124 protein-coding genes (1 of these 124 cut by a window edge) are annotated in these 115,343 nt (G+C 37.0%); 25 read left to right on the forward strand and 99 right to left on the reverse strand.

All coding sequences use genetic code 11. The annotated features are described in order from the left end of the window. Together AC4BC5_RS05350 and AC4BC5_RS05355 are read right to left on the reverse strand one after the other, a co-directional pair. Positions 1-133, reverse strand: the start of a protein-coding gene (locus AC4BC5_RS05350; RefSeq protein WP_490497128.1) for a DAK2 domain-containing protein. The gene continues 1,529 nt to the left of window position 1, outside the view; only the first 133 of its 1,662 coding nucleotides appear in the window; the start codon lies at positions 131-133; its stop codon lies off the left edge, out of view. A gap of 53 nt (positions 134-186) precedes the next feature. Then, entirely contained in the window at positions 187-549 is a 363-nt protein-coding gene (locus tag AC4BC5_RS05355) for an Asp23/Gls24 family envelope stress response protein (RefSeq protein WP_016176255.1), read from the reverse strand. A 273-nt stretch (positions 550-822) separates the two neighbouring features. On the opposite strand from AC4BC5_RS05355, the gene rpmB reads away from it, so the two are divergent. From rpmB to AC4BC5_RS05380, 5 genes are all read left to right on the forward strand, one after another. After that, positions 823-1,011 carry a 50S ribosomal protein L28 gene (gene rpmB, locus AC4BC5_RS05360; protein ID WP_016176256.1) on the forward strand — a complete coding sequence of 63 codons (189 nt, stop codon included), beginning with the start codon at positions 823-825 and terminating at the stop codon, positions 1,009-1,011. A gap of 188 nt (positions 1,012-1,199) precedes the next feature. Continuing rightward, the gene (locus tag AC4BC5_RS05365; RefSeq protein ID WP_490497129.1) at positions 1,200-1,826 is read left to right on the forward strand and encodes an NfeD family protein; all 627 of its coding nucleotides are present in this window, start codon (positions 1,200-1,202) and stop codon (positions 1,824-1,826) included. 1 nt (position 1,827) lies between these two features. Further along, positions 1,828-2,829 (forward strand): flotillin-like protein FloA, encoded by a 1,002-nt coding sequence (gene floA / locus AC4BC5_RS05370; RefSeq protein WP_490497130.1) that lies wholly within the window; start codon positions 1,828-1,830, stop codon positions 2,827-2,829. A 5-nt stretch (positions 2,830-2,834) separates the two neighbouring features. After that, the gene (locus AC4BC5_RS05375; protein ID WP_490497131.1) at positions 2,835-3,356 is read left to right on the forward strand and encodes a hypothetical protein; all 522 of its coding nucleotides are present in this window, start codon (positions 2,835-2,837) and stop codon (positions 3,354-3,356) included. Positions 3,357-3,461: 105 nt separating this feature from the next. Further along, complete coding sequence (locus AC4BC5_RS05380; RefSeq protein ID WP_490497132.1) at positions 3,462-4,004, forward strand: hypothetical protein; 543 nt, start codon at positions 3,462-3,464, stop codon at positions 4,002-4,004. Positions 4,005-4,039: 35 nt separating this feature from the next. Here the strand turns inward: AC4BC5_RS05380 and AC4BC5_RS05385 are convergent, their stop codons facing one another. Beyond that, on the reverse strand, positions 4,040-4,483 hold the full coding sequence (locus AC4BC5_RS05385; RefSeq protein ID WP_490497133.1) for an 8-oxo-dGTP diphosphatase: 444 nt from the start codon (positions 4,481-4,483) through the stop codon (positions 4,040-4,042). Positions 4,484-4,667: 184 nt separating this feature from the next. On the opposite strand from AC4BC5_RS05385, the gene AC4BC5_RS05390 reads away from it, so the two are divergent. Beyond that, entirely contained in the window at positions 4,668-7,226 is a 2,559-nt protein-coding gene (locus AC4BC5_RS05390; RefSeq protein ID WP_490497508.1) for a YfhO family protein, read from the forward strand. 50 nt (positions 7,227-7,276) lie between these two features. Here the strand turns inward: AC4BC5_RS05390 and AC4BC5_RS05395 are convergent, their stop codons facing one another. Continuing rightward, complete coding sequence (locus AC4BC5_RS05395; protein WP_490497134.1) at positions 7,277-8,719, reverse strand: glutamate synthase subunit beta; 1,443 nt, start codon at positions 8,717-8,719, stop codon at positions 7,277-7,279. A gap of 5 nt (positions 8,720-8,724) precedes the next feature. Next, on the reverse strand, positions 8,725-13,209 hold the full coding sequence (gene gltB / locus AC4BC5_RS05400) for a glutamate synthase large subunit (protein WP_490497135.1): 4,485 nt from the start codon (positions 13,207-13,209) through the stop codon (positions 8,725-8,727). A 319-nt stretch (positions 13,210-13,528) separates the two neighbouring features. On the opposite strand from gltB, the gene glnA reads away from it, so the two are divergent. Beyond that, positions 13,529-14,869: a type I glutamate--ammonia ligase gene (gene glnA / locus AC4BC5_RS05405; protein ID WP_490497136.1), complete on the forward strand. Its 1,341-nt coding sequence runs from the start codon at positions 13,529-13,531 to the stop codon at positions 14,867-14,869. Positions 14,870-14,913: 44 nt separating this feature from the next. Here the strand turns inward: glnA and truA are convergent, their stop codons facing one another. The 35 genes from truA to thiD all read right to left on the reverse strand — a co-directional run bounded on the left by truA (position 14,914) and on the right by thiD (position 34,314). Then, positions 14,914-15,654, reverse strand: a complete 741-nt coding sequence (truA, locus tag AC4BC5_RS05410; RefSeq protein ID WP_490497137.1) for a tRNA pseudouridine(38-40) synthase TruA — start codon at positions 15,652-15,654, stop codon at positions 14,914-14,916. A gap of 122 nt (positions 15,655-15,776) precedes the next feature. After that, positions 15,777-16,574 (reverse strand): energy-coupling factor transporter transmembrane component T family protein, encoded by a 798-nt coding sequence (locus AC4BC5_RS05415; RefSeq protein WP_490497138.1) that lies wholly within the window; start codon positions 16,572-16,574, stop codon positions 15,777-15,779. After that, positions 16,564-17,430 (reverse strand): energy-coupling factor ABC transporter ATP-binding protein, encoded by an 867-nt coding sequence (locus AC4BC5_RS05420; RefSeq protein ID WP_490497139.1) that lies wholly within the window; start codon positions 17,428-17,430, stop codon positions 16,564-16,566. The genes AC4BC5_RS05415 and AC4BC5_RS05420 overlap by 11 nt, the downstream gene beginning before the upstream one ends. Next, positions 17,406-18,245, reverse strand: a complete 840-nt coding sequence (locus AC4BC5_RS05425; RefSeq protein WP_490497140.1) for an energy-coupling factor ABC transporter ATP-binding protein — start codon at positions 18,243-18,245, stop codon at positions 17,406-17,408. Before AC4BC5_RS05425 ends, AC4BC5_RS05420 begins: the two co-directional genes overlap by 25 nt. A gap of 421 nt (positions 18,246-18,666) precedes the next feature. Continuing rightward, the gene (rplQ, locus tag AC4BC5_RS05430; protein ID WP_016176270.1) at positions 18,667-19,047 is read right to left on the reverse strand and encodes a 50S ribosomal protein L17; all 381 of its coding nucleotides are present in this window, start codon (positions 19,045-19,047) and stop codon (positions 18,667-18,669) included. A gap of 23 nt (positions 19,048-19,070) precedes the next feature. Beyond that, on the reverse strand, positions 19,071-20,009 hold the full coding sequence (locus AC4BC5_RS05435) for a DNA-directed RNA polymerase subunit alpha (RefSeq protein WP_016176271.1): 939 nt from the start codon (positions 20,007-20,009) through the stop codon (positions 19,071-19,073). Between the two features lie 80 nt (positions 20,010-20,089). Next, positions 20,090-20,479 (reverse strand): 30S ribosomal protein S11, encoded by a 390-nt coding sequence (rpsK, locus tag AC4BC5_RS05440; protein ID WP_016176272.1) that lies wholly within the window; start codon positions 20,477-20,479, stop codon positions 20,090-20,092. Positions 20,480-20,506: 27 nt separating this feature from the next. Further along, entirely contained in the window at positions 20,507-20,872 is a 366-nt protein-coding gene (gene rpsM, locus AC4BC5_RS05445) for a 30S ribosomal protein S13 (protein ID WP_016176273.1), read from the reverse strand. An 18-nt stretch (positions 20,873-20,890) separates the two neighbouring features. Next, positions 20,891-21,007 (reverse strand): 50S ribosomal protein L36, encoded by a 117-nt coding sequence (gene rpmJ, locus AC4BC5_RS05450; protein WP_010742772.1) that lies wholly within the window; start codon positions 21,005-21,007, stop codon positions 20,891-20,893. A gap of 32 nt (positions 21,008-21,039) precedes the next feature. Further along, on the reverse strand, positions 21,040-21,258 hold the full coding sequence (infA, locus tag AC4BC5_RS05455; protein WP_002288695.1) for a translation initiation factor IF-1: 219 nt from the start codon (positions 21,256-21,258) through the stop codon (positions 21,040-21,042). Positions 21,259-21,446: 188 nt separating this feature from the next. Continuing rightward, positions 21,447-22,091, reverse strand: coding sequence for an adenylate kinase (locus tag AC4BC5_RS05460; protein ID WP_490497141.1), 645 nt, complete (start codon positions 22,089-22,091; stop codon positions 21,447-21,449). A 61-nt stretch (positions 22,092-22,152) separates the two neighbouring features. Continuing rightward, positions 22,153-23,445, reverse strand: a complete 1,293-nt coding sequence (secY, locus tag AC4BC5_RS05465) for a preprotein translocase subunit SecY (protein WP_490497143.1) — start codon at positions 23,443-23,445, stop codon at positions 22,153-22,155. Positions 23,446-23,448: 3 nt separating this feature from the next. Continuing rightward, positions 23,449-23,889: a 50S ribosomal protein L15 gene (gene rplO / locus AC4BC5_RS05470; RefSeq protein WP_490497144.1), complete on the reverse strand. Its 441-nt coding sequence runs from the start codon at positions 23,887-23,889 to the stop codon at positions 23,449-23,451. Between the two features lie 44 nt (positions 23,890-23,933). Further along, positions 23,934-24,113, reverse strand: a complete 180-nt coding sequence (gene rpmD / locus AC4BC5_RS05475) for a 50S ribosomal protein L30 (protein WP_490497145.1) — start codon at positions 24,111-24,113, stop codon at positions 23,934-23,936. A 14-nt stretch (positions 24,114-24,127) separates the two neighbouring features. Beyond that, positions 24,128-24,628 (reverse strand): 30S ribosomal protein S5, encoded by a 501-nt coding sequence (rpsE, locus tag AC4BC5_RS05480; protein WP_016176278.1) that lies wholly within the window; start codon positions 24,626-24,628, stop codon positions 24,128-24,130. A 20-nt stretch (positions 24,629-24,648) separates the two neighbouring features. After that, on the reverse strand, positions 24,649-25,005 hold the full coding sequence (gene rplR, locus AC4BC5_RS05485) for a 50S ribosomal protein L18 (protein WP_490497146.1): 357 nt from the start codon (positions 25,003-25,005) through the stop codon (positions 24,649-24,651). A 58-nt stretch (positions 25,006-25,063) separates the two neighbouring features. Next, positions 25,064-25,600 (reverse strand): 50S ribosomal protein L6, encoded by a 537-nt coding sequence (rplF, locus tag AC4BC5_RS05490; protein ID WP_490497147.1) that lies wholly within the window; start codon positions 25,598-25,600, stop codon positions 25,064-25,066. Between the two features lie 31 nt (positions 25,601-25,631). Continuing rightward, positions 25,632-26,030 (reverse strand): 30S ribosomal protein S8, encoded by a 399-nt coding sequence (gene rpsH, locus AC4BC5_RS05495; protein ID WP_490497148.1) that lies wholly within the window; start codon positions 26,028-26,030, stop codon positions 25,632-25,634. A gap of 35 nt (positions 26,031-26,065) precedes the next feature. Then, positions 26,066-26,251 carry a type Z 30S ribosomal protein S14 gene (locus AC4BC5_RS05500; RefSeq protein WP_007207616.1) on the reverse strand — a complete coding sequence of 62 codons (186 nt, stop codon included), beginning with the start codon at positions 26,249-26,251 and terminating at the stop codon, positions 26,066-26,068. 18 nt (positions 26,252-26,269) lie between these two features. Next, on the reverse strand, positions 26,270-26,809 hold the full coding sequence (gene rplE, locus AC4BC5_RS05505; RefSeq protein WP_490497149.1) for a 50S ribosomal protein L5: 540 nt from the start codon (positions 26,807-26,809) through the stop codon (positions 26,270-26,272). A 28-nt stretch (positions 26,810-26,837) separates the two neighbouring features. After that, entirely contained in the window at positions 26,838-27,149 is a 312-nt protein-coding gene (gene rplX / locus AC4BC5_RS05510) for a 50S ribosomal protein L24 (RefSeq protein ID WP_490497150.1), read from the reverse strand. A 35-nt stretch (positions 27,150-27,184) separates the two neighbouring features. Then, on the reverse strand, positions 27,185-27,553 hold the full coding sequence (gene rplN, locus AC4BC5_RS05515) for a 50S ribosomal protein L14 (RefSeq protein ID WP_016176284.1): 369 nt from the start codon (positions 27,551-27,553) through the stop codon (positions 27,185-27,187). A 59-nt stretch (positions 27,554-27,612) separates the two neighbouring features. Further along, positions 27,613-27,879, reverse strand: coding sequence for a 30S ribosomal protein S17 (gene rpsQ / locus AC4BC5_RS05520; RefSeq protein ID WP_016176285.1), 267 nt, complete (start codon positions 27,877-27,879; stop codon positions 27,613-27,615). A gap of 24 nt (positions 27,880-27,903) precedes the next feature. Further along, complete coding sequence (rpmC, locus tag AC4BC5_RS05525) at positions 27,904-28,092, reverse strand: 50S ribosomal protein L29 (protein WP_016176286.1); 189 nt, start codon at positions 28,090-28,092, stop codon at positions 27,904-27,906. Next, positions 28,082-28,516 (reverse strand): 50S ribosomal protein L16, encoded by a 435-nt coding sequence (rplP, locus tag AC4BC5_RS05530; protein WP_010734464.1) that lies wholly within the window; start codon positions 28,514-28,516, stop codon positions 28,082-28,084. Before rplP ends, rpmC begins: the two co-directional genes overlap by 11 nt. Before the next feature lie 2 nt (positions 28,517-28,518). Then, positions 28,519-29,175 (reverse strand): 30S ribosomal protein S3, encoded by a 657-nt coding sequence (gene rpsC, locus AC4BC5_RS05535; RefSeq protein WP_016176287.1) that lies wholly within the window; start codon positions 29,173-29,175, stop codon positions 28,519-28,521. Between the two features lie 13 nt (positions 29,176-29,188). Then, positions 29,189-29,536, reverse strand: a complete 348-nt coding sequence (gene rplV, locus AC4BC5_RS05540) for a 50S ribosomal protein L22 (protein WP_207942207.1) — start codon at positions 29,534-29,536, stop codon at positions 29,189-29,191. A 20-nt stretch (positions 29,537-29,556) separates the two neighbouring features. Next, a complete protein-coding gene (gene rpsS / locus AC4BC5_RS05545) occupies positions 29,557-29,835 on the reverse strand; it encodes a 30S ribosomal protein S19 (protein WP_016176289.1) in 279 nt (92 codons plus the stop codon). Between the two features lie 42 nt (positions 29,836-29,877). Continuing rightward, entirely contained in the window at positions 29,878-30,708 is an 831-nt protein-coding gene (rplB, locus tag AC4BC5_RS05550) for a 50S ribosomal protein L2 (RefSeq protein ID WP_490497151.1), read from the reverse strand. Positions 30,709-30,745: 37 nt separating this feature from the next. Next, positions 30,746-31,033, reverse strand: a complete 288-nt coding sequence (locus AC4BC5_RS05555; RefSeq protein ID WP_207942208.1) for a 50S ribosomal protein L23 — start codon at positions 31,031-31,033, stop codon at positions 30,746-30,748. Then, positions 31,033-31,656 (reverse strand): 50S ribosomal protein L4, encoded by a 624-nt coding sequence (gene rplD, locus AC4BC5_RS05560; protein ID WP_490497152.1) that lies wholly within the window; start codon positions 31,654-31,656, stop codon positions 31,033-31,035. The genes AC4BC5_RS05555 and rplD overlap by 1 nt, the downstream gene beginning before the upstream one ends. A gap of 29 nt (positions 31,657-31,685) precedes the next feature. After that, positions 31,686-32,315 carry a 50S ribosomal protein L3 gene (gene rplC / locus AC4BC5_RS05565; RefSeq protein ID WP_490497153.1) on the reverse strand — a complete coding sequence of 210 codons (630 nt, stop codon included), beginning with the start codon at positions 32,313-32,315 and terminating at the stop codon, positions 31,686-31,688. Between the two features lie 21 nt (positions 32,316-32,336). Then, positions 32,337-32,645, reverse strand: a complete 309-nt coding sequence (gene rpsJ, locus AC4BC5_RS05570) for a 30S ribosomal protein S10 (RefSeq protein ID WP_016176294.1) — start codon at positions 32,643-32,645, stop codon at positions 32,337-32,339. Between the two features lie 299 nt (positions 32,646-32,944). Next, the gene (locus AC4BC5_RS05575; protein ID WP_490497154.1) at positions 32,945-33,493 is read right to left on the reverse strand and encodes an ECF transporter S component; all 549 of its coding nucleotides are present in this window, start codon (positions 33,491-33,493) and stop codon (positions 32,945-32,947) included. 2 nt (positions 33,494-33,495) lie between these two features. Next, complete coding sequence (thiD, locus tag AC4BC5_RS05580; protein WP_490497155.1) at positions 33,496-34,314, reverse strand: bifunctional hydroxymethylpyrimidine kinase/phosphomethylpyrimidine kinase; 819 nt, start codon at positions 34,312-34,314, stop codon at positions 33,496-33,498. A 100-nt stretch (positions 34,315-34,414) separates the two neighbouring features. Here thiD and AC4BC5_RS05585 point away from each other — a divergent pair, with 100 nt between their 5' ends. Together AC4BC5_RS05585 and AC4BC5_RS05590 are read left to right on the forward strand one after the other, a co-directional pair. Next, the gene (locus AC4BC5_RS05585) at positions 34,415-35,848 is read left to right on the forward strand and encodes an aminotransferase-like domain-containing protein (protein ID WP_490497156.1); all 1,434 of its coding nucleotides are present in this window, start codon (positions 34,415-34,417) and stop codon (positions 35,846-35,848) included. Further along, positions 35,841-36,566, forward strand: a complete 726-nt coding sequence (locus AC4BC5_RS05590; protein ID WP_490497157.1) for an NADPH-dependent oxidoreductase — start codon at positions 35,841-35,843, stop codon at positions 36,564-36,566. Before AC4BC5_RS05585 ends, AC4BC5_RS05590 begins: the two co-directional genes overlap by 8 nt. A 299-nt stretch (positions 36,567-36,865) precedes the next feature. Here the strand turns inward: AC4BC5_RS05590 and celB are convergent, their stop codons facing one another. From celB to rpsL, 9 genes are all read right to left on the reverse strand, one after another. Continuing rightward, positions 36,866-38,218 carry a PTS cellobiose transporter subunit IIC gene (gene celB, locus AC4BC5_RS05595; RefSeq protein WP_490497158.1) on the reverse strand — a complete coding sequence of 451 codons (1,353 nt, stop codon included), beginning with the start codon at positions 38,216-38,218 and terminating at the stop codon, positions 36,866-36,868. A gap of 13 nt (positions 38,219-38,231) precedes the next feature. After that, positions 38,232-38,744 (reverse strand): hypothetical protein, encoded by a 513-nt coding sequence (locus AC4BC5_RS05600; RefSeq protein ID WP_490497159.1) that lies wholly within the window; start codon positions 38,742-38,744, stop codon positions 38,232-38,234. A 37-nt stretch (positions 38,745-38,781) separates the two neighbouring features. Further along, positions 38,782-39,096, reverse strand: a complete 315-nt coding sequence (locus AC4BC5_RS05605) for a PTS cellobiose transporter subunit IIA (RefSeq protein ID WP_490497160.1) — start codon at positions 39,094-39,096, stop codon at positions 38,782-38,784. A gap of 14 nt (positions 39,097-39,110) precedes the next feature. Continuing rightward, positions 39,111-41,114: a BglG family transcription antiterminator gene (locus AC4BC5_RS05610; RefSeq protein WP_490497161.1), complete on the reverse strand. Its 2,004-nt coding sequence runs from the start codon at positions 41,112-41,114 to the stop codon at positions 39,111-39,113. A 20-nt stretch (positions 41,115-41,134) separates the two neighbouring features. Next, positions 41,135-41,449, reverse strand: coding sequence for a PTS cellobiose transporter subunit IIB (locus AC4BC5_RS05615; protein WP_490497162.1), 315 nt, complete (start codon positions 41,447-41,449; stop codon positions 41,135-41,137). Positions 41,450-41,730: 281 nt separating this feature from the next. Further along, the gene (tuf, locus tag AC4BC5_RS05620; RefSeq protein ID WP_490497163.1) at positions 41,731-42,918 is read right to left on the reverse strand and encodes an elongation factor Tu; all 1,188 of its coding nucleotides are present in this window, start codon (positions 42,916-42,918) and stop codon (positions 41,731-41,733) included. Positions 42,919-43,068: 150 nt separating this feature from the next. Beyond that, positions 43,069-45,153 carry an elongation factor G gene (gene fusA / locus AC4BC5_RS05625; protein WP_490497164.1) on the reverse strand — a complete coding sequence of 695 codons (2,085 nt, stop codon included), beginning with the start codon at positions 45,151-45,153 and terminating at the stop codon, positions 43,069-43,071. 65 nt (positions 45,154-45,218) lie between these two features. After that, positions 45,219-45,689, reverse strand: coding sequence for a 30S ribosomal protein S7 (rpsG, locus tag AC4BC5_RS05630; RefSeq protein ID WP_016176308.1), 471 nt, complete (start codon positions 45,687-45,689; stop codon positions 45,219-45,221). 62 nt (positions 45,690-45,751) lie between these two features. Then, on the reverse strand, positions 45,752-46,165 hold the full coding sequence (rpsL, locus tag AC4BC5_RS05635) for a 30S ribosomal protein S12 (RefSeq protein WP_016176309.1): 414 nt from the start codon (positions 46,163-46,165) through the stop codon (positions 45,752-45,754). Between the two features lie 301 nt (positions 46,166-46,466). Between rpsL and rpiA the strand changes: the two genes are divergently transcribed. Both rpiA and AC4BC5_RS05645 read left to right on the forward strand, forming a co-directional pair. Beyond that, the gene (gene rpiA / locus AC4BC5_RS05640; RefSeq protein WP_490497165.1) at positions 46,467-47,144 is read left to right on the forward strand and encodes a ribose-5-phosphate isomerase RpiA; all 678 of its coding nucleotides are present in this window, start codon (positions 46,467-46,469) and stop codon (positions 47,142-47,144) included. Between the two features lie 101 nt (positions 47,145-47,245). Next, entirely contained in the window at positions 47,246-47,821 is a 576-nt protein-coding gene (locus tag AC4BC5_RS05645) for a recombinase family protein (RefSeq protein WP_490497166.1), read from the forward strand. 137 nt (positions 47,822-47,958) lie between these two features. On the opposite strand, the gene gpmI is transcribed toward AC4BC5_RS05645, so the two are convergent. Beyond that, positions 47,959-49,482, reverse strand: a complete 1,524-nt coding sequence (gene gpmI / locus AC4BC5_RS05650; protein ID WP_490497167.1) for a 2,3-bisphosphoglycerate-independent phosphoglycerate mutase — start codon at positions 49,480-49,482, stop codon at positions 47,959-47,961. Positions 49,483-49,782: 300 nt separating this feature from the next. Between gpmI and gpmA the strand changes: the two genes are divergently transcribed. Continuing rightward, the gene (gene gpmA / locus AC4BC5_RS05655) at positions 49,783-50,451 is read left to right on the forward strand and encodes a 2,3-diphosphoglycerate-dependent phosphoglycerate mutase (RefSeq protein ID WP_490497168.1); all 669 of its coding nucleotides are present in this window, start codon (positions 49,783-49,785) and stop codon (positions 50,449-50,451) included. 133 nt (positions 50,452-50,584) lie between these two features. Here the strand turns inward: gpmA and AC4BC5_RS05660 are convergent, their stop codons facing one another. The 14 genes from AC4BC5_RS05660 to AC4BC5_RS05725 form a co-directional block, all read right to left on the reverse strand. Beyond that, complete coding sequence (locus tag AC4BC5_RS05660; RefSeq protein ID WP_490497169.1) at positions 50,585-51,769, reverse strand: iron-containing alcohol dehydrogenase; 1,185 nt, start codon at positions 51,767-51,769, stop codon at positions 50,585-50,587. A gap of 74 nt (positions 51,770-51,843) precedes the next feature. Then, positions 51,844-52,548, reverse strand: a complete 705-nt coding sequence (gene deoD, locus AC4BC5_RS05665) for a purine-nucleoside phosphorylase (RefSeq protein WP_490497170.1) — start codon at positions 52,546-52,548, stop codon at positions 51,844-51,846. Positions 52,549-52,563: 15 nt separating this feature from the next. Further along, entirely contained in the window at positions 52,564-53,382 is an 819-nt protein-coding gene (locus AC4BC5_RS05670) for a purine-nucleoside phosphorylase (RefSeq protein WP_490497171.1), read from the reverse strand. A gap of 10 nt (positions 53,383-53,392) precedes the next feature. Beyond that, complete coding sequence (deoB, locus tag AC4BC5_RS05675; protein WP_490497172.1) at positions 53,393-54,559, reverse strand: phosphopentomutase; 1,167 nt, start codon at positions 54,557-54,559, stop codon at positions 53,393-53,395. 124 nt (positions 54,560-54,683) lie between these two features. Beyond that, positions 54,684-55,640: an ABC transporter permease gene (locus AC4BC5_RS05680; protein ID WP_490497173.1), complete on the reverse strand. Its 957-nt coding sequence runs from the start codon at positions 55,638-55,640 to the stop codon at positions 54,684-54,686. Beyond that, entirely contained in the window at positions 55,640-56,773 is a 1,134-nt protein-coding gene (locus AC4BC5_RS05685) for an ABC transporter permease (RefSeq protein WP_490497174.1), read from the reverse strand. The genes AC4BC5_RS05680 and AC4BC5_RS05685 overlap by 1 nt, the downstream gene beginning before the upstream one ends. After that, positions 56,766-58,304, reverse strand: a complete 1,539-nt coding sequence (locus AC4BC5_RS05690) for an ABC transporter ATP-binding protein (RefSeq protein ID WP_490497509.1) — start codon at positions 58,302-58,304, stop codon at positions 56,766-56,768. The genes AC4BC5_RS05685 and AC4BC5_RS05690 overlap by 8 nt, the downstream gene beginning before the upstream one ends. 201 nt (positions 58,305-58,505) lie before the next feature. Continuing rightward, positions 58,506-58,628, reverse strand: a complete 123-nt coding sequence (locus tag AC4BC5_RS05695; protein WP_490497175.1) for a hypothetical protein — start codon at positions 58,626-58,628, stop codon at positions 58,506-58,508. Positions 58,629-58,679: 51 nt separating this feature from the next. Further along, entirely contained in the window at positions 58,680-59,765 is a 1,086-nt protein-coding gene (locus tag AC4BC5_RS05700) for a BMP family lipoprotein (RefSeq protein WP_490497176.1), read from the reverse strand. 58 nt (positions 59,766-59,823) lie between these two features. Continuing rightward, positions 59,824-60,219, reverse strand: a complete 396-nt coding sequence (locus AC4BC5_RS05705; protein ID WP_490497177.1) for a cytidine deaminase — start codon at positions 60,217-60,219, stop codon at positions 59,824-59,826. A gap of 10 nt (positions 60,220-60,229) precedes the next feature. After that, positions 60,230-60,892, reverse strand: a complete 663-nt coding sequence (deoC, locus tag AC4BC5_RS05710) for a deoxyribose-phosphate aldolase (protein WP_490497178.1) — start codon at positions 60,890-60,892, stop codon at positions 60,230-60,232. Between the two features lie 13 nt (positions 60,893-60,905). Beyond that, positions 60,906-62,207, reverse strand: a complete 1,302-nt coding sequence (locus tag AC4BC5_RS05715) for a pyrimidine-nucleoside phosphorylase (protein WP_490497179.1) — start codon at positions 62,205-62,207, stop codon at positions 60,906-60,908. Positions 62,208-62,382: 175 nt separating this feature from the next. Beyond that, positions 62,383-63,402 (reverse strand): LacI family DNA-binding transcriptional regulator, encoded by a 1,020-nt coding sequence (locus AC4BC5_RS05720; protein WP_490497180.1) that lies wholly within the window; start codon positions 63,400-63,402, stop codon positions 62,383-62,385. Between the two features lie 88 nt (positions 63,403-63,490). Further along, a complete protein-coding gene (locus AC4BC5_RS05725; protein ID WP_490497181.1) occupies positions 63,491-64,096 on the reverse strand; it encodes a class I SAM-dependent methyltransferase in 606 nt (201 codons plus the stop codon). A 165-nt stretch (positions 64,097-64,261) separates the two neighbouring features. Here AC4BC5_RS05725 and coaA point away from each other — a divergent pair, with 165 nt between their 5' ends. Beyond that, complete coding sequence (coaA, locus tag AC4BC5_RS05730; RefSeq protein ID WP_490497182.1) at positions 64,262-65,185, forward strand: type I pantothenate kinase; 924 nt, start codon at positions 64,262-64,264, stop codon at positions 65,183-65,185. A 112-nt stretch (positions 65,186-65,297) separates the two neighbouring features. Continuing rightward, the gene (gene guaA / locus AC4BC5_RS05735) at positions 65,298-66,863 is read left to right on the forward strand and encodes a glutamine-hydrolyzing GMP synthase (RefSeq protein WP_490497183.1); all 1,566 of its coding nucleotides are present in this window, start codon (positions 65,298-65,300) and stop codon (positions 66,861-66,863) included. A gap of 256 nt (positions 66,864-67,119) precedes the next feature. Here guaA and AC4BC5_RS05740 read toward each other — a convergent pair whose 3' ends face one another. From AC4BC5_RS05740 to AC4BC5_RS05755, 4 genes are all read right to left on the reverse strand, one after another. After that, positions 67,120-68,619: a hypothetical protein gene (locus tag AC4BC5_RS05740; RefSeq protein ID WP_490497184.1), complete on the reverse strand. Its 1,500-nt coding sequence runs from the start codon at positions 68,617-68,619 to the stop codon at positions 67,120-67,122. A gap of 278 nt (positions 68,620-68,897) precedes the next feature. Further along, the gene (locus AC4BC5_RS05745; protein WP_490497185.1) at positions 68,898-69,248 is read right to left on the reverse strand and encodes a hypothetical protein; all 351 of its coding nucleotides are present in this window, start codon (positions 69,246-69,248) and stop codon (positions 68,898-68,900) included. A 626-nt stretch (positions 69,249-69,874) separates the two neighbouring features. Further along, on the reverse strand, positions 69,875-71,194 hold the full coding sequence (locus tag AC4BC5_RS05750; protein ID WP_003140845.1) for an IS1380 family transposase: 1,320 nt from the start codon (positions 71,192-71,194) through the stop codon (positions 69,875-69,877). A 109-nt stretch (positions 71,195-71,303) separates the two neighbouring features. Beyond that, on the reverse strand, positions 71,304-73,067 hold the full coding sequence (locus AC4BC5_RS05755; protein ID WP_490497186.1) for an RNA-directed DNA polymerase: 1,764 nt from the start codon (positions 73,065-73,067) through the stop codon (positions 71,304-71,306). A gap of 276 nt (positions 73,068-73,343) precedes the next feature. On the opposite strand from AC4BC5_RS05755, the gene AC4BC5_RS05760 reads away from it, so the two are divergent. Further along, positions 73,344-74,480, forward strand: a complete 1,137-nt coding sequence (locus tag AC4BC5_RS05760; RefSeq protein ID WP_490497187.1) for an RNA-directed DNA polymerase — start codon at positions 73,344-73,346, stop codon at positions 74,478-74,480. A 292-nt stretch (positions 74,481-74,772) separates the two neighbouring features. Here AC4BC5_RS05760 and AC4BC5_RS05765 read toward each other — a convergent pair whose 3' ends face one another. The 4 genes from AC4BC5_RS05765 to AC4BC5_RS05780 all read right to left on the reverse strand — a co-directional run bounded on the left by AC4BC5_RS05765 (position 74,773) and on the right by AC4BC5_RS05780 (position 76,894). Further along, entirely contained in the window at positions 74,773-75,081 is a 309-nt protein-coding gene (locus AC4BC5_RS05765) for an MGMT family protein (protein ID WP_490497510.1), read from the reverse strand. A 178-nt stretch (positions 75,082-75,259) separates the two neighbouring features. Continuing rightward, on the reverse strand, positions 75,260-75,814 hold the full coding sequence (locus AC4BC5_RS05770) for a ClbS/DfsB family four-helix bundle protein (RefSeq protein ID WP_490497188.1): 555 nt from the start codon (positions 75,812-75,814) through the stop codon (positions 75,260-75,262). Between the two features lie 33 nt (positions 75,815-75,847). Beyond that, a complete protein-coding gene (locus AC4BC5_RS05775) occupies positions 75,848-76,291 on the reverse strand; it encodes a zinc ribbon domain-containing protein (protein ID WP_490497189.1) in 444 nt (147 codons plus the stop codon). A gap of 84 nt (positions 76,292-76,375) precedes the next feature. Continuing rightward, on the reverse strand, positions 76,376-76,894 hold the full coding sequence (locus AC4BC5_RS05780; RefSeq protein WP_490497190.1) for a histidine phosphatase family protein: 519 nt from the start codon (positions 76,892-76,894) through the stop codon (positions 76,376-76,378). A gap of 362 nt (positions 76,895-77,256) precedes the next feature. On the opposite strand from AC4BC5_RS05780, the gene AC4BC5_RS05785 reads away from it, so the two are divergent. Together AC4BC5_RS05785 and AC4BC5_RS05790 are read left to right on the forward strand one after the other, a co-directional pair. Further along, positions 77,257-78,720: a helix-turn-helix domain-containing protein gene (locus AC4BC5_RS05785; protein ID WP_490497191.1), complete on the forward strand. Its 1,464-nt coding sequence runs from the start codon at positions 77,257-77,259 to the stop codon at positions 78,718-78,720. Between the two features lie 301 nt (positions 78,721-79,021). Further along, positions 79,022-80,539 (forward strand): helix-turn-helix domain-containing protein, encoded by a 1,518-nt coding sequence (locus AC4BC5_RS05790; protein WP_490497192.1) that lies wholly within the window; start codon positions 79,022-79,024, stop codon positions 80,537-80,539. A gap of 147 nt (positions 80,540-80,686) precedes the next feature. Here the strand turns inward: AC4BC5_RS05790 and AC4BC5_RS05795 are convergent, their stop codons facing one another. From AC4BC5_RS05795 to AC4BC5_RS05820, 6 genes are all read right to left on the reverse strand, one after another. After that, positions 80,687-81,745 (reverse strand): WxLIP family cell surface protein, encoded by a 1,059-nt coding sequence (locus AC4BC5_RS05795; protein WP_490497193.1) that lies wholly within the window; start codon positions 81,743-81,745, stop codon positions 80,687-80,689. A gap of 55 nt (positions 81,746-81,800) precedes the next feature. Continuing rightward, positions 81,801-82,565, reverse strand: coding sequence for a WxL domain-containing protein (locus AC4BC5_RS05800; RefSeq protein WP_490497194.1), 765 nt, complete (start codon positions 82,563-82,565; stop codon positions 81,801-81,803). An 87-nt stretch (positions 82,566-82,652) separates the two neighbouring features. After that, complete coding sequence (locus tag AC4BC5_RS05805; RefSeq protein ID WP_490497195.1) at positions 82,653-87,068, reverse strand: WxL domain-containing protein; 4,416 nt, start codon at positions 87,066-87,068, stop codon at positions 82,653-82,655. A gap of 64 nt (positions 87,069-87,132) precedes the next feature. Continuing rightward, a complete protein-coding gene (locus tag AC4BC5_RS05810) occupies positions 87,133-88,173 on the reverse strand; it encodes a WxLIP family cell surface protein (protein WP_490497511.1) in 1,041 nt (346 codons plus the stop codon). 64 nt (positions 88,174-88,237) lie between these two features. Further along, positions 88,238-89,074, reverse strand: coding sequence for a WxL domain-containing protein (locus AC4BC5_RS05815; protein WP_490497196.1), 837 nt, complete (start codon positions 89,072-89,074; stop codon positions 88,238-88,240). Between the two features lie 116 nt (positions 89,075-89,190). After that, positions 89,191-89,532 (reverse strand): LPXTG cell wall anchor domain-containing protein, encoded by a 342-nt coding sequence (locus AC4BC5_RS05820; protein WP_490497197.1) that lies wholly within the window; start codon positions 89,530-89,532, stop codon positions 89,191-89,193. 339 nt (positions 89,533-89,871) lie between these two features. Here AC4BC5_RS05820 and AC4BC5_RS05825 point away from each other — a divergent pair, with 339 nt between their 5' ends. Continuing rightward, positions 89,872-90,342 (forward strand): RpiB/LacA/LacB family sugar-phosphate isomerase, encoded by a 471-nt coding sequence (locus tag AC4BC5_RS05825; RefSeq protein WP_490497198.1) that lies wholly within the window; start codon positions 89,872-89,874, stop codon positions 90,340-90,342. 107 nt (positions 90,343-90,449) lie between these two features. Here AC4BC5_RS05825 and yghU read toward each other — a convergent pair whose 3' ends face one another. From yghU to AC4BC5_RS05850, 5 genes are all read right to left on the reverse strand, one after another. Next, a complete protein-coding gene (yghU, locus tag AC4BC5_RS05830) occupies positions 90,450-91,235 on the reverse strand; it encodes a glutathione-dependent disulfide-bond oxidoreductase (protein ID WP_490497199.1) in 786 nt (261 codons plus the stop codon). A gap of 65 nt (positions 91,236-91,300) precedes the next feature. After that, positions 91,301-91,684 (reverse strand): cytidine deaminase family protein, encoded by a 384-nt coding sequence (locus AC4BC5_RS05835; RefSeq protein ID WP_490497200.1) that lies wholly within the window; start codon positions 91,682-91,684, stop codon positions 91,301-91,303. Between the two features lie 15 nt (positions 91,685-91,699). Continuing rightward, entirely contained in the window at positions 91,700-92,044 is a 345-nt protein-coding gene (locus AC4BC5_RS05840; protein ID WP_490497201.1) for a DUF6176 family protein, read from the reverse strand. A 74-nt stretch (positions 92,045-92,118) separates the two neighbouring features. Then, entirely contained in the window at positions 92,119-92,718 is a 600-nt protein-coding gene (locus AC4BC5_RS05845) for an AAA family ATPase (protein ID WP_490497202.1), read from the reverse strand. Between the two features lie 126 nt (positions 92,719-92,844). Beyond that, positions 92,845-94,248 carry an alkaline phosphatase gene (locus AC4BC5_RS05850; RefSeq protein ID WP_490497203.1) on the reverse strand — a complete coding sequence of 468 codons (1,404 nt, stop codon included), beginning with the start codon at positions 94,246-94,248 and terminating at the stop codon, positions 92,845-92,847. Between the two features lie 345 nt (positions 94,249-94,593). Here AC4BC5_RS05850 and AC4BC5_RS05855 point away from each other — a divergent pair, with 345 nt between their 5' ends. Further along, positions 94,594-96,042, forward strand: coding sequence for an amino acid permease (locus AC4BC5_RS05855; protein WP_490497204.1), 1,449 nt, complete (start codon positions 94,594-94,596; stop codon positions 96,040-96,042). A 310-nt stretch (positions 96,043-96,352) separates the two neighbouring features. On the opposite strand, the gene AC4BC5_RS05860 is transcribed toward AC4BC5_RS05855, so the two are convergent. Next, entirely contained in the window at positions 96,353-97,069 is a 717-nt protein-coding gene (locus AC4BC5_RS05860) for a gamma-glutamyl-gamma-aminobutyrate hydrolase family protein (RefSeq protein ID WP_490497205.1), read from the reverse strand. A gap of 146 nt (positions 97,070-97,215) precedes the next feature. Between AC4BC5_RS05860 and AC4BC5_RS05865 the strand changes: the two genes are divergently transcribed. Beyond that, positions 97,216-97,743, forward strand: a complete 528-nt coding sequence (locus AC4BC5_RS05865) for a type 1 glutamine amidotransferase domain-containing protein (protein WP_490497206.1) — start codon at positions 97,216-97,218, stop codon at positions 97,741-97,743. 144 nt (positions 97,744-97,887) lie between these two features. Here the strand turns inward: AC4BC5_RS05865 and AC4BC5_RS05870 are convergent, their stop codons facing one another. Both AC4BC5_RS05870 and AC4BC5_RS05875 read right to left on the reverse strand, forming a co-directional pair. Then, the gene (locus tag AC4BC5_RS05870) at positions 97,888-99,012 is read right to left on the reverse strand and encodes a DUF3114 domain-containing protein (protein WP_490497207.1); all 1,125 of its coding nucleotides are present in this window, start codon (positions 99,010-99,012) and stop codon (positions 97,888-97,890) included. A gap of 22 nt (positions 99,013-99,034) precedes the next feature. After that, positions 99,035-99,568: a TetR/AcrR family transcriptional regulator gene (locus AC4BC5_RS05875; protein WP_490497208.1), complete on the reverse strand. Its 534-nt coding sequence runs from the start codon at positions 99,566-99,568 to the stop codon at positions 99,035-99,037. Between the two features lie 105 nt (positions 99,569-99,673). Between AC4BC5_RS05875 and AC4BC5_RS05880 the strand changes: the two genes are divergently transcribed. Continuing rightward, positions 99,674-100,585 carry an NAD-dependent epimerase/dehydratase family protein gene (locus AC4BC5_RS05880; protein ID WP_490497209.1) on the forward strand — a complete coding sequence of 304 codons (912 nt, stop codon included), beginning with the start codon at positions 99,674-99,676 and terminating at the stop codon, positions 100,583-100,585. Here AC4BC5_RS05880 and AC4BC5_RS05885 read toward each other — a convergent pair. Continuing rightward, the gene (locus AC4BC5_RS05885) at positions 100,572-101,084 is read right to left on the reverse strand and encodes a VanZ family protein (protein WP_490497210.1); all 513 of its coding nucleotides are present in this window, start codon (positions 101,082-101,084) and stop codon (positions 100,572-100,574) included. The two genes, AC4BC5_RS05880 and AC4BC5_RS05885, sit on opposite strands and share 14 nt — an antisense overlap. Before the next feature lie 313 nt (positions 101,085-101,397). On the opposite strand from AC4BC5_RS05885, the gene AC4BC5_RS05890 reads away from it, so the two are divergent. The 3 genes from AC4BC5_RS05890 (at position 101,398) to AC4BC5_RS05900 (ending at position 105,088) form a co-directional block, all read left to right on the forward strand. Beyond that, positions 101,398-102,582 carry an IS110 family RNA-guided transposase gene (locus AC4BC5_RS05890; protein ID WP_490495800.1) on the forward strand — a complete coding sequence of 395 codons (1,185 nt, stop codon included), beginning with the start codon at positions 101,398-101,400 and terminating at the stop codon, positions 102,580-102,582. A gap of 266 nt (positions 102,583-102,848) precedes the next feature. Then, a complete protein-coding gene (locus AC4BC5_RS05895) occupies positions 102,849-103,877 on the forward strand; it encodes a M42 family metallopeptidase (RefSeq protein WP_490497211.1) in 1,029 nt (342 codons plus the stop codon). A gap of 161 nt (positions 103,878-104,038) precedes the next feature. Further along, positions 104,039-105,088: an endonuclease/exonuclease/phosphatase family protein gene (locus AC4BC5_RS05900; protein ID WP_490497212.1), complete on the forward strand. Its 1,050-nt coding sequence runs from the start codon at positions 104,039-104,041 to the stop codon at positions 105,086-105,088. Positions 105,089-105,146: 58 nt separating this feature from the next. Here the strand turns inward: AC4BC5_RS05900 and AC4BC5_RS05905 are convergent, their stop codons facing one another. From AC4BC5_RS05905 to AC4BC5_RS05960, 12 genes are all read right to left on the reverse strand, one after another. Next, complete coding sequence (locus tag AC4BC5_RS05905; protein WP_490497213.1) at positions 105,147-105,521, reverse strand: hypothetical protein; 375 nt, start codon at positions 105,519-105,521, stop codon at positions 105,147-105,149. 249 nt (positions 105,522-105,770) lie between these two features. Further along, the gene (locus AC4BC5_RS05910; protein ID WP_490497214.1) at positions 105,771-106,394 is read right to left on the reverse strand and encodes an HAD family hydrolase; all 624 of its coding nucleotides are present in this window, start codon (positions 106,392-106,394) and stop codon (positions 105,771-105,773) included. Between the two features lie 78 nt (positions 106,395-106,472). Further along, positions 106,473-107,768 carry an LLM class flavin-dependent oxidoreductase gene (locus tag AC4BC5_RS05915; RefSeq protein ID WP_490497215.1) on the reverse strand — a complete coding sequence of 432 codons (1,296 nt, stop codon included), beginning with the start codon at positions 107,766-107,768 and terminating at the stop codon, positions 106,473-106,475. A gap of 3 nt (positions 107,769-107,771) precedes the next feature. Next, complete coding sequence (locus AC4BC5_RS05920; protein WP_490497216.1) at positions 107,772-108,056, reverse strand: glutaredoxin family protein; 285 nt, start codon at positions 108,054-108,056, stop codon at positions 107,772-107,774. Between the two features lie 4 nt (positions 108,057-108,060). Then, entirely contained in the window at positions 108,061-109,053 is a 993-nt protein-coding gene (locus AC4BC5_RS05925; protein WP_490497217.1) for an MsnO8 family LLM class oxidoreductase, read from the reverse strand. A 13-nt stretch (positions 109,054-109,066) separates the two neighbouring features. Further along, positions 109,067-109,807, reverse strand: coding sequence for an amino acid ABC transporter ATP-binding protein (locus tag AC4BC5_RS05930; protein ID WP_490497218.1), 741 nt, complete (start codon positions 109,805-109,807; stop codon positions 109,067-109,069). Next, positions 109,804-110,517, reverse strand: coding sequence for an ABC transporter permease subunit (locus tag AC4BC5_RS05935; protein WP_490497219.1), 714 nt, complete (start codon positions 110,515-110,517; stop codon positions 109,804-109,806). The genes AC4BC5_RS05930 and AC4BC5_RS05935 overlap by 4 nt, the downstream gene beginning before the upstream one ends. A 19-nt stretch (positions 110,518-110,536) precedes the next feature. Then, on the reverse strand, positions 110,537-111,349 hold the full coding sequence (locus AC4BC5_RS05940) for a transporter substrate-binding domain-containing protein (RefSeq protein ID WP_490497220.1): 813 nt from the start codon (positions 111,347-111,349) through the stop codon (positions 110,537-110,539). A gap of 21 nt (positions 111,350-111,370) precedes the next feature. After that, positions 111,371-112,186, reverse strand: a complete 816-nt coding sequence (locus AC4BC5_RS05945) for a transporter substrate-binding domain-containing protein (protein ID WP_490497221.1) — start codon at positions 112,184-112,186, stop codon at positions 111,371-111,373. Positions 112,187-112,200: 14 nt separating this feature from the next. After that, on the reverse strand, positions 112,201-112,953 hold the full coding sequence (locus tag AC4BC5_RS05950) for an amino acid ABC transporter permease (protein WP_490497222.1): 753 nt from the start codon (positions 112,951-112,953) through the stop codon (positions 112,201-112,203). A gap of 13 nt (positions 112,954-112,966) precedes the next feature. Beyond that, complete coding sequence (locus AC4BC5_RS05955) at positions 112,967-113,509, reverse strand: GNAT family N-acetyltransferase (protein WP_490497223.1); 543 nt, start codon at positions 113,507-113,509, stop codon at positions 112,967-112,969. Beyond that, on the reverse strand, positions 113,491-114,060 hold the full coding sequence (locus AC4BC5_RS05960) for an NAD(P)H-dependent oxidoreductase (protein WP_490497224.1): 570 nt from the start codon (positions 114,058-114,060) through the stop codon (positions 113,491-113,493). The genes AC4BC5_RS05955 and AC4BC5_RS05960 overlap by 19 nt, the downstream gene beginning before the upstream one ends. Before the next feature lie 320 nt (positions 114,061-114,380). On the opposite strand from AC4BC5_RS05960, the gene AC4BC5_RS05965 reads away from it, so the two are divergent. Then, positions 114,381-115,310 (forward strand): LysR family transcriptional regulator, encoded by a 930-nt coding sequence (locus AC4BC5_RS05965; protein ID WP_490497225.1) that lies wholly within the window; start codon positions 114,381-114,383, stop codon positions 115,308-115,310. Positions 115,311-115,343: the final 33 nt, after the last annotated feature.

Below are 115,343 nucleotides of genomic sequence, written 5' to 3' on the forward strand. Positions count from 1 at the left end.
TCGTCCCAGTATCGCCATCGGGAACTGGGAATACGTTTAATGAATTGACGAACTCTGCATTTGTTTGTAGACGATTGGCGCCAGCTTGAACCATTTCTTGGAACTGCCCTGCGCTAATATTCGTTACTTTCACTGATAAATCCTCCTTAAGATCAACCGCTGACTACTCAGCTTGTTGTCTGCCTACTAATCAGGCAATACACGTACACCTTGAACAAATACGTTCACTGAATTGGCAACAACGCCTAACATTGTTTCGAGATTGTATTTTACTTTTTCTTGAACATTACGAGATACTTCTGAAATTTTTGTTCCGTAGCTTACGATTGTATAAACATCCACCGCAATGCCATTTTCTTCTTGACGTACTACAACGCCTCGAGCGTAATTTTCTTTACGTAAAATTTCATTGATATTATCTTTGATTTGATTTTTACTTGCCATACCTACAATTCCGAATACATCCGTTGCAGCACCACCGACAACCGTTGCGATTACCTCATTCGTAATTTCAATTGTTCCAGATGACGTTTTAATTTTTACAGCCATGATAAAGCCTCCTTAACAGACTATTGGTCTATTTTCTTCTACAATATTCTAACATAGCTACCCTACAATTAAAAGAAGAGCGCTGTTAAATGGATACGGACAATAAATCCATTAAAAAATAGCTTTATAACCTTGTTTAATTTACAATGTTCTTACAAAAAAGTCAATGAATGAAGGAAAATATACTTGCAAAGAGATAAAAATTATGATAAATTCATACAGTATGAGCCGATTTTTAGCGCTCCAACATCAAGGCAAAGGAGGAAATAAACAATGGCAAAAGTTTGCTACTTTACTGGTCGTAAAACATCAAGTGGTAATAACCGTTCTCACGCAATGAATGCTTCAAAACGTACTGTTAAACCTAACTTGCAAAAAGTTCGCGTATTAATCGACGGAAAACCTAAAAAAGTTTGGGTTTCAACTCGTGCTTTGAAATCTGGAAAAGTTGAGCGCGTTTAATTAAACACAATTGACCAACCGTTCGACTACGAGCGGTTTTTTTCTATTCTAAAAAGCAAGGCAACCAAATGAGCAATCATTTGGCTGCCTTGCTTTTTCATTTCTTCCTGTACGGTTCGATATGACAAGTTAGTGATAAGATGGTATCATTATAATTAGAAACACAAATAAATACAGGAGGTTATGTTATGGAAGGTTTGCTACTTGCCGTTGGATTTCTAGGGATTGTCTGTGCCCTTTTAACTCGATGGACAAAAACAGGAACTCTTGTCACTCTTGTCAGTTTCTACTTTTATTTCGATGTCGTTGGAATCGAAAACTGGGTGCCTTTAATTCTGTTTACACTAGGACTACTCCTTATCGTATTTGAAATCTTAATCCCTGGGTTTGGCTTTGTTGGCCTCCTAGGTACTGCCCTAGTTATTGGTGGGTTATATTATACGATTGGTGATATTTTCCAAACCATTCGCGATTTAAGCATGTCAGTCGTTATCTCAACAGCTGTGATTGTTTATTTAGTTCGTCGTGGTTATTCATTGGCTGGAATCAACAAACTTGTCTTGAATACCAACTTACAAACGCAAAACGAAGAAAAAGCAGAAGAAAACAAAATTGTTTTACAACCTGGCTTAGTCGGGATTGCGCAGACACCTCTGCGGCCTTCAGGCAAAGCAACATTTGGTGGAGCCGATAGTCCAACGTACGATGTCTTAAGTACAGAAGGCCTCATTTCAATGGACACTCCCATTGTCATCGAAAAAATTCAAGGAACAAAAATTTTAGTCAGAACTTATACAAAGAAAGGTGATGAATAGTATGTATATTTCAGATACAGGAAGCAGTTACATCGGGCTAGTTATTTTAGCAGTTGTCATTTTATTTGCCCTCGCGCTATTTTTACGTTTTGTCCCCGTAGGATTATGGATTACCGCTTACTTCTCGGGTGTAAAAGTTAGCATTGGTACGTTAATTGGAATGCGCTTACGAAGAGTCAATCCACAAAGAATTATCCAACCATTAATCAAAGCCACTAAAGCGGGTTTAGTGTTGTCAACCAATGAACTGGAAGCTCATTATTTAGCTGGTGGGAATGTCAATCGAGTAATTGATGCACTCATCGCTTCACAACGTGCGAATATTGATTTGGAATTTGAACAAGCTGCCGCCATTGATTTGGCAGGCCGTGACGTATTTGAAGCTGTCCAAGTATCCGTTAATCCGAAAGTTATTGAGACACCCAAAATTGCAGCTGTAGCAAAAAACGGAATTGAAATTGTCGTAAAAGCAAAAGTAACCGTTCGTGCCAATATTGAACGTTTGGTCGGTGGTGCCGGTGAAGATACAATCATCGCCCGTGTTGGTGAAGGGATTGTTACTACTGTAGGTTCTTCTGCCAAACATTCAGATGTGTTAGAAAATCCCGATTCCATTTCCAAAACCGTCTTGAAAAAAGGCTTGGATTCAGGAACTGCCTTTGAAATCCTATCGATTGATATTGCCGATGTTGATGTGGGTCGTAACATTGGTGCTGAATTACAAACAGACCAATCAGAAGCCGATAAAAATATCGCCCAGGCTAAAGCCGAAGAACGCCGCTCAATGGCGGTCGCTCAAGAACAAGAAATGCGCGCCGAAGTTCAAAAAATGCGTGCGAAAGTGGTGGAAGCCGAAGCCGAAGTTCCATTGGCTATGGCTGAAGCATTACGCAGTGGCAATCTAGGAGTCATGGATTACTATAAAATGCAAAATATCAATGCAGATACTGAAATGAGAGCAGCAATTTCTGAACAGGCAGAGCAACCCGACGAAGAAGCGTGATCGTTATGTATAGTATCTTTGCATTAATCATCCAATTTATTTTTAGCTTTGGACCGTTACTTCTTTTCATTTTATTCGTGTCGTTTGCCAGAAAAGCCAGAAACGAACAACGAAAAAAGCAACAGCAACAAAGTGGACAAACGATGCGTGCCGGACAGCACACCACAGCTAAAACGTCCAGCAAAGGCTTCATCCAACAAGTGAAAGATGAATTCCAAACTGCTTATCAAGAAGAGCAACAAAAGCAAAAACGCAATCAACAAACGGTTCAAAAACGGCAATTAACAGCAGCCGAAAAAGCGAAACAAGAGCAAACAAAACAGCGATTGCAACAATTACAGCAACAGAAACAACACGTACCGGTACGTGTCCAACCAACAACAGTCAACACACCGTCGAAAGCAAAAGCAAAAGCAACACCCGCCAAAACTAAAACAGCGAGCGTTTTACCTAAAAAACAACTGGTGAATGCGATGATTTACAAAGAAATCTTAGATAAACCATTAGCATTACGCGAAAAACATTAAGCAAAGGATTTTTCCTTTGCTTTTTTATCGCCTCTAATTGAAAACCCTTATATTTACAGCGTATAATAAAATAAAGCAGAATATTCATGGCCGAGGAGTGAGAAAATGAAAAAGAGTATTTGGGGATTTATTATTGTAGTGACATTGATTTGTGGAGGAATCTTCTTCTATTTGTCGTCGACACCTAAAGAATCAAGCGATGTGATACGTTTACCAAGCGAACAAGCATCCATTTCTACTTATGAAATCAAGCGACCGAAAGATCAAGAAATCTATCTTAACAGCCGTTATTTCGGAAGCAAGAGTGACACTCCAAGTTTAGATACCGTCTCTTTTGTCAATTACAAAGAACAAACCTACCACTTAACTTTCACCACAAGCGAAGATCATAAATCTTTATCGATTCGACTAGCAAAAGCAGATACAGGTGAACCGTACACAGAAACTACGCACAATATTGAAGATGATCCCTTTAGTTATATCGCTTTCATTCCCTTTGAAAAAGTCAAACCTGATAATGTTATTGGTGTCGTTGTCTCGACTAAAAATCCTGAAACTCTTGAAAAAATAAAAGAAAACCCTGAAAAAGCTCGAAATTATATCAAAAAATATGACCACCTCTACCAACAAGTGGTCGTAATCAACTAAGCTCCCCATAGAAAAAGGATTCCACGGGGAGTTCGTTACAATAAGTGCACTTGCTCGTGCTCATCATAATAAAATTCGGACAATGCCTCATCTACAAAAACCTGATACATTGCTAAAAAATCTTCGGCTAAAACATAGTTGGTCAAATCATCTTTCTCAATCCAAAAAACCGCTCCTTCACGTGATGCTTGCAGTTGTCCGCTAGCTTTTGCACGATAAAAAAACACCACATATCGTTCGTGACTGTTTGTTTGAAATTGCTTCACGCCACATAGCACCGGATTTGAAATCACTAAGCCGGTTTCTTCTTGAACTTCTCGAATGACCGATGCACAAAAAGATTCGCCTTTTTCGACATGACCACCAGGAAAAGTCACACCTGGCCAATCCGCTTTTTGACGATCTTGAATCAAAATTTGTCCTTTTTCATTTTCAATCATACACATATTGGTAAAGATTGCTTGCTCTGCTCGCGACATGGTGAACTCCTTTCATTTTTTTGTATCGTAACATATATTTTTTTATAAAAAAATAGCTTTGCTACAGCTATTTTTGTTACTTCTTTTGATTCTATGTTACACTTAAAGCAAAAATTTCATTTCATGTTAGGAGGCAATTTTCTTGGCAACGATCAAAACATTTTGCAAGCAAAATAAAACCTATATGCTCGCAAGCTTCTTTATTCCTTTTCTGCTGATGGCAATTATTTATTTGACCATTGGTATTTTCCCAGGAAGCAGTCGCAGTGTGTTAGCCAGCGATGCATTTTCGCAATTTTCTAATTTCCATGCAAGTTTTCGAAATGTTTTACTAGGAAAACAAAGTATTTTTTATACATGGCATGCTTCCTTAGGTTTGAACTATCTGTCATTAATTTCCTATTATCTAGGCGGATTTTTCACGCCCTTAGTTCTTTTTTTTCCAAATCAGTGGATGCCTGATGCCTTATACTTTTTAACTTTAATCAAAATTGGAAGTGCTGGCTTAGCTTTTTGGTTTTACGCTAAACACACATTTAAACTGAATCAATGGCACCATGTTACTCTAGCAGTTTGTTATGCTCTCATGTCCTTTGTCACTGCCCATTCAGAACTAATTATGTGGCTGGATGCATTTGTTTATTTGCCATTAATTATCTGGGGAATTAATCGGTTATTAGATGAAGGAAAAGCCAAACTACTATTTATTAGTTACTTCATGCTTTTTTTCTCTAGTTTTTACATGGGCTTTATGATTGGTATTTTCTCCGTTCTCTATTTCCTTGCTCGCTTATTTAGTCATTGGCATACCTATAAAAAACGTATCCTACCTTATGGGATTACGTCACTTTTAGCCGGTGGTGCGTCAATGATTATTATTTTACCAGCTATTTTAGACTTACGAACAAATGGTGAAGAATTAACGAAAATCACTACGTTGAAAACAGCTGCTACGAGTTGGTTAGATTTTTTTATTAAAAATATGATTGGCGTCTATGACAATACAAAATACGGTTCCATCCCTTTCATTTTCGTTGGTTTAGTTCCGTTACTATTTTGTACTCTTTACTTTGTTTCCCGAACAGTTCCTTGGAAAAACAAACTAGCTTATCTAAGCATATTCGCTATATTAATAACTAGCTTCTACATCACCCCACTAAACCTATTTTGGCATGGAATGCATGCACCAAACATGTTTTTATTTCGCTATGCATATCTAGTCTCTTTTTTAATTGTAATGCTTGCTGGGTATGGTTGGGAACAGTTTAAAGTAAACGACCGCGGAACGATGTTAGGCATCTTATTAACGTGGATTATCCTGTTTGGTTTAGCTTATGGCTTTATTCCGAAGGGAAGCTATGAGTATCTCACATTGACTTCTTTTGTATTAACAATTGTCTTTTTAATTGTTTACAGCTTAGTCGTTGCTTTTTATCAAAAAGGTTTTTTTACCAAGAAGCGTTTTGCTTTATTTACTTTATTGTTTGTTTCTTTAGAGATGGCTTTAAATACGAATGGGATGGTTCACGGGATATTAGATGATTGGAATTACGCTTCTCGCAGTTTATATACTGAACCATTTAAAGATATTAAAAATTTAGTTAATCAAACAAAAAAAGAAAATGATCGTTTTTATCGATTAGAAAATCTTGACCCCGTATCTTCAAACGATAGTATTAATTATGGATACAATGGGATTGGCTTATTTTCTTCTATTCGTAACCGTCATTCTTCAAGTTATTTAAATCAACTTGGTTTTCGTTCACGAGGAACCAACTTAAACATTCGCTACCCAAATAATACTGTATTGATGGATAGCTTAATGGCTGTGAAATACAACCTATCCAAACAAGATGTTGCAAAATATGGTTTTAATGAAGTCGCAACTAGTGGGCCTTATCACCTTTATGAAAATCACAATGCTCTACCATTAGCTTTTTTAGCTAATCCAACAATTAATGAAATTGAGCAATACGAAAATGATAACTTAGGTAGCCAAACCAATTTAATGAATGGATTGACTAATTTAGATGAACAGTATTTCCATTTTTATCCAATCACTCTTATCGGTACTAAAAATACGAAAGTGACGGAACAAGGAAATCATACAAAATTTACAGAAGAAACAAATAATATTGCCAAAGAAGTCACTTGGCAAGTGACAGTTCCTGCTCATTCGCAGGCTTATTTAAGCTTATATCCAACCAATTTTGCACAGCTTGAAAGCTCAACTGCTTCTATTACTGTTAATGGCGAGTCTCGGAAAACGCAAGTTGGGATCAATGGACAATACTATAATTTAGGTTATTATGAGGCACCTACAACAGTGGAATTTACCGCTAGCTTTTATGGAACTAAAGAAATTTCTTTCCAACATCCACAAGTTGTCACGCTAGACACGCAAGCCTATCAACGCGCGATTGATACCCTTCAACAACAAAGTGTCGAAATGACTACAGGTAAACGCAGTGCGAAAGGAACCGTCACAACCAATAAAGAGCAACAACTTATCACAACTATTCCTTATGATAAAGGTTGGCGCGCTACTTTAGATGGTAAAAAAGTTGATATCGACGCCTTCCAAGAAGCATTTATCAGCTTAAAAGTCCCTAAAGGAACCCACGAAATCAAATTAACGTATTTACCCCCTGGTTTCTTAGTGGGCGCTTTCTTATTTGTTGTCTGTCTTGCTTTATTTATTCTTTTTGATCGTTCTTATACAAAAAAACGAACAGAACTATAAGCGTTCCATTCGTTTTTAGGCTGTTGGAATGGGACCATTCCAACAGTTTTTTATTGGTAACTTAGTGCACGTAAAGACTCATCCATCTTTTCAGCTGCTAAACGCCCTTCGCGGATTCCCCAGATGACTAAACTAGGACCACGTCTCGCATCGCCAGCGACCATCACACGTTCATTATTCGTTGTATAATCATCATAGATTTCTTCCACATCAAATGCATCAAACAAGGCGTTTTCTGGACCCAAAAATCCCATCGCAAGTAAGACTAAATCTGCTTTTAAAACTTTTTCAGTTCCTTCAATTGGTTGGAAATTTGGACCAACCTTCACTGTTTCAATTGCAATTAGTTGTCCGCGCTCTGCGCCAATAAAAGCACTTGTCGATGTTGCATAAGTCGTAAGTGGTTCTTGATATAAAAATTCAGCTTCTTCTTGCCCATAGCCTTTACGACTAGTCATTGGATATTCAGGCCATGGATTGTTGTCTTGGCGCTGTCTGGGGAGTTCAGGAGTGATTTCCAATTGGCGAACAGATGCCGCACCCTGTCGCACCGCTGAACCGATACAGTCATTTCCTGTATCCCCACCGCCAATCACGACAACATGTTTCCCTTCCAACTTGCGACTAGTCGCTTGCTTTCCGTGTTTTAAAACATCTCTTGTTGCTTCTGTTAAATAATCGACTGCGAATCGTACACCTTCTAATTCCCGGCCAGGAATTTTCAAATCACGTGGGACACTTGCGCCCGTGGCAAGCAGGACACGATCATATTCTGCTTGCAGTTCTTCTGCCGAAACATCGCGACCGATTTCAGTATTTGCAATAAATTCAATGCCTAACTCTTCCATCAAATCAATTCGACGTTGCACAATTTCTTTATCCAGTTTCATATTAGGAATGCCATACATCAACAAACCACCAAAACGATCACTACGTTCATAAACGGTAACCTGATGTCCTAATTGATTTAAGCGCCAAGCAGCAGACAAACCTGCGGGACCACTACCAACAACTGCTACTTTGAAGCCTGTTTTTTCTTCAATTGGTAATCCAGACTCTTTCACCCAATCATTTTCAAATGCTGTATCAATAATAAAACGTTCATTGTCATGAATTGCTACACCATCTCCATTTAAGGCTTCAGTACACCCTTTCTCACAAGGTGCAGGACAAACGCGGCCGGTCATTTCAGGTAAGGGGTTAGTGCGTGCAAGACGTTCAAATGCTGCTTTATACCGACCTTGATAAACCAAATCGTTCCACTCTGGAATCAGATTATCATTGGGACAACCAGAAACGGCTCGTTGTCCTCCATAAAAGGAGCCTGTATGACAAAATGGGATACCACAGCTCATACAGCGTGCTGCTTGTTCTTGTCGTTCTTCTTCTGGCAGAGGTGTTTGTAATTCATGCCAATCAAGAATTCGTTCCTCCACCTCACGATACGGATTTTCTTTTTTTGGATATTTTAAAAAACCAAATGGATCTGCCATTTTACTCACTCCTTTCCAACTGGAATCGATAATTGTTTGCCGACAACGGCTTCAAAAGCTTTTGTTAAGACTTCATCTTCTGAAAAACCTGCGCGACGCATTTCATTGGTTGCTTCAACCATGCGGTGGTATTCGCGTGGATAGACTTTAATAAAGTGTTGACTCGTAGCTTCCCAATCCTGTAAAATTTCAGCAGCTTTTAAAGAATCTGTATATTGGAAATGTTTTTCAATTAATTCTCTTAATTGATAATCATCTTCCGTTTCACCTACACGGTACAATTCAACCATTTCTAAATTGCATTTTTCTGCAAATTGATTTTCTGGATCATAAATATAAGCAACCCCACCAGACATACCCGCACCAAAATTCCGACCGGTTTTGCCTAAGATAACGACTGTGCCACCAGTCATATATTCACAACCATGGTCGCCTACACCTTCCACAACAACATTTGCGCCACTGTTTCTAACACAGAATCGTTCACCAGCGAATCCTCTAAAATACGCTTCTCCTCGATTCGCTCCAAAACAAGCGACGTTCCCAACAATCGTTGAATTTTCAACATCATAACTTGCATCTTCTGGTGGAACAATAATCAAACGACCACCACTCAACCCTTTAGCAACATAGTCATTCGCTTCACCAATTAGTTTCAATTCCATCCCTTGCACCGTAAATGCGCCAAAACTCTGACCAGCAATTCCTGTATAAGTATAACTTAACACCCCTGGTTTCAATGCATAGTTGCCAAAACGTTCCGCAATCCAACCACCCATTCGTGCACCGACTGTACGTTGAACATTGTTAATTGTCTGTTGAACAGTTGTATGCTGTTCTGATTCAATCGCAGCTTGAGCATACGTATCTAGCTCTTTCCATTGACGTTTCTCTAAAAACGGATCAATCGTCTTGCGCGCAATACCTAAATCATGTCCAATCATTTTCGAGAAGTCTAATGATTTTGCTTTTCCTTTAGCAACAAAACGCGGAACTAAACATTCGGCATGTCCAATCATTTCGTCAATGGTTTTAAAACCTAGTTCTGCCATGACTTCCCGTAAATCTTCTGCTAAATACATCATCATATTGACAATATGTTCTGGTTTTCCGGCAAAGAATTTTCGCAAAGCAGGATTCTGTGTGGCAATCCCCACTGGACAAGTATTTAAGCTACAAACACGCATCATCACACACCCAATTGCGACCAATGGTAATGAAGCAAAACTGTATTCCTCCGCACCTAAGAGAACAGCTATCGCGATATCTCGGCCGGTCATTAGCTTCCCATCCGTTTCCAAAGTCATTCTTTGACGTAAATTGTTCATTAACAAGGTTTGATGGGCTTCAGCTAGTCCCATTTCCCATGGAAGCCCTGCATCCCTTACTGCCGTCCGAGGCGATGCTCCTGTTCCACCGTCATACCCTGAAATAACAACGACATCTGCACCAGCTTTAACAACACCCGTAGCAATCGTCCCAACACCTGTACTAGAAACTAATTTCACATTAATTTTGGCATATGGATTCACTGTTTTTAAGTCAAAAATCAGTTGTGCTAAATCTTCAATTGAATAAATATCATGATGAGGTGGCGGTGAAATTAGTTGAACACCCGGAGTAGAACCACGAATTTCCGCAACCCACGGAAAAGCTTTATTAGCAGGTAATTGTCCCCCTTCTCCAGGCTTCGCCCCTTGCGCCATTTTGATTTGTAACTCTTCTGCGTTCATTAGATATTCTGTATTTACTCCGAAACGACCAGAAGCCACTTGTTTAATTTTACTATTATAATTTTTCCCATCCGGCTGAATCTTAAAACGTTCGCGGTGTTCGCCACCTTCACCACAATTTGATTTCGCACCGATACTATTCATCGCTTCCGCAATACATTTATGCGCCTCTTCACTTAAAGAACCGTATGACATCGCACCCACTTTAAAACGTTTAACAATGGTTGTTGCTGGCTCGACTTCATCGAGATAAATCGATGGTCTTGACTTTTTAAACATCCACATCGAACGTAAAGTAGTAGGATTTTCTAGCGCTTCATGCTCCATTTGTTCTGCGTATTTTTTGTACAATTGATAATCATTGGTACGAACAGCTTTTTGGAAGTTGTAAATCGTTGCTGGGTTATACAAGTGGTGCTCACCATCAGCTTTATATTGGAAACTTCCTCCTGAGGACAAATAATCCTGACTTTTTTCACCAAATGCTGATTTATAACGCAAACTATATTCTCTTTCAATCTGTGTTAATGATAAACCACCAATTCTAGAAACGGTTCCAGTAAAATATTTGTCAGTAACTTCATTCGAAATCCCTACTACTTCAAATAGCTGTGCCCCATGATACCCTGCAACAGTCGAGATTCCCATGCGTGACATAATTTTAATAATGCCTTTCTCACATGCTTTTCGGTAATTTTCAATTTTCTCATTCAATTCAAAATAAGCTAATGTTGCGTATGCCCCGTACGGATGAATACCACTAGCACCATAGCCAATCAAGGTTGCATAATGATGAATTTCGCAAACCTCAGCAGTATCTACAACAATAGAAGCTTTAGCACCTTTTCGCTGCCTTACTAAATAATTGTAAAGGCCAGAAACAGCTAATAAAATAGGAATTGGTCGTTTACCTTTCGTTGCGTTTCTATCCGATAAAATCAAAATCGTTGCACCTTGATCAATCTTTGCTTCAGCTTCTCTAAATAAAGAATCTAATGCATGATATAATCCGTTTTGTTTTGTTTCGGAATAATCATATAGAATAGACTGAGTTGCTGCTTTTTGATGTTTCTGTTTTAATTGTTGAATCTTTAAAAAGTCATGAGTAGTCAAAATCGGACTATTAATTTTTAATTTCCGACAATTTTGCGCACTGTCTTTTTCAATTTCTCCATCGCACCCTAAAAATAGTTCGGTACCGATGACCATCTTCTCACGAATGGCATCAATTGGTGGATTGGTCACTTGAGCAAATTGCTGTTTAAAATAAGTAAATAATGATTGTGGTTTTTCACTCAATACCGCTAAGGGTGAGTCAAAGCCCATAGAAACAACCGGTTCCTCTCCTTTTTCCGCCATAGGAATAATCAATGTACGAATCATTTCATCCGTATAACCAAACATTTTCCATAACGTCAACATATCCTCTTCAGTAAAAGCGGAGGTTTCCGCCACTTTAGGTAACGTTTCTAAAGTAAGTAATTGTTTTTCTAACCATTTACGATAAGGGTGAGCTTTTGCATAATGTTCTTTAATTTCTTCATTGTGATGAATTCTCCCGGTCGTCGTATCCACTAAAAACATATTAGCTGGACCTAAAACTCCTTTTTCAATAATAGTAGAAGCTGGTAAATCGACGACACCCGATTCCGAAGCAACGACTACTAAGCCATCTTCAGTAATCCAATATCTCGATGGACGTAAGCCGTTTCGGTCTAACGTCGCACCAACCATTTTTCCATCTGTAAAACACAGAGCAGCTGGACCGTCCCAAGGAGTCATAAAACTTGCATTATATTCATTAAAAGCCGTTAATTCTTCTGATAAGTTAGCTGTTTTTGACCAAGCTTCCGGTACCATCATCATCAAAGACTGTGGGATATCTCTGCCATTTCGATATAAATATTCTAAGCAATTCTCTAGTTTGGCTGAATCAGAATTTTCTTCATCATACATTTCAATTTGATGACTGTGCATCCAGTTTTCTGCTCCACGTAACGTATTGATTTCACCATTGTGAGCTAAAAAGCGAAATGGTTGTGCTCGATTCCAGCTTGGAAAGGTATTAGTAGAAAAGCGAGAATGCGTTAGAGCAATACTAGTTTCCATCTCTGAATCTTGTAAGTCTGTGAAAAATAATCCGACTTGATAAGCATGTAACATTCCTTTATAAACGATTGTTTGACTAGATAAACTACAAATAGATAATTCATCGGCTTGATAGCTTTTTTCGAGGTTTCTTCGCAAATGGTATAGTTGATCTTCAAACTGTCTACCCGAGTCTACATCGATGGGTTTTTCAATAAATAATTGAACAAAGCTAGGCATAACTTTTTGGGCGCCAGGACCACATTGATAGAATGCATATGGCACATCTCTTTCCCATAACACACGAAATCCCGCTGCAGAAATATCTTTTATCATCGATTGTTGCAACGAACGTTTTTCTTCTTTATCTTTAGGTAAAAATAACATTGCTACTGCATACTCTGATAATTTAGGTAAATGAATACCTGCGTTTAAACTTCCTTTACGAAAAAAACGATCCGGCATCGCCATTAAAATCCCTGCACCATCGCCAGTGTCAGCTTCTGCGCCTGTTCCTCCACGATGATTCATCCGCTCTAACATCATCAATGCATAATCTACTAATTTTCTTGAAGCTTTTCCTTCTCTTTGAGCAATAAAGCCCATGCCACAAGCATCTTTTTCAAAACTAGGACTATACATTGTTTGTTTCATCATTTCACTTTTCATGGAACCACCTTCTTCTGAATATTCTGAAAAATAATCACGGAAACATTATTCGTTTTTAATTATGTTAGATTATATCACATCATTTTTTAATAAAACAAGATAATTCGTATTATGACTGATGAGAATCATTATCATTTCAAAAAAATAATTGCTCATGTTACATTTTCTTACATAAACAGTTGACAAGCAAAAAAATAATTGGTATAGTTCCAATATAAATTGAATGGAACGAACTGAAACGAGGAAAACCAACTTTTTCAGTGACTTCCTTCAACTTACTACATTAATAGATAACAATTAATAAAAAGGATGGGATAATATGACCAAAACGAGCAATACCGTAGCCAAAATTAAAGAAATTGCCAAAAAAGAAAATGTCCGCTTTTTACGTTTGATGTTTACCGATATTCTTGGTGTCATAAAAAATGTAGAAGTTCCAATTAGTCAATTAGACAAAGTATTGGAAAACAAGATGATGTTCGATGGTTCTTCAATTGAAGGCTTCGTTCGTATTGAAGAAAGTGATATGTATCTTTATCCAGACTTAAGCACATGGATGATTTTCCCATGGGAAAGCGAACATGGAAAAGTCGCACGTTTAATTTGCGATATCTATAATCCTGACGGTACTCCATTTGCCGGAGACCCACGAGGCAACTTAAAACGCGCTCTTGCAGATATGGAATCTCTTGGTTTCACTTCTTTCAACTTAGGTCCTGAACCAGAATTTTTCCTATTTAAATTAAATGAACACGGTGAAATTACCACAGATTTAAACGACCAAGGTGGCTATTTCGATTTCGCTCCAACCGATTTAGGCGAAAATTGTCGTCGTGATATTGTTTTAGAATTAGAGAGCTTAGGTTTTGAAGTCGAGGCATCTCACCATGAAGTAGCTCCTGGCCAACATGAGATTGACTTTAAATACGCCAATGTTCTAGAAGCTTGCGATAACATCCAAACATTCAAACTAGTGGTTAAAACAATTGCCAGAAAACATGGCTTACACGCAACATTCATGCCAAAACCATTATATGGAATTAACGGCTCTGGTATGCACTGTAACATGTCATTATTCAAGGGTGATGAAAATGCCTTCTATGATCCAAAAAATGATATGGAATTAAGTACAACGGCCTACCAATTCCTAGCTGGTCTCTTAGAACATGCACGTGCATATACAGCAATTTGCAACCCAACTGTCAACTCTTATAAACGCTTAGTTCCAGGATACGAAGCACCGGTTTATGTGGCATGGTCTGGCAGAAATAGATCTCCATTGATTCGTGTACCAGAATCACGTGGTTTATCCACACGTTTAGAATTACGTTCTGTGGATCCTTCAGCCAATCCGTACTTAGCAATGGCCGTTTTATTACAAGCTGGTTTAGACGGGGTTAAAAGAGAGCTTACACCGACACCAGCGGTCAACAGCAACATTTATGTGATGAACGAAGACGAGCGTGCTGCAGCAAAAATTTCAGACTTACCTTCAACTTTACACAACGCTTTAAAAGAATTGCGTAAAGATGAAGTTGTAAAAGATGCACTAGGCGACCATATCTTCAATAACTTCTTAATTTCTAAACGTTTTGAATGGGATGCTTACAAACAATCCGTTTCAGAATGGGAAAGAGAACAATATTTAGAACTTTATTAAACAAAAAAAAGGTATCAGAAATCTCATAGATTTCTGATACCTTTTTAATAGCGAACTTCTTTTAAATAAAGACCTTCCGGATGAGCTGTGGGACCAGCTAAATTACGATCTTTCGCTGCAATAATCATAGGAATACTATCAGCCGACATACGATCATTCCCAATTTTTAAAAGCGTCCCAACCATAATCCGAATCATTTTATATAAAAAACCATCTCCACGGAAAGTGAATATTAACTCATCCCCTGCTTCATTAACAGTCACATTTGCTTCATAGATAGTTCTCGTCTTATCTTCGACTGAACTACCTGTCGCACAAAATGATGTAAAATCATGTGTTCCCAAAAAGTCAGGTAAGGCACGCTCAATTTGTGATACATCAATCGCATAAGGAAAATAACTTGCATAAAAGCGGCGAAACGGACTACGTGGTTTCCCAATATCTACCCGAAATTCATAGATTTTTTCTTTTACTAAATAACGTGAATGGAAATCCTCAGCAGCTATTTCTACCGATTTTACAGCAATATCATCCGGCGTTTGTGTGTCTAGTCCAAAACGCATTTTTTCCAATGGACGTTCATACGGAAAATCAAAATGGATAACTTGCCCCAAAGCATGTACTCCCGCATCTGTGCGTCCTGAACCATGTATTTCTATTCGTTGATTCGCCATTTTTGTTAACGTCTTTTCTACTTCTTCTTGAACAGTACGTCCGGAAGACTGGCGTTGAAAACCATTAAAATTTGTTCCATCATAGGCAATGATGGCTTTATATCGAACCATGTTTTTCTTCCCTTCAAATTATCATTCTAACAGCAAACTATCCGAACTACAAAATGCACTCATTAGCGCCTCTGCTCCCATATAGTTCGGATAGTTTTCACTTTTATTTATGCTAACGTTTCTTAATTTCTTAAATAAATCAGTCCCACAGTAACAAATACATAAACAATCACTGTGACTGTATCACGAGTATGCCAATGTAGCACTCGATACTTGCTACGACCTTCGCCACCTTGATAGCCTCGTGCTTCCATCGCTGTTGCTAAATCATCTGCTCGATTAAAACTACTAACAAATAACGGAATCAGTAAAGGTACAACAGCTTTCATTTTTTGAACTAGATTTCCTTCACCAAAATCGACACCTCGCGCACGTTGCGCATTCATGATTTTTTCTGTTTCATCCATTAACGTAGGTACAAAACGCAAAGCAATCGATAACATTAATGAAATTTCATGTACTGGAAATTTAATCGCTTTTAACGGTCGTAAGATATATTCTATCGCATCCGATAATTCTAATGGTGGCGTCGTTAATGTCAATAAAGTCGACATAAAAATGATTAAGACAAAACGGCAGAAAATGAAGATACCATTTTGAACTCCGAATTCTGTCAATCTAAAAATCCCCCATTGCCAATACACCTGTCCCCCACTGGTAAAGAACATTTGAAGTGCGACTGTAAATAAAATCAACCACAAGAGCGGGCGAACACCACGTAAGAAGAAACCAAAATCGACGTTTGATAAAAAGACACAGAATAAGGTAAAGACAGTTAAAAAGAGATAACTTTGCCAGTTATTCGCAAAGAAGATAATTCCGATAAAATAAAAACTCATTAATAACTTTGTGCGTGGATCTAAACGGTGAATTAAGGAATCGCCTGGAATATAGCGCCCTAAAATCAGTTTATTCATCATGAGCAAGTCCTCCTTGTGCTAAAAGAGCATCTGCTAAAGCTTCCGCAGTGAGTGGTAATGTTTCAAAAGTCATCCCTTTAGCAATCAAACGTTGCGCAAATTCAGCAGCAGTTGGCACTCCCAATTGCTTTTCATGCAACCAAGCAACATCTTGGAAAACTTCTGCTGGCGTTCCATGTTTCACGATTTTCCCTTTTTCTAATACATAGACATAGTCGGCAAAGTTTGCGACATCGTCCATCAAATGCGTTACTAAAATAATGGTTATATTTTTTTCTTGATGCAAGCGATCAAACATTTCCATCATTTCTTTACGCCCTTGAGGATCCAAACCAGCCGTTGGTTCATCTAACACTAACACTTCTGGTTCCATCGCTAAGACGCCAGCAATGGCAACTCGACGCATTTGCCCACCTGATAAATCAAACGGAGAACGATCTAAATAACTTTCATCTAGACCAACTAACTTTAGATTTTCTTTAGCTAAAATTTTGGCCTCTTCTTCTGAGACACCAAAATTCTTTGGACCAAATGCGATATCTTTTTCGACAGTCTCTTCAAAAAGCTGCGCTTCTGGAAATTGGAAAACAATTCCCACTTTTTTACGAATCGGTTTTAAATTTTTATTATTTGTTTCAGGCGTAATCACTCGATCACCAATGACGACTTCTCCTGATGTTGGTTTTAATAAAGCATTCAGATGCTGTAATAATGTTGATTTTCCACTACCTGTATGACCGACAAGAGCAGTATACGATCCTTCTTTGATATCTAAATCAATATCAAATAAAACACGTTGTTCAAAAGGCGACTTGGGTTGATAGGTAAAATTTACTTTTTCAAAATGGATGTCCATAACCAGTCCACCATCCCTTCTTCAGTCAAATAGGTTTGTGGTACATCAACACCACGTTGTTTCAATGATTGTTTTAATTTTTCTGGAAAAGGCAAATCTAAGCCCATTTCAACTAACTTAGGGCCTGCAGAAAAAATCTTTTCTGGCGCTCCTTCATCTACTAATCGTCCTTGACGCATAACTAAGACACGGTTTGCATTTGCTGCTTCATCAATGTCATGTGTAATAGAAAGAACTGTTAAATTATTTTCTTCCTTAATCTTTTTAATAGTCGCTATGACTTCTTCACGACCTTCTGGATCTAACATGCTTGTAGCTTCATCTAAAATAATAATATCTGGGCGCAAGGCCACTACGCCAGCAATTGCTACTCGTTGTTTTTGCCCACCTGATAAACGGACAGGTTCTTTGGTTGCAAAGTCAGACATTCGAACTTGTTCAAGAGCGCTCTTCACACGTTCAATCATTTCCGTGCGAGGAACTCCTTGATTTTCCATTCCAAAGGCTACATCATCTTCAACTGTAGCGCCAACAAATTGGTTGTCAGGGTTTTGAAATACCATTCCTACCATTTTACGGACAGACCAAATATTTTCTTCATTTAATTCTTTCGATCCTACTTTAACTGAACCACTCTCAGGAAGTAATAAACCATTAATTGTTTTTGCCAAGGTTGATTTTCCCGAACCATTATGACCGATAATCGCGACCCATTCGCCTTGATTAATCGATAGCGAAACATCCTCTAAAGCCGGACGGTCATCCGTTCGTTGATATTTGAATGTAAGATTGTTTAATTCAATAATAGGTTTCATAGGTACTCCTTTGTATTAAATTTTTCATCAAAAATTTAGTTCCTTTATCATGTCAGATATCATTATTTTTCGGCAAATAGAAAGCCTATTTCAAATAACTATCTCCACAGATTGATATTGTGGAGTGAATGCTATTTCTTCTATCTGATTCTAACTAACACTACCAAAAAACAAGGTAGATTTCAATTGTTCTGAAGGTTTTCATGGAAAATACGAATTTTTTTCATTCTCCATCAGGCCAAGGTGTCTTGACAGTTAATCGAGGATAAAAAAAAACACTTTATGATGAGTGCATACCCCCTGAAAATCTTCCAGGGGGTAGCGCCGAGCTAGACTCGGAGGTTACCCTCCAACATCATAACACTCTTAAAGTTCATCTACAAAGTGATGCTAAACGGCAAGCCGTTTATTAAGTGTGATTTTAAACTAGTTCTAGGATAACCATTGGTGCAGCATCTCCGCGTCTTGGTTCTGTTTTCAAGATACGTGTGTAGCCACCTTGGCGATCTGCATAACGAGGAGCGATATCGCTAAATAGCTTTTGTAAAGCTGATTCGATAACGATTTCTTCGTTTTCTTCACGTACACTTGCTACTTCATTACGAACGAATGCAGCAGCTTGACGACGTGCATGTAAATCACCGCGTTTTCCTAGAGTGATCATTTTTTCAGCAGTTGAGCGAACTTCTTTCGCACGAGCTTCAGTCGTAACGATGCGTTCGTTAATGATTAAATCAGTTGTTAAATCACGCAACATCGCTTTACGTTGGCTAGATGTGCGTCCTAGTTTACGATAACTCACGTGGTTTCCCTCCTTCGTAAAAATTAATCGTCTTTACGTAAGCCTAAACCTAGATCATGTAATTTTGCTTTTACTTCTTCTAGAGATTTACGGCCTAAATTACGTACTTTGATCATTTCTGGTTCAGATTTATTTGTTAATTCTTGTACAGTATTAATTCCTGCACGTTTTAGACAGTTATATGAACGAACAGATAAGTCTAATTCTTCAATTGTCATTTCTAACATTTTCTCTTTTTGAGTTTCTTCTTTTTCAACCATGATTTCAGCGTTTTTCGCTTCATCAGTTAGGTTAACAAAGATATCTAAATGTTCAGTCATGATTTTTGCAGCTAAACTCATTGCATCTAATGGTTCAATTGAACCATCTGTCCAAATTTCCATCGTTAATTTGTCGAAATCATCACGACGACCAACACGTGTATTTTCTACTTGATAGTTAACACGACGTACTGGTGTGTAGATTGAATCAACTGGAAGAACACCAATCGGCATATCTTCTTTTTTATTTTCGTCTGCTTGAACATATCCACGACCCGGTCTAACAGTTAAACGAGCATGGAAAGTTGTTCCTTCAGAAACTGTACAAATGTACATATCTTTATTAAGGATTTCTACATCACTATCAACGATAATATCGCCGGCAGTTACTGTAGCTGGTCCAGTAATATCGATTTCAAGGGTCTTTTCTTCTTCACCGTACATTTTTAATGCAAGACCTTTGATATTCAAGATGATTTGAGCAACGTCTTCTCGAACACCCTTAACAGTTGAGAATTCGTGTAATACTCCATCAATTTGAATATTAGTGATTGCTGCACCTGGTAGAGAAGATAACAAAATGCGACGTAGGGAATTTCCTAGAGTAGTTCCGTAGCCTCTTTCTAGAGGTTCAACGATGAACTTTCCATAATCTTTCTCTTCATCAATTTTTGCGATTCTTGGTTTTTCGAATTCAATCATTCTTATCTCTTACCCCTTTCAAAACGAAAAGTGTCTTGTTCAATGACGTAATTATTGAAACTCAAAATGAGCGGCACTCATTAAACACGACGGCGTTTTGGAGGGCGGCATCCATTATGAGGAACTGGAGTCACGTCACGAATTGCAGTCACTTCCAAACCTGCTGCTTGTAATGAACGAATTGCTGCTTCACGTCCTGAACCAGGACCTTTAACAGTTACCTCTACAGTTCTTAATCCGTGTTCCATTGCTGCTTTTGTTGCAGTTTCTGCTGCCATTTGAGCTGCAAAAGGTGTTGATTTTCTGCTTCCTCTGAATCCTAATGCACCAGCTGATGACCATGCTAACGCGTTACCATGAGTATCAGTGATCATCACAATTGTATTGTTGAATGTTGAGTGGATATGCGCGATACCTGCTTCAATATTCTTTTTCACACGGCGTTTACGACTCACTTTTTTTGCTGCCATGAAGTTTTAACCTCCTTCACTTAGGAATTATTTTTTCTTGCCTGCTACTGTTTTAGACGGGCCTTTACGAGTACGTGCATTGTTTTTCGTGTTTTGACCACGAACTGGCAATCCACGGCGATGACGGATACCACGGTATGAACCGATTTCCATCAAACGTTTGATGTTTAGGTTAACTTCACGACGTAAGTCACCTTCTACTTTTAACTTATCAATTTCTGCACGAATAGCGTCTGTTTGTTCATTCGTTAAGTCACGAACACGAACGTCTTCAGAAACGCCAGCATCTGCTAGAACTTGCTTTGCAGTCGTGTTACCAATACCATAGATATAAGTAAGAGAAACGACTACACGTTTATCACGAGGAATATCTACTCCTGCAATACGAGCCATATCTTGTTACACCTCCGATTATCCTTGACGTTGTTTATGTTTTGGATTTGCTGGGCAAATCACCATAACGCGCCCATTACGACGAATTACTTTACAATGTTCACACATTGGTTTTACTGATGGTCTTACTTTCATGATAATACCTCCTGTGGTTTTACGGAGTACAATTATTTAAAACGATAAGTAATACGGCCACGGTTCAAGTCGTACGGTGATAGTTCAACTGTCACCTTGTCTCCAGGTAAGATGCGAATGTAGTGCATTCTAATTTTACCAGAAACAGTAGCAAGAACTTGGTGTCCATTTTCCAATTCGACTTTAAACATTGCATTCGGCAAAGTTTCGACGACTGTACCTTCGACTTCAATCATATCTTCTTTTGCCACGCACAGTACCTCCTTGTACTTGTTTCGCATTTTCACACGATAAAATGGCGGAAACCAGTGTTCCCACCTTAGATTCTCAAAACAGCCTTCTAATTTCTTAGAAGTCGGACTGATACATTTTAGCATAATATATCATACTTAGCAAGAGAAAGTTACCAAATTGCAAGTCGGATGCGGGCAATCGATCGTTACTCGATGATATTTTTTACATCTGCAAATACAGCATCGATTTCACGATTACCATCAATTGACTGCAATAAACCTTTGTCTTTGTAATATGCTAAGATTGGTTCACTACTTTTCACATTGATAGCTAGACGATTTTTGACCGTCTCAGGCTTATCATCTTCTCGTTGATAGAAGTCATGTCCGCCACAACGATCACAAGTACCTTCTACTTTTGTAGGGTTGAATACTTTATGATAAGTTGCACCGCAATCGCGGCAAATATAGCGTCCTGCTAGACGATCAACTAGAATTTCTTCAGGGACATGAATTTCGATGACAGAACTGATTTCTTTTCCAAGGTCTTTCAACATTTGATCTAACGCTTCAGCTTGATCTAATGTACGAGGGAAACCATCTAATAAGAAACCTTTGTCTGTATCTGATTCAGCTAAACGTTCTTTTACAATCCCGTTTGTCACTTCATCAGGTACTAATTCACCTTTGTCCATGTATGATTTTGCTTCCAGGCCAAGAGCTGTTTCATTGGCCATTGCGGCGCGAAACATGTCGCCCGTTGAAATATGCGGAATGTTATACTCAGCAATAATACGTTCTGCTTGAGTACCTTTCCCAGCACCGGGTAGTCCCATTAAAATGAGGTTCATTTTAACTCCTCCTGTAAGTTTTTGAATAGTGTTGAGGAAATCCTCAACACCTCATAAAACTTTAATTGATGAAACCAGTATATTTACGTTTTAGCATTAAACCTTCTAACTGCTTAGCAGATTCCAGAGCAACACCAATAACGATTAACAAACTTGTTCCTCCCAAACCAATTGATTGTGGTAAGTTCCAAATCATTTGTGCCAAAATAGGCAATAATGCAACAAGTCCTAAGAATAGAGACCCTACGGTACTTAAACGCATCAAGAGTTTTGAGACATATTCTTCTGTTCCTTTCCCTGGACGAACACTTGGAATATAGCTGCCTTGTTTTTGCAAGTTTTCAGCTAATTTTTCTGGGTTCACCTGAACAAAAGCATAGAAGAACGTGAATCCAACGATTAATGTTGTATATAAAATTGCCCCAGGGACAGTATTATAATTAAAAATCGTTTGGACTATATCAAACCAAGCTTCACCTTGGAATGAACCGAATGCTTGTAAGATAGCATTGGGTGTTGTGATAAAAGAGCTAGCGAAGATAACTGGAATAACCCCAGCAGCATTTACTTTCAACGGAAGGTAACTACTTGTTGGTGCGCCAGCTACTCGTTTTGTATATTGAATTGGGATTTTACGTTCTGCTTGTTGGAAATATGTCACAAAAGTAACAATTGCCAAGACTGCAATCACTAGAATCACCATAAATATGATTGATTTCCATAAATCAGATTGATCAATATTAATAAAGTAGTCTTCAATTAACGCTTTAATATCAACTGGCAATCGTGAAATGATACCTGCGAAGATAATCATTGATACACCATTACCAATTCCTTTTTCCGTAATTTGTTCCCCTAACCAAGTGACAAACATTGTCCCTGTAGTTAATACGATACCGATAAGAATAAAGGTAGCCGCATTTGGATTTGGAACAAACCCGAATTGAGTCCACATTTGAAATCCAGCAGTTAACGCCATTGATTGTAAAAATCCTAAAACTAATGTCAAATAGCGTGTTGCTTGATTCAGTTTCTTACGACCCACTTCCCCTTGTTTTGACCATTCAACGAATTTCGGTACAATATCCATTTGCATCAATTGAACGATAATTGACGCAGTGATATAGGGCGAAACCCCCATGGAAAAAATAGAGAAACGTTGCATGGCACTACCACTTACCAAATCAAGCATATTCAAGAAAGGTAAGCTAGAGATAGCTTGCAACTTAGTAACATCCACGCCTGGCACAGTAATATGTGTACCTAGACGAAAGACGAATAAAATCATTACAGTGAACAAAATTCTTGATCTAATATCCTTGACTTTAAAAGCACCCTTTAAAAGTTTTAACATTAATTAGATCACCTCGATTGATCCACCAGCAGCAACGATTGCTTCTTCAGCTGCTTTAGAGAATTTAGCTGCTTTCACAGTTAATTTCTTAGTTAATTCACCGTTTCCTAACACTTTGATTCCAGCTTTTTCGTTTTTAACTAATCCAGCTTCAACTAAAGTTACAGGAGTTACTTCAGTTCCGTCTTCAAAGCGATTTAGAAGGTCAAGGTTAATTACTGCATATTCTTTACGGTTAATATTAGTGAATCCACGTTTTGGTAAGCGACGGAACAATGGTGTTTGTCCACCTTCAAAACCTAAACGAACTCCACCTCCTGAACGAGCTTTTTGACCTTTTTGTCCACGTCCAGCTGTTTTACCGTTACCAGATGATGTACCACGACCTACACGGTTACGCACGTGACGTGATCCTTCTGCAGATTTTAATTCATGAAGTTTCATGGTTTGGCACCTCCTTAATCAAAGTAAATCTATCAAATTGATACTTAAATTTCTTCTACGTCCACTAAGTGAGATACAGTGTTAACCATGCCTTTGATTGCATCATTAGCAGGTTTAACAACAGTACTGTTCACTTTACCTAGACCTAACGCTTTAACAGTATCGCGTTGGTTTTGAGGACGTCCGATAATACTGCGTTTTAAAGTAATTTTTAATTCAGCCATTATTTTTGTCCTCCTTAACCGATTAATTCTTCAACTGATTTACCGCGAAGTGCTGCCACTTCTTCAGCGCGTTTTAATTGTTTTAATCCTTCAACAGTTGCGCGAACAACATTGATAGGTGTGTTTGAACCTAAAGATTTAGATGTGATATCAGCTACCCCAGCTAACTCCAATACGGCACGAACAGGTCCACCAGCGGCTACCCCAGAACCTTCTACAGCAGGTTTCATTAAGATACGTCCACCACCGAATACACCGATAACTTCGTGTGGGATTGTAGAACCAACCATTGGTACTTCAATCAAGTTTTTCTTAGCGTCTTCAACTGCTTTACGGATTGCTTCTGGAACTTCTTGCGCTTTACCAGTACCAAATCCTACGTGTCCGTTTTTATCACCGACAACAACTAAAGCTGCGAAACGTAAACGACGTCCACCTTTAACAACTTTTGTTACACGGTTAATCGCAACAACGCGGTCTTCTAATTCCAAGTGTTTTGGATCAATATAAACCATGAATGGTGTTCCTCCTTCTTCTAAAATTCTAGTCCATTTTCGCGAGCTGCTTCAGCTAAAGCTGCTACACGGCCATGGTAAAGGTATCCACCACGGTCAAAGACTACTTCTTTAATACCTTTTGCTGCTGCACGTTCTGCTACTAATTTACCAACAGCTTGTGCTTGCTCAACTTTTGTTCCACCTGAAATTTCTTTATCCAAGGCAGAGGCACTTGCTAGCGTCACACCCGCTACGTCATCAATTACTTGAGCGTAGATGTTTTTGTTAGAACGGAAAACGTTCAAGCGTGGGCACTCAGCAGTACCAGAGATTTTGCTACGTACACGTTTATGTCTTTTTTGACGTGTTTTATTTTTATCTGGTTTTGTAATCACAATTGTCACCTCTTTATTTTTGCTAGCCTAAGCTGCGAATCGTAAACCTAGTTTACGATTATTTACCAGTTTTACCTTCTTTACGGCGTACAAATTCACCAACATAGCGAATACCTTTGCCTTTATAAGGTTCTGGAGGACGAACGCCACGAATGTTAGCTGCAAATTCGCCAACCATTTCTTTGTTTGTTCCTGATACAACGATAGAAGTATTAGAAGGAACTTCAACTGTAACTCCAGTTGGTGCGTTCATTTCTACTGGATTTGAATAACCAACGTTCAATACAAGTTTTGAACCTTGTAATTGAGCACGGTACCCAACCCCGATAAGTTCTAATCCTTTTTTGAAACCTTCGCTTACACCAATAACCATGTTATTGAAGTTTGCACGAGTAGTTCCGTGGATTGTTTTCATTTCTTTGCTGTCATTTGGACGAGTGAAAGTTACTTCGCTTCCTTCGATATTCATTTTAATATCTGAAGAAAAAGTACGAGTTAATTCACCTTTAGGTCCTTTAACTGTAACGTCATTTCCTTCTTGCTTGACTTCAACACCAGCAGGAAGAACGACTACTTTATTACCGATACGACTCACGTAGAGACACCTCCTTGTGTATTATTTTAAATTACCATACATAAGCGACAACTTCGCCGCCGACATTTTTAACTCGAGCTTCTTTATCAGTGATAACACCTTCAGAAGTTGAGATGATTGCAATACCTAAACCGTTTAATACTTTTGGTACTTCGTCAGCTTTAACATAAGCACGTAGACCAGGTTTAGAAATACGTTTCAAGTTAGTGATAACACGTTCACCATTTTTTCCATATTTTAGGAAAACACGGATCACGCCTTGTTTGTCATCTTCGATATATTCAACATCACAGATGAAACCTTCTTTTTTCAAGATTTCAGCGATGTCACGTTTGATTTTTGAAGCAGGCACTTCTAATACATCGTGTTTTACCATGTTGGCATTACGGATGCGAGTTAGAAAATCTGCAATTGGATCTGTCATGACCATTAGATGATTTACCTCCTTTATGCGAGTTTACTTGTTTACCAGCTAGCTTTCTTCACGCCGGGAATTTGACCTTTATAGGCAAGTTCGCGGAAGCAAATACGGCAAAGTTTAAATTTACGATAAACTGAATGTGGACGTCCGCAACGTTCGCAACGTGTGTATTCTTGAGTTGAGTGTTTTGCAGGGCGTTTATTTTTAGCAATCATTGATTTTTTAGCCACGTAGTTCGCCTCCTTTTTTTATTTTTGGAATGGCATGCCTAATTGCGTTAACAATTCACGAGATTCTTCATCTGTGTTGGCAGTAGTTACAATAACGATATCCATCCCACGTACTTTGTCTACCAAATCGTAATCAACTTCTGGGAAGATTAATTGTTCTTTGATACCTAATGTGTAGTTTCCACGTCCGTCGAACGCTTTTTTACTCACACCATGGAAGTCACGTACACGTGGTAATGAAACTGATACTAATTTATCTAAAAATTCGTACATTCTTTCTCCACGTAGAGTAACTTTACAACCGATTGGCATTCCTTCACGTAAGCGGAAGCCAGCGATTGATTTTTTAGCTTTAGTAATCAATGGTTTTTGACCAGAGATTAATGCTAATTCTTCAACAGCTTTATCTAAGTTTTTAGCGTTAGATACTGCATCACCCACACCCATGTTGATAACGATTTTGTCAACTTTTGGTGTTTGCATTACAGAACTATATTCAAATTTTTCCATTAATGATGGAACAACTTCTTTTGTATATTTTTCTTTAAGGCGGTTCATTCAGTAAGCCCCTCCTTCCTTAGTTTGATTATTTATCGATAACTTCTCCGGTTTTCTTAGAAACACGGACTTTTTTGCCGTCAACTTCTTTATAGCTAACACGTGTAGCTTCACCGTTAGATGGATCAATCACCATCACGTTAGAAACATGAATTGGCGCTTCAACTTCAACGATTCCGCCTTGAGGAGCAGCTTGAGAAGGTTTTTGGTGTTTTTTCACGATGTTAACACCTTCAACAACAACTTTATCTTTTTTAGGTAAAGATTCTAATACAATACCTTCTTTGTTTTTGTCTTTCCCAGTGATAACTTTAACTTTATCGCCTTTTTTAACAAACATTACTGTTTCGCACCTCCTTTGATAATGAATAACAATTATAATACTTCTGGTGCTAGGGAAACGATCTTCATGAAGTTGCCTTCGCGTAGTTCACGAGCAACTGGGCCGAAGATACGAGTTCCACGTGGGCTCTTATCGTCACGGATAATAACCGCAGCATTTTCATCAAATTTAATGTAAGAACCGTCTGCACGACGTGCGCCTGATTTCGTACGAACAATAACTGCTTTAACTACGTCACCTTTTTTAACAACTCCACCTGGCGTTGCTTGTTTAACCGTAGCAACAATTACGTCACCGATATTGGCAGTTTTACGACCTGAGCCACCAAGGACTTTGATCGTTAGAATTTCGCGTGCGCCTGAGTTGTCAGCGACTCTTAAACGACTTTCTTGTTGGATCACGATGTGTATCCTCCTTTCAGATTTTGGAAATTCAATCTATATAGGAAAATCTCGTGTGATTAAATAATCACTGCCTTTTCAACAATCTCTACTAGACGGAAACGTTTCGTAGCTGATAATGGACGAGTTTCCATAACTTTCACGATATCGCCAACTTTTGCTTCGTTGTTTTCATCGTGTGCTTTGTATTTCTTAGAATATTTCATGCGTTTACCGTAGATAGGGTGGTTTTTCTTAGTTTCAACTACTACTGTAATTGTTTTATCCATTTTGTCGGATACCACGCGACCTTGATAAACTTTGCGTTGATTTCTTTCTTCAGTCATACGCTAAATGGCCTCCTTCCACTATTACTTTGCTTGTTCACGCAAAACTGTTTTGATGCGTGCAATCGATTTACGTACTTCTTGGATACGTGCAGTGTTTTCTAGTTGACCTGTAGCTAATTGGAATCTCAAGTTAAACAATTCTTCTTTTAATTGTTTTTCTTGATCTAGCATTTCGGCAGTGGTTAATTCTCTGATTTCTTTAACCTTCATTCGATTCACCACCCATTTCTTCACGTTTTACGATTTTAGTTTTCATTGGTAATTTGTGTGAAGCAAGACGTAATGCTTCGCGAGCTACTTCTTCAGATACGCCAGCAATTTCAAACATGATTTTTCCACGTTTAACTGGTGCTACCCATCCTTCAGGAGCCCCTTTACCTTTACCCATACGAACCCCAATAGCTTTACTTGTATAAGATTTATGAGGGAAAATTTTAATCCACACTTTCCCGCCACGTTTCATGTAACGAGTCATTGCAATACGAGAAGCTTCAATTTGGCGGTTTGTAATCCAATGAGATTCAACAGCTTGTAAGCCGTATTCACCAAAAGCTACTTCTTTACCACCTTTAGCTTCACCACGCATTTTTCCGCGGAATTCACGACGGTGTTTTACACGTTTAGGTACTAACATGCTTATTTCCCTCCTTTCTCAGTGTTCTTTTTAGTTGGAAGAACTTCTCCACGATAGATCCATACTTTAACTCCAAGTTTTCCGTATGTTGTATCTGCTTCTTCCCATGCGTAATCAATATCCGCACGTAATGTGTGCAAAGGAACAGTTCCTTCAGAGTAACCTTCCGCACGAGCGATATCCGCACCGTTTAAACGTCCTGATACTTGAGTTTTAATTCCTTTAGCGCCAGCGCGCATTGAGCGTTGGATTGCTTGTTTTTGAGCACGACGGAAAGCAACACGATTTTCTAATTGACGTGCAATTCCTTCGCCTACTAATTTAGCGTCTAAATCTGGTTTTTTGATTTCTACAATATTGATGTGTACTCTCTTACCAGTTAATTTGTTCAATTCTTTTCTTAGGCTTTCGACTTCAGAACCGCCTTTACCGATAACCATACCTGGTCGAGCTGTGTGAATTGAAACGTTCACGCGGTTTGCAGCGCGTTCGATTTCAACTGTTGACACAGCGGCATCAGCAAGTTTAGATGCGATAAATTTGCGAATTCTTAAATCTTCGTGTAGAAAGTCTGCGTAATCTTTCTCAGCATACCATTTTGCATCCCAGTCACGGATGATGCCTACACGCATTCCAATTGGATGTACTTTTTGACCCACTGATTGTCCCTCCTTATTTTTCTGATACAACTACCGTAATATGACTTGTACGTTTGTTGATTGGAGATGCTGAACCTTTCGCGCGAGGACGGAAACGTTTCATTGTTGGTCCTTCGTTTACAAAGGCTTCAGATACTACTAAGTTTTCAACATCTAAGTCAAAGTTGTTTTCTGCATTTGCGATTGCTGACATCAATACTTTTTCAATGATTCCAGCAGCTTTGTTCGGTGTGAACTTTAGGATAGCAATTGCTTCAGCAACGCTTTTTCCTCTAATTAAATCGATAACTAGACGTGATTTACGAGGAGAAACGCGGACTGTTTTAGCAGTTGCTTTCGCTGATGTGATTTGTTCTGCCATTTGTATATCCTCCCCTCGAATTAACGTCTTGTTTTCTTATCGTCAGCAACGTGGCCACGATAAGTTCTTGTTGGTGCAAATTCACCTAGTTTATGTCCTACCATGTCTTCTTGGATATAAACTGGCACATGTTTACGTCCATCGTAAACTGCGATGGTAAACCCGATAAAACTTGGGAAGATTGTAGAACGACGAGACCAAGTTCTAATTACTTTTTTCTTTTCAGCGCCTTGTTGTGCTTCGACCTTTTTCATCAAATGATCATCGACAAAAGGTCCTTTCTTTAAACTACGACCCATGGTGAACCTCCTCTCAAAATGTGCAACACATGGTTAATGTAATTATTTATTTTTACGACGAACGATAAGTTTATCTGACTTCGCTTTTTTGCTACGAGTTTTGTAACCAATAGCTGGTTGACCCCAAGGTGATACTGGAGCTGGACGACCGATAGGAGCTTTACCTTCACCACCACCGTGTGGGTGATCGTTAGGGTTCATTACGCTACCACGTACAGTTGGGCGTTTACGCATCCAACGAGAACGACCTGCTTTACCGATATTGATTAATTCGTGTTGTTCATTACCAACTGAACCGATTGTTGCACGGCAAGTTGCTAAGATCATACGAACTTCGCCTGAGTTCAAGCGGATCAATACGTATTTACCTTCTTTACCAAGTACTTGTGCACTTGTACCAGCTGAACGGATTAATTGTCCGCCTTTTCCTGGTTTCATTTCGATGTTGTGGATAACAGTACCTACTGGAATATTTTCTAGTGGTAATGCGTTCCCTACTTTAATATCTGCATCTGGTCCAGAAACGACAGTCATGCCAACTTCTAATCCTTTAGGTGCTAAGATATATGATTTAACTCCATCTTCGTAATGTACTAACGCGATGTTAGCAGAACGGTTTGGATCGTACTCGATAGTTTTAACTAATGCAACTACGTTATCTTTGTTACGTTTAAAGTCGACTAAACGGTATTGACGCTTGTGTCCACCACCTTGGTGACGTACAGTAATGCGACCGTTGTTGTTACGACCTGCATGGTTTTTCAATGGTGCTAATAATGATTTTTCTGGTTTAGAAGCAGTGATTTCTGCAAAATCAGAAGTAGTCATATTACGACGACCATTTGAGGTAGGCTTATAATGTTTAATTGCCACGTCTTTTTCCCTCCTATTTTATTCTAATTCGTACAGCTTATTCAGCTGAGAAAATTTCGATTTCTTTTGAATCTTCAGTTAAAGTCACAACAGCTTTGCGACGTTTTTTTGTATATCCCGCATATTTACCCATGCGTTTGAATTTTGGACGCACGTTGATGATGTTTACGTTTTTCACGTCAACACCAAATGCTGCTTCAACAGCTTGTTTTACTAATGTTTTGTTTGCGCGAGTGTCCACTTCGAAAGTATATTTCTTTTCATCCATAGCAAGCATAGATTTTTCAGTGATCACTGGGCGTTTAATTACGTCTAGTAAGTTCATTATGCAAGCACCTCCTCAATTTGAGTAAGAGCAGTTTGAGTTGCTAACACTTTGTTGTTTGAAACAACGTCTAGAACACTTACGTTATTAGCAGCTACTACAGAAACGTTTGGTAAGTTACGAGCAGATAATGCTGCAAAGTCGTTACCTTCTTCTAATACTACTAATACTTTAGAGTCAATAGACAAGTTAGCAAGAACTTGTTTGAATTCTTTTGTTTTTGGTGCGTTAAAGCTTAAACCTTCAACTGCTACCAAGTTATTTTCAGCAACTTTTTCTGATAATACAGATTTGATTGCTAAGCGACGAACTTTTTTAGGAAGTTTGTAGCTGTATGAACGTGGTGTTGGTCCGAAGACAACTCCACCTCCACGCCATTGTGGTGAACGGATTGAACCTTGACGAGCACGACCTGTTCCTTTTTGGCGCCATGGTTTACGACCGCCACCGCGAACATCTCCACGGTTTTTAACAGCGTGTGTTCCTTGTCTTAATGAAGCACGTTGCATGATGATTGCATCAAAAACAACTGATTCATTTGGTTCGATTCCGAAAATTTCTTCGTTTAAAGTGATTTCGCCAGCTTGGCTTCCATCTTGTTTAAATAATGCTACATTCGGCATTCCTTAGTTCCTCCTTTCTTCCTATCTACTTATTTAGCTTTCACAGCTGATTTAATTGTAATCAATGATTTTTTCGCGCCAGGAACGTTCCCTTTAATAAGGATAACATTACGTTCAGCATCCACACGTACAATTTCCAAGTTTTGGATTGTTACGCGGTTGCCACCCATACGTCCTGCAAGACGTTTGCCTTTGAATACACGGTTAGGTGCAACTGGACCCATTGATCCAGGACGACGATGGTAACGAGAACCGTGAGCCATTGGTCCACGAGATTGTCCGTGACGTTTGATAACGCCTTGGAATCCTTTACCTTTTGTAGTTCCTGTTACGTCAACGATGTCTCCAGCTTGGAATACGTCAACTTTAATTTCTGTTCCTACTTCTAAGCCCTCTAGCTCAACATCCTTGAATTCGCGAATGAAGCGCTTAGGAGCCGTGTTTGCTTTTGCAACATGACCTTTCGCAGGTTTGTTACTTAAAACTTCACGTAAATCTTGGTAACCTACTTGAACTGCTTCGTAACCATCGTTTTCAACTGTTTTAAGTTGTAAAACAACGTTTGGAGTAGCTTCAACTACAGTTACTGGAATTAATTCACCTGATTCTGTGAAGATTTGAGTCATTCCCACTTTTTTCCCTAAGATTCCTTTGGTCATGATTACACCTCCAGTTAATTATTATAGTTTGATTTCGATATTAACACCTGATGGTAAGTCTAGCTTCATTAAAGCATCAACTGTTTTTGGTGTTGGGTTCACAATGTCGATTAGACGTTTGTGTGTACGCATTTCGAATTGTTCGCGTGAATCTTTGTATTTATGTGTTGCACGGATGATTGTATATAGACTGCGCTCTGTTGGTAATGGAATTGGACCTGAAATAGTAGCTCCAGTTCTTTTTGCAGTTTCTACGATTTTATCCGCTGATTGGTCTAAAATACGATGTTCATACGCTTTTAAACGGATACGAATTTTTTGTTTTGCCATTTTTTTCCCTCCTTCGCCTATTTTGAAAAGTAGACATAGCTCCACGAAAATTTTCCGTCACGCTCGTCCATGGCAAAGCGTCCGGGCGTGTCGCAACCTCTCGTTTCGTAGCCGGTAGATTTTTTCTCTACCACTGTGTGTAACATACTCTTTCATATGCAGCACCTCAATGAGTATATTATATCTGCACTAGAATAGCAAGCATTTTATTCAATAAATTTTATTTTTTTCTGAAAACAACAGCAAAACTGTTTTCAAGAACAAACCCTCTGTCACTTAATCAACAGAGGGCTTTCCTTTTACCGAATAAACGTTTGTCTAAATGTTCGATCCATGGCTTTTTTTAATGGAAAATACAAAAATGAAACGATTAACGCTGTCAAACAAACATTAATCAAGGTTGCAGGCAATTTAATTGATGCTGCCGTAAACGCTGGAATGAAATCCATTCCTAAAAACATTTGGCGGATTGTATTTTTAATTTGTGTCATGACTAGCTTAGCCATGCCAGTTCCTGCAGCAATAACCAGGATTTGCCAAACATGGGCCGGATTCTTTTTAAATAGAAGAAACACGCCATATGCGACAGCACCCACAATAAAACTTTCAAGAATAAAATAGGGCGCTTCACTTGCGTAACCATTCAACACATCAAAAATAGCAAATCCTAAACCGCCAGCTAATGAACCTTTGACGTAACCTAAATACAAAACCGATAACAATAATACCGCATTTCCCAGATGAACAAAGGCTCCCGTTGGCAACGGAATTTTGATCATGGTTCCTATCACCGTTAAAGCAGTAAATAAAGCGACTAAAACAATCGTTTGAATACTGGTGTTTTTCATTCTTATTCCTCCATTCTATTTTCTGCTTGGTTATACGCTCCATGCCAAACATGTCCCACATAAGGATTAATACACACACCATGTTCAATTGCTTGGGCAACAAATCTCTTTGCTAGAATAACGGCTTCTTTTGCAGCATAGCCTTTTGCCAAACCTGCTGTAATTGCCGCTGCAAATGTACACCCCGCACCATGATTATAATCTGTTGGAATTAATTCATGTTCCAAAACAGTAAATTCTTTTCCATCATAAAAAATGTCAATCGCTTTATCCAGCCCCAAACGATGACCACCTTTGACAACTACGTGTTTAGCACCTAACTGATGAATAATTATCGCCGCTTGTTTCATCTCTTCAATAGAAGTTAAATCGCCTAAGCCAGATAAAATTCCCGCCTCTACTAAATTTGGCGTTGTTATATACGCTTTTGGTAATAAGTGTTGTTTGATTCCTGTGACACTTTCAGGTTGTAAGATTTGTGCAGTTCCCTTACACGCAATGACCGGATCTACAACCACATACCGGACAGAATACTGTTCAATAAATTCACTTGCTATCTCAATATTTTTTTCATTCCCCATCATCCCTGTTTTCAACGCATCAACGGCGCCACCTGCAAAAACAGAAATCAATTGTTTACGTAATAACTCTTCTGATAATTCAGTCACTTCATGTGACCAACCAGTTTCTGGATTCATTGTAACGATGGAGGTAATACTCGAAAAACCAAAGACACCATATTCTTCAAATGTTTTTAAATCAGCTTGCAAACCAGCGCCACCTGTTGAATCCGATCCAGCAATTGTTAGTACTTTTTTCATACGCTCCCCCCTTGTGTTTTTTAGTATAGCGGATGAGATACTTGACGAAAACAGCCAATTGGCTTATTTTTAAACCATCCAATTCAAAAGGAGTAAGATAATGTGGCAAATTAACAAACAAGATAAAACACCTTTGTATCAACAAATCACTTCACAAATCATCCAAGCTATCCAACAGGGGCAACTAATGCCTGGTGATAAACTTCCACCTGAAAGGCAACTTTCTCAATTATATGAAGTCAATCGCTCAACTGTTGTACGAGCTTTAGAAGAACTCGTGAGCTTAGGCTGGATCACTAGAAAACAAGGAAGTGGCACACGCGTGGCACAAGGCCGTTGGGGGAGTCGCCAACTCTTAATGAACCAATGGCGCTCATTATTGTCAAGTCCGTTTTTAAAAGAGGACCCCTATGTTAGCGAATTAAAGAAAAAACAAGCCTCGACTGATACGATTGATTTGTATACTGGCGATTTACCCGAAGAATTAATTCCTGACTTTGAATTTCCTGCCATTACATGGGAACAAGTATTATATGAAGAAAAAAAGATCCATCCTACAGGTTATCTCCCTTTAAAACAACATTTACTCAATCACTTAGCAGAAGAATTTCATTTACCTACTACTGGTCAAGATTTATTACTCACTTCGGGATCTACGCAAGGAATTTTCTTATTGATTCAAGTTTTATTGGATGCAGGCAGTTATATGGCAACTGAAGATCCTTCTTTTTTATTTGCATTACCTTTATTTGCTTCCTTAGGGATTCATTTGATTGGGATCAAACAAGATGACGAGGGTATTGATTGCCAAGAGTTAGAACATGCTATTCAAACGAAAAAAATCAAATTACTCTACCTTAATCCTAATTATCAAAATCCAACAGGGCGTACAATGTCGTTGGCACGCCGGAAGGAAGTCGTTGCTTTATGTGAAAAATACCACCTGCCTATTATTGAAGATGATGTTTTTAGCGAGTTGGGCTTTGCCGAAACATTACCTTCTCTAAAAAGCTTGGCGCCGGATCAAGTCATTTATGTCGGTTCTTTATCTAAAATTTTTGGTGCCACCATTAAAATTGGTTGGTTGCTTGCACCACAAACCCTAATTACTAGCTTGGCAAGTGCAAAAAAAAGAATGGAGAGCGAGACTGACCTTTTTCCCCAGTTATTAGCGACAGCTGCTTTAACCTCTAACGACTACAAACAAAAACAAAGCTATTTATTGCAAGAACTACACCGTCGCAGTCAAAATTTTGAAGCTATTATGCAAGATTTCACTACGGACTGGGCTTATACACCCATTCAAGGTGGCTTGTATTATTGGTTGACATGGCAACATCAAACGCTGACTAGAAAAGACTGGCAGCTCTTTCTTGAAGAAAATCTCTTGACCGCGCCAGCTTTTCTATTCAGCAATGAGACAATGTCTGTTAGAATAAATTATACACGACTCTCTGATGCACAATTATCCAGATTCCAAACCACTTTATTGCGCATTACTGAGAAAATTAGAAAGGATGCTGTTTATGAATGAAACAATTAATTTATTAAAGAATCATCGTAGTTACCGCAATTTTGATGTGGATTACCAACTTCCAGATGATGAGCTACAAGCAATTTTAGATGCTGCACGTCAAGCACCTTCTTGGATGAATGGCCAGATGTATTCCATTATCGTGATTAAAGATCAAGCTATTCGCCAACAACTAGTCGAGTGGAATCCTGGCAATCCCCATATGTTAAACAGTTCCGTCTTTTTATTATTTGTCGCCGATTTAAAACGAACACAACAAATCGCCCAACAACAAGAGGTTCCTTATCCTGTTGACGAAGGCTTACACCCTTTAATTATCGCTACTACTGATACTAGTTTAGCTTTGCAAAACGCGATTGTTGCTAGTGAGTCTCTTGGATTAGGCGTGGTACCAGTTGGTAGTGTTCGAAATAACATTGAAGAAATCAGTGAATTATTACATCTACCGGATTATGTCTATCCTGTTGCAGGCTTAAGTATCGGCAAACCCATTGTTGCTATGAACGTAAAACCACGCTTACCTGAAAAAGCAGTCGTGCATTATGATACGTATCAACCTTACGAGGAACAAGTCATTGCTGATTACGATGAAACCATGGAAAAATTTGGTGAAGCTCGCGAAACCAAGCGTTGGACGAAAAAATTTGCTGACTACTTTAGTCAAAAACCCGCCGAAAATATTGATGCCTATTTGAAAAAACAAAAATTAATCAAATAAGAAAAACTTAGGACATTGCGCTGTCCTAAGTTTTTTTTCATACATATATAAAAGCAAAGTGTTGTTGCGAAAGTTGATTTTCTTTTCTAAAATGGATGATATTTTTTGCTAAGGTCATTGGTACATTTCGCCTAAAACAAGCAGTTATTTGCTTTTAATTTTACTAAAAAGGTTAGTTTTTCACACGCACTTATTAGTTGCACCTTGATATATCAGCTTCTTCAGATATTAATCAAAACGCCTAAGAATTCATGAGTGAATTCCTAGGCGTTTATTTGACTCATTTGAGTGATGAATGATTATGCTAATTCTTCACTTATTTCTTGTTCTTCTTTCACAAGACGTGCATCATAAGCTTTGGCAAATGGTAGCCAGATAACAAAGGCAGCTAAAGCACATATTACTGCGACCACCGCAGCCTTCCAGTCACCACCTGTACCAATAAATGCACCGATACCGATTGGTGAAGGCCAAGGCATTTGTGCAATCATTGGACGAATAAGTTCTAATTTAATCGCAAAGAAAGCAATTGACATCGATGCCATTGGAGCCAAGAAAAATGGTAAAGCTAAGAATGGATTATAAATAATTGGAACCCCAAAAATTAATGGTTCATTAATATTGAATAAAGCTGGAACGATAGATGCTTTACCTAATACTGATAATTGTTTTGATTTTGCCATGTATACTAAGAATAAACAAAATCCTAAGGTCGCGCCAGAACCACCTACTGTTACGTATGCATTATTAAATTCCCCTGCTAAAGCATAATTTCCACCTTCAACGTTTGCAACCAAGTTTGTTAAAGCAATTGGGTTGATAAATGAGAAGATAATGTTTGCGCCATGAATCCCAACTAGCCATAATGCATGCACTAAGAAATAAATGACCATTAAGCCTAACCATGTATCTGTTAAGTTCGTTACAAATCCAAATGGAATTGAAATCAATTCAAAGATATCTGTTCCTAAAGCAATCAATGCTCCATTAATCAGGATAACGGCGAATGCTACAACGAAAGCTGGAATCAACGCAGTAAAGGCACGAGCAACACCTAATGGCACTTCTTCAGGCATTCTGATTACCCATTTTTTTGCTACACATAACCGATATAGCTGAACAGCAATAATCGACATAATAATTCCAGTAAAGATACCAACTGTTCCTAAACGAGCCGGACCGTCACCACCGATTGCCCAACCATTAATAATAACAGCTTCTGCATCATTAACTCTAGTCATCACACCATCTTCGAAAACAAGTTGCGGAATTGCCATAAAAAATGCGAACATAGATAATAACGCACCACTCATTGGCGCCATATCTAATCCATCTTCTTCAGCAATAATCTTCGTATATTCATAACCTAATACGATACAAAAATATAATGCTAAAATCCCCATCGTCGTACTATTAGCTAACATGTATAAATCACTAAATTTGAAGAAAGTTGCATTAAAGAATCCCTCTAGCACTGGAAACGTTAACGGCAGTACGTTTAATACTAAAAACATTGATCCAACGATTGTAAATGGAATTGTTGCCATCCCAGCACCCATAATTGCTCGTACAATTTTATACTGGGCAATTTTGCCCATAGGTCCCATGATTGCTTTTTCCAAAAAAGAAAACAGTTTGCTTTGTCCTTCCATTTGTTCCACTCCTTTATCTCATTTCTTTTTCAAATTCCTGGATATATTGATAATGTTTATCTTCTTTATGATCAATAGCAGTGATTCGTTTGATACATGCAAAGGAAATTAACCCACCAATCACTAAGATACTTGTCATAAATAATCGTGCACTCCACGTAGTTGCTAAAAATGGAAAGAACCACGAATAACTAATACCTGTTAGTGTAATGAACATCATTACAAGATTCACACCAATTTGAAAATAATGATACGAACGATTGTAACGAAGCTTCATCGGTTGATATTCTCCTGAACTGTATAATTTCACGTGTTCTGCTATTGCTGCAAAACTAAACACTAACAAAAATCCTGGTACAAGAGCCGTCATCATTCCACTTAACGCAAGTCCCAGAGCCCAGTATAAATTTGCAAAAAAGAACAATGCTAACATATAACGTAATAATAAATAGCGATTATATCTAAAGTTTTTGACAGCTGTCTTTTTCTTAAATTCTTGTCGCTGTTGTTTTGTGTCTTGTTTCATGATTCCTCACCCTTCTCACCCAAGTTTGCGAACGAAATTAACGACTTCGTTCATATAACGCCAACATTTCCAATGCCACCTCTCGTAAAGTCATCGTGGTCATCAAGTGATCTTGCGCATGCACCATAATCACTTCCATTACGACTTTTTCACCATTTGCATAGGCTTGTAATAAGCCAGTCTGCGATTTGTGGGCCTTAACCAAAGAGTCATTTGCCGCCTCTAGTTTTTCTGCTGCTTCTTCAAATTTATCTGCACGCATTGCTTGAAATCCTTCGTGGACTAATGTACGTGCATCTCCACTATATAAAATGATTTCAAAAGCTACTTCCTGTAATTTATCCGAATCCATTTTTCTTCCTCCCTTTACAAATAATCAATGAAATTTTCCATAAATTCATCAAATGTTTGAGAAGCAACTAGCGACTCACAAAATGCTTCATTTTCTAAAATTGGTACAAACATTTGATTAATTTTATCAATCCGTACTTGCCTTGCTTTATCTGGTAAGGATAAAAAGACTAACTGAACGGCTGGATGTTCTTCGTCCCAAAAAATTCCTTGCGGTGCAATTGCAACTGCCACATGCGCTTGTTGAGTTACTGGTTCCAGCGGATGTGGAACTGCTAACGCTGGTGAAAAAGCTACTGAGCTATAGGTATCCCGCAAGTGTAATTGTTTGGTTAGTTGTTCTTTAATTGATGATTCTTCGACTTTTTCTACCCGATCCACTAATTCACTCATAACGCTCTCTTTATCACTTTTACCTGCTAAATGGATAAATAACTTCGGTGAGAAACATTTTTCTAACAAAGCGATTTGCTTCTTCTTCATTTCTCCCGTCAACATTAGCGTTTGATTATTGACCCGTTGAATCCCTTTATGTTTTGATAATTCATGATTGACTCGTTGAATATCTTTCTCATCAAGAAAGACACTTACATGGACAACAGGGATATTGTACCCATCCATGGGTAAAGCAATAGATGAAATGATTAAATCAATGTCATCTAATTTTTTATTAGCTAATTCGTAATAACCTACGACTGAATCAATCATTATTTTAGAGCTAAATTCATGATCCAAACGAATCTTCAACATTTGCGAACTACCTAACCCTGTGGCACAAATGACTAAGACACGGGCTTTTTGATTATTGAAGAAGCGTTCAACGGATGCCGTTAAATGAATGGTTACGTATGCCCATTCTTCTTCGGTTACTTGATATTTTTCAAAAACAGGCATTTCTGAAAAATAATGAATCGTCATTTTGAATAACTGAGAATATTTTTGCTTAATTTCATTCAATAATGGATTTTTAATACTAGTTCCATTTTGTAAACGTAATAATAATGGTGTAAAATGCATCATTAAACCATTAATTAAATTTGTATCGTGCTCAAACTGAAACCCTGTTTTCTTATCTAAAATCATCAATGTATCGAGCAATTGATTTTTTATTTCAGCTTCATTGTATGCCGTTTTTTTCAAAACCTTGCTCGTCGATAAGCGATTTCGCAAATGCATTGAAATATAAGTGGCTTCCTCTTCTGGAAATTCAATGCCTATACTCGTTTTTATTCGTCGAATGATATTCAATGCCGTTTGATATTCCTTAGAATCTGCTGAAATAGTAATTTGACTTTGTTCAATTTGAAAACCAGTTTGTAGACGTTTGATAGCTAAACCAATATGCAACACAATGTTATAAATAATGAAATCAGATAATTTCAATTTTGACTCTCGACATTCATCAAGCACAATGATTACGAGCTCTTCAACACTAATCCCTTCCAGCAAATCTGCATACATCGAGAATGTATAGAGATTATCATGCAGATGGTTCATAAAAAAATAACTCATAATAAAATGGCGCTTATTTTGCTCATCACCTACGATATAAATACCAACGCCAGTTTTACTTTTCACTGCGAGTTTATAAGGCTTTAGCATTTTTTTCATTTCTACAATATCATTGGAAATTGTCGAGCGAGAGACATAGAGCTCACTCGCCAAATCATCCACACGTGCTTCATTTTGTTCAAACAGCAAGCGATGCAAGATGAAATATTGGCGATCTTCTGACTCATGTATCGTTGTAATATCACGTGCCAACGATACATCTTGAGCTTCTTGTTGATAAAACTGCTGAAACTGTTGATCATCAGTCACCAACAATCGATACCCTTGTCCTTGTTTCGCCTCTAAATGAGCGCCATTCTTTGCTAATATATCTCCGACTAAATGTAGATATTTTCTAGCAGTTCGATCAGATATATAAAGATTGGAAGCAACTTCCTGACTTGTTGTGTATACATGACGATTGGCAAAAAGTAATTTGATTATTGATAATTCTTTTTGATTCAACATTTTCTCTCAACCCTTAATAGTTAAATATTTTCTTCAACCACAGTGGCTAGCTTTTGAATCCCCATCGGAATTGGAACATATGCTTGGGGAGGAATATTTACAATTGGTTTATTCGTTTTATCAGCGGCTTTTTTCAAGTTGTCGTAATACATTTTTGTTTGTGGACTTACCAAATACAAATCATATTCGTCCTTAGCAATGGTCGATGCGCCTTGTGATGCAGAAGTAGCTTCTAGTTCGATTTCGATTCCTTTACTTGCGAATAGTTCTGTTGTTTTTTTAGCAATCACTGAAGAAGACATTCCTCCAGCGCAGATAATTAATGCTTTTTTCATATTATTTCCCCCTAAAATATATTTTATATTCGCTAACAGCGATTATGACTTATCAATATGGCCAATCTCTTTTTTATAAACAAACTAGTTAAATCTTAAGTTTATCACACTTTCCTGACCACATTTGTATCATAGCATAAAACGCTTTCATTTTAGAATAGAGGTTATTTCCGTATCGATACGGAAATAAGATGTCTCATTTTTTCCGGAAGCTTAAGAAAAACAAAAAAAAACCCTTCAAACTATTTCTAGTTTGAAGAGTTCGTACATTCATCAAATAATTAAGCTTTGATTTCAGTAACAACGCCTGAACCAACAGTACGTCCGCCTTCACGAATAGAGAAACGAGTTCCGTCTTCGATAGCGATTGGGTGGATTAATTCAACGTCGATAGTTACGTTGTCACCAGGCATTACCATTTCAGTACCTTCGCGTAATTCTACAACACCAGTTACGTCAGTTGTACGGAAGTAGAATTGTGGACGGTAGTTAGTGAAGAATGGAGTATGACGTCCACCTTCTTCTTTAGTTAAAACGTAAACTTCAGCTACGAATTTTGTATGAGGAGTGATTGTTCCTGGTTTAGCTAATACTTGTCCACGTTGGATGTCTTCACGAGCAACCCCACGTAATAAAGCACCGATGTTATCGCCTGCTTCAGCGTAGTCTAATAATTTACGGAACATTTCAACACCTGTTACAGTAGTTTGAGCTGTTTCTTCGTCGATACCAACGATTTCTACAACGTCACCAACGCGAACTTGTCCACGTTCAACACGACCTGTAGCAACAGTACCACGACCAGTAATTGAGAATACGTCCTCAACTGGCATCATGAATGGTTTTTCAGTATCACGTTCTGGAGTTGGGATATATTCGTCAACTGCAGCCATTAATTCTAAGATTTTTTCTTCGTAAACTGGATCGCCTTCTAAAGCTTTCAAAGCAGAACCTGCAACAACTGGAGTGTCATCGCCTGGGAAATCGTATTCTGATAATAAGTCACGAACTTCCATTTCTACTAATTCTAATAATTCTTCATCATCAACCATATCCATTTTGTTTAAGAATACAACGATGTAAGGAACACCTACGTTACGAGATAATAAGATGTGTTCACGTGTTTGAGGCATAGGACCATCAGCAGCAGATACTACTAAGATCGCGCCGTCCATTTGAGCAGCACCAGTAATCATGTTTTTAACGTAGTCCGCGTGTCCTGGGCAGTCCACGTGAGCATAGTGACGAGTTTCAGTTTCGTACTCAACGTGAGCAGTTGAGATAGTGATTCCGCGTTCGCGCTCTTCTGGAGCACCATCGATTTGATCGTAAGCAGAAGCTTGTGCCAAACCTTTTTTAGCTAAAACAGTTGTAATTGCAGCTGTTAATGTAGTTTTACCATGGTCAACGTGTCCGATAGTACCAATGTTTACATGGGCTTTAGAACGGTCAAATTTTTCTTTTGCCATTTTAAATGTTCCTCCTAAAAATGCGTTTTTATTTTATATTTGATAGGTAAGGAATCTAAAAGATTCCTTGCCCATATCATCGTAATACATTGTACACGAAATGCTCCAAAAAATATAGTTATTTGGATAATTTCATAGAATCAATTAAGATTAACCAGCGTTTCCGCCATTTTTCTTAATAATTTCTTCTTGAATTGATTTCGGTACATCTTCATAGTGGTCAAATACCATCATGAATGTTCCACGTCCTTGAGTTGAAGAACGTAGAGTTGTTGCGTAACCAAACATTTCAGATAACGGCACCATTGCGTTAACGATTTGTGAGTTACCATGTGCTTCCATACCTTCTACACGTCCACGACGAGCAGTAACGTGACCCATTACATCACCTAAATAATCTTCAGGAACTGTAATTGTTACTTTCATCATAGGTTCTAGAATTGCAGGTTGTGCTTTTTTAGCAGCAGCGCGCAATGCCATAGAAGCAGCAACACGGAAGGCAGTTTCATTTGAGTCGACATCATGGTAAGAACCATCATAAAGTTTAGCTTTAATATCAACTAATGGATAACCAGCTAATACACCGTTTTCCATTGATTCTTCTAAACCTTTTTCAACTGCAGGGATGTATTCACGAGGAACCACACCACCAACGATTGCGTTTTCGAACTCGAAACCTGCTCCTTCTTCGTTAGGTGTAAATTCAATCCATACGTGACCGTATTGACCTTTACCACCTGATTGACGTACAAATTTACCTTCGGCTTGAGTGCCTGCACGGAATGTTTCGCGGTATGATACTTGTGGCGCACCAACGTTAGCATCAACTTTGAATTCACGACGCATACGGTCAACAAGGACGTCTAAGTGAAGTTCACCCATACCAGCGATAACTGTTTCACCAGTTTCAACGTTAGTTGTTACGCGGAATGATGGATCTTCTTCAGCAAGTTTTTGTAAAGCTATACCCATTTTATCTTGGTCAGCTTTTGATTTAGGCTCAACAGCAACTTCGATAACTGGTTCTGGGAATTCAATTGATTCTAAGATAACTGGATCTTTTTCATCACATAATGTATCCCCTGTAGTTGTATCTTTCAAACCAACAGCAGCAGCGATATCACCAGAATAAACTGTTTGAATTTCATTACGAGTGTTGGCATGCATTTGTAGAATACGTCCGATACGTTCGCGTTTGCCTTTTGAAGCATTCAATACGTATGATCCAGAATTTAAAACACCAGAATATACACGGAAGAATGTTAAACGACCTACGAATGGGTCAGTCATAACTTTAAATGCTAATGAAGCAAATGGTGCCTCATCTGTTGATGGGCGTTCAGTTTCTTCATCAGTTTTAGGGTTAATCCCTTTGATTGCAGGTACATCAGTTGGTGCTGGCAAGTAGTCAATAACTGCATCCAACATCAATTGTACACCTTTGTTTTTGAAGGCTGATCCACACATTACTGGGAAGAAATCAACTGTTAATGTTGCTTTACGAATGCCTGCTTTTAATTCTTCTTCAGTGATTTCTTCACCGTCTAAGAATTTCATCATTAAATCTTCATCTGTATCAGCTACAGCTTCGATTAATTTTTCGCGCCATTCTTCTGCTTGTTCAATGTACTCAGCAGGAATATCAGTTTCTTCGATTTCTGTTCCTAAGTCATTTGTATAGATTTCAGCTTTCATTTTCACAAGGTCAATAATCCCTGTGAAGTCGTCTTCTGCACCAATTGGTAATTGGATTGGATGAGCATTCGCTTGTAAGCGATCATGCAATGTAGATACTGAATATAAGAAGTCAGCACCAATTTTATCCATTTTGTTACAGAATACAACACGTGGTACACGATAATCGGTCGCTTGACGCCAAACTGTTTCTGTTTGTGGTTCTACACCTGATTGTGAGTCCAATACAGTTACAGCACCGTCAAGTACACGTAGAGAACGTTGCACTTCAATTGTGAAGTCCACGTGTCCTGGTGTATCGATAATATTTACACGATTACCTTTCCATTGCGCAGTTGTCGCAGCAGAAGTAATAGTGATTCCACGTTCTTGCTCTTGTTCCATCCAGTCCATTTGTGAAGCTCCTTCATGAGTTTCACCGATTTTGTGGATTTTACCAGTGTAATACAAGATACGTTCAGTTGTAGTTGTTTTACCAGCATCAACGTGGGCCATGATACCAATATTACGAGTGTTTTCTAAAGAAAATTCTCTTGCCATTGTGGGATTGTTCTCCTCTCTAATTGTTGTAACAATACCTTCTACCTAAAAAAGTAGCGAGGATCTTACCAACGATAGTGTGCAAATGCACGGTTAGCTTCTGCCATTTTATGAGTGTCTTCACGTTTTTTAACTGAAGCACCAGTATTGTTAGCAGCATCCATGATTTCTTTAGCTAGACGTTCTTCCATTGTGTGTTCTCCACGCAAACGAGCGTAGTTAACAACCCAACGTAGACCTAAAGTTGTACGACGTTCTGGACGAACTTCAACTGGTACTTGATAGTTAGAACCCCCAACACGACGAGCTTTTACTTCTAATACAGGCATGATGTTTTTCATTGCTTGTTCGAAAACTTCCAATGGATCATTGCCTGTAGATTCTTTAATAATATCAAATGAGTTGTAGATGATATTCGCAGCAACTCCGCGTTTACCGTCAACCATTACGCGGTTGATTAAACGAGTTACTAATTTTGAGTTATAAATAGGATCTGGTAATACATCACGTTTTGCAACAGGACCTTTACGAGGCATCCGTAACTCCTCCTTCCGAAATAGGTTTTATTTAAATAGTCGTTTTAGTTTGTAGAATAAAATTAAGCTTTAGGTCTTTTCGTACCGTATTTAGAACGAGATTGTTTACGGTCATTAACACCAGCCGTATCCAAAGCACCACGAACGATATGATAACGTACCCCTGGTAAGTCTTTTACACGTCCACCGCGTAGTAATACCACACTGTGTTCTTGTAAGTTATGACCAATACCTGGGATATAAGCTGTAACTTCAATCAAGTTAGACAAACGAACACGTGCATATTTACGTAAAGCCGAGTTCGGTTTTTTAGGTGTCATTGTTCCGACACGAGTAGCTACCCCACGTTTTTGAGGTGAGCTCACGTTTGTTTGAGCTTTTTTGAAACTATTATATCCTTTGTTCAATGCAGGTGAATTTGATTTTTCAACCTTGGATTTACGAGGTTTACGTACTAATTGGTTAATTGTAGGCATTCCTTGTTTTCCTCCTTCCTTGATTCGCTGTTTAGTTCCACACATCCAGGTGGTTCTTTTTTGGCGATAAAAAATAATGCAATAACATGCATCTTTATCAGATTGTACTTTTACTACAGTCAGCACGTCTCTGTCCAGAGACCTGTTCATAAAGCACCTTCGATAGAATATCATGAATTTTCTACAGTGTCAACGATATTTATTTAGTTTTTTTCAATTAATTTATTTTTGTTGTCTATCATTTTACAGATAAGAACTATATAATAATGAAGGAAATAATAATTTAAAGGTGGCGAAGAGTTTGAATTTAAAACAAATGGTTGGAATTGAAGCAGCAAATTACGTCAAAGACGGAATGATCGTCGGTCTTGGAACAGGCTCCACAGCTTATTACATGATTGAAGAGTTAGGACGTCGAGTTACTGAGGAGCAATTGACAATTGTTGGTGTTCCCACTTCTAACGCTTCACGTCAACAAGCATTAGCGTTAGGAATTCCTGTAAAAACAATCGATGAAGTTACACATGTTGATTTAACGATTGATGGTGCTGATGAAATTAGTGCAGATTTCCAAGGAATTAAAGGCGGTGGCGCAGCTCTCTTATTTGAGAAAGTTGTAGCATCTTACTCTGACCAAGTAATTTGGATTGTTGACGAATCTAAAATGGTTGATAAGTTAGGAAAATTCCCGTTACCTGTGGAGGTTGTTCCATATGGCGAAGAGCAGCTTTTTCGGATTTTTAAAGAAAAAGGTTACTGCCCAACATTTCGAATGGAAAATGAAACAGATAAAAAAGTAACGGATTGTGGTCATTCGATTATTGATTTACATTTAGATGTAATTGAAAACCCTTTTACTTTAAATGAAGAATTAAATCAATTAGTCGGCGTTGTAGAACACGGATTATTCTTAAATATGGTTGATACAGTAATTATTGGTAAAGAAGATGGTCCTGAAAAAGTAACAGTCGTTCGTTAGTCAGCGACGTTATTTAGTAAAATTAGGGGTATCTATTTAACCTATTTTATGCTATTCTTCTTATTATTTATTTTCTACAAACAAATAGGATGGGATGAAAAATGAAAATATATGGATATATCCGTACAACAATTACGGATGAGGATCCTCGACCGCAAATGACGAGCTTACAAGAATTCGGCTGTACAGAAATCTTTCATGAAGATTATCTGAACGCAGAATCTACTTCACTTGATGAGATACTCGATCAAATGGAAAATGGCGATGCCTTGGTTGTTGATCAACTTTATCGTTTAGGGAAGTCTACTAGGCAATTAGCAGATTTAATGCTACGCTTTCAAGCGAACCATTTCGATTTAATCTGTCTAACAGATAATATCGACACTCGTGATTCTATGGGGAAATTATATTTCCAATGGATGAGTCAAATGGCTTCGATGGAACGTGCTTTGCTAAAAGAACGTACGCTACTTGGCTTAAGTCGCGCACGGAAAAAAGGAAAAATCGGTGGTCGTCCAAAGATTGATGCCGAAACAGTTCAAAAAATTCGCTTCTTATTTTTTGAAAAGAAAGAATCGATTCAAACAATCGCTACAACCTGTCAAGTATCGATTGGAACATGTTACAAATATATTCACTTATCTGAGAGTGAAATTGCACCTTTACTACAAAAATAAGCGACATCAATTAGAATTCTATACAAAATTACGGGAAAACTTTGAAAAAGATATCATTTTCAAAGCTTTCCCGTAATTTTTTGTCTAGAAAAAACTAGACTCAAAAAGTTGTCTTTTCAAGTCTAGTTCCTATCGTTTTATTTCACTAAGCTTCTACCAGTCATTTCATCCGGTAATTCAATAGCTAATAAGTCTAACATTGTTGGTGCTAAGTCTGCTAAACGGCCATCTGTTCTTAATTCAGCATTCTCTTTTGTTACGATAACTGGAACCGGCACAGTTGTATGGGCTGTATGTGGGTTGCCATTTTCATCCATTAATGTTTCAGAGTTACCGTGGTCTGCTGTGATAATGGCAAAACCTTCTTTTCCTAAGATTGTTTCAACTACACGACCTAAACACTCATCAACGGCTTCGATAGCTTTCACTGTTGGTTCAACCATCCCAGAATGTCCTACCATATCAGGATTAGCAAAGTTTAAGATAATCGCTTCAAATTTATCGTCGTTAATCGCATTTACTAAAGCATCGGTTACTTCATAGATACTCATTTCAGGTTGCAAATCATACGTTGCAACTTTTGGTGAGGCAATCAGAATACGTTCTTCCGTGCTAAACACAGTATTTGAACCACCATTAAAGAAAAATGTAACATGAGGATATTTCTCAGTTTCAGCGATACGTAATTGATTAATATTATTTTTATCTAACACTTCACCTAACACGTTATCTAACGAAATCGGAGCAAAAATAACTTCTGTATCTAATTTGTCTGAATATTGAGTCATCGTTACTAATTTCACGTTTTGTGGTGTTTCTCCACGGTCAAAGAATTCCCATTCTTTTTCAGTTAACGCTTGAGACATTTGCAATGCACGGTCTGGACGGAAGTTAAAGAATAACACACCATCATTATCGTTAATTGTTGCGACAGGTTGATCGTTTTCAACAATTACTGTTGGTAATAAGAATTCGTCGGTTACACCAGCAGCATAGCTTTTTTCAACCACATCAATTGCATCGGTTGCTGTTTCACCTTCGCCATGAATCACAACATCATAATATTTTTGTACTCGTTCCCAGCGTTTGTCGCGGTCCATTGCATAGTATCTTCCTGAAATTGACGCAATTTTCCCATGACCTAATTCATCAATTTTTTCTTGCAATTGTTTTACATAGTTGATACCTGATGTTGGTGAAACATCACGTCCGTCTAAGATTACGTCAACAAAAGCAGGTACGCCATGTTTTTTTGCTTCTTCTAATAACGCAAATAAATGGTTAATATGGCTGTGAACACCACCATCAGAAACTAAGCCCATCAAATGTAAGTTAGAATTATTTTTTTTCACAAAATCAAATAAGTCTAATAAAGCTTTTTCCTGTGAAAACTCATCGTCAAGGATTGATTTATCAATACGAGTTAGACTTTGGTAAACAATTCTTCCAGCGCCGATATTGGTATGGCCAACTTCAGAATTTCCCATTTGACCTTCTGGAAGACCTACATCTAAACCAGAAGCTTTTAATGTGCTGTGAGGATATTTACTCCAGTACTTATCAAAATTCGGTGTATCTGCTAAGGCTACAGCGTTACCGACTGTTTCGTCTCTTAGGCCAAATCCATCTAAAATCATCAAAATTACAGGTTTTTTGTCCATTTTGCTATTCCTACTTTCCATTACTGATTCAAAAATTTTACTAATAGACACTCATCAATCTATCTTAACTATTCGACAGTCAAAAAATAGATTTTTACTGACGACAAACAATGATTTTTCATCTTATCCAAAGTTTATTCAGCCTTATCATAATAACATTAAATAGTTTTTTAGTAAAACCTATTATGAATATCTTTGCACAAATGATTTATAGTATCATTGGAAATTTAGCTAGGAACGGGTGTATAATAAATGTGGAATGGAAATTTCAGAAACCATATGAATAAAGGAGAGGTTTTTATGCCAAAATTAGTTTTTTCACGTCATGGATTAAGTGAATGGAACAAGTTAGACCAGTTTACTGGTTGGGAAGATGTTGATTTGGCTCCTGAGGGCGTCGAAGAGGCAATAGAAGGTGGAAGAAAAATTAAAGAAGCTGGTATCGAATTCGATATTGCCTATACTTCTGTCTTGACTCGTGCTATCAAAACTTGTAATTATATCTTAGAATACTCAGATCAATTATGGGTACCGACAGTCAAATCATGGCGCTTAAACGAACGTCACTACGGTGCACTACAAGGTTTAAACAAACAAGCTACTCGCGATAAGTACGGAGACGAACAAGTACTTATTTGGCGTCGTTCTTATGATACTTTGCCTCCATTATCAGATGCAAAACCAGACCGTCGCTATGCACATTTAGATCCTCGTACCGTTCCTGGTGGAGAAAATCTAAAAGTTACTTTAGAACGTGCGTTACCATTCTGGGAAGATGAAATTGCCCCAGCATTATTAGATGGTAAAACTGTCTTAGTTGCTGCACATGGTAACTCATTGCGTGCATTAGCAAAACACATTGAAGGTATTTCTGATGACGATATTATGGGACTTGAAATTCCAACAGGTAAACCACTTGTTTATGACTTAAACGATGATTTATCTGTTATTGAAAAATACTATCTATAAGAAAAAAACGACTATGAAATAAATTTTTTAATAGAAAAACATCCGAACTATACTGAACCGCTTCAACTTAGCAGGTTCCTGTTATAGCTCGGATATTTTTATCTGATTTTTGCTGGTGTCACCCTTATTTTTCTTATATAAAAGTTGAATGTTTACTTGATGCTTGATAAATTTGTACGACATCCTCTTTTTGTAAAGGTACAAAAGCCGCTTTGTTGATGGTACTGTGAGCAATTGCTTGTTGCGCCATTTGATCGAAATCTTTTTCTGTATCAATGCCCACTTCTGGTAAAGTCATTGGTACGCCATTTTCTAAGAAGAAATCATACAATGCTTGGATGCCCTTTCGCGCTGCTTGCTCTGGATTTTCTTCTTGAATCCCCCATACTTCTTTGGCAAAGCGTGCAAATTTAGGCACAGTTGTTTCATTTAAAATATGTGCCATCCAGCGCGGAGTTAAAATGGCTAAACCAATACCATGCGTAATATCATAAAATGCACTTAACTCATGTTCCATCGCATGGCAAGACCACGTTCCTGTTTTACCACTACCCGTTAAACCATTTAAAGCTAAAGTACTTGCCCACATTAAATTGGCACGCGCATCATAATTATCCGGTTCTTTTAGTGCAAGTGGTAAATGATGAATAACGGTTTTCATTAATCCTTCTGCTACCCCATCTTGTACATCAGTCCCCGGAGTTGCATTAAAATAGTTTTCCATTAAATGGCTAAAAATGTCGGCTGAACCCGCAGCTGTTTGATAAGCATTCACCGTAAAAGTATTGGTTGGGTCTAAGAAAGAAACTTTTGGCAATAAGTTTTTACCGCCCATACCTAATTTTTGTTGGGTTTGCATATTTGAAATAACGCCCCCACGATTCATTTCACTGCCAGTTGCAGCTAAAGTCAAAATAGTCACAATCGGAAGTGCTGGTCCATTGTATTGACGTTTTAATACAAGATTTTCCCACAAATCCCCTTCGATAAACGTTCCACCTGCAATTGCTTTACTACAATCAATAACGGAACCACCACCAACTGCTAAAATAACGTCAATCTGGTGTTCTCTACATAATTGCGCACCTTTAGTAACAGTCTCGATACGTGGATTGGGTTCAACACCAGCTAATTCAATGACCGTATAATCTTTTAGTTCCTTCATCACTTTAGCGTAGAGCCCATTTTGTTTAATACTCCCGCCACCGTATACAAGTAACACTTTTTTTCCAAAGGTATTGATTACTTCTGGTAACTCCGATAAGCGGTCTTTTCCAAATCGAATATCCGTCTCTACATGAAAATTAAAATTTTCCATTACTATTCCTCCCATATTTTGAATGACAACTAAGCAAAAAAAGATTGAAGTAGCGCACCTCAATCTTTTTGCTTTTAGCGAATTGCCGTTTCCAATCCAACTCTAATCATATCATCAAAAGTTGTTTGACGTTCTTCTGGGGTGGTCTCTTCACCAGTAATAATATGATCACTTACTGTACAAATTGCTAAAGTTTGGACATGGAATTTCGCTCCTAGATAATACAAAGCAGCAGCTTCCATTTCCACACCCATTACACCTAAATCAGCTAATTGTAATGTTTCCGTCATATCATCTTTATAAAAACTATCTTCAGATAAGATATTACCAACATGTGTAGTAACACCACTTGCTTGAGCGATTTCATACGCTGTTTTTAACAATTGGAAATCAGCAATTGGTGCAAAGTGAAACTGATTAAAATTCTTTTGAATCATCGATGAGCTAGTTACTGCTCCTTGCGCAATGACTAAGTCACGGACATGAACATCTGTTGAAATCGCCCCACAAGTTCCGACACGAATCAATTTTTTTACATCGTACGACTGAATTAATTCATGTGCATAAATAGTTGCAGAAGGCATTCCCATACCTGTTCCTTGAACAGAAACACGTTCACCTTTGTAAATACCTGTATAACCTAACATTCCACGAACATTGTTATAACAAATAGGGTCTTCTAAAAATGTTTCTGCAATATATTTGGCACGCAATGGATCACCTGGAAGTAAAATTTTATCTGCAATTTCACCTGGTTTTGCTTCGATATGAACGCTCATTTTTTTCGCTCCTTTTTATAAAACGGCTAACGTTTCTTTGATTAATTCTTTAAACTCAGCTTTAACACGCTCGGTTGTTTCCACTACTTCTGCATGATTTAAAGTTGCTTGCATACCGGCTGCTAAGTTAGTAATACATGAAATACCTAGGACTTTTAAGCCACTGTGCGTTGCAACAATCACTTCTGGGACGGTAGACATTCCCACAGCATCTGCACCGATAATACGGGACATGCGAATTTCAGCTGGCGTTTCATAAGTTGGGCCTGACCAACCCATGTAAACACCTTCTTTTAGATGTAGGCCTTTTTTCAATCCCACTTCTTTCGCTACTTCACGATAAGCTGGAGTATAGGCATTACTCATATCAGGGAAGCGTGGACCCATTTCGTCAGCATTTTCACCAATTAACGGATTGTCGCCTGTGTAGTTGATATGGTCAGTAATTAACATTAAATCACCTGGTGCAAAACTTTCATTTACACCACCACAAGCATTCGTTACAATCATCGAATGTGCTTTTAACGCTGCCATGACGCGTACTGGGTAGGTAACAGTTTGCATCGAATGACCTTCATAGTAATGGAACCGACCTTGCATCGCTAATACTTTCTTACCAGATAAAGTACCATAAACTAGCTGCCCAGCATGGCCAACTACGGTTGATACTGGGAAATATGGAATTTCAGCATAAGGGATAACCACAGCTTCTTCAATTTCATCAGCTAATTCACCTAATCCTGAACCTAAAATCAAACCAAACTCAATCTCTTTTACACCTTTTTCTTGCAGAAAAGCGGTTGTCTCTTTTAATTGTTCTTGTAATTTTGTCATATTGTCACTCCTATTTTAAATTGGTTAAGAAACTCTCACCATTTTCAGTAGCTGGTACACCAAAATTCTCAGCGATTGTAGCTGAAATATCTGCATAAAAACCTTGCGGAAGCTTTCCTTGACCAGCAAATTTTTTACTGTAAACAAGCAATGGTACGTATTCTCTTGTATGATCCGTACCAGCAAAGGTTGGATCGTTTCCGTGGTCAGCAGTAATCAATAACAAGTCATCTTCTGCCATCGCATTTAAAATTTCTGGAATGCGTCCATCAAAGTCTTCAATTGCACGAGCGTAGCCTTCTACATCGCGGCGATGACCATACAACGCATCAAAATCCACTAAATTCGTAAAGCTTAAACCAGTGAAGTCTTTTTGCATCACTTCTAATAATTTGTCCACGCCATCCATGTTATCCTTTGTCCGAACAAATTCGGTGATTCCTTGTCCGTTAAAGATATCATTAATTTTACCAACAGCAATGACATCTTTACCGTTATCTTTCAATGAATCTAACACTGTTTTTCCAAATGGATCTAACGCATAATCATGACGATTACTAGTACGTTGAAAGTTCCCTGGTTCTCCTACATAAGGACGCGCAATTATACGACCAATCATATAAGGCTCATCTTTCGTAATTTCACGTGTGTATTCACAAATACGATACAACTCTTCTAAGGGAATAATCTCTTCATGCGCTGCAATTTGTAAAACTGGATCCGCAGAAGTATACACAATTAAGTCGCCTGTTTCCATTTGGTGTTGACCATAATCATCGATAACTGCAGTACCTGAATAAGGTAAATTACACACAACTTTACGACCTGAAAACTCTTCAATTTGTTTCAACAATTCTTCTGGAAAGCCTTCTGGAAACACACGGAATGGTTTTTTAATATTTAAACCCATGATTTCCCAGTGACCAGTCATGGTATCTTTTCCGACTGAAATTTCTTCTAGTTTTGTTGCGTAGCCTTGATGGTCTTCAACATTTTTGACACCTTCTAAAGAACGGATTGTTCCTAAACCTAATTGCTCCAAGTGAGGAATTGTTAGTCCTGCTTCTTTGGCAATATGACCTAAAGTATCCGCTCCTTTGTCATTGAATTTTTCTGCATCAGGCGCTTCGCCAATTCCAACAGAATCCATCACGATTAAATGTACTCGTTTAAACATTTTTTCAACCTGCTTTCCTCAAACTAATTTCATTTCTATCATATACTACTTTTCTATTTATTTTAACCAAGAAGGGCAGAACGAAGAAACTTGCACCCTTCGCCCCACCCTTCTTGATGAAAAGTTATTTTGATTTGATATAATTCTTTCCGCCTGCTTTTGGTCCAGAGGCTTTTCCTAAGAAGAGCACTAAAACAATTACGGTTAATAAATATGGTGCAATTTGTAATAATACTGGAGGAATTGAAGAAATCACTGGTAATTGAGCACCGATAATACTTAAACTTTGAGCAAAACCAAAGAATAACGCTGCACCCATCGCACCAAGTGGATTCCATTTACCAAAAATCATTGCTGCCATCGAAATAAAACCTTGACCAACAATTGTTCCTGCTGAGAAGTTTCCTGAAATAGACTGAGCAAAAATAGCACCACCCATACCACCTAATAATCCAGAAATCAACACACCCGCATAACGGAACTTGTAAACATTAATTCCCAACGTATCAGCTGCCTGAGGATTTTCCCCAACCGCACGCAAACGTAAACCAAAACGTGTTTTATAAATAATATACCAAGCTAATACCGCTACTAAAATAGCTAAATATGCAGGTAAAAAGGTATTTTTAAAGAAAATTGTTCCAATGACTGGAATATCTTTTAAAACTGGGAATGAGAAATACCCTAAATTGTAGCTAATATTGTCTGTTTGTCCTTTTTGATAAAGAACCTTAATTAAGAAAACACCTAATGCTGGAGCCATTAAGTTAACGACCGTACCACTGATAATGTGATCCGCACGAAAACTAATTGTTGCAACTGCATGTAGTAGTGAGAAAAGAACGCCGACACCACCACCAACTAAGATAGCAACCCAAGGTGTCCATGCACCTAGTTGATCAGCCATTGAAAGGTTAAAAACAACTGCACTAAATGCACCCATTACCATAATTCCTTCTAAACCTACGTTGACAATCCCACTTCGCTCTGAAAAAGTACCACCTAATGCAGTCAAAATCAAAGGCGTTGAATAAACCAAGGTAGATGTTAAAATCAATGCAATTAAGCCTACTGTTGACATTATAATTCGCCCCCTTCTTGACTTTGATCATTTGATGTCGTTTCAATTGTTTTGACAATTTCTACTTGTTTCTTATCTGGTAAAAGTTTTGCCATTGCTAGGCGAATAACAAAATTGATTCCGACAAAGAAAATAATCAAGGCAATTGATACGTTCACAATTTCAAATGGAATTTCAGCAATTGTTTGCATTCCCAAACCACCAATTTTCAAGATACTGAACAAAATTGCAGATAAGAAAATACCGATAGCCGAACCTGCACCTAATAAGGATACTGCCATTCCGTCAAATCCGATAGCTAGTGAGGTTGTTTGTACAAAGAAGTTTTGATATGTTCCTAACCCTTCCACAACGCCACCTAAACCAGCCAATCCTCCAGAAATAATCATCGATAAAATGATTGTACGTTTACTACTCATCCCTGCATATTCTGAAGCAAATGGATTCAACCCAACCGAACGGATTTCAAAACCAAGTGTTGTTTTCTTCATTAAGAACCACACAAGCACTAACATAACCAAGGCAAGGAATAGGCCACCACTTACACGAGAGCCTCCAAAGAACTGTGTTAACCAAGGAATACGTAAACTTGCATTTTGAGTAATGGCATTTGTTGAATCTAAACTTGAACGGAAACTCTCTGGCATTACATCTTGCAATAAGAATGTACTGGTATATAACAAGATATAGTTCATCATAATAGTTACAATAACTTCACTTGTTCCAAAGAACGCACGTAACATACCTGGAATAGCAGCTGCAAGTGCTCCTGCTGCTGCTCCTAAAACAACACATAATGGTAACAAGATCATCTTAGGTAAATCAGGAAATGCTAAAGCTGTCCAAACACTGACTATCCAGCCACATAAAGCTTGTCCAGACAACCCAATATTGAAGAAGCCTGCTGAATTAGCTACTGAGAATCCCAAAGCAGTAAAAATTAATGGTGTTGCTTGACGTAATGTTTCACCAATGCCACGTTGTGTACCTAACGCAGCATCTAACATTGAACTATAACCGACAATCGGGTTATAGCCAAAGGCAGCCATGATAATCGCGCCTAAAACCAATCCCATAACAACCGATAAAATTGGCACTAACAAATTACGAATTTTTTCATTGCGATCATTCATTTGTCGCCACCCCCTGTTGCGCTAATTCTGCTCGTGCTTTTTCAAGTGAATAGCCAGCCATTAGTAAGCCTAATTCTTGCTCGCTTGTTTCTTCTGGTTTCACGATCCCCACAATTTGCCCATCATGGATAACAGCAATCTTATCTGAAACATTCATGATTTCTTCTAGTTCAAAACTGATTAACAAGACTGCTTTAAAACGATCACGTTGTTCAATTAAACGTTTATGAATAAACTCAATAGCACCCACGTCTAAACCACGTGTCGGGTTTGCTACAATTAATAAATCAGGATCGCGTGTAATTTCGCGTGCGATAATCGCTTTTTGCTGATTTCCTCCTGATAATGCTTTAGCAGGTACGACTTCGTTGACGGTACGTACATCAAATTCCTTAATCAGGTCTTCTGCATGATAGTTAATTTCCGAATAATTCAAGACACCCATTTTACTAAATGGTTCTTGATAATACGTTTGTAAAGCGATATTTTCAGCTAATGTCATATCTAGAACTAATCCATATTTATGACGGTCTTCTGGGACATGACCTAAACCAGATTCTGTAATTTTACGTGGACGTAAATTAGTAATCTCTTTATCTGATAAAATGACTTTTCCACTTTCTACTTTACGTAACCCGGTAATTGCTTGAATTAACTCTGACTGACCATTTCCATCAATTCCAGCAATCCCAACAACTTCACCGGCACGAACTTCTAAATTTAAGTTTTTAACTGCTTCCACACCACGGTTTTCTTTGACAACCAAATCTTGAATCGACAATACTAATTCTTGTGGATCAGCTGGTTTTTTCTCTGTTTTGAATGATACTGAGCGTCCAACCATCATATCGGCTAATTGTTGGGAAGAAACATCCTTCACATCAACCGTACCGATTCCTTGTCCTCGACGAATAACAGTACAACGGTTGGCAACCGATTTAATTTCATCTAATTTATGAGTAATCAAGATAATTGACTTTCCTTCACGGACTAAGCCACGCATAATTTCAATTAACTCATCAATTTCTTGTGGTGTTAATACCGCTGTAGGTTCATCAAAAATTAAAATATCGGCACCACGATACAATGTTTTCAAGATTTCTACACGCTGTTGCATACCAACAGAAATATCACGAATATATGCATCGGGGTCAACTGATAAACCATATTGTTCAGAAAGTTTTTTAATTTCTTCACGGGCTTTTCTACGATCCAGTTTTCCTAAACGACTAGGCTCATTCCCTAGAACAATATTTTCTGTGACTGTAAAAGCATCGACTAACATAAAGTGCTGATGAACCATTCCGATTCCTAATTGATTCGCTTTTGTCGGACTAGAAATACTCACGACATTACCGTTCATTAAGATTTCACCGGAAGTTGGTTCCAACAAACCTGATAAGACATTCATTAATGTGGACTTTCCAGCCCCATTTTCGCCAAGTAATGCATGAATTTCACCTTTTCGAATCTGCAAATTGATTTGATCATTTGCTTTGAAAGTTCCAAAACTCTTGGTGATATTGCGCATTTCTATTGCAAAATTTTCTTCTGTCACAATTCTCACATCCCTTTTCAAGTAACCTGGTACAATAACAATCAATAATAGCTAATAAATTTAGAGAGTTTGTTCTCTCAAAAGAACTTTTTATTAAAAAAAGCTCTTTTGAAAGAAAAAACAGAAGACAATCACTACCTACATTTAAAGGCAATGATTGAATCTTCATTATTCTTAAGGCTTTTCTGGTACCTTGATTTCCCCAGAAATGATTTTTTCTTTGGCTTTGCCAACTGCAGCTTCGGCTTCATCAGATAGATTTCCTAATGCTGCATATCCCCCTGTAAACTTGAACATCAGTCATTTCCTCGTCCTATAGAACAAAGAAATGACTGAATGAATTTAAAATTAAGGTTTTTCTGGCACTTCAATTTCACCAGCAATAATTTGTTCTTTAGCTTTTTCAACAGCAGCTTTTGTTTCGTCAGATAATTGACCTTCTGTTAAGCCAACGCCGTCTTCTTTCAAGCCGTACACTTCATGTTGTCCACCAGGGAATTCACCTTCAAGCGCTTTTTGTGCTAAATCTTTTGATACTGAACCTACACCTTTTAATGTAGAAGTTAGCGTGAAGTTTTCATCTTTACCATCTTTTTTGTAATCACCATCAGCTGTTTGGTCACGGTCTACTCCAATTACCCAAACTTTTTCATCGCCAGATTCATTACGAGCTTTTGCTTCTTGGAAGACACCATTTCCTGTACCACCTGAAGCATGGAAGATGATATCTGCACCTTGTGCGTACATCCCTTGTGCAATTGAACGACCTTTATCAGGTGCAGCAAAGTCGCCAGCATATTGGTTTTTCACTTCTACTTTTTTATTTAATTCTTTGGCAGCAGCTTCAACCCCCGCATTAAAACCAGCTTCAAAACGGTCGATAACTTCGCCTTCAACCCCACCAATGAAACCAACTGTTCCAGTTTGTGTTGTATAAGCAGCAGCAATTCCTGCTAAGTAAGAAGCTTCGTGATCTTTAAATGTTGCAGAAGCAACGTTTGGTAAATCAATCACTTCATCAACAATAACAAAGTTTGTGTCTGGATTTAATTCAGCTTGCTCTTTAATGGCAGGTTGTAATTTATAACCAATACCAAAAATTGTATTGAAACCAGCATTTAATGCTTGGTCAATATTTGGTACATAATCAGATTCATTTGCAGATTGGAAATATTGGTAACCGTCAGCGCCACGAGAGAAACCATTATCTTCGCCCCACTCTTTAAAACCTTCCCAAGCTGATTGGTTAAATGAACGGTCATCTACCCCACCTGTATCAGTAATTAACGCAATTGTTGCTGCAGGTTTATCTCCTGATTTTCCTCCGTCAGACGCATCTGTTCCTGCACTGTTTCCTCCGTTACCACATGCACCTAACAACAAAGCGCTCGCCATTGCTACTGCGCCAAAACTAAATAATTTTGCTTTTTTCATCTGTATAAAGCCCCCTACTAAAATAGTTTTATTTTCAACAGTCAATGACTGTTAATTCCTATAAATCTTTATTTGTGAAAGAATATGGTAACAATTCTCCCACAGTTGTTTCTTTAATTGCCCCATCATCACCGACTAGCGTTACGGGCATATCAACGTTGCAAAATTCAGCAATCACTTGACGACATGCTCCACATGGTGCAATTGGTTCTGGTGTATGACCTGCAACCACTAAATGCTGAAACTCTCGTTCGCCTTCAGAAACAGCCTTAAAAATCGCCGTCCGTTCAGCACAATTACTTAAACCATAGGACGCATTTTCAATGTTCAACCCTTGATAAATTTTACCCTTTTTTGTTACCAAGCATGCGCCTACTGGAAAATGTGAGTACGGTACATAGGCTTTGTCTAACGCCTCTACTGCAGTTTGAATCCAATCTTCTTTTGCTTTCATTAGTCACCTCTTAGTAGCCTGCGCCACTTGTTCCTGAAATAATCGCAATACTAGCACTGGTTCCTAGACGACTTGCCCCAGCTTCCACCATTGCTAAAGCTTGTGCTTCGTTGTGAATTCCACCTGAGGCTTTCACTCCCATTTCTGGCCCTACTGTTTCACGCATTAAGCGAACGTCATTCACATCTGCTCCACCTGTTGAGAAACCAGTCGATGTTTTAACAAAATCAGCACCGGCTGCTTTAGCTAATTCACAGGCTTTGACAATTTCTTCATCCGTTAACAGACATGTTTCAAGAATAACTTTTACTAAAGCGCGATCTTTTGCCGCCGCTACAACACCGGCAATATCGTTTTGGACAGCTTCATAGTTTCCTGATTTTAATTGTCCGATAGAAAGAACCATATCAATTTCATCGGCACCATTTTTAATCGCATCTTCTGTTTCAAAAGCTTTTGTTGCAGTTGTTGATGCTCCTAATGGGAAGCCAATAACTGTACAAACAGAGACTGGTTCGCCTTTTAATTCTTCTGCTGCTAATGAAACCCATACTGGATTCACACAAACAGAATAAAAATGATATTTTTTTGCTTCTTCAATAATACGTAATACTTCTGATTTTGGCGTATCTGCTTTTAAAATAGTGTGGTCCATCATTCGGTTTAATTCCATCTTTTTACACGTCCTATTCTGTAATAATTTCATGAATTAACGGAGGTTCTGCTCCGGTCTCACCAATTTCAATGTATTGATCCAGTAATGCTTTTACTTCTTCAATCTCTTCTGTGTTGCTATAAATAGTTAACACCGCTTCGCCTTCTTGGATGGCTTCGCCTACCTTTTTATGGAGCTTTAAACCAACTGCATAATCAATTGAATCTTCTTTTGTACGACGACCTGCGCCTAACATCATTGCTGCAATTCCTAATTCATTGGCAACTAACTTCGTAACCACACCAGATTTCTTCGCTGGCAAAGGAATTTCATATCGTGCAGTTAGTAACCGTTCTGGTTCGTCAACAACGGTGGCATCGCCCCCTTGATTACGAATCATTTCTTTGAACTTCTCTAACGCAGCTCCTGAATTCAAAGCTTTTTCTAAGAGTTGACGAGCTTCTTCAAGCGTCTCAGCTTTTTTCGCCAAGACAACCATTTGGCTTCCTAAGGCATAACACATTTCTACTAAGTCTTCTGGACCATTTCCTTGCAATGTTTCGATAGCTTCTACCACTTCTAAACTGTTTCCAATGGCTTCTCCTAATGGTTGTGACATATCAGAAATAACAGCCATCGTTTGACGGTTAGCTAATTTCCCGATACGGACCATTGTATGAGCTAAGCGACGAGCGTCATCTAAATGCTTCATAAAAGCCCCATCACCAGTTGTCACGTCTAGGACAATCGCATCGGCTCCTGCCGCAATTTTTTTACTCATAATCGAACTCGCAATTAATGGAATCGAATTTACTGTTGCAGTAACGTCCCGTAAAGCATAGAGCTTTTTATCTGCGGGAGCTAGATTGCCAGATTGTCCAATAACCGCCACTTGGCTTTCGTTGACGAGTTCAATAAACCGTTCTTCTGACAACTCAATTTGGAATCCTGGAATGGCCTCTAACTTATCCAGTGTTCCTCCTGTGTAACCCAATCCACGTCCAGACATTTTTGCTACGGGCACACCTACGCTGGCAACAAGCGGTGCTAAAATCAAGGTGGTTGTATCGCCAACGCCACCTGTCGAATGCTTGTCTACTTTAATGCCCTCAATTGATGATAAATCAATCACTTCACCAGAATTTGCCATTGCTAAAGTCAACGCTGTAATCTCTTCATCTGTCATGTCCTCATAAAAAATCGCCATGAGTAAAGCACTCACTTGATAGTCAGGTATTCGATTCTCGGTATATTCAGTAACAATATATTGAATCTCTTTTTCTGACAATGTGCCCCCATCGCGTTTTTTTTCTATCAAATCCACCATTCGCATAGACTTGAACCTCACTTCCTGCATCTCATCTATTATACAATACTTTTCCATCAGGTAAAACACTTTAGTAAACTGTTTTACTTAACATTGGTATCTATTGTAAACCTTTTCAAAAACAAGAATACATGACAACAAATGAATTGTCAAACGTAAACTCAAGCCATTTCTTTTCTCTTTAGTTTACGTTTGTAACATTCTTCACGCTCTCACGAATTATTAATTTTGTGTCAAAAATTTTATTGGGGATTCGCCTTTCTGGAAACTCGATAGCATCCACTAAAAATTTGGCGGCAGTGAATCCAATATCAAAAGTTGGTTGCATCACTGTTGTCAATGGTGGTGTTGTGTAAGCAGACAATTTTAAACCATCAAAACCAACGACTGAAATATCCTCTGGTACTTTTTTCCCTATCTCATAAATTGCTTGATAACAACCGATAGCCATTGCGTCATTGCCACAAAAAATTGCGGTAATATCTCTGGCGTGCAATAATTCTTTTGCTGCTAAATAACCACCTGACACTGTCAATTCACCGTCGACTACCCAATGGCGTTTAAATATAATTCCTGCATCTTTGAGGGCATGTCGGTAGCCATTGTACCGTTCTTCTAGCTGATAATAGCCCGTCTTTTCTTTCAACAAACCGATATTACGATGACCTTGCGAAATTAAATAGTTAACTGCTTGATACGCACCTTCATATTCTTTAACAATCAAACGACCTGCTTCACGTTGATTAATCCCTCGATCAATCAAAATCATCGGCATCTTATTGTAAAAAGAGCTCTGCAAACCAAATCCTTCTGGTAATTGATTGGGTGTTGCCAGCAGAATTCCATCCACCGCCCGATGTGCTAGTTGTTTTAGAAGTTGTTTTTCTTTTTCCAAACTATGATGAGAATTACATAAAATCAACATATAGCCTAACGGATTCATGTAACTTTCAGCACCTTCAACAATTTTTGAAAAAAAGAAATCTGTAACATCTGGAACAATCATCCCGATTGTTTTTGAATGTCGCGTAATTAAATTCGAAGCAAAAAAGTCTGGTTTGTATTGATGCTCATTCACAATATCTAACACTTTTTTTCGTGTTGCATCACTAAAACGACTGCCTTTGTTATTTAAGATTTGTGATACAGTCGTCACCGAAACACCCGCCATTTCGGCAATTTGTCGAATCGTTAGCTTCATGTCCTGCTCCTCTCTTTCTTTATTCTCAAGCTCAGTTTAGCAAAATTTGCGAAAAAAAACGACAATCATCTGTGATTGTCGTCATTTTTTAGTCTTCTTTCACACTTTGAATTATATAATATCCTTTATCTTTTTTGATAATCGTGGCATTGCCAAAGGTATCTTCCATTTTTTTTTGGGCACTTGGCGCGCCTTGTTTTTTCTGAATCACAATCGTTAACGTCCCTCCTGTATGCAAACGAGGATAGGCTTCGGTTAAAATTTCATGAACAACTTGTTTTCCTGCGCGAATAGGTGGGTTACTTAAAATTGCCGCATAATTTTCGTGATGTAACTCTTCGTAAATATACGATGTATGAATGTCCACCGTCTCAATTAGGTTACGTGCGGCATTGCCTTTCGCCAAATCAACGGCACGTTCATTGACATCCACCATTTCTACTAAGCGACCGCTAGCATACGCTAAAGATAAACCAATCGGGCCATATCCACAGCCTAAATCTAAGATAGCACCTTCTGGCAATTCGTCCCATTCAAACGCATCAATCAACACACGGGAACCATAGTCGACCGTGTCTCGAGAAAAAACACCACTGTCGGTTACAAAATGAAATTTCTTCCCTTTTAACTCAAAATCCCACTCTTCAAAATCATGTGCGGTATCTGGTTTTTGGCTATAATAATGATTACTCATATCTTCCCTCTTTTATCGTCTATTTTCTTCCATCATACCGAAAAAAAAATCCTTGTAAACTATCTTTTCTTTTCTGTAAGAGAATTTTGTGTTTTTCACGACTTCTTCTGTAAGACCTTCTATTTTTATGTTACACTATTTTCGAGTGATTGAAGGGGGTTTCTGATGAAGGAACAGATGAATTACTATCAAATTCCTCGTGAAGAATGGCAAGGTTTTTACACAAGAGAACATATGCCCTTAACACAAGCGGAATTAGATAATATCAAAAGTTTAAATGACCGCATCTCCATGCAAGACGTAGAAGATGTCTACATTCCTTTATGTCATATGATTCATTTATACATGAAAGAGTATGAATCACTGACGTTTAGTAAAGGTCTTTTTTTACACCGTTATGTTAAAGTTCCACCGTTTATTATTGGTATTGCTGGAAGTGTTGCGGTAGGTAAAAGTACAACAGCACGTTTAGTACAAACATTACTAGCACGCTTGTTTCCACGCCACAACGTTCAATTGATCACGACAGATGGTTTTTTACATCCCAATCGTGTCTTATTAGAGCGCGGTTTAATGGAACGTAAAGGATTTCCTGAAAGCTATGACATGGAACGTTTGATTCAATTTTTAAATAGTGTGAAATCTGGAGAAGATAACCTTCAAATTCCTACTTACTCACATCAAGTCTATGATATTGTGGATGGTGAATTTGAAACCATTTCGCAACCTGATATTCTGATTGTCGAAGGAATTAATGTGTTACAATTACCCGCAAACCAACAAATTTATGTGAGTGATTTCTTTGATTTCTCTATTTTTGTGGATGCTGCACCCAAGTTGATTGAGTCCTGGTACCTAGAACGTTTTGAGTCACTCTTAGATACCGCTTTTCAAGATCCTACTAATTATTATTACAAGTTTGCGATTGGCGACCGTCAAGATGCCCTTGAAATGGCGCAGTCGGTTTGGAAAAATGTCAATCTAAAGAATTTAACTGAATATATCCTACCAACACGAAGTCGTGCGGATATTATTCTCCATAAAACAGCAAATCATGAGATTGACCAAGTTTTTTTAAGAAAATATTGAGAATCAATCCATTGTTTTTGCAAATTTCATACGCCTCATTTATCATGGAGGCAGTTCATTTTAGTTTGAAAATTTATTTTTCATAAATCAAATAGAATAGGGGTAATTTATTGTGACAAACGTTGACAACCTGCCAAACGTTGAAAAGATTATCGTGCTAGATTACGGTAGCCAGTATAACCAACTGATTACACGTCGTATTCGCGAATTCGGTGTCTTTTCTGAATTATTGAGCCATCGTATTACTGCTGAAGAAGTGAAAGCCATCAATCCGAAAGGAATCATTTTGTCAGGCGGACCAAATAGTGTCTATGATGACGGTTCTTTTGGTATTGACGAAGAAATTTTTGAGTTAGGGATTCCAGTTTTAGGTATTTGCTACGGAATGCAACTAATCACCTACAAACTCGGTGGTAAAGTTGAACCAGCAAAAAATAAAGAATACGGAAAAGCAGAATTAGAAATTACAGATAAAGCTGCTCAATTATTTGCAAGCACGCCTGAAAAACAAACCGTTTGGATGAGTCATGGTGACTTAGTAACACAAGCACCAGAAGGATTTGAAACAGTAGCAACAAGTAAAGATTGCCCAATCGCTTCAATCCAAAATAGCGAACGCCAAATGTATGGCGTGCAATTCCATCCAGAAGTACGTCATTCTGAATACGGAAATGATTTATTAAAACACTTTGCATTAGATGTTTGTCAATGTACAGGTGACTGGAGCATGGAAAACTTCATCGACATGAAAATTGAAGAAATTCGTCAAACTGTAGGCGAGAAAAAAGTATTGCTTGGTTTATCCGGCGGTGTTGATTCTTCTGTTGTTGGTGTGTTATTACAAAAAGCTATCGGTGATCAATTAACCTGTATCTTTGTGGATCATGGTCTATTGCGTAAAGGTGAAGCAGAACAAGTAATGGAAATGCTAGGCGGCAAATTTGGCCTAAACATCGTTAAAGTCGATGCACATGACCGCTTCTTATCAAAATTAGCTGGCGTTTCTGACCCAGAAGAAAAACGTAAAATCATCGGTAACGAATTTGTCTATGTCTTTGACGACGAAGCAACGAAAATTGCTAGCGATGGTAGTGTAGCATTCTTAGCACAAGGAACGTTATACACAGATATCATTGAATCTGGTACTGAAACAGCACAAACCATTAAATCTCATCATAACGTGGGTGGACTTCCAGAAGACATGCAATTTGCCTTAATCGAACCACTGGATACATTATTCAAAGATGAAGTTCGTGCATTAGGTACTGAACTAGGTATGCCAGACTCTATCGTATGGCGCCAACCGTTCCCAGGTCCTGGTTTAGGTATCCGTGTCTTAGGTGAAATTACGGAAGAAAAATTAGAAATCGTACGTGACTCGGACGCTATCTTGCGTGAAGAAATTGCTGCAGCTGGCTTAGACCGTGACATCTGGCAATATTTCACCGTCTTACCAGGTATCCGTTCAGTTGGTGTTATGGGCGATGGTCGTACGTATGACTACACAGTTGGTATCCGCGCTGTCACATCAATCGACGGCATGACAGCTGACTTCGCTCGTGTCCCTTGGGATGTCTTGCAAAAAATCTCTGTCCGCATCGTAAACGAAGTGGCACACGTTAACCGCATCGTGTATGATATTACGAGCAAACCACCTTCAACAGTGGAGTGGGAATAAAGAGCCAACATAATATGGATGGGGAATGCCTATAAATCAACATTCTTCAGTTGCTAAAGAGCTTGATTTTCATTAAAAATGATATGATTCCCTACCAAAATTTGGTAGGGATTTTTAATAAATATTATTTGGGTGAGCATAATTTTACGTGCTTATGAAAATCGTGGTGCTTCCCCAAGTCTCTTTTAATATCCAAAAATACAATAAAAAGACGACCTTTTTTTGTCGTCTTTTTCCCTTTACGGCTAGTTTTCAACTACAAAATATCAACAAGATATAACTCCCCCTGTTTAGTAAACTGGACTTTTGAAGGAAAAATTTTCATTCCCCTATTCGCCATCATTATGCAAGTAGATGCCCAATCGGCAAGATTTTTAGGAATTCGATAGCATATTACCTCATTGTTCTCAAGAACTGTTATGTTAGGAATCATTTTCTTGCTCATCCCAACTGCTAATACTTCAAAAATTTGGCTGTCTTTCTTCAAACTTAATTTTGGTTGCTTATTCTCATCAAAAAATATTTTCTGTCCACGACTACCTAGAAAAAATTCTTTATTTTCTTTGATTACTGGTGTTGGTTCAACTGGTAATCTAGACTGCATTTCAGCGAAATATTCTTGCAATCTCACTACCATTGATGAATTGAATTGCTCAGGTAGTAATAATTCTTGATTACTTGTTTCTAATTCCAGAACCGTTGAAAATTGAGAAATAAAATTGAGAAAAGTGACTAATGTCAATAAATCATCCGAATATATACCAGCATATGACTTGTACCATGCATTGTTTAGTTCCGATACTATAAAAGCTAATTTTCTGTATAACTTTAACTGTTCAATGGATAGCTTAAACCATCTTGGGGAAAGGATTTTTTTGTTTATCCCATCCTCTTCTGATATATAAGCTAATTCATTATGCAGCGATTTTAACAACTTATTTAGCAATCCAGCCAGCATATCAGCCCATCTGATCCCAAATGATTCCATAGAATCAATTTCTTCAACCTGTGAAATCCCCACATTTTGAGCAGCTAAAACTGTTTTATTTTCTTGACCTTCTTTATCTGTGTATAAAGAAAAATCAGTAATTGACTTCTCCTTCACATACTTTAAGAAACCCAAAAAAGCAATTCGATATTCCCAATCAATCTCAAAATTTTCTTTAAGATCATTCAACAATAATAAAATTTGTTCAAAGGCTTGATTTTCTTGCTTCTTTAGTTCAAGGTTGTTTCTATTAATTTCAATACGTTCTAAAAAAAAAGATTTTAATAGTTCTGTCAATTCTTTCGTGTTCTGATACATTCCTTTGATGACTCTTTGGGGTTTGTATAAAATGATAGCTTTGATAATAGAATACTTCATTGCTTCAATATTTTCGAACAGATTACTTTGATACTCTTGAAATAGTTGATTAACAACATACTCAATTTTACTTGTAACAGAAAAATAAAAAAAAGTGTTGCTATCAAATAATTCTAGATAGTCACTTATAAATTCGACATTATCAGAACTTAACGAGGCGAAGCCAAATTTAAGTTGCTTGTTACTTATTGTTGAACTCTTCAACTCCCCATTAGATTTTCTAAGTTGATACTTTTTTTCAAACGCAAGATATTTCCGTTCTTGCTCCTTCCTATCCGTCAACTTCCATCCAATAATCGCAGTTATGAAATTATCGTAATAGTTTTCTACGGTGATAGTTTTTTCGTTTATCTTTCTGCTGTGCTCAGATTCATCATAAAAAAAACTCATACTTTTCCAATTTTATTACACCTCACACTCTTCAAAATATAATTCCTTGTTATATCAACAGTTCCTTGTTCAACCAACCACTCTCACTACAAAGTGAGAATAAATAGATAACGTGTCTATGAATGAATATGCTGATAAATCAATATTTTTCAACTTATGAAACGCTTGATTTCCAATAAAAATGATAGGGTTCCTTTGCAAAATAAATTCCTACTGAGATGACACTTAGTAGAGAATTTTTTGTATTCGTATTTTTAGTAAAATCATCAAATATTTTCTTATCTCGCTCTAATATTTTCCAAACACAAGAGATACCCTGCAAAATCGCCCCAACGTTTTCTATCTTCTGATGAACCTAGTTTTTCTTTCCAACTAGTATCTAATTCTAATTGCTCACCTAACTTATGAAATGCCTTTAAATTAATCATAAAGGTATTATGATAGCTAGTTCTTAAATTCTCTTTCTCATTTTTCTTTTCACGTGAAAAATAATTCCAGTTAGTTCTCATATTAGAATAGACTATAGCTGAATCTATGACTTCTTTCCATAACTCATGTAAATATTCATCTTTGCATTCCAGTACATTAAAAATAGTATTGTAAATACCTACTGCTTCTTCGAAAGACATTGAATCTTTTTTTGTAAGTAGATGTTATAATCAAACATTCAATAATCCCCTTTTCAGTGTCGTACAATCATACATTTTCTTTAAACTACTTTAATAACGTATGCGAAAAAAGAAGTACTTCTCTAATAAGTAAGGGTAATACGATTACTAACTAGTACTCTGCCGTACTATTCAGTTTAGTGTTGGAACTCTTTTTCACAACTTTTCTTACAAAAGTACTTATATTTGTTTCCCATTCAAAGTAAGAATACTTTGTTACTTTATCCCACACATCTGTGTTACCACTAGAACAAGAAGTATACTCAGCCTTTAACCTTGTTAGTAGCTGATCTTTTTTTCTTGATTCAAAACCTGGATACTTCGAAAAGTCATTAAGGAAATAAAAATATTCTCCTTCTAAAATTACATGTTTAGACCCTTTAGTTCCTGAATAATTCATAGCTCTAAATTTAAGCTATTTTTTTGAACAAAGTGCCTATATTTAAATTAGGCAGATACATTCTTCCAAAATAATGTGTTTTCGAACAGGATATATACGGAAGAAGGCTATAATAAAAATTATTTGTCTATTTAAGGGCAGACTGATCCCTTGGAAAAATAGGTTAAAAATTTTTACGATAACTAGCCTAAATCCATTGCCTAGATCGCCGTAGGCGTTCAAAAACCTTATAAAATTCAGTTTGATACACATGATAACTCGACAGTTTGAGATAGACTTGTCTACCTGTTTTAACGAGTTTTCCGGCAACTTTAAGCAATGTCAATCGTATAGAATGAATCGTCATCCCCCGATTCACTTGTTCAAATCCAATGGTCTTTAAAAAATTGACGAGGTTGTAAGCCAGGACACTGATCATCATTCTGACATGATTTTCCAGGAAACGCGGACTATCTGTTTTGTCAAAATAAAAGCCTGATTTCGCTTCTTTGATGAAATTTTCCATTGTTCCACGCTTGCCGTAAAGAGAGAATATGACTTCAGGCGAGACATTATCGGATAGATTCGTCACAATGAATGCGTGGTGAAAAAGAAGCTCTCCTGCTTCACGGATTGATCGAATACAAACGCGACGGGGTTTTGACCAGGATTGTGCTTGATAAGGGAGTGAAAAATACTGTATTTCTCGGTCTTCCCATTTTTTATTATCCCCATAAAGAACAGAGTGTTCAGCTAACTGACTTAACCTCCGATTGCTCTTTAATCGGATAACGTACTGGCTTTCAGTTGCTTCACAAGATTCATACACCTCTGGTGTGGCGAAGCCGCTGTCACCCCGAACCAATATCTCGGTATGAGGTAACGTGCTCTTGTAGTGGTGTAACAGCGGGTCGATAAAGGCTTTTACCCCTTTAGACGTGTACTGATTGCCTGAACGCAGTTCAGCTTTTAGGAAATCTCCGGTCAATCCGTCAAATGCAACTAATGGGTGATAGCCGTAGGTTTGATAATGGGCATTATAATCTGTTTGTTCTTGGCGTCCAAAGGTATCCGAATGTGTGGAATCGACATCAATGATTAACTCGGTGTCATTGCGAATCAAACGCGCTTTATCAATCAGCGACTGATTTAATGCTTGGAGTTGATCCATGTTCTCCTCGGTGAAACGATCTAAAAACCGTGAGATTGACGATTGTGAGGCCAACTCTTTTTTACCGAGTACAGCTTGAAAGACTGGATCCTGTCTTAATAGATTAGCTGATGAGTCTGCCGAGTACCCAGCAATTAACTGCATAATGAGTTGTTCTAATATCGCTAAGTTATCATGTGTGAAGTAAACACGTTTGTCTTTAATATGGAGCCACTGTTTAGCTACGTGTGAAAAGTCGAAGGTATTCATCACCTCTTTAACTAAGACCAAACCCGAATCACTCGATAAGCGACCACCTGTATGTGAAATAGTCAAATTTGAATTGAATTTTACCTGGTTTTTGTGTAAGCTAGTCATGAGAAGAACTCCTTTCTTATGGTTGGTTTCGACACCTTTACCATATCAGAATGGGGTTCTTTTTGCATCACTTAACAGGTGAAAATGAAAAAGTAAATGAAGACTGCCGTTAGGCAGTTTCAGACGGTTTGAAGTCAAAGTATGAATTATTCAGGTTAGTTTTATAGTTATTAATTTTTTCATCGATTATCAACAGCAATTTAGCTCTTACAGTCTTAAATCTCAAATCTAAATTCTCTTGCTTTTCATCTAAAATATAATATGCAACTACACAACAAATAAAATATGAATTTTTGTAAAAAGATAATATTTTACATAAGAAAGCAGAGGATAATTTCTTATCTAACAATTTCATAAAAACGATTAAGTCATACATTTGCTCTATATTTTTGAAATTATTTTTCAATGTTCTATAGGCATGTTGAAAAATTTTCTCTTCTATAAAAACTAAATTTTCTATACTTCTTCTATACTTACTTATGGTATCTTCATTGTTATCCAATTGTAATTTACGCTCACAAGAATCTTTAAGTTCCTTAGCTTTGTTCAAAATTTTCACATAAATGGAAATCAAATAATTGGTGCTATTACTATTTATATCCAAAACGAAGATGTTCGATACTACTTCTAAGATATTACCTATTACGTAGTTATGGTTTCCATCATAAAAAATAGAAGCTCGTATAGATTTCAAAAAATAATTTACTACCTTTGACTTAGATTCATTGTTCTCAAGAATTAATTCTTCAATTCTGTTAAACATAAGATTCCACTGATTTCGACTACCTTTATAATTTGAGAATAGCGAAATGCCATCGTCTTTTTTTTCTTTTTTTAAATCATACGATAACTTTTTATCCTGATTAAACTGCTTAAGTATCAATTTTAAATCAAGAACTTGGCTATCGCTTATTCTAAATGGTTTTTCTTGCATTTGACTTTTGTCCACATTTAAATTCAGATTATATTTATTTAATTCCTCTTTCAAACATTTTTCTATAAATACAGCATCCTCTTTATTGTAAGCAAATAAAAAGTAATCATCCACATATCTGTATATAGAGTAATCTTTTTTATTTTTTAGTTTATTATTCCTTAATTTTATTTGTAAATCAACATCTATTCTGGTAAGTAATAGCTCAGCAATTACTCTAGAAAATTCTGGTCCTACAATCAAACCATGAGTTTCATTAAAATTAATTTTTTGAGAAATTGTATCACTTGCATTAGGGAAAATGTTATCAAATTTTTTTCCCATATAAGTCTTAGCGAGCGCTTTATCTCCGAAAATTGCCCAAGCTAAAGAATGGGTGTAAATACTGGGAAAACATCTCTGAATATCTAGTTTCAAGAAATACGAATATTTATATTTATCTCTATTAAATTTAGGAGAATTGTATAAATCTTTTATTCTAGTATATTTTCTATAAGAAAAATAATTATAAAATAATATTCTATCTTCTTCACTGGTTACAGAGATTTTATCTACAAAACTAAATTCTTCTTCTATTTTCCTTATTTCCTTAATTCTCAATTCTTGTTCCTTAATTTTAGGGATATTTCTTTTTATTGGGGAACGGACACTATATGGTGAGTTTTTACAAAAACTCGTTATTAGCTTTTCGTATTTTAAAATATAGTTAAACATTTGTAATTGAGCTACTGGGTGTACCAAACCAATTTTTCTTTCCTCTTTATTAGATTTTGGAATAAAGAAAAAATATGGCACAGTTATCTGTTTCAACATATTTTTTGCACTATCAGTTGAATCAATATTTTTTTTTGAAAAATTTATGTATACAGATTTATTTGAAAATAGTATAGGTATTTCTGCAGGTAAAACATCTGTTCTAAGAAATAACTCTTTTTTCATTTACCAAAGCCTCCTAATCTTAAATACATATTGAAAAAAAATATTTTTTAAGATACAATTTATTACATAATATCAATAATTAATATTATACTAGATTTCTTGTAGATCACAAACCGTAATCTACGATTCCAATTCTAATAAATTTAATTTACATGGCGATGCGGAATACACACACAAGGTTACTTCAATCTTTTTTGTAACCAAAAATATCTAATTTTAGATAACTCCTCATGATTAATTTCATGAGGAGAAGAAATCTAGTCTGGAGGCAACTACATGGTACGTATTCCAAAATTAAATAAAATAAATAATGGGAATCGCATTTTTTATAACCCAAATGCCGAACAAAAAAAAGAATACTATCAAATAAAAAAAGAGTTAGAGAGAAAATACTCTATACACTTATCGAATAGAGATTTCATTGTCAAGCAATTGATTTCTACTTTGACACACGGGGATTACAAAGATTATAAAATTCCTCCTATTAATTTAGTGGTTATTCGATCAGATATAAAAAATTTTTATCCATCTATTAACAAACACGAACTTTATAAAAAATTAAAGAAGGCCAATATTATTTCTCAATCTAGTTTCACTGTACTTCAGCCTATTTTTTTCTCAGGTTCAGTCTCAGGAATCCCACTAGGATTACCTTTCTCTTCAATTCTTTCTGAAATTTATTTGGAACGATTTGATGAGCATATAAATTCAGTTTTTAACCCTACTTTCTATTTTAGATATGTAGATGATATTATCATAATTAATTATGATTCCTTAAATGGAACTGATTATGACGGCATTAACAAAAAGCTTTCAACCATTTTCGAAAAGAATCATCTCGATATCAATAAGGAAAAGACTACAATAATTAATTTCAACGATTCATCAGATTTAAATTTCAGTTATCTAGGATACCATTTCAAAACAGTAAATAAAAAATTATCAATTAGTATTTCTAAAATCAAATTCAAAAAAATTATTGATAACATAAAACATTACTTCTATTTGTATAAAAAAAGTAATCAATCAAATCGTCAATTTTGGCTCCTTTACTATAGATTAATTAACATTATTTATGGAGTTACTTCAACAAATGAAGACAACAAAAAAATCAGGTTTGGTCTAGGATACTCTTATAGACTCATTAATGATGGTACGCAAATGCTGGAGTTGATCTCTATTATAAAAGGATTAATTCATTCATGTAACTTAAGTTCGAAAAAAAGATCGGCATTGTTTTTTATTTTATATACTGAACATAATCCTTTGGAAATTTTAAACAAAAGAATAGACTATACTAAGCTTACACTTAATCAACTAAATAAAATGAAGCTTCGTCTTGAATTAACAACCTCTAGTGATAATTTAAGTAGAATTTTTTTTAATTTATACAAACACACAAAGAAACACTAATTTTTGTGGCTCTTTAACAACTGGTGTTGGTAAAGAACCCTTATAACCATCCTCTTTTCAATCGTTAAACTGAATTAAGTAATCTGTATTAATTTAGTCTACCAATCAAAATACTTCACTGATAAAAACAGCATTGTTATATTTTCACAAAAAAGTGAACTTTTATAGTTACGACACATTCAATGACTATCATCAATTGAGTAATTTTATATGTAATAGTGAATTTCAAAGACTACATCGCTTTGAGCTAATAGTTACTAATCAGTTCTTGGTGTTGATGGGACACTATCCATCAACATTCCCATTGATATTTTTTCAAGTCCACATACCCTGTACTTTTCAAAAAAACACCCTCATTATGCAGCAACTCAGCTTGATCTGCCCATCCTGGAACCAATCGACCGGCATGATTCACTACCCGATGACAAGGGTACTTTCCATAATATTCAGCCATACTAAGAACTCTGCCAACGAGTCTCGCATTTTTATCTCTACCAATCAAACTGGCGATTTGCCCATAGGTAGCCACACAGCCCATAGGTATTTCTTCTACAGCAGATAAAACTTCATAAATCAACTCTTCATTCAAGACACGTTTCATAGACATGATTTTCTCCCTTTCTAGTACGCTAAGAAGTTGCTTCGCTGTTTGTTGCAGCAGCTATTTCTACAGATTGCACATTCTCTGAAACTTAAGCGTGTTGGCATCCCTACTGGAATACATGCTGTTGTAACACCGAATAGGATCATTTTTCCTTTCTAATTATCTAATAAAATTATTATTTCAACTGATGAGATAATGTTTTTTTATGTTTTTTGATTTTTTTAATTGCCCAATCATAATGACTAGAAGTTACTGAAACACAATAGCTGCCTAGAGTATTGTTCCCTGTCCATTTCAAAATCCCTTTAGAAAATAATTCGTCATTTGAAAAAGAGTGTGTGACTTTCATGACTTCTACGTGGCTTTGGTCAAGTAGTTCTTTTGCATGCTGATAAGAAGTTTGTTGATGCTTTTCCCAAAATTCAATATTCATCTTCGGATATGTTCGCCAATTATAAGGCTCTGGTAAAAATGATACCTGTTGGCCATTTGTATTATTGGTCACCCAATTAAGAAACAATTGGTGCCATTCATATAAATGAATCAGGACATCTCGTACATTTTTATCACGTTGCCAATGTGTTGCTTTTTGTTTTTCTAAAAATTCCTTATCAAAATTGAATGGCTGCTCTAGTTCTCGCTTCGTCATAGAGTGTAACAATTTTCCTAATTCAGAGAGTTTCTGATCAGATACTGCTTCTAAATCGACCTTGGTTGTTGGTCTACTCATCTTAGCACGCTCCTTCATTGTATTTTTTGCTAATCACCGCCAATGGTTAAGTTTGGGTAGTAATTCATTTAGCCACAGCTGCACATCTGCTTCCTTTAAATGATAATTAGCTGCCATAGTTGGCACTAGAAAATCTATTAAACTTTGCAGCGAATCATAAGCAAAATGTCCTTCGTTATAGCACCATTTACAATATTCCTCATTAACGGAACCGTCAGCATCTTTTCCAAAAATAGTATCTTCATATAAAGGCAAGCCACAACACTGACAAATCAACTTTCTTGGAGAACCGAGTAATGTGTTAATCGACACATCAAATTCTTTTGAAATAATTTTCAATGTTTCAGTATTCGGCACGGTCTCTCCAGTTTCCCAACGACTAACTGCTTGACGTGTAATCATTAAACGGTCTGCCATTTCTTTTTGCGATAGATGATGCATTGTGCGTATCTTAAGTAAAATGTCTTTAATCTCCATCCCATCGTCTCCATCTGTTGATTATTACTATTATTGTATCGCAAATTCAATCAACATAAAAGCAACTGAAAATTGCTTTGAATCTCAGTATTCCAACTCATATATCCCACAATATTCGACTTGTTTTACTTTCGTAAACACTCGAATCACTTCTGCATGTGTCACACATGCAATACAAGTATAGGCTGCATTTTTGTAGCTATCTAATACACTTGCAACGCGTTGCTGGACTTCTTCTTTGGTTTCAAATTCTAAATCAGCTACCTTTGTTCCATTCAAATAATCTTGATACGCTCTCTTCACTTGTTTCGGATTTTCTAGCTTGTAACCAGTTTTATCAGGTAACCATTCATGGAGTAGCAATTCGACAGAGACAGGTAATGTCTTATGTCTCGTAATTTCCAAAGCAGTTTGCATCGTTCTTGTGTATGGTGACACTAATAAAAGTTGACTCTCATCAAAAAGCGCATGATTCGCAATAGCTTGTGCCTGCTTTATTCCTTTTGTGGTTAATCGAGATAAATCGCGTCCAAATCCTTTATAGTTTGCCTCAGTGACTTGTCCATAATCTGGTTCGCCATGGCGAATCAAATATACTTTCATGATATGCACTCCTTTTAACTAATCTACAAAAACCTCTTTCTCATTTTACCCCATAAATCCTAGCCAATGCTTAACTGGAAACAAAAAAGCCATTTTTTTGATACGTTTTGCTAGCTGTAATGGCCATTTATTATGAAGCTTCTTGCGTTCGTTCATCACTTTTTAAGATTAATTTTAGTATAGCTAATTTTCTATTATTGAGCATTGTTTACTAACAAAATTCCTTATTTTATAAATAGCCATTGGTTTATCTTGTGAATTTTGTGAATTGATTTTTTGGATCATTTCATGTATATATTAATACAACTACTTCTGCTGGACTCTACTGACCAGACTCTAATAGAAAAAGGAGTTATTTATTCATGTTTGGCTTTGATACATCTTTATGGATGATTCGCGATATAATCCTCATCTTAAGTGAACAAGAAGAGGCCATTTCCAGTAAACAACTTCTTAATTTACTAGGATACTCCAACTCTAGTAAATTAAAAAAATTATGCAGTGCCCTACAAAGATACATTCAAGAATCTTATTCAGAAAACGAATTTGAATTGATTATCAGCACTCGAAATGGTATTCGTCTGAAATCTGATCCTTCTCGAAATGCACAAAATTTATTAAGCTTTATCGCTTCAAAAGATTTGGCTTTTGCGATTTATCAAGCTGTGCTTTTAGATCGAACCGTCTCCACAAAAGACTTTTGTAAGGAACATTTTATTAGCATCTCAACATTACAACGAAGAATTAAAAAAATTAACGCAGACATTAATAATTACGGTCTACATCTGACTTTCTCACAAAAAAAGTTTAGTATTCAAGGGAAGGAATCGACCATTCGCTCATTTACCTTTATTCTTCTTTATATAAAAAATCGTCAAATTTCAAATGCTTTTGAGATTGAAAATCATACGCACTATCTAGACTTGTCCACAAAAATTGCCGATTACTTAGGGATAACCTTTCGATGCACACAACAAGAAAGTTTTTCCTTATTTTTATTCGTATTTGAAATGGCGATTCAACGAGGTCACTCCTTCTCGTTTGCGCAAGAAGAAGTTCCCGGCTATAGTGAACTTCACTTTCCAAAGCAGCCAGCCTTTCTTAATTGGCACGAAGAGGAGTGGCAGTTTCTTTTATTAATAACATTTAGTTCAAATATAGTTAACTACGAGATTCCTGTTGATACTTCAGACTTTCATTCTGAAAAAATAGCGACCGTAGTGACAGAGTGGATTGCTTGTTTTGAGCGTTATTTTTCTATTTTTGATTATAGCCAAAGAGATTTTTTGTATCAAACCTTTTTAAAAAAATATTTTTTTAATTATTTTTTTACAGTCGATGATGCACTGCTCCAAGTATTCCCGACTATCAATCTTCAGCTAATTGAGCGAACACAGCCGTTCTACATGCATCGCTTTAACATGTTCTGGCATTCTTTTTCTAAGCAGTGCCCTTCATATAATAAAATTGCCTTAAAGGCACAAAGCTTTCTTTTATGTCAACACTTCTTTCCCTTAAAAGAAGCTTTTCCTACGGTTAAGCTTTATGTCTTTACTGATTTAACAGTTCTTTCTTTTTATCGGATTCAGGATAATCTAGTAACATTTTTCTTAAATAAGTATAAGATTTCCTTTGTTTCTAATTGGGAGTTGGCAGATGTAATTATCGGAACAATCGATTTTCGAGAAAAAAAACTTTTAGAAAATCAACTATTCATCATGATTCGTATCCAATTAACTACTCAAGACTTAATACACATTGATGAAGAAATTGAAAAATTAATGCTAAAAAAATATCGCATAACTACTGATTTCCCATATGAATAAGAGAAACATTCATTTTTAAGAACATGCAATGACACGAGCAATGTCGCTTATGTAATCTATCAATTTTTATCATTAATTCAGGTACGATTAGTTTCAAAAAAGGAGGGATACTAAAAGTATTTTTTGAAGTTGCGATTATTCAAATAGATTCAACTACAAAGCTGAAGAAGTAAACTATCATAGGCCTAACGCCTTTTGATTTTTTGGATAAGTTGTTTTTTCTTGGAAGATTATTCAATTCAATAAACCATCATTACATGATAGAATAATATTAGGAGCTTATAAAAAAGGAGGGCTTTTGTTGAATAAAACATTTATGAAATTATATGATGCTGATGTAGCCAAAGAAATAATGGTCTTATCCTTTCTATCAAAATGTGAACACCCCGTTTCAATAAAAACAATTTCTGATGAATTAGCTTTAACACCAATAAGTGTGGTTAAATATTTAGAAGGGATTCAAAATGCCATTGCTGAGCTGAACTTAGACCAAATGATTCTTGAAGAAACTGAGGAAGGTGTAATCTACAAAGTTAACTCTCTAAATGATTACTATACTTTACGAAATTTCTTGGCTTATTCTTCACTCAGCATTAAATTAGCTGTCAGACTCTTATTAGGCGACTCGATTCCACGTGAACAATTTATGATGCAGTATTTTATTAGTGAAGCTACCTTAAAAAGACGAATCAAAGCATTAAAAAATGTATTTTTAAAGAATGACATCGAATTAGTTTCTAGAAATGGTGCTTTTAGTTTACAAGGTGAAGAAATGCAAATTAGAAAATTAGCCTATGATGTTTTACACGATTTGTATCGATCCGAAATTTGGCCTTTTGAAGAAATATCTGAAGCCTTTGTAACAACTCAAATAGCTAGTTACTTAGGTACAGAAGAAACTTGCGAAATAAAAACTTTGTTCCGAAAAGCTAAAATAGAATTTGGGATAATGATTTCTAGGCTACGTAATCAGCAGGATATCCATACAAAATATCCAATCCTCTCCTCTAAACTTGAAACCATTATCATGAAGGTAATCCCAAAAGAGTCAGAAGTTCCAACAAATCAAGCAATTTTATTTACCATGACGTTACTTTCAAATGAAAAATATTACTCTACACCAAATGGACAGTCGACTCTGCTACTTCTACAACAGACAAACTTCTCAGTTCAAGAAATAGTTAATCATTCAATCGAAAAGTTTTACCGTTACTTTGAGTTAGACAAGTCTTATCAGGTTGAAGCAACAACTGTTTATTTGTATAGTATTTATTTTGAAAAACTATTTTTCCCTAACTGGAAGGGGTCGTTACACACTAAAAAAATTGCCCTGCCTTACCCCATGCTTAATAGAAAAATAATCCATTTCGTTTTAGATCTGATGCGCGATTTTCCAACTTTTGTCCAACCGCCAATTCAACAAATTATCACACAGTACATTGTTCTATTTGGTCGATACCGTCCACTTTCTTTTTATGAGTTACCCATATATGTCCATTTAAATGATGATAACTTGCCTACTCAAACTGAGCTAATTTCTATCATGTTTACGCAAGTATATGCCTATAAATATAAAATCGTTTTTTGTCCCTATGACCAAGCAGATATTGTCATTTATGCAACAGAAGCACGTCCAGCAAAACGATTATCTAAACAAAGTGATGGTAACAAACGTATCTTTTTCAGTAACCTATCGGACCCTTTAAAAAATTTTGATTATTTCAATCAAGTTTTCACAACTATTTCTATCGAAAAAATCGTGCAATATAATGATAAAGTAGTGCAGGATTTTTATAATAATTCTAAAAAAACAAGGTGAACAAAGATAATCTTTGTTCGCCTTTTTTTAGTTTTCAACTGAAAGACATTTTTCTAAGAAACTTTTATATACAAAATAAATTATTTATATTGTCCGATAAGAAATTGGGGAATGTCTCATAACGTGTATAAATTATAGAAACCATTTTTAATCTTTATGGTTGTCAGCCTTTGCTTTCTTATGATTTTGATAAATCAAATAGGCAACAAGCAGAACAAGCAGAAGTAACAGAATAATCAAGATAACTAATTTCCAATCCATCTGTTTTTCTATATAAGCATCATTCTGATTTAATCTTTTAGCAACATCTCTCGTCACAGTGAATTTTTTTGTCCAATGCCATTCTTGTCCTTTCGAACGGGCTGTCACATCGACGGTATAATCACCACTTTTAAAGGTTTTCCCATTCAAGGGAATCGGGAAAGCAAAATCTGAGTTAGGAGCCATTTGTAGCTGACTTTCTTTAATCTCTGCAAATGTTTCTGATTCGCCGTCCTTATGAACGGTTGCATCTACTTCAAGTTGATTTACAAATGTTGGATATGCATTCTGAATCAAAGTTGTTACTACGTTTTGAGCGTTTACTTGATCAGGATAGACATCCACTAAATCTAGTTCTGGCGTAACAATGTTTCGATTATTACTTAATACTACCCCTATAACAACAGAATAGACATTTTTTACCGTAACTTTATGTGTTTGTTGTTCCTGTTCATTTTTTTTGTCTTCTTCACTTTCAACTTTTTCAACTCGAATGCCTCCAGCTAAAACTCCTTCAAAGGATTCTTTAGGCATCGTAGCTTCTAATTCAATCACTTTTGTTTCTCCGGGACCTAAAGTAACTTCATCTGGCATTTTGATAATATCCTTCAGAAAATAGGCTAAAGAAGGATCATATTCTTTGGCATCCTTGTCATATTCTACAACACCTTTAATATTGGTATAAGCAGAATGAGCAGATAATGCAAGTGTGACGTCTTTATCTTCACCATTAACTAATTCTAAACCAAGTACTTCCTTCTTTCCTGGTTCAAGATTCAAATCAAAATAACTATTGTTTGTATCAAACTGGGAGTCTGGAAGAATGGGCTGAACTGAAAATTTAAGACCATCTTCTGCAGCATTGACTTTCATCGGTATGAAAATCATGCAAAGTAGCATAAAGAACAAAACGTAGTTCTTTCTTTTCTTCAAAATACTTTTCATAACATTTTCCTTTCAAAAAGCGACGTCACTTTATAAAAAGTAACGCCACAAAAAATTAATCATTACTTGGAGTATCTGTCAACGTCCAATCAAGAGTTGCAGTATATTGAACAGCATCTTTTGCTGAACTACCAGGAACATGCAAGGTAATATCTTTGTTAAGATTTGTGCTAGTCAAATCTGCTTGATCTCCCCAAATAATAGAGGTATCACCTGCACCATGATCTTTCGCTGCGGTTACAATCTCTGTAGCAGCATTTGGCGTTAATTTAATCTCGCCTGATGTACCTTTTGAAGTTGGTTTTTGAGCTTCTGGGCCATTATATACAATAGCAGAATTTGTTAAATGAATTTCTGCACCTACTAATTCTTTATTCAATGCTTTAGTATCGCTAGTTTTAAATTCTGATGCTGTTACTTTCAAATTCCAACCAGCATTTGTTCCTCGTTTGTCGGAAATTTGAGCGAATGATACATAAGGTACTCGCTCATCACTACTTTTTAGTTTTTGTGTTTCAGCAGTCATTGAATAAACTTCATTCTTTTTAGAAATTTTTTGTTGTCCAAAATCCATTGTTGGCACATGGACAATAGACAATGGCCCAGTGATGTCTGTAATATCTGGAAATTCTACATCCGGTTTTTCGACAGGAGGAACAACTTCAGGTTTGTCGTTATTTGGTGTAAACTGAATTGTACCGTTTGTACTCTGATTCAAATTCACATTTGTTTCAGTTTCGTCATCTGCGAAAGCTACTACACTACCTCCTAAAATCAATGCTGATAATGCTCCAATTGATAATAAACGTGTTGTTTTCATATTAATCTCCTCATTTGTATGATATATTATTTCATCAATATTTATTGATTGATAAAAGCTGTTTTATTTTATATTTGTTCTCATTACTTAATTCCCAGGAACCGCACTCAGTTCCCAAGTCAATGTTGTAGCATATTGACTTGCATCAGGATTAGCACCTTTAGGGACATTAAGTTTGACACTTTCAGCTCCGGTTTTTTCATTACCAAAGCGATAAATCCAAGTACCTGTTCCTTCTTTATCATCTGCTGATAGCAGAATTTTTCTAGCTCCGGGAGTTAATGACCAACTATCGAACTGTTGGATTTTAGGTTTACTTCCATTGTTAACAGCAGCTAGTTGCTGATTAGTAAATTGTAAAACAGCACCAGCTAACTCTTGCCCATCTTCTCCAGTAAATTGTTTGTTTTGGGTAACTGAAAGTTGCCATCCGCTTCTTTCATTAGCTAAACGATTATCACTAATCTGCACATAATTTGGACGCTCAGTTTTCTCATCGATGGTTCCATCTGCATGTACTACTTTTTGCGGTTGTGCATAATAGGTTTGATCATTTACCGAAATATTTTGGGTTCCAAAGTTTAGTTGTGAAACAAAATCAATGCTCAATGGGCCTTGATCCAATGGAACTTTTGGTTTGTCTGCCGGCTCAATTTCTTCTGATGGATTGAGCGGATCAACAGGAGCAAGTGGACCTGAATTGGCTACAATCAATGTTGTTGCTGCTTTAAAAGCGACATCATGATAATTCAATTCTTGATCTGGGTTAATATTCCCACGAGAATTGTTTGTTATTGGCGGATTAATAACCCCGGCTGCTTCTGCAGAACCTTCATTGTCACGTAGGAAAACTTGAATCTTATCATCAACTTTTAAATTTCTATTTTCCAAATTAATCGTAAAATCCCCATTTTGACCAAGTGTTATATTTGAAGCATCCAGTAACTGACCGTTGTGAGTAGCCGTGACTTCAACATCTGGATTCTTAGAGGAACCACGAATACTTTTACTTGTTACGGGTACTTGTGAAGATGAAAATTCTGCTAGTTCAGGTGGTATTACAGAAAACACTTCAACTGTGTCTGTCAGGATTTTATTTTCAAAGCCTGCTGTCACTTTCCCCGAACTCAAGGCTACGTCAACAATTCGGACTTTTGAGCCTTTTTCTAATGGTGCATCCAAATCGATTTCAAATAAGCCACCGCGAGGTTCTTCTCCATACATACTGATTCCTGGTGTCGTTTCTGTATGTCCAACAGTTTGAGCGGTATATTCTTTCTTCTTACCGTCTTTTGTTTCAACTTCTACCGTAGCCACTGCTTCATCTGTCCATGCTGGTCGGCTATCATTTAACCCAACCGGTAAACTCACTCGACCATAGATTTTTTTATCTGCATTAGTTGGAATTCTTAGTTCGTCAGCGATTGCCCACTCCCCATTATTACTACTCATACGGCTATAGTTTTCTAATCCATCTTTACCAAACGTTTCCTCATTTAAAATATCTGGTTTACTCGTCTCGCCTAGTCTTCCAAAATGTGCTCTAGAGAAAGAATAATCCAATGTCGAATACGTTAAATCTGGATCATTATCTAGATTATTGCCATTCTTCCATACCGATAGAGCACTATTGGTCGCTGTCAAAGTCGAACTGGCTCTTACATTAAAAATTCTACCGCCACTTGGTCGATTGTTTCTAAAGTTCATAAACAATGGATTGTCAAAGGTAACATTTAAACTTCCTGCATTAAAAATACCGCCAGTGTTTTTCCCTGTTTGACCAATGACTTCAAAATAACCACCTTTGATAACCGAAACTTCTCCATTCGTACTTCCCATATCAAGACCTGCACCAAAATCTGCAACAATTTTTACTTGGGAACCAGGATCTTGAACTTTGAAAGAATTACCTGAGCCCCCAGTATATTGAATCCCTTGATTTAAAATCCCATTTCCACCATTCTGAGGAATACCGCTTCCTGGGTTGTATATTTCAAAATCGCCACCATTTTGAACGGTTATTTCATTGCCTCCACCATACATTCGTACCCCAGGAGCAGTTCCGCCAGTTTTTGAAACTTTAAGTTTAGAATGATCAATGATAAACTTATACCCACCTGAATCAATGAAACGGATTGGTGAGGCGCCACCACTTTGTGCTTCCGAAGCATTGCCATTTTTAATTTCGACATCCGTACCATTCAGCACATTAAATTGACCATCTGAACTATAGATACCAACAGCTGGGGCTTTATCCCCTGCTTCAATCGTTACTTGAGCGCCATCTTTAAATGTCAGATTGGCGTTACTACTACGACTCCCTGTCTTAACTCCTAAAAATAGCGTTGCTCGGTGCGAGCTACCTGAATTGGCATCACTTTTCGCAGTAAAAATCGTATCTTTCCCAGAAACTTCTAGTTTTGGCTGATCGCCACCTAAAAGAATCGTATCAGCTGCTCTATTGCCATTTTCAGCCTTAAATTTACTGGCATCTGCAACTTCTAAAAAGGCATTGGGGCCTGAAAATTCCAATGATTCTCGATTACTTGCCAGCAAGTCTATTTGAGAGTCTTTAATATGAAATTCTGAATCGGCACCCTCTAGAAAAATCCCTTTCTTTGAACCTGTAGCTGTTACGGCTAATTGAGATTTTTGATTGATGTTGAACTTGGGAGCACTCCCACTCAAATAAATCGCTGTTCCTGAATTAACTTTTGTTTCCACATTTAGTTGCGAATTCTTATCTATCGTAATACTAGGTGCACTATTTTTATTTCCCACTTGAATATTATTGTTATTACCAGTGCTGACATTGTCAGTTCTATCTTTTACATTTAATACACTCGCATTAGTCAAAGAAAGTCCAGCATTATCTCCTGTTATGAGTAGTTCCTGTCCAGTTGTTGAATAAAGTTCCACCGTACTGTCAGTCAGAGAAAATTTGGCATTTTCTCCATCAATAGCAAGTGCATTACTTTGTTCTGTTTGAACAACCATTTTGGACTGGTTAACGATTACAGCGGCATTAGAACCTGATAAATTCAAACCTGTTGTTGCTGAATTAGTGGTCAATGATAATAAACTATCCTCACTAACAGTAACTTTAGGCGCTTCACCGCTTAGGTTAATCAGATTGTTATTTCTTGTCCCTGTCGCTCCGCTTTTATTCATTTGTAAGGTACTATTTTTTTGAACAACTATTTCAGAATTAGCCCCACTAAAATCAAGCCCATTCGCTATCCCAGTTGCCATTGTAAGCTCCATAGAGGATTGGTCACTGATTATTAATTTAGGAGCAGTTACTTGTGCAGAAGCCGAAAAAACAGTTGCATTCCCTCTGTCAATCGATACTTTTGCTTGATTTTGTGCCAAGACTTCTTTTGTAGTGCTCAGTGTTTGTCCTGCAGTTGATGGACCTATTTGAGTAGTTCCACCAGCAAAAACAAGCTTTCCTTCTGGAATCGAAGCTAAAACTGGCATATTGGCAATAACATCTTTAAGCTCCAATGTCCATAAAGCGCTAGCTGTAACTTCTGACTGTAATAATGGGTTATTCCCAGTTTTTTTGAGTTGCGCATTTTCAATCCGAATCGTTGCTTTGTCATTCACACTCATTAAATTAAAATATAAGGTATTATTATCGAAATTTAATGAGTGTCCGTTTCCTTGAATCAAGACTGAACGATTAATATTCATCGGATCGCCGGAAGTTTCAGCTATATCTTTTTGGATAGAAATAGTTGTAACATCCGGATTAGCTAACGCTTTACGGAAATCTTCCATTGAAGAAACTTCCACAGTTCCATTTAGAGCTTCAGCAGCTACTGCTCTATTTTTTTCTTTTGCTGCTGTCTTAATAGCTTCTGCTTTTGTACCTTCTTCTACAGTTTGTGATTCTTCTGTATGCTCTTCTGCTGTTTCTTCGGTAACTTGTGATTCTTCAGTGCTCTCTTCTTTCGTTTCTTCAGTAACTTGTGATTCTTCGACACTTTCTTCTACCGTTTCTTCAGTTGTCAGTTCTTCCTCAGGATCAAGGACTTCTATTAATATTTCAGAGTTGGCAACTTTTACTGCATAATTTCCTTTACTTTTAAAAATTAGCGGTAGTGTAAATTGGGTTTGTTCTGTTTGAGAGACAAAGGCCCAACGATTCTCGCCTGCATTCTCAATAGTCATACCTGAAGGTAGTGCAGCTTTATCAACCAAAGTGCCTTCAGGTAAAATCGCCTCTACCTCTTTTACTGCTTGATCTGAAAGCAATTTAACAGAAAATAGTTGATCAACATTTCCTGTTAATTGCTGTTCTTCAAAATAAAAATGAGGTGCTGTATTTTCGATTGTGTTTACATTTAAATCAGGTGATTGTGTTTCTTCAGTTCTTGAATCTAATGTGTATTCTTCTGCATTAACAGAATGATAAGATATTGCATTAAGAGGAAATAGCACAGCCTGAAGAAGAAATATATTCATACTTAGTACGGCAATTTTTTTTCTATTTTTCATTCTTTTCCTCCTATCTTTATCAAACGCTTATTTTTACAGAAACTTGATTTCAAGTGATTGCTGTCTATGATTTTTTTAGAGCCATTCTTCTTTTATATTCAAACCAGGCAACGATAATCACCAATATAACAACTAACGTGATTGTCGCAATTGCCCACCAATTGACACTAGAGTCGATTGTGACATCTTCGCTATTAAAGGTCTTTGCTTCCTTGCCATCAATCGTAAATTTTTGTGTCCATTCCCATTCATCTTCATCTGAGTGTGCCTTCATATCTAAAACATACTCACCTGTTTGGAAACGATCTCCTTCTAATGAAATTGGGAAATCAAAATGAGAATTGGGTGCCATTTGCATGTTCTTTTGATTTGCTTTATATAGCACTTCATCCTCACCGTCTTTACGAACCGTCGCATCGACTTCTAAATTATTCACAAAAGTAGGTTTAGTATTTTGTAGAGTAGCACTAATAACGTTTCTATAGTTCAATTGATCGGCAAAAACATCTAATAAATCTAATTCTGGTTGAATTACATTTCTTTCATTCGTTACCAATACGCCAATTACATAAGCAAATTCGTTTTTTACAGCGACTCCCTCTGCATCAGACACACGTTTATCTTCTGTGGGTACTTCAGATATTCTCAATCCACCGGCTAACATTCCATCAAATTTTTCATCTGGTAATTGTAATAAAACATCTACTACTTTTGTTTCATTTCCTGCTAGCTTGATTGGTTCAGGTGTTTCAAGCAATTCTGCCAATGGATAGCGTAAAGTTGAATCTTTCTCTTCACTGTCTTTAGCATATTCAACTGTGCCGCTAACATTAGTAAACGCTGTATGTGGTGTAATCTGGACTACTACAGGTTCATCTTTTGCATTTTGGAGTTTTATTCTTAATTTCTCCGTTGATCCAGGTTTACTATTTAAATTAAAGTAACTTTTTTCACCTTCAATTTGGCTTTCTGGAAATTCAGGGGTTACATAAAAATTTAATGTCCCCTCATCTGCTTTGGCAATTGTAGAAATAAAGAAACATCCGTAGAGTAGTAAAAATAAATAAATTATTTTTCTTAAGCCTCTCTTATTAGTGATACTCATTTTTTTCAAAAAATACTCCTTTCGTTGCTAAATATAGCACTTTAAACATATATTCTAGCTGTGACTATGGTGTAGCTACTAGTTCCCAAGTAAGGGTAGATGTATAACTTGCGGCATCTTTTGTTGTTTTACCTGGAATAAACAATTGAATCGCTTCATTGGTTACTACTTTTGCATTTGCTTCTTCAGTCTTGCCTTCGTTTCCTTCTTCAGTTTGTCCTTCATTTCCTTCTTCAGTCTTGCCTTCGCTATCTTCTGGTTTTAATTGATCGTTTAAAGCCGTTTGATTTCCCCAAACAACTGATGAAACACCTGCTCCTTTTCCTGCAGTTGCTAACATTACTGATTTCGCACCTGTATTTGGTTCTAATACCAGTGTATCTTCATATGTCGTAGGAGCATTTTGCGCATTATTACCATCATAATAAATTTCAGGATTATGAAGTTTTAATTGGACGCCTCCTAAAACATTGTTTTTTGATGTAGATGTGAAATTAGATAAGCTCAATTGAAGATTCCATCCTGCATTTGTTCCACGAACATCTTGCACTTGTGCAAAACTAACATATGGAACTGTTTTTTCGTTATCGCTTGCTAAAGGTGCCTGTTCAGCGATCATATTATATGTTTGATCTTTATTTGAGATTACTTGTGAACCAAAATCCATTGAAACAGCTTTAGCGATTGATAGTGGACCTGTTGTCTCAGGTACTTCTGGTTTTATTTCTACTTCTGGATTAGTTACTGGAGGAATAACCTCAACTTCTTCTGTCTCATTTGTCTTAAACTCAATTTTTCCATTTGTTTCTACTTTTCTTGCTTCATCTGCAAAAACAGATTCACTTCCTACTACGACTACTGTTGATAAAGCTACAACTGTAGCTAAACGCATGAATTTCATAAATAACTTCCTTCTTTCTTTTTTTTAAATCAATTGACAAAACTTATTTATCATAAAAAATCCATTGTGAATTTCATTGATTCCATAATAGTATGAATTAGTGATGGTTTAATCAATTATCCTTTTTGAGTATGGATGGTGTTCTTTTTATTCTTATAGAACCTAGCAATTATTGAACCCAGCACCAAAAGAATAATTATCATACCAATTAAAAATCCATTATTTTGATTTTCCCCAGTTTTAGGAAGATTTTTCTCAGGTTTTTTTGCTGAAGGTCCTGTATTACCTCCTCCAACTGGTGGTTTAGGGTCAGGAACTTCTCCCGTCCATTCTCCAACAAAGCTTACGCTTCCTTCGGCTTCTCTGGATTGATTATCTTCTCCATGTATAGTTAGTGGTACTGAAAATAGCAATAAAAACATACAAAATAATAAAAACAGTTTATTTTTTTTCATCATATTTCTATTAGCCTCCTATACTTTATTCAGTGATGTATAGAGAATGCTATCTATTAAAACTACAAAACATACCATCAATTTTGTACTATCATTAAGAATTTTATGCACATCACATTTTTTACTCAACCTAGTATAAGAGGACTTTTAGATTAAAAGAGCTCATCTTTTTTTGTTTTACGAAAATTTTCTGACCTTTTTCATTTTATCCATTTAAAAATCGTAAATTTGTGAATCAAGTTACTTTTATCACAACTATTTGTAATCTGTCTTAATTTTCATTTTATCTAGTAAATTCCCTATCCACATGTTATTCTAAAAGACAAAAAGGAGGGGTTTCTTTTGAAAATTATTATGGCAAGCGATCATGCAGGTGTTGATTTGAAATTAGAAATTATTGATTTACTAAAAAGCATGGGGCATGAAGTGGATGATATGGGACCTTATACAAAAGAAGCAGCTGATTTATCGGATTATGTTTATCCAGCGTCAGTAGCTGTAGCACAGGGGAAAGCCGAACGTGGAATTTTTGTTGATGGGGTAGGTTATGGCAGTGCATTAATTGCTAATCGCATTTATGGACTGGATGCTGTCGTTTGTCAGGACCCATTTTGTGCGAAACTAGCACGTGAACACACGAATAGCAATGTGCTTTGTTTAGGTGGTAAAATTATCGGTTCAGCAATTGCATTAGAAATTGTCAATGTATGGATGACCACAGACTTTCTTGAAGAAGAGAAATACATTCGTCGTGTAAATAAAGTGAAAGAAATCTCTGAAAGACATTTAAAAACTTTGGATGAATGCCAATAAAAAAGAAAAAGAAGCAGAAAAACAATGGGCTCTGTAGCGACCTCCAAAACGTTAGACCAAAAATCTAACATTTTCGGGGTCACGACACCCGTTTTTCTGCTTCTTTTTTATTTAATTTCTTTGTATTCAGCTTCCAATGCCCGTTTTACAGCTGGACGTTCAGCAATTTTATCTGCCCACGCATGTAGGTTTTTATATTCTTTGGTATTTAAAAACTCGGCTGCATCCCCATATAATTCTCCTTGGACTAAACGACCATACCACGGCCAAATGGCCATATCAGCGATAGTGTATTCAGAGCCATTGATATAAGCATTCTCTGCCAAATGTTTATCTAATAAATCGAGTTGACGTTTCGTTTCCATTGTATAGCGATCAATTGGATATTCTTGTGGGAAAGGCGCATAATGATAGAAATGACCAAAACCTCCGCCAACAAAAGGTGCTGCACCCGTTTGCCAAAATAACCAATTCATCAATTCTGTTTTTTCAGCAAGCGTAGTTGGGATAAATTTGTCAAATTTCTCTGCTAAATATAATAAAATAGACACAGATTCAAAGACGCGAATGGGTTGTTCCTCTGAATAGTCCATCATTGCTGGAATTTTAGAGTTAGGATTAATTTTGACGAAATCACTTCCAAATTGATCGCCTGCACCAATATTAATTTTATATAAGTCGTATTGGGCATCTTTTACAGCTGCTTCTTGCAATTCTTCTAATAGAATTGTTACTTTCATCCCATTAGGTGTTCCTAATGAATAAACTTGTAACGGTTTATCTCCGATGGGAAGTTCTTGTTCAAATCGGCTACCTGCTACTGGTTGATTACCAGATACACTTTTTTCTTCTTGCTTCCATTCCCAAACTTTTGGGATTTTATATTCTGACATATTGATTCCCTCCTTTATCTACTTATTAGTATAGCCATTTATAAATTTTAAGACAAGAAATCGCTTTACATTCCCCGCCAATCGTAAGGTAACAATTCTTTCAACAGAACCACTGTTTTATCCCTCACCATTACTTCTGCAGCTAGATTTTTTTCATTTATTTGGCTCAAAAATTCGCGACAACGTCCACATGGAGCTAAAATATCACCTTGATAATTTACTGCAATCAGCTTTTTAATATGACTTTCTCCAGCTAACAACATCGAAGCAACAGCCGCATGTTCGGCACAAAATCCCATTGAACAAGCGGTATCGATACAAATCCCCACATACACATTTCCTGTATCAGTTAATAAAGCAGCTCCCACTGTGCCACATTGAGCAGTTTCTGATAATTTTCTCGGATTCGTCGCTTGTTTGGCTTGTAAATAAAGTTCTGCAAAATCCACTTGTTTTTCCTCCAATCAATTCATCTGTTGTCTAATTTTATCAGGAATCATTACGACTTCAGTGGTAAGCTTTACTGGCTTAGTTGTCGAATCAATACATGCTTTCCAGTATTCTAGGTGTTTTTGATCAACCCAATGTGTCGATTCTTCCACTTCTTGCCCACCAGCTCCTTGCACCGAATACCAATAAAGAAATTCTTGTCCATCCAAGACTTCTCTAAAAATGGTTTCCACATACATTTTTTCATTTTCCAGTGTAAGTAAAACTGCTTGCATATTTTCATTTAAAAATGCTAACCATTCGTCTACTTGCTTTGACTGCCCTGCTAAAACTTTAAAGCGTACAATTTCTACATTCATCCGAAATGCCTTCTTTCTAATATAGTCTAGTTCCTGATCGTCTTAAATTTGAGATTATTGCATAATTGAACTGATTAGCTTTCCTTCATTTGTTTTCTTTTAATTTGTATCCAAGAATCAAAAGCTGCTTCTGGAAGTGGTAAATACGTATAATCCTTTTGTGGTTGGTAGGTATTAATCACTGAAACAGCCTCGTCAAAAACCATTTCTGGCGTCTTACCCGCAATATCAATTAGACATTCATTGGGTAATAACTCACGTTGCATAATCTTGTTAGTCCCTCGTTCCAACGTTGGTAAATGATTTAACCCTGAAGGCTCTCGGTGAATCATTTGCTGCTTGTTTTGTTCAAAGTCACTCGAAATTAATTTCAAACAAATAAATGTTTTCCCCTTAAAACGACTGGGAATTTCTCTTGCGCGAAAATCATCATAGTCTAAAATAATAATATTTTTAAATCCCAATTTATGAAATTGTTCCACCATTGCCAACATTGCTTCCCAACAAACTTTTTCTTCTAATAAGGCCGCTTGATCGGCATCTTGTAAATAATTGTAGAAATCGGGAATCATATGTTGTTCAATATATACACCTTGATAATGTTGATGTAATTTTTTAGCAAGGGTTGTCTTTCCCACACCAGTTGGTCCATTAATAAAAATAAATTCTTGCATGTCACTCAGCTTCCTTTCAACTTCTCTCTCCTAAAATAGTACCTTAGACAGCAAGAATTGCAATGGCATAAAAAAATACTTAGAAAAACTAGTAGCGTTTTTCTAAGTATTTATCTGAATGAATGTTTAATTTTTCGGAATGTCTTTGTCGGTGATTTCAGCTTTGCCGTCTTTTCCTTCAAGTAGATTGAAAATCAATTTTGCCTGATCGGTATTATCAATCCTTCCAGCAAATTCTTCTGATTTTAGACCATAAGCATAGACGTTCACATCTTCCCCTGTATGTCCGCCTGTTGTCCAACCAGTATTCGAACGTACATCGAAAATTTTGCGAATCGGTACGGCAATTTCTTCTAACTCTTGGCTTTTTTCAGCTTTGGTCACCGTTGCTAATTCTTCTTTGGTTAGCTCAAAGTCAATATATTTTTCAAGGACTTCTTTTGCAGATGTGCCATTTAAAATTTCATTCGCCATGAAATCAGGTGTCCGCTTTGCTGCATGAAGTGGTTCAGTTAACCAGTTGTATTCATCATTGGCGCCAATAGAGAACCCTCCTGTTGAATGATCGGCGGTGGTCACTACTAAGGTATTACCATCTTCTTCAGCAAATTTAATCGCTGCTTCAAAAGCTGCTTCAAAATCCTGCATTTCACTCATCGCGCCAACCACATCATTACTGTGACCAGCCCAGTCGATTTGACTTCCTTCTACCATCAGAAAAAATCCGTCATCGTTTTTGTCCAAGCGTTCAATGGCCGCATTGGTCATCTCTGCTAAAGAAGGCGTATTTTTTTCACGATCGATCATTTTGGGTAGCCCTTCCGGTGCAAATAAACCTAATACTTTTTCAGTATGATCTTTCAATAGTTCCTCTTTATTCGCAACATAACTATAGCCACTTTTTTCGAATTCTTTCACTAAATCGCGATCTTCACGTTTAAAATAATCGGATCCACCACCTAGTAAAACATCTACCGTATGCTCGTTATTCGTTAATTCGTCAAAATAATCATCAGCAATTTCCTTCATATTTTTACGTGATTCATCATGCGAACCAAAAGCCGCTGGTGTTGCATGAGTAATTTCTGAAGTAGCAACTAAACCTGTCGACTTTCCTAATTCTTTTGCTCGTTCTAAAACTGTAGGTGTCTCTGATAAATCATTGTCTACAGCGATGGCGTTGTTGTAGGTTTTTACACCGGCAGACATGGCCGTTGCAGCTGCTGCTGAATCCGTCACATTTTCTTCGGGATCTTCTGGATGAGTCGCTTGTTGACCAACTAAATATTTATCAAAAGAAGTTTCTGGCACAATTTTGTTGTTTCCTTCTTTAAAATAACGGTAAGCAGAAGTATATGATACACCCATGCCATCACCAATCATAAAAATAATATTTTTAGGGTGCTTTTGTGTTGTTTCTGTAGCTGTCGTATTTTCTTTTTTGTTACTCTCTGCTAAAACCGTTGTCGAAACAATCCCACCTATAGCTAAACAACTAACTAAACCCCATCCTAATATCCTTTTTTTCATTAAAAATTTCCTCCTTTGTCTGTCTTTTACCTATCAAAAATAACAAAGGGATATTAATTTGTAGTCAATATATAGTAAACAGTCTGTAAACTTTGTATATTTTTTGTTTTATTAGAACATTTCTGTCTTTTTAGCAAAAAATAGCGATTTACTGATAAATTATTCTTGTTTTTTTCATTTATTAGAAGAAAAATGAGTGTTTCTTAAAAAATATTGACGATTTTACAGATTAGACTATAATCGAAAAGGATATTCATCTTCGTACTAAAATAACAAAAAATAAAATTCACTTATTTTTCATTCGTTATTTTAATACAATTATATTTTAGTTAAGGAGTTTACAAAATGGAAGCAACTACAAAACAATTGCGATGGACCAATGTTGGACTAATTGCATTTAGTATGGTTTGGGGCTTAGGAAATGTCGTGAATAACTATGCACAACAGGGACTTTCAGTAGTTACGTCATGGATAATTATTTTAGTTCTTTACTTCGTTCCCTATGCATTAATCGTTGGCCAACTGGGGTCAACATTCAAAGATAGTTCGGGTGGCGTTAGCTCATGGATTGAAAATACAACGACCAAAAAATTAGCTTTCTATGCAGCTTGGACATATTGGGTTGTCCACATCCCATACTTAGCACAAAAACCACAAGGAATTTTAATTGCTTTAGGTTGGGCAGTTAAACGTGATGGAACTTTTATTTCAGATATGCCCATGCAGCTTATTTCAATTCTCAGTTTAATTATTTTTCTTATTTTTCTTTACTTATCGACTAAAGGTTTGTCTACACTAAAAGTTATCGGTGGCCTAGCTGGGACTGCTATGTTTATTATGTCAATTTTATTTATTTTATTAGCCATTGGTGCCCCAGCTATTCATTCAAACATTGAATTTGCAACACCTGATATGAATAAGTTAAGCTCTTATATTCCTAAATTTGATTTTTCATATTTTACAACGATTTCTATGCTAGTTTTCGCAGTTGGTGGCGCAGAAAAAATCTCCCCTTATGTCAATCAAACCAAAAATCCAGCTAAGGAGTTTCCAAAAGGCATGATTTTATTAGCTTCAATGGTTGGTTTAAGTGCGATTTTAGGTTCGGTTGCTATGGGTATGCTTTTTACAAGTAATAATATTCCTGGCGATTTAATGGCAAATGGAGCCTATACCGCCTTCCAAAAATTAGGAGCATATTATGGTGTCGGTAATTCATTAATGGTTATTTATGCCTTAACAAATACTGTTGGACAAATTTCAGCTTTAGCTTTTTCAATTGATGCACCATTAAAAATTTTATTAGCTGATGCAGATCCAATGTATGTCCCTGCGTGGCTAAGAAAGAAAACAGCTAAAGGGACTCTTAAGAATGGTTATCTGCTGACTGGTATTTTGGTTAGTACATTGATTCTCTTGCCTATCTTCGGTATTGGTAGCATGCAAGAGCTTGTTAAATGGATGACCAACTTAAATTCAGTGGTTATGCCCTTACGCTATTTATGGGTCTTCTTTGCCTATATGATGTTGAATAAGGCTACTAAAAATTATTCTTCTGAATACAAATTTGTCAAAAATCCCAAGGTCGGTTTTGCGATTGGTTTGTGGTGTTTCTTATTTACTGCCTTTGCTTGTATCTTAGGAATTGTGCCTAAGATGGAACTTGATTTAAGTTCAAAAGCTTGGTGGTTCCAAATGATTTCAAACTTATTAACACCAATTGTGCTTATTTTAATTGGCGCAATTTTACCAATACTTGCTCGACGTTCTTCACAAACAACAGCAAACAACTAACAAAAAACGAGGCTAAGCAACTTAGCCTCGTTTTTTTGATTGCTAACTGACCTTTCTTTGACCTGTAAAGACTAGTTATCAATCACTTTCCCCATAATAATTTCGCAGGATTTCATTATATATCACGTGTATGACACAACGTTGATAATCGTTTATTTTAGCTAGAACATCTTTTGAATATATGACTAAATGACACTTTAAGCTTACTATCAATTGCACTAGGATATGTTCCTAAAAACCAATTAACCCATTTCATAAAGGAATGGATGATACGTGTCCCTTTTTCAACCTAGTGAGAAATGTCTTTTTATTACTCCCCTTTGTCTTGGACACAGACATTAAGAAAATATTGCATCAACCGTTGATTCTCTTTAGTAACGGCTTCAAAAAATTCTGGATGCCACTGCACAGCTAAAACAAAACGCTTATTAGGCATATAAACAGCTTCAACCAAGCCATCACTAGCTATTGCGGCAACTTTTAATTGAGGACTTAATTCTTTAATTCCTTGATGATGATAACTATTCACTCCTAGCTGTTCTTTTTCTAAGATCGTAAACAGTAGACTATCAGAAACAATGGTTACTTCGTGTTGTACATGCTGATAAGGAGGGGTCATTTGATGAGGGACAGCCTGAGAATATTCTGTTGGTAAATCTTGATAAAGTGTCCCACCCAATACAGCATTTAACAATTGTATCCCTCGGCAAATACCAAGCACTGGTTTATCCAAGGCAAGTGCTTGCTGCAAACAATATTCTTCCATTTCATCACGGACTGTGCAAATTTCACCACAAGTATCTTTCTTTGCTTCTCCATAAAGAGCTGGTGCTATATCTTGTCCCCCAGTAAATAAAAAACCATCGCATGTCTGAATAAAATAATCCAACGTTTCTTGCTGATTCGTCAATGGCAAAATCAGTGGGATCCCTCCATTTTTTTCAATTAACTGCAAATAATTTGGTAACATCCAAATACTTTCTTTTTCTGAATCATATAACGGCATCACACCGATAATAGCTGACATACGCATTCTCCTTTTTTATTCAAATAAATAGTATTATAGTATGAATTTTCTAAAAGTTCATTATAAAAAGCAAATCTTTTCAATCGTCATTTATGTATTACTCTGTTACACTGACTATATAAGAAATAAGAAACGGAGGGATCGTTTTGCGCTTAAAAAATAAAAAAGTGATTGCCTTAGTAGATGGTGATTTCGAAGATTTAGAGTTATGGTATCCAGTTCATCGTTTACGTGAAGAAGGTGCCCAGGTTGACCTAGTCGGACAAGAAGCAAAGAAAACGTATATTGGTAAATACGGCGTACCTGCTGAATCTGATTATGCATTTGATGAGGTTAATCCTGCAGACTACGATGCAATTTTAGTACCCGGAGGTTGGGCACCTGATAAATTACGTCGTTTCCCTGAGGTAATCCAATTTGTTCAATATATGGATGAGCACCAAAAACCAATTGGTCAAATTTGTCATGCGGGTTGGGTATTAATTTCTGCCAATATTTTACAAGGCAAAACCGTCACAAGTACACCAGGGATTAAAGATGATATGACGAATGCCGGCGCTACTTGGGTTGATATTCCTGCAATTTCAGATGGACATATCGTTTCCAGTAGAAGACCACCAGATTTACCAGATTATATGCGTGAATTCATTAAGGTCCTTGAGGCGACAAATTAACAAAAATTAAAATGGGTCTGCGACATAAGGAAAAACAAGACGAAAATATTCGAACAAAACAGAATGAGTTACGCCAAGCTTCTATTGTTCGGATATTTTATTGTTAATTAACTTATGTCACAGGCCCATTTTGGATTTGTTTTACTAAAATTTTTTCTGTTTCTGATGGTATTTCGCAAAACCTGCTTGAACTTTCTTTTTTTGACAGTGCTGACAATACGCTTGATATACTTTTAGTCGTTCTTCTTTTGGCACTTGTTGCCATGAATGAGCATCATGAGATTTTTTGACAATATCCAAATACGGACCATCTTGTTTTAACGCTACCGGACTTTTCCAATAGCGCAACGCTTTCCTACGGATATCAGGATTAACTGGATATAAAACATCTAAATATTCATGGGAATGGTTCCAAGGTAAAACATCAAAATTAGAGCCATATGAAAGCCCATAATTAAAAGATTCTGTGTTTGCTACTGCTCCTAATTCCTGAGGAGAATAATGATCAGGTCGACTGTCATACTGACCATTTGCCAATTTACGATAAACATCCCATTCACTAACAAATGCGCCTGTACTAATTTGCACAATAAATTCCGACATGCGTGCATCATTCGGTCCCAACCAACGTGTTTTGCGTTTTGGTACTTGGATTTTCATATTTCTAGGATAATCAAATACTCCCATTGAGCGATTATGGTAACGTGCATCGGTTGTATAATCGAATGCTAAATGAAAAGTTTCTCCATAAGCCAGTAGTTTTTCGTAGTCAGTGGTCCCTTGAAAGTGTGTCCGAATATAAGTAATATTTTGCCGATCAATATACGTCCGAAACAAATGGACTTTTTTTCCTAATTCTCCTTCATTTAATCCTTCCTTTGTCGAAAAAGCTCGTAGCACATCCCGACGAAAATAGGCATAAAAAGTAGCATGAGGCGTTAGTTCATCAGCTAACTGATACTTGTCCGACAATAAATGCATAAACTGATACTCATCGATTTCTGCTTCTAACTGATTAAAAATCAGCTGAATTTTTTCCTTAGCGGGCAACTGACTGGCACGATACAATCTCAAATAAATCGGTGAGCCTATCGCAAAGGTATCTTGATAATAGCTTTTGGCATTCGCAACACTCGTAGTTAGGCTGTTATCCAAACTATGACGAAAAAAAGCGTTAATAGCCGCTTCATCCCATCCAGAAATTTGCAATTGCTGACTAATCGTCTGAATCTCCGCTTGCTTTTTTAATTGTTGAAACAACCTCCACATATTCGTCACCTCCTACATAATGCTACTCGTGGAATGCTTTAATTAATTGTGTCATTTCTGCGAGGCTCTCTTTTTGCCCTGTTTGAATCCAGGTTAACCAAACTTCAAAAATCCCTGCGGACATAAATTTGATCCAATACCGTCGCTTAGCGTTTTTCCACTCATTCCGTGTCGTTGTCGTGTCATAAAAGCGGGCCATTTGTTCAGTAAAAATTTGAAAAATGATTGTTGTGTACTCCCCCACAATTGCTCGTTGAAAATCAGGCGTTAATTCAGTAAAAAAAGCTTCTAAGTCGCTTATTTTTTGTTCTTCACTAATTTTGTGAATTGTTTGATCAAATATTTTTTTGAATTTTGGTTCATAATATTCAGTTAATACTTGTGGCAAATTAGTGAAATGGCGATAAAATGCCATACGGCTCACGCCAGATTTTTTCGCTACTTCAGCGACTGTTAACTCAGATAATTTTTTTGTCTGTAGTAACTCTAACGTTGCGAGTGTAATCCAATTTTTACTATCTTGTTTTAAATTTTTTGCATAATTCGTTGCTGCCATAACACTTTCTCCCATCTGTCACAAATGCGGTTACCTTGCTTGTTTTTTTACTTTGTGTTCTCTACAATAGCATCTATAACAAGTGTAACACTAGGAGGTAAAAAAATGAAACTATTAGTCACAGGTGCCAATGGCTTTGTTGCCACCCATCTTATAAAAAAATTACTCGACCAAGGATATGACGTTGTTGGAACGGTGAGAAATTTAGATAAACGACCCAAAATTTTTAAAGAAGTTACCTATGTAGTGACCAATCTAACACGCTCTGACGGTTGGCTAGAAGCGATGGCGGGGATCGATGCGGTTTTACATGTCGCTAGTCCTTTGGGTCATGAAAACGCCAATGATAATCGTTTAATTACAGAAGCTGTGAGTGGTGTGGAACATGTCTTTGAGGCTGCTCATAAAGCTGGTGTCAAAAGAATTATCATGACTTCCAGTCAAGCTGCTGCCACGCCACTTGCTCAAACAACTGGCTTGATTGATGAAATTTTTTGGTCTGATGTTACAAATCCAGAGTTAAATGCGTATCGTCTCTCCAAACTGTTTGCCGAAAAAAAAGCATGGGAATTAGCTCAAAAATATGAGCTACATTTAACGACCATTCTACCAGGAGCTATTTTTGGACCGACATTAACTAGCAATCGTTCCTCCAATCAAGTACTTGATCAAATTAATCGTTCACGCTTCGTGCCGAAAATTTCGTTAGAAGTAACCGACGTCCGTGATTTAGCTACTTTGCATTTATTGGCGCTCAACCATTCAGAAACTATCGGGGAACGAATCTTGGCAAAAAATGGCGATTTAACCTTCGCACAAATTAGTCGCCTTTATGGCCAGCGCCCGATTGTTTTACCGAATAGCAGTTTAAAAATGGCTGCAATAGTCATCAAAAAGCTACGGGCACTTGTCCCAATGTTAGGCAGAACCTATACGCACACCAATCAAAAAGCAATCAAGTATGGTTGGCAACCTCGTGATGCTAGACAAACAGTATGTGATGCTAGAGATAATTAAGTTGCACCTGATTCACTTTGAAAGTTATCACCATTAAAATAATAAATCCACACACAGCAATAGTTCCCATGATTAACAAGATCATATCAAGTACTTTTTCAGGAACTATTTTAGCTAATAACCCATACAGAATAAATCCCACATAGCCGCCTAACGTATTAGTAATTAAATCAGTCAGATCTGTTGCTCCAATCGCTAACAGATATTGACTGATTTCAATTCCTAAACTCAATAAAAAACTGTAGCCGAATACTTTTAACCCACGATGATGGCTTGCTTGTATGCTTACTAATACACCAAAAGGCACAAATACCAATCCATTCAAGATGATTTCTCTCATACCACCTGAGGCCATAAAAGGCAGCCAATTAATGACTCTGTTTCCACCATTAACAGCAGATTTTATAATTGCTTCCGGGGATAAAGAAAATTTAAACAATAACACCCACAAAATTAATAAACTATAACTGCTTAATAAGATAAATTTCCATTGTTTCATCGTTTTCTCCTTGTATATTATATTTAAGGTTTTAATTTTCCGATTTTTAGAGGAGAACCTTAGGAACCTTTTGTTATTTTTATTTGGTATTTACTCAATTATTTGAGAAAATATACTTAATGGATTGAGAGGTAGATTGTTTTCTCCTTGAGTTTTAAAACTCGTAATCGAAAGACTAATCCCTCTCTCTGTTAAGCTGTTTACGAATGAGTTAGATGTTGAAGGTAAATGCCTTACTCCGTATCTAGAACAAGGTAGTGACGCTTTTCAGTTGAGTGGCAATCAATCCAAATTTTGTAAAGAAGGTGTGCTTATGTTGTATCTAGGTATTGATATTGGCAAACGATCTCACGTCGCTTCTCTCATGAATGCAGAAGGAAAAGTCCTACTTAAAGGTTTTTCTTTTGCGAATTCTTTAGACGGTGCTCACGCTCTTTTAGAACGCCTCACTTCTTTCTCTGATTCCACAAATGACTTCTTAGTTGGAATGGAAGCCACTGGCCACTATTGGTTAGCTCTCTTCTCATTTCTTGACGAACAACAGTTTCTTGTTCATGTCATCAATCCAATTCAAACCGATGGCTGGAGAAAAGGGACCGAAATTCGTAAACGAAAAAACGATATTATTGATTCGGTATTAATTGCCGATTTAATTCGCTATGGTTCGTTCAACGAAACAGCTTTAGCGGATGAAACTATTTTCTCTCTACGTCAATTGACTCGTTATCGCTCATACTTAGTTGGTACAGCGGGCGATTTCAAACGAAAAATCATTGCCGTCTTAGACCAAGTCTTTCCTGAATATGAAAAGGTGTTTTCAAAAGTTGGCATTTTTGGCAAAGCCTCCAAAGCCGTCTTATCTGAGTTTTCTTCCCCTGATGAATTCAATCAAGTTTCTGCCGAAACATTAGCCGAAACACTCCGTTTAGCGAGTCGAAGTCGTGTTGGACTAAGTAAAGCGGAAGCACTGAAAACAGTCGCAGCTCATTCTTTTGGTGTTCGCTTTGCACAAGATGCCTTCGTTTTTCAATTACGTTCCATGATTGATCAACTTAGTTTTTTAGAAGAACAAATCAAACGGACAGAAGAAGAAATTGCACAATTAATGGCTTCTCTTCATTCGGTCATAGAGACCGTCCCTGGCATTGGACCTGTTCTTGGCGCCACGATTTTGGGTGAAATTGGTGATATTCAGAAATTTTCCAATCCTAAAAAACTAGTAGCTTACGCAGGAATCGATGCTTCTGTCTCGAAATCTAGTGAATATGAAGCCACTCACAACGTGATGAGTAAACGCGGGTCTCCTTACTTAAGAAAAGCGTTGTTTCAAGCGGCACTTATTGCTTCCAGATGCGATCCAGTTTTCAAAGCCTTTTATGACAAGAAACGAGCAGAAGGGAAACACCATCTTACAGCGATTGGCGCTGTTTCAAGAAAGCTATGCTATATTATTCATGCGATTCTAACAAAGAATGAACCTTATGAAATTCGTCAGTAATAAAAAAATTAGTCTTTCTGATGTTTATTTGTGATGCACTTATTTGCTATTTTTCATTCAGAAAATTTTGTTTGTTTTCACTTGACTTTATATAGTTAGTCTTTCATTTCGTTAGGCTCATAGTAACAAATTCCGTCTGCAAGAGTATTCTCAAATTATCATAAAATTCTTCGTTTTTTCTGACAAATATAATATGGTATGATTGGTTGGGTTTTCATTTTAGTTATGCTATAGTTTTAGAGAGCCTAAAAGAAGGGAAGAAAAAAATGTTTAATAGAGAAGATACACTTTCATTTTTAGTCGAATTATTAGCAATCAATAGCCCTACTGGTTATACTCGTCACGCAATTGATTTTATTAAAACAACCGTAGAATCATTCGGATACGAAACCTCTCAAACGCCTAAAGGCAATCTAATAGTTCAAATTCAAGGGAAAGATGCAACACAAACTCGTGGTTTAAGTGCCCATGTTGACACATTGGGCTTAATGGTTCGTTCAATCAACAGTGATGGAACACTGGCTTTAACAAAATTAGGTGGTCCTCTAACCCCTACATTAGACGGAGAATATTGTGATATTATTACCCGCGAAGAAAAGGTGTATACAGGAACAATTTTATCGAATACACCGTCCATCCACGTTTTTCCTGATGCCTCGACCAAAGCACGAGATATTGATAATTTGATTGTTAAATTAGATGAACGTGTCACAAATAAAGAAGACGTTCAAGCATTAGGGATTCAAAATGGAGACATTGTTGCTTACGATCCTAAAGTCGTTGTCACTGATTCTGGTTTTGTAAAATCACGTTTCTTAGATGACAAAGCTTCTGTCGCCATTTTAGTTAGCTTATTAAAGCAAATCAAACAAGAATCAATTATTCCTGCTACAAATCTAACCTTTATTTTCTCAACCTATGAAGAAGTTGGACACGGCGCGGCATGGATTCCAGCAAATATCACTGAATTATTGGCAGTCGATATGGGCTGTATCGGTCTTGATTTAGAATGTACAGAATATGATGTATCGATTTGTGCCAAAGATTCTTCTGGTCCATATGATTACGAAATGACCACTCGTCTTGTACAATTCGCTAAAGAAAAAGGATTGAATTATGCCGTTGATATTTATCCAATGTACGGAAGTGATGCTTCTGCTGCTTTAGCTGGTGGCGCAAATATCCGTGCTGCACTCATTGGCCCAGGTGTTGCAAGTAGTCATGGTATGGAACGCACCCATGTCGAAGCGATTGAAAATACCTTTGAGCTTATCTCAGCTTATATTCAACAGTAAAAAAACTAAGTTATCTCTAGCCATTTCTGCGCTTTGTTTGAATCAACTATTTAGATAATAAACATATTGCTGAGGAGTAATACGTGTGATACTGCGAGTCTTTCGTCTCCAATATTTACTGGGGACGAAAGCTTTTTATTTTTTGTCAAAGGAGCCTAACTATGAAAAAAATACTAAAATATAGCACGATTCCATTTTTATTTATTTTACTTGCCATCGTCAGCCTCATTAGTTACCTTTCTATCAATGAATATCGACCGGCAGAAACCGAGTCACTTGTTCCAATTGATGGGCAAACAATTATTGATAAGAAGCAACCTCTCTCCATTGCCACTTATAATATCGGCTATGGTGGTCTGAGTGCTACCGAAGATTTTTTTATGGATGGAGGTACCAATGTCCAACCACCCAACAAAAAGTTTGTTCAAATTAATTTAGCAGAAATTGCCAAAACCTTACAACGTGCAGACGCAGATATCAATTTATTACAAGAAGTTGACCGTCAATCGAAACGTTCTTATTACATTGATGAAGAAAACTATTTGAATGAGAAATTAAACTTACCAAGCGTCTTTGCTTATAATTTTTTTGTTGATTTCGTTCCCATTCCTTTACCACCAATTGGACGCGTTGCTAGTGGTTTAACGACACTAACTGACTATCATATGACGAAGGCCTCTCGTATTTCTTTGCCAGTACCTTTTAAATGGCCCGTTCGTCTCGCAAACTTAAAACGAGCATTATTAGAAACTCGTTTTCCAATTGCTGGCAGTGATAAAGAACTCGTCGTTTTCAATCTACATTTAGAAGCTTACGACAATGGCGAAGGTAAAATTGCCCAAAATAAAAAACTTGCACAACTCTTAGCAAAAGAATACGCAAAAGGGAATTATGTGATTGCAGGTGGCGATTTTAATCAAACCTTCGAAGGGAGTCACCAGTTTCCAACAGTTCGTACAGATATTTGGCAAGCTGGAACATTTGCTCAAAAAGACTTACCAGAACATTTTAGTTTTGCCTACGATGATCGTATTCCAACGGTCCGTGTATTAAATGCTGCCTACACAGGTGATTATGAAACTTCTCAAGTATATGTAATCGATGGTTTTATTGTTTCAGATAATTTAAAAGTTGAAGAGACTCAGGTGCTGAACACAGCATTTAAGGCAACTGATCATCACTTAGTAAAAATAACTATCTCCTTTTCTTAACACGAAGAGACACACCTGCTAGTGAGGTTGTGTCTCTTTTATTTATAATATAAATCAATCAATGACGCATTGACTGAAGAATTTTAGCAACAACGCCAGCAACTAATCCCCAAATCAAATTAGTCACTAAAACACTGACTATCGAATAAACACTTAAAATCGGGCCTTGGACGTGTCCTAATAAAATAGGTGACAACACTGCGCTTAAGAAAATCGCTAGTACACCGTAAGTGACCCCTGTTGCTGCTAATGTCACCATTGGATCATTTGTTTTTTGCGCAACCCATACCCAAATAACCGTAATCAAAATGGTGGTACCAATGCTTACTAACGGTTTACCTAACAGTTCAGAAATACCAACAATACTAAAAAATGGGCGAATAAGCGCCAATGCACCTAATCCAAGAATTAATTTCCAATTTTGTTTATTCATTTTCATCCACTCCTCTACTATTAAAGTGTACGAAAAAAACCTAGAGACAGCATCGGTCTTACTACGGAAAGCCTTCTACATCTCAAGCAGGAATTTAAGTCAGCATTTGCCAATAATGCTCTTACCATTGAAAATTGGGAGTATCTCACTCGATAACCGTGTTACAGGCTGCGTGCTCTGTTGTAGACCAGGGTTCTTTGTGTTTACAAGGCTACTAGACGAATCACGTTGCTTTTTTCTGCCTTTCTTTTATAAAATCTCAAGCAATTCTGACAAGGAACTGACAGTATAATCTGAGTGAAATGTCTGATTTTCTGGTTGATACTGACCTAGACCTTGTAATATACGAACTGTAGTAAAGCCTAATTTTTTGGCTGGAACAATATCATTGTCACAACGATCACCAATATAGATACACTCATGGGTAGAAACTTGTGCTTGCTGAGTAGCATAGGTGAAAATATCCGGTGCGGGCTTCTTCACACCAAGTTCAGCTGAAGAGACAATCAAATTAAAATAGTGCGCAATCTCATGAGTAACTAAGCGCTCAACTAACCCTGCTCCTTGATTTGCAATAATTCCCAAATGATACTGTGACGCTAGCTTTTCTAAAGTAGAAATCGTGTCTGGGTACCGTTTTTCACCTGTATATGACCAAGTAGGTTTTGCGGTTTTAGTATACGTTTCCCAAACCGTTTTAATTGGTTTTTTTCCTAATTTGGACGCTTGAATCATTTGGTCGTAATATTCTTCAGGAGTAACGTGAATCCCCATCAACGCTAGTTGCCGGGTACATTGTGTGACGTGATCTTCGTAACAATGCGTTTCATCAATCAAGGTAAAACCGACATCAAAAAACAACCACTTCTCCATGTTATCAACCACCTTTCATTTTTAGTGTACCATTATTGCAAAAAAAAAGACGCTTCCTGTAAAAGGAAACGCATTTTCTTATTTAGTAATCGGAAGCCCGATATTTTCACGTAAAGTCGAACCTGGATAGGCTTTACGGTAAACGCCACGTTCTTGTAAAATGGGGATTACTTCATTAACAAAACGTTCAAATGAATCCGGAATATCGCCAGCAATAATAAAACCATCAATGGCTTTGGCTTCAAACCAGCGCTGAATTTCATCGGCTACATCTGTGGCTGTACCAATAAAGTTAGGACGTGGTACAGCTTGTTCTAGTGCAACTTGACGCAATGTCTGATTATTCTCTTTGGCCCGTTGCTTAATATAGTCAGTCGTGCTACGGAAAGCATTTTTTCCGATGTCGCCTAATTCAGGAAAAGGCTCGTCCAACTCATACTTACTAAAATCATAATCATCAAAATAGCGTGCCAGATAGCGTACCGCATTTTCAATTGGAATCAAACGCGCAAATTCTTGGTATTTTGCTTCAGCTTCTTCTAGTGAATCAGCTACGAGTGGATTAATTCCTGGATAAATTTTGACATGCTCTGGATTTTTACCTGCAATTTGTGCGCGCTTCTTCACATCATCATAAAAAGCTTTGGCTTCTTCCAATGAACTACTATGGGTAAAAATTGCCTCGGCATTCTCAGCTGCAAAGGTTCGACCATTATCTGAAGAACCGGCTTGAAAAATTAGTGGTTCGCCTTGTTTTGAGCGCCCAATATTTAGCGGTCCCGCCACTTGATAATATTTCCCTTCATAATTTAAGCGATGCAATTTGCTAGGATCAAAATATTCTCCAGTTTCTTTATTTCGGGGAAAAGCATCCACTTCCCATGAGCGCCACAAACCACGAACCACCTCTAAATGTTCTTGGGCAATTTTATAACGCTCATCATGTGGTGGCAATTCACGATTATTGTAATTTTTAGCAACACCGGCTTGAGGCGAAGTGACTAAATTCCAGCCAGCTCGACCGTTACTTAAATGATCCAAAGACATTAGTTGACGGGCTAACGTAAACGGATCCGTATACGTTGAAGAAAAAGTTCCGACTAAACCAATATTTTCAGTAATGGCTGCTAAAGAAGACAATAGCGTAATCGGTTCAAAACGATTTAAAAAATGCGGAATTGATTTTTCTGATATGTACAACCCATCCGCAATAAAAACGAAATCAAACAAGCCTTTTTCGGCTAATTTAGTTCGGCTTTTATAAAAATCAATATTAGTACTGGCTGTTTCATCAACTTCTGGATGACGCCAACCGTCTGTCGTTCCGCCCACTCCATGAAGAATACTTCCAAAATGAATTGTTTTATCACTCATACCCTACACTCCAATCTCTGCTTCACGCAGGCCCTTCACAACATGCTCTAAACCAAGCTCGGTAATCCCTCGGTAAACGTGACTACCTGCTGAGGCAATTTCCACTACAGGAACATAGCGAACCCCGTATTTTGCAAACAAAATATCACGAAAATTATCTTGTTGTGTCACATCGATTACTTGATAGGCTAATTCTTTCTCCTGTAAAAAGTCTTTGATTTCTTGGCAATAATGGCACCCCTCTTTTGCCCATAAAATAATAGCTGCTTCTTGATTTATTTGCGTCATTTGCTTACTCTCCTTTTAGTTCATCTGCTAAAGCTTGAATGATTTCATGTTTTTTAGTATAAGGAACACCAGGTGTATGAATGACAAAGTGTTCGGTGTCAAAACGTGCTGAAAAATCGAACAAATCAGCTTTGACTTGTGCCGCACTACCAACAAACGCTCCGACTTGTCGCTGAATCACTTGCGCTTCTTCTGCTTGATGTTGCTTTGCATAGTCGTTAGCTGTCACTTGGTCGGCAAAATTAATGCGCTTACCAGTATTAAAAACCACTGTATAAGAAGCTTGTTTTTCTAGGTACTCGGCAGCTTCTATTTTATCCTCGGTAATATAGACGACTACTGCAATTTTGAATGTTTCTTTTGCTTGGTACGCTTGACGAGTTATAGCTAAAGCCTCTTCGTCAGCATTGCTAAAGTACGGATAAATAAGTCCTGCCTGTTCTTGCGTTGCTAGTTCAGCACTTTCTTGACTTCCACCTAATAATTCAATTGCTAATTTTTCTTGAATTTGGGGTTCCAATGTATACTCAGATGCTGCATACGAATGTTCTTTCGGAAAATTATTGCGGATAAAATGGGTTAGTTCGGTAAATTTTTCTTCAAATGTCTGTGTTGGTTTCACAAAATCACGTTGTAAAACTTCCACTGCTTCATCTTTTCCTCCTTGCGCTTTTCCAATACCCAAAACGACACGTCCAGGTGCCAAATGATGCAAGACACTAAATGCTTCTGCCACTTTAAACGGTACATAATGTTGTAACATCACGCCAGCAGCTCCAACTTTGATTGTCTTGGTACTTGCTAAAATATAGCCAATCAAAACTTCTGGTGACGCACCTGCCAATTCTTTTATCAAATGATGTTCTGAAACAAAAAATGTATCAAAGCCGAGAGTTTCAGCTTTTTGGGCAAAAGCTACTGTCTTGGCTAAGGTTGAGGTCGCCGTCTCTCCTTCATAAATGATGCTTTGATCTAACAAACTTAATTTTATCCCCATGTTTTCCCCCCCTTTAATGGTAAACAGCGGTTCTTGCTAAAAAGTCTTTCGTCCGTTGTTCTTTAGTTTGGTCAAATACTTCTTGTGGGGTGCCTTGCTCAACAATCACTCCATTTTCCATAAAAATAACTCGATCCGCAACTTCATAAGCAAATTGCATTTCGTGTGTGACAATAACTAACGTGCTTCCTTCATTAGCAACTTGCTTAATCACATCTAATGTCTCACCCACTAGTTCGGGATCCAATGCAGAAGTGGGTTCATCAAACAAAATAGCTTCTGGATTTAAGGCTAGAGCGCGTGCAATACCTACACGTTGCTGTTGTCCACCTGACAATTCATGAGGATAGTAATTCTCTTTACCTGCCAAACCCACTTTGACTAGTAATGCTTTGCCTTTTTCAGTGGCTTCTTTTTTGGGAACTTTACGAGCAATCACTAGCCCTTCAATTACATTTTCTAATGCGGTTCGATTGAAAAACAAAGCATACTGTTGAAAGACCATGGCTGTTTTTTTACGAATGGCTAAAATTTGTTTTTTTGTTGCTTGTTTAAAATCAACTGTAGTCTCACCAATTTGGAGTGTCCCTTGCTCTGCACGTTCTAAGAAATTCAAGCAACGTAAAAAAGTTGTTTTACCTGAACCACTAGGACCAATAATTACGACTACTTCTCCTTTTTCAATTGTAAGATTGACTCCTTTTAATATTTCATTTTGTCCAAATTTTTTATGAATATTTTGTATCGTAATCATACAAAAGTCCCCCCTACAAATTTACGTGAATAGTGGCGTTCAAAAAGTCCTGATAACTGCTCAACAAGTATTGCTAGGCCCCAATAAATCAGTGCTGCTGCAATATATGATTCTAAAAATGTATAACTAGTAGTGGAAGTAATTAGCGCCCCGTTTAAAACATCGACTACCGAGACTAATGAGACAAGTGCCGAGGCTTTAATTAAGACAATTAATTGACTACAAATCATCGGCAACACAATAGGGAACATTTGCGGTAAAACTACTCGCCAAATTGTTTGCACTTGTGTAAGCCCAATCGATGCAGCTGCGTCCCATTGATCTTGTGGAATACTCGTTAATGCTCCCCGAAAAATTTCTGACAAACCGATACTGGCGTACAAGCTAAGGACAAAAATCGCGATATATTCCCGATTAATGTCTTTAAATTGCAGTGACCAACCAAGTGCTTGAGAAACACTGTCAAATGCATCGGAAAAAACTAAATAGGCCACAATTAAGCTCAACACAATCGGAATACCTTTACCTACTGTAATTATTCCAGAGAAAAATTTCGCTAAAATAGGCAGACGGTAAAATCGAATTAAAGCGATAACCAACCCCACTGCTGTTCCAATCAATAAAGGAACCAGTGCCAGACGCAGCGTGACCGGAATGTAAGGAATCGCTGCTTTAAAAGCTGTGAGAATCGCGGTAATATCTATTTTCATTTCCTGCTACCTACTTTCTTTATTTTGTATAGTCGTCACCAAAAATATCAATCGATAGTTGTGACAAAGTTCCTTCAGCAATCAAGTCTTCTAAGGCACCATCTACTGCTTGTTGTAACTTCTCATCGCCTTTTTTGAAGATAAAATAGATTCCGGCACTCTTGAGCGCTTGGTCAGAGGCCTGTAAACTGGCATTAAATTGTTCATTATATTTATTAGTATCAAATTTCGTTAAAATTGCTGCATCAGCTGTCCCATTTTGTAAGCCTTTAACCAATACTTCACTAGCTGCTTCGTTATAAATAATTTCGATTGCCTGATTGTGTTCTTTGTTATATGTTTCCAAAATATAGGCCACTTCACTGCCTGGTGAGGCAAAAACTTTTTTCCCTTCTAAATCTGCTAGTGTCTCATACGTAGCTCCTTTACTCTCATCATTCACAATATGATGAGCATAGGTGTTATAAGCGACTTCGCCATAGAGATACTTTTGACCTCGTTCATCATTGTACGCATAATTATGTGCCGCTAAACGCACTTTATCCGCAGACAGTGAAGTTAAAATATTTTTAAAATCCATTGATTCAAACTCAAAATTATATTGAGACAATTTTTCATCGACTGCTTTTAAGACTTCGACATCATAACCTTGCAACTCATTATTCTCATCTAAATAAACAAACGGTTGGTAGCCGTTCCCAGTTCCCACAATAACCGTTTCAGCATTTTCATCAGTTCCTGTTTTTGCTGACGAATCTACCTTATTGCCACAAGCACCTAAAAAGAAGGCTCCAACAATTCCCAATGAGACAAACCATTTTTGTTTTTTCATTTTATGCCCCCTCAGCAGTAATTATTTTGTATAGTCATCGCCTAAAATATCAACTGATAAGGTCTTTAATGTACCGTCATCAATTAATTCCTGTAATGCACCATCAACAGCTGCTTTTAATGCGTCATCCCCTTTTTCATATAAGAAATATGTTTTAGAAACATTAATAGCTTCCCCCGAAATTTGTAAGTCTGCATTAAATTGCTCGTTGTATTTATTGGTATCATATTTCGTTAAAACTGCCGCACCTGCTGTACCGTTTTGCAGACCTTTGACAAAGACTTCACTTGACGCTTCATTATAAATAATCTCAATCTTGTCCTCATGTTCTTTATTGTATTTTTCTAGTAAATACGCCACATTACCGCCTGGTGAAGCAAAAACTTTTTTACCTACTAAATCATCTAGTGACTGATAAGCTGCTTTTTGTCCACCATCATGTACAATGTACAACGTATAATCGGTATAACCGACTTCTCCATACAGATAGTTAGCAGCACGTTCATCATTGTATTCATATTGATGTGCAGCTAAACGAACTTTTCCAGACGAAAGAGAAGTCAAGATATTTTTGAAGTCCATTGATTCATATTCAAATGTGTACTGGTCCAGTTTTTTGTCAATGGCTTTTAAAATCTCAACATCATAACCTTGTAACTCATTGTTTTCATCTAAATAAACAAATGGTTGATAGATATTTCCAGTTCCCACAATGACTGTTTCAACATCGGTATTTTTTGTATCTTCTGTAGCTTCTGATTGATTGCCACAAGCACTTAATAATAGTGTTCCTATGATTCCCAACAAAACAACCCATTTATTAGCTATATTTTTCATTATTTTCTCCTTTTTCAGCGAACAATTTTCGGTATTTTTTTTCCCTGTTTAACGACAGGTTGAAACTTTACAGCTGGTTTTGATTGCGTGACTTTTTTTGATTGAAACTGATAACGTCTTCCTAACCAAGCAAAAGCTTGCTCAAGAACAATACTTAAACTGACAAAGAGTATCGCTGCAACAAAATATCCCTCCAATGAATGATACGTTAAAGCTCCTAACGCTCGAACTTTACCAATCACATCAATAACTCCTAATGAAAAAGCTAACGAGGTATCTTGTAATAAATTAACAATCATCGTTCCTGTAGCAGGTAAGGCAATACGAACGGCTTGCGGTAAGATAATTCGCCAATACGTTTGGCGTTTCGTCAAGCCAACGGATGCTGCTGCTTCCTTTTGTGAAGCAGGTACACTTAAGATCGATGAACGAAAAATTTCTGAGAAAAAAGCCGCAGTATTTAAGCCATAAGTAATATAAACATAATCAATTTTGTTCAAATTAGCTAAACTTGGGAACAAAATTGGTAAACCATAAAAAACTAAAAATAATTGCACTAAAATCGGTGTTCCTCGAATAAACGAAACAAACACACGACTAATTTGTGAGAAAACGGGTACTTTTTCAATTCGAAGAAACGCAATGAGTAAGCCCAATCCCATTCCCATCATCGAAGCAACCACAACAATCAGCAACGTTACAGGTAACGCTGATAAAATTTTAGGAAAAAAAGAAATCACGTATTCCCATTTAAAAAAATCTGACATTATGCTCTCCTCCTTAAGGTGTAACTACTTCAGGTATGCGTAAAATGTTCTCATCAAATTTTTCAGGAATTAACACTTTATAAAGGGCAACACCTATATCATCCTCATCTTCACGAGTGGTTAAAAGCTGATAACCATTACGTAAATACATATCTAGCAACCAGGGATGTTTTCTACCAGATGTCCCAATCACATAAGCGGGTGCCTTCAAAATTTTAATTAAAAATTCTTCTTCCACTTGTTTGATAAATTTTTTGCCAATTCCTTGCCCTTTTAAATCATCCGCCGTAGCAAACCACCAAAGAAAAGGATAATTAGAAATGGGCGTTTCGTTTTCCCACGGTTGCCGAAGGGTAATCGTTGAAATCAACCGACCTTCCCGTTCTAAAACAAGAGCAATGCCCGTTTCAATATTCTCAATCACACTTTCTAATGTGGCGTTAGTGGACGGCCAATCAATGCCATAATCTTTCACTTCTTGAAAGGATTCTTGAATCAATTCTAAAAAGGCCGGGGCATCTTCTTTGGTAGCAATTCTTAAACGATCTTTTCCCATCGTGCTTCCTCCTTTAGCTGTTTTGCTTCAATCCGATGATAAAATTGTTGCAATTGTTGATTGATTCGCTGTTTGACAACATCACTAACTAAGAAACCATGCCGGTCATCTTTCGTTACCTGTTCTTGGACAACATAGGTTGATTGTAAAAGTTCTTCCGTTCCTAATTCTTTTAGAACGGGCTCTAAAGCGTATGGCAAGGCTAATAGATGATGCTGTGAACCACCCAATCCTAATGCATAAACCACTTTATTTGCTAATGCTTTTTGCGGTAAAACATCTAAATAGGTTTTTAAAATTCCTGAATAACTTCCTTTAAAGATGGGGGTAAAAACTAAAACACCCTCACTAGTTGCAATTTGTTCGTTAGACGACTGAAGAGTGCGATCCATGACATCAGCGGTTAATAATGCTCGATGCGGCAACATGTGTACTTGAATCACCTGCGTTTGTATTTTATAGTCAAACAAGACTTTTTGCGTATATTCTACCAAGCCATTCAATCTAGAAGATGTTGAATTGGCACCGACAATTAGTGTAACTTTCGTCATGTCTATCCCTCTTTCCTGGTTGTTTAGTGAAATTTGTTTCTAAACTATAAGGGATAAAAAACACAGTTACAAATAAAAAAAAGTAATCTAACCGATTAAAAAAACTAATACACATAAAATTTCCCATGTAAAAAAAGACAAAAAAAGCTTGATAAATCAAGCTTTACGAACTAAACATAATGATTGTCTGCAGATTTATTTTCAAAATAAACCTTACTTCTTAGCGTGATATAAAAAAACTATATCCCTTAAACAAGAAGATTGTTGATTACACAAACTCTCTTTATACTGTAAACAATACATTAGAAAGAGGGCATGTTATGGACATACGAGAAATTCAAACTTTTGCCGTTATCGTTAAGACGGGGAGTTTCCAAAAGGCTGCTGAAATTTTACAATATTCGCAACCAACTATTTCTATGCGAATCAAACAATTAGAAGCTGAATTAAAAATCCCTTTGTTTGAGCGTGGAAAGACATTGCAGCTAACACCTGCTGGTACTCTTTTTTATGAAAAAGCACAAGCACTCCTAGCACAATATGACGCATTAGACCAATTGACTGAACAATTACATAATCAAACACCGCGGTCATTAGTTTTAGGTATTTCCGACCCGACAGCTAGCTTAATTATGCCGCAAGTCATTAAAAAATTTCATACGACTCATCCCGCTGTCACCATTCATATACAAGTGGCTGACGCAAATGCTTGTAGCCAAGCGCTACAAGACGGCCTAATTGATTTTGCTATCTGTGGAGCACCTAATTTAATGTTAGATCATTATTATGAACCTTTTTTCTATGACGAGTTGAATTTGTTAGTTTCAGAACAGCACCCGCTTGCTAGTCAAGAAATGGTTTCATTAAAAGATTTAAAAAATGAAACCTTCTTATTCACGCCTGAAAATTGCCCAATTCGAATTCAAATCGAGCAGTACCTACGACGAAGTATTGGCAATCAATATAAAAAAATGGCGGTCACGACAAGTTTGTCACACAAATATTATGTTCGTGAAAATCTAGGCATTTCTATTTTTACTGCCACTGCACATTCCGAAATCTTTAGTGGTACAAAAGTAATTCCAATCAAAAATTTACCGATTCATCCACCGATTGGCTTGCTGACACCTTCAAATAAAACGGACTATGATAACATCACTTTATCCATGCTTCAGCATATCCTTGAAGCATTTGAAAATCGTGGACAAGAATTACATTATCCAAAGATGTTGCGTGATTTCACAAAATAAAGTGTCCTATGTTATCATAAAAGAAAAATCGCC

The organism is Enterococcus sp. AMC2644, from assembly GCF_058216475.1.

Excerpts from the sequence above, each read along its gene's own strand:
- AC4BC5_RS05355 (WP_016176255.1), bottom strand. The coding sequence starts at position 549 with ATGGCTGTAAAAATTAAAACGTCATCTGGAACAATTGAAATTACGAAT.
- rpmB (WP_016176256.1), top strand. The coding sequence starts at position 823 with ATGGCAAAAGTTTGCTACTTTACTGGTCGTAAAACATCAAGTGGTAAT.
- AC4BC5_RS05365 (WP_490497129.1), top strand. The coding sequence starts at position 1,200 with ATGGAAGGTTTGCTACTTGCCGTTGGATTTCTAGGGATTGTCTGTGCC.
- floA (WP_490497130.1), top strand. The coding sequence starts at position 1,828 with ATGTATATTTCAGATACAGGAAGCAGTTACATCGGGCTAGTTATTTTA.
- AC4BC5_RS05375 (WP_490497131.1), top strand. The coding sequence starts at position 2,835 with ATGTATAGTATCTTTGCATTAATCATCCAATTTATTTTTAGCTTTGGA.
- AC4BC5_RS05380 (WP_490497132.1), top strand. The coding sequence starts at position 3,462 with ATGAAAAAGAGTATTTGGGGATTTATTATTGTAGTGACATTGATTTGT.
- AC4BC5_RS05385 (WP_490497133.1), bottom strand. The coding sequence starts at position 4,483 with ATGTCGCGAGCAGAGCAAGCAATCTTTACCAATATGTGTATGATTGAA.
- AC4BC5_RS05390 (WP_490497508.1), top strand. The coding sequence starts at position 4,668 with ATGCTCGCAAGCTTCTTTATTCCTTTTCTGCTGATGGCAATTATTTAT.
- AC4BC5_RS05395 (WP_490497134.1), bottom strand. The coding sequence starts at position 8,719 with ATGGCAGATCCATTTGGTTTTTTAAAATATCCAAAAAAAGAAAATCCG.
- gltB (WP_490497135.1), bottom strand. The coding sequence starts at position 13,209 with ATGAAAAGTGAAATGATGAAACAAACAATGTATAGTCCTAGTTTTGAA.
- glnA (WP_490497136.1), top strand. The coding sequence starts at position 13,529 with ATGACCAAAACGAGCAATACCGTAGCCAAAATTAAAGAAATTGCCAAA.
- truA (WP_490497137.1), bottom strand. The coding sequence starts at position 15,654 with ATGGTTCGATATAAAGCCATCATTGCCTATGATGGAACAAATTTTAAT.
- AC4BC5_RS05415 (WP_490497138.1), bottom strand. The coding sequence starts at position 16,574 with ATGATGAATAAACTGATTTTAGGGCGCTATATTCCAGGCGATTCCTTA.
- AC4BC5_RS05420 (WP_490497139.1), bottom strand. The coding sequence starts at position 17,430 with ATGGACATCCATTTTGAAAAAGTAAATTTTACCTATCAACCCAAGTCG.
- AC4BC5_RS05425 (WP_490497140.1), bottom strand. The coding sequence starts at position 18,245 with ATGAAACCTATTATTGAATTAAACAATCTTACATTCAAATATCAACGA.
- AC4BC5_RS05435 (WP_016176271.1), bottom strand. The coding sequence starts at position 20,009 with ATGATTGAATTCGAAAAACCAAGAATCGCAAAAATTGATGAAGAGAAA.
- rpsK (WP_016176272.1), bottom strand. The coding sequence starts at position 20,479 with ATGGCAGCAAAAAAAGTGAGTCGTAAACGCCGTGTGAAAAAGAATATT.
- rpsM (WP_016176273.1), bottom strand. The coding sequence starts at position 20,872 with ATGGCTCGTATTGCAGGAGTAGATATTCCTCGTGATAAACGTGTAGTC.
- rpmJ (WP_010742772.1), bottom strand. The coding sequence starts at position 21,007 with ATGAAAGTAAGACCATCAGTAAAACCAATGTGTGAACATTGTAAAGTA.
- AC4BC5_RS05460 (WP_490497141.1), bottom strand. The coding sequence starts at position 22,091 with ATGAACCTCATTTTAATGGGACTACCCGGTGCTGGGAAAGGTACTCAA.
- secY (WP_490497143.1), bottom strand. The coding sequence starts at position 23,445 with ATGTTAAAACTTTTAAAGGGTGCTTTTAAAGTCAAGGATATTAGATCA.
- rplO (WP_490497144.1), bottom strand. The coding sequence starts at position 23,889 with ATGAAACTTCATGAATTAAAATCTGCAGAAGGATCACGTCACGTGCGT.
- rpmD (WP_490497145.1), bottom strand. The coding sequence starts at position 24,113 with ATGGCTGAATTAAAAATTACTTTAAAACGCAGTATTATCGGACGTCCT.
- rpsE (WP_016176278.1), bottom strand. The coding sequence starts at position 24,628 with ATGGTTTATATTGATCCAAAACACTTGGAATTAGAAGACCGCGTTGTT.
- rpsH (WP_490497148.1), bottom strand. The coding sequence starts at position 26,030 with ATGGTCATGACAGATCCAATTGCAGATTTTCTAACTCGCATCCGTAAT.
- rplE (WP_490497149.1), bottom strand. The coding sequence starts at position 26,809 with ATGAACCGCCTTAAAGAAAAATATACAAAAGAAGTTGTTCCATCATTA.
- rplX (WP_490497150.1), bottom strand. The coding sequence starts at position 27,149 with ATGTTTGTTAAAAAAGGCGATAAAGTTAAAGTTATCACTGGGAAAGAC.
- rpsQ (WP_016176285.1), bottom strand. The coding sequence starts at position 27,879 with ATGACTGAAGAAAGAAATCAACGCAAAGTTTATCAAGGTCGCGTGGTA.
- rpmC (WP_016176286.1), bottom strand. The coding sequence starts at position 28,092 with ATGAAGGTTAAAGAAATCAGAGAATTAACCACTGCCGAAATGCTAGAT.
- rplP (WP_010734464.1), bottom strand. The coding sequence starts at position 28,516 with ATGTTAGTACCTAAACGTGTAAAACACCGTCGTGAATTCCGCGGAAAA.
- rplV (WP_207942207.1), bottom strand. The coding sequence starts at position 29,536 with ATGGCAGAACAAATCACATCAGCGAAAGCAACTGCTAAAACAGTCCGC.
- rpsS (WP_016176289.1), bottom strand. The coding sequence starts at position 29,835 with ATGGGTCGTAGTTTAAAGAAAGGACCTTTTGTCGATGATCATTTGATG.
- AC4BC5_RS05555 (WP_207942208.1), bottom strand. The coding sequence starts at position 31,033 with ATGAACTTACTAGACGTAATTAAACGCCCAGTGATCACTGAAAAATCT.
- rplD (WP_490497152.1), bottom strand. The coding sequence starts at position 31,656 with ATGCCGAATGTAGCATTATTTAAACAAGATGGAAGCCAAGCTGGCGAA.
- rplC (WP_490497153.1), bottom strand. The coding sequence starts at position 32,315 with ATGACCAAAGGAATCTTAGGGAAAAAAGTGGGAATGACTCAAATCTTC.
- rpsJ (WP_016176294.1), bottom strand. The coding sequence starts at position 32,645 with ATGGCAAAACAAAAAATTCGTATCCGTTTAAAAGCGTATGAACATCGT.
- AC4BC5_RS05575 (WP_490497154.1), bottom strand. The coding sequence starts at position 33,493 with ATGAAAAACACCAGTATTCAAACGATTGTTTTAGTCGCTTTATTTACT.
- thiD (WP_490497155.1), bottom strand. The coding sequence starts at position 34,314 with ATGAAAAAAGTACTAACAATTGCTGGATCGGATTCAACAGGTGGCGCT.
- AC4BC5_RS05585 (WP_490497156.1), top strand. The coding sequence starts at position 34,415 with ATGTGGCAAATTAACAAACAAGATAAAACACCTTTGTATCAACAAATC.
- AC4BC5_RS05590 (WP_490497157.1), top strand. The coding sequence starts at position 35,841 with ATGAATGAAACAATTAATTTATTAAAGAATCATCGTAGTTACCGCAAT.
- celB (WP_490497158.1), bottom strand. The coding sequence starts at position 38,218 with ATGGAAGGACAAAGCAAACTGTTTTCTTTTTTGGAAAAAGCAATCATG.
- AC4BC5_RS05600 (WP_490497159.1), bottom strand. The coding sequence starts at position 38,744 with ATGAAACAAGACACAAAACAACAGCGACAAGAATTTAAGAAAAAGACA.
- AC4BC5_RS05605 (WP_490497160.1), bottom strand. The coding sequence starts at position 39,096 with ATGGATTCGGATAAATTACAGGAAGTAGCTTTTGAAATCATTTTATAT.
- AC4BC5_RS05610 (WP_490497161.1), bottom strand. The coding sequence starts at position 41,114 with ATGTTGAATCAAAAAGAATTATCAATAATCAAATTACTTTTTGCCAAT.
- AC4BC5_RS05615 (WP_490497162.1), bottom strand. The coding sequence starts at position 41,449 with ATGAAAAAAGCATTAATTATCTGCGCTGGAGGAATGTCTTCTTCAGTG.
- tuf (WP_490497163.1), bottom strand. The coding sequence starts at position 42,918 with ATGGCAAAAGAAAAATTTGACCGTTCTAAAGCCCATGTAAACATTGGT.
- fusA (WP_490497164.1), bottom strand. The coding sequence starts at position 45,153 with ATGGCAAGAGAATTTTCTTTAGAAAACACTCGTAATATTGGTATCATG.
- rpsG (WP_016176308.1), bottom strand. The coding sequence starts at position 45,689 with ATGCCTCGTAAAGGTCCTGTTGCAAAACGTGATGTATTACCAGATCCT.
- rpsL (WP_016176309.1), bottom strand. The coding sequence starts at position 46,165 with ATGCCTACAATTAACCAATTAGTACGTAAACCTCGTAAATCCAAGGTT.
- AC4BC5_RS05645 (WP_490497166.1), top strand. The coding sequence starts at position 47,246 with ATGAAAATATATGGATATATCCGTACAACAATTACGGATGAGGATCCT.
- gpmI (WP_490497167.1), bottom strand. The coding sequence starts at position 49,482 with ATGGACAAAAAACCTGTAATTTTGATGATTTTAGATGGATTTGGCCTA.
- gpmA (WP_490497168.1), top strand. The coding sequence starts at position 49,783 with ATGCCAAAATTAGTTTTTTCACGTCATGGATTAAGTGAATGGAACAAG.
- AC4BC5_RS05660 (WP_490497169.1), bottom strand. The coding sequence starts at position 51,769 with ATGGAAAATTTTAATTTTCATGTAGAGACGGATATTCGATTTGGAAAA.
- deoD (WP_490497170.1), bottom strand. The coding sequence starts at position 52,548 with ATGAGCGTTCATATCGAAGCAAAACCAGGTGAAATTGCAGATAAAATT.
- AC4BC5_RS05670 (WP_490497171.1), bottom strand. The coding sequence starts at position 53,382 with ATGACAAAATTACAAGAACAATTAAAAGAGACAACCGCTTTTCTGCAA.
- deoB (WP_490497172.1), bottom strand. The coding sequence starts at position 54,559 with ATGTTTAAACGAGTACATTTAATCGTGATGGATTCTGTTGGAATTGGC.
- AC4BC5_RS05680 (WP_490497173.1), bottom strand. The coding sequence starts at position 55,640 with ATGTCAACAGTAGGCTTAATTGCATTGATTTTAACATCTACCTTGGTT.
- AC4BC5_RS05685 (WP_490497174.1), bottom strand. The coding sequence starts at position 56,773 with ATGAATGATCGCAATGAAAAAATTCGTAATTTGTTAGTGCCAATTTTA.
- AC4BC5_RS05690 (WP_490497509.1), bottom strand. The coding sequence starts at position 58,304 with ATGCGCAATATCACCAAGAGTTTTGGAACTTTCAAAGCAAATGATCAA.
- AC4BC5_RS05695 (WP_490497175.1), bottom strand. The coding sequence starts at position 58,628 with ATGTTCAAGTTTACAGGGGGATATGCAGCATTAGGAAATCTATCTGAT.
- AC4BC5_RS05700 (WP_490497176.1), bottom strand. The coding sequence starts at position 59,765 with ATGAAAAAAGCAAAATTATTTAGTTTTGGCGCAGTAGCAATGGCGAGC.
- AC4BC5_RS05705 (WP_490497177.1), bottom strand. The coding sequence starts at position 60,219 with ATGAAAGCAAAAGAAGATTGGATTCAAACTGCAGTAGAGGCGTTAGAC.
- deoC (WP_490497178.1), bottom strand. The coding sequence starts at position 60,892 with ATGGAATTAAACCGAATGATGGACCACACTATTTTAAAAGCAGATACG.
- AC4BC5_RS05715 (WP_490497179.1), bottom strand. The coding sequence starts at position 62,207 with ATGCGAATGGTGGATTTGATAGAAAAAAAACGCGATGGGGGCACATTG.
- AC4BC5_RS05720 (WP_490497180.1), bottom strand. The coding sequence starts at position 63,402 with ATGAAGCTAACGATTCGACAAATTGCCGAAATGGCGGGTGTTTCGGTG.
- AC4BC5_RS05725 (WP_490497181.1), bottom strand. The coding sequence starts at position 64,096 with ATGAGTAATCATTATTATAGCCAAAAACCAGATACCGCACATGATTTT.
- coaA (WP_490497182.1), top strand. The coding sequence starts at position 64,262 with ATGAAGGAACAGATGAATTACTATCAAATTCCTCGTGAAGAATGGCAA.
- AC4BC5_RS05740 (WP_490497184.1), bottom strand. The coding sequence starts at position 68,619 with ATGAGTTTTTTTTATGATGAATCTGAGCACAGCAGAAAGATAAACGAA.
- AC4BC5_RS05745 (WP_490497185.1), bottom strand. The coding sequence starts at position 69,248 with ATGTCTTTCGAAGAAGCAGTAGGTATTTACAATACTATTTTTAATGTA.
- AC4BC5_RS05750 (WP_003140845.1), bottom strand. The coding sequence starts at position 71,194 with ATGACTAGCTTACACAAAAACCAGGTAAAATTCAATTCAAATTTGACT.
- AC4BC5_RS05755 (WP_490497186.1), bottom strand. The coding sequence starts at position 73,067 with ATGAAAAAAGAGTTATTTCTTAGAACAGATGTTTTACCTGCAGAAATA.
- AC4BC5_RS05760 (WP_490497187.1), top strand. The coding sequence starts at position 73,344 with ATGGTACGTATTCCAAAATTAAATAAAATAAATAATGGGAATCGCATT.
- AC4BC5_RS05765 (WP_490497510.1), bottom strand. The coding sequence starts at position 75,081 with ATGAAACGTGTCTTGAATGAAGAGTTGATTTATGAAGTTTTATCTGCT.
- AC4BC5_RS05770 (WP_490497188.1), bottom strand. The coding sequence starts at position 75,814 with ATGAGTAGACCAACAACCAAGGTCGATTTAGAAGCAGTATCTGATCAG.
- AC4BC5_RS05775 (WP_490497189.1), bottom strand. The coding sequence starts at position 76,291 with ATGGAGATTAAAGACATTTTACTTAAGATACGCACAATGCATCATCTA.
- AC4BC5_RS05780 (WP_490497190.1), bottom strand. The coding sequence starts at position 76,894 with ATGAAAGTATATTTGATTCGCCATGGCGAACCAGATTATGGACAAGTC.
- AC4BC5_RS05785 (WP_490497191.1), top strand. The coding sequence starts at position 77,257 with ATGTTTGGCTTTGATACATCTTTATGGATGATTCGCGATATAATCCTC.
- AC4BC5_RS05795 (WP_490497193.1), bottom strand. The coding sequence starts at position 81,745 with ATGAAAAGTATTTTGAAGAAAAGAAAGAACTACGTTTTGTTCTTTATG.
- AC4BC5_RS05800 (WP_490497194.1), bottom strand. The coding sequence starts at position 82,565 with ATGAAAACAACACGTTTATTATCAATTGGAGCATTATCAGCATTGATT.
- AC4BC5_RS05805 (WP_490497195.1), bottom strand. The coding sequence starts at position 87,068 with ATGAAAAATAGAAAAAAAATTGCCGTACTAAGTATGAATATATTTCTT.
- AC4BC5_RS05810 (WP_490497511.1), bottom strand. The coding sequence starts at position 88,173 with ATGAGTATCACTAATAAGAGAGGCTTAAGAAAAATAATTTATTTATTT.
- AC4BC5_RS05815 (WP_490497196.1), bottom strand. The coding sequence starts at position 89,074 with ATGAAATTCATGCGTTTAGCTACAGTTGTAGCTTTATCAACAGTAGTC.
- AC4BC5_RS05820 (WP_490497197.1), bottom strand. The coding sequence starts at position 89,532 with ATGATGAAAAAAAATAAACTGTTTTTATTATTTTGTATGTTTTTATTG.
- yghU (WP_490497199.1), bottom strand. The coding sequence starts at position 91,235 with ATGTCAGAATATAAAATCCCAAAAGTTTGGGAATGGAAGCAAGAAGAA.
- AC4BC5_RS05840 (WP_490497201.1), bottom strand. The coding sequence starts at position 92,044 with ATGAATGTAGAAATTGTACGCTTTAAAGTTTTAGCAGGGCAGTCAAAG.
- AC4BC5_RS05845 (WP_490497202.1), bottom strand. The coding sequence starts at position 92,718 with ATGCAAGAATTTATTTTTATTAATGGACCAACTGGTGTGGGAAAGACA.
- AC4BC5_RS05850 (WP_490497203.1), bottom strand. The coding sequence starts at position 94,248 with ATGAAAAAAAGGATATTAGGATGGGGTTTAGTTAGTTGTTTAGCTATA.
- AC4BC5_RS05855 (WP_490497204.1), top strand. The coding sequence starts at position 94,594 with ATGGAAGCAACTACAAAACAATTGCGATGGACCAATGTTGGACTAATT.
- AC4BC5_RS05860 (WP_490497205.1), bottom strand. The coding sequence starts at position 97,069 with ATGTCAGCTATTATCGGTGTGATGCCGTTATATGATTCAGAAAAAGAA.
- AC4BC5_RS05870 (WP_490497207.1), bottom strand. The coding sequence starts at position 99,012 with ATGTGGAGGTTGTTTCAACAATTAAAAAAGCAAGCGGAGATTCAGACG.
- AC4BC5_RS05875 (WP_490497208.1), bottom strand. The coding sequence starts at position 99,568 with ATGGCAGCAACGAATTATGCAAAAAATTTAAAACAAGATAGTAAAAAT.
- AC4BC5_RS05880 (WP_490497209.1), top strand. The coding sequence starts at position 99,674 with ATGAAACTATTAGTCACAGGTGCCAATGGCTTTGTTGCCACCCATCTT.
- AC4BC5_RS05885 (WP_490497210.1), bottom strand. The coding sequence starts at position 101,084 with ATGAAACAATGGAAATTTATCTTATTAAGCAGTTATAGTTTATTAATT.
- AC4BC5_RS05890 (WP_490495800.1), top strand. The coding sequence starts at position 101,398 with ATGTTGTATCTAGGTATTGATATTGGCAAACGATCTCACGTCGCTTCT.
- AC4BC5_RS05895 (WP_490497211.1), top strand. The coding sequence starts at position 102,849 with ATGTTTAATAGAGAAGATACACTTTCATTTTTAGTCGAATTATTAGCA.
- AC4BC5_RS05900 (WP_490497212.1), top strand. The coding sequence starts at position 104,039 with ATGAAAAAAATACTAAAATATAGCACGATTCCATTTTTATTTATTTTA.
- AC4BC5_RS05905 (WP_490497213.1), bottom strand. The coding sequence starts at position 105,521 with ATGAATAAACAAAATTGGAAATTAATTCTTGGATTAGGTGCATTGGCG.
- AC4BC5_RS05910 (WP_490497214.1), bottom strand. The coding sequence starts at position 106,394 with ATGGAGAAGTGGTTGTTTTTTGATGTCGGTTTTACCTTGATTGATGAA.
- AC4BC5_RS05915 (WP_490497215.1), bottom strand. The coding sequence starts at position 107,768 with ATGAGTGATAAAACAATTCATTTTGGAAGTATTCTTCATGGAGTGGGC.
- AC4BC5_RS05920 (WP_490497216.1), bottom strand. The coding sequence starts at position 108,056 with ATGACGCAAATAAATCAAGAAGCAGCTATTATTTTATGGGCAAAAGAG.
- AC4BC5_RS05925 (WP_490497217.1), bottom strand. The coding sequence starts at position 109,053 with ATGGGGATAAAATTAAGTTTGTTAGATCAAAGCATCATTTATGAAGGA.
- AC4BC5_RS05930 (WP_490497218.1), bottom strand. The coding sequence starts at position 109,807 with ATGATTACGATACAAAATATTCATAAAAAATTTGGACAAAATGAAATA.
- AC4BC5_RS05935 (WP_490497219.1), bottom strand. The coding sequence starts at position 110,517 with ATGAAAATAGATATTACCGCGATTCTCACAGCTTTTAAAGCAGCGATT.
- AC4BC5_RS05940 (WP_490497220.1), bottom strand. The coding sequence starts at position 111,349 with ATGAAAAAACAAAAATGGTTTGTCTCATTGGGAATTGTTGGAGCCTTC.
- AC4BC5_RS05945 (WP_490497221.1), bottom strand. The coding sequence starts at position 112,186 with ATGAAAAATATAGCTAATAAATGGGTTGTTTTGTTGGGAATCATAGGA.
- AC4BC5_RS05950 (WP_490497222.1), bottom strand. The coding sequence starts at position 112,953 with ATGTCAGATTTTTTTAAATGGGAATACGTGATTTCTTTTTTTCCTAAA.
- AC4BC5_RS05955 (WP_490497223.1), bottom strand. The coding sequence starts at position 113,509 with ATGGGAAAAGATCGTTTAAGAATTGCTACCAAAGAAGATGCCCCGGCC.
- AC4BC5_RS05960 (WP_490497224.1), bottom strand. The coding sequence starts at position 114,060 with ATGACGAAAGTTACACTAATTGTCGGTGCCAATTCAACATCTTCTAGA.
- AC4BC5_RS05965 (WP_490497225.1), top strand. The coding sequence starts at position 114,381 with ATGGACATACGAGAAATTCAAACTTTTGCCGTTATCGTTAAGACGGGG.